The organism is Actinomadura sp. 9N407, from assembly GCF_044326315.1.
Taxonomy (GTDB): domain Bacteria; phylum Actinomycetota; class Actinomycetes; order Streptosporangiales; family Streptosporangiaceae; genus Spirillospora.
Genome location: NZ_JBIRAW010000025.1, coordinates 57,289 through 156,498 on the forward strand (window position 1 = coordinate 57,289; position 99,210 = coordinate 156,498).

The following is a 99,210-nucleotide window of genomic DNA, read 5'->3' on the forward strand; positions in this document are numbered from 1 at the left end:
CGCGAGGTCGGTCCCGGCCTGATCGCCACCCTGGTGATCACCGCGGTGCTGGCGCTGACCCTGGCCAGGACCCGCCAGCAGCTCGGCGTCCAGGGCCTGCGCGGCGACTCGATGCTGCTGGAGCTGCGCGACCGGCTGCGCCGCCAGGGCGAGATGCCCGAACTGCCGGACGGCTGGGACTCCCAGATCGTGCTGCTCCAGGCGGGCGGCTCGTCGTTCGGCGGCGACTTCGTCGTCTCCGTCCGCGACGGCGACATCCTGGAGGTGGCGCTGGTCGACGTCTCCGGCAAGGGCACCGACGCCGGGACCCGGGCCCTGATGCTCTCGGGAGCCTTCGGCGGGCTCCTTGGATCGCTCCAGTCCGAGCAGTTCCTGCCCGCCGCCAACGTCTACCTGCAGCGCCAGCGCTGGGACGAGGGCTTCGTGACGGCCGTCCACCTGGTGCTCGACCTGTCCACGGGCGAGTACACCGTCGAGTCGGCGGGCCACCCGCCGGCCGTCCAGTTCGACGCGGGCAGCGGTACGTGGCAGGTCAGTCCCGCCAAGGGCGTGGTGCTGGGCGTGGTGCCCGACCTGCGCTGCGTTCCCGAGCACGGCCAGCTGCGTCCCGGCGACGCGCTCCTGCTCTACACCGACGGCCTGGTGGAGTCGCCCGGCCGCGATCTGGACGCGGGGATCGACCGGCTGCTGGGCGAGGCCGAGCGGCTCGTCCCCGAGGGATTCCGCAAGGGCGCCAAGGAACTGGTCCAGACGATGGCCGCCACCCGCGACGACGACTGCGCCCTGATCCTCATCTGGCGCACCTGACCACCGGGCTCCCTGACCGCCGAGGTTCCTGACCACCGGGCTCCCTGACCACCGAGTTCCCTGACCCCGGGCTAACTGACCACCGGGCTCAGCCGCGCTTCCCGCTCTTGCCCTTCCCCTTGTTCTTGCCCTTCTGGTCCTGCTTCTGCTGCTTCTGGGCCGGGATCCGCTTGGGCGGGCGTGGCTGGGCCGGGACCGCGCGTCGTACCGGTGACTTCGACGGTACGGCCGCCGGGGCGGACGGCGGCGCCGTGGCCTGCCGTACGGGGGAGGCCTCGCGGTCCTTGCCGCTCAGCCCGAGGAGCAGCCCGCCGGCCAGTACCGTGGCCGCGGCCGCTCCCACCGCTGCCAGCAGCCGCGTGCGCGTGGTCGAGCGCGCACCGACATGCGTGATCACGGTGAACGCCGCGGTGTCGGGCCCTCCGTCATCATCGGACGCCGGGCGCGGCCGAGGGACCCGGGCGGCGGCAGCGGCCCCGTTCTTCCGGGTGAACCCGTTCCGGCGCGGGGACGGCCCGTACTGGGTCCCGGACTGCCCGACGAGCCCGAGCAGCAGGTTCGGCGCGGACGGGCGCCTGCCGGGGTCCTTGGACAGGGCGGACCGTACGGCCGGGAGCAGCGAGGACGGCAGGCCCGACAGGTCGGGCTCGGCGCGCATCACGCGTACCGCGACCGCTGTCGCCTGCCCGTCACCGAACGGCAGCCGCCCGGTGGCCGCGTGCGCGATCAGGCAGCCCCAGGCGAAGATGTCGGCCGCCGGCGTGGCGGTCCCGCCCCTGAGTACCTCGGGGGCCATCCAGCCGGGCGTGCCGAGGACCGTACCGGTGCAGGCGAGCGTGCTCGTGGCGTCCAGCGCGCGGGCGATCCCGAAGTCGATCACGCGGCAGCCGGACAAGGTGAGCATCACGTTGGCGGGCTTGAGATCGCGGTGCACCAGCCCGGCGGAGTGGATCGCGGCCAGCGCCGAGATCACGCTCACCGCGACACCGTGCACGTCCGCGCCCGGCAGCGGCCCGCCGGAGCTGATCCGGTGCTGCAGCGACATCCCGCCCACGTACTCGCTGACGATGTACGGGCGGCCGTCCTCCTCGCCGTGCGCGACCACCCGGGCCGTACAGAACGAGGCGACCCGGCCCGCGAGATCGGCCTCGTCCCGGAACCGCTGCCGGAACGCGGCGTCGGCGGCCAGATGCGGATGGATGGTCTTCACCGCGACCCGGCCGTCGGAGCCCGGCTCGCGGGCGAGGTAGACCGTTCCCATCCCGCCCGCGCCGATCCGGCCGATCAGTGGGTAGCCGCCGACCATCGGCGGATCGCCGGCCTCCAGGGGATGTACGTGGTCGGCCGTGGAATCGGTGGCGTGCCCGTCCATGCTTGACCCCTCGTCCCCTTTCGTCGCGTCGGTCCTTAGATGTCCCCGATCATGGCAACAGTATGGTGCCGTATGAACACGCTTCGCAGGAAACGTGTTCGTCACGTCGATGTTGCTCCGATGCCATGAGGACAGGGCAGAGTTATCTCCAGTTCGGCGACCGTCCGGCCCCGGTGGATCCTCCTCGGCGCGCGGGGCCCGCGGTCGGCGGCACCGAAGGCGATGTCCGCGCGGTCGGGACCCCAGGGGTGGGAGGCACCGTTCCGCGCGGACATCGGCGTGCCCGGATGCCGCTGATCAGCGGAGTGTTTCGCAGGGCAATGACAGGGTTACAACCAGTTCTAGCGAAGGTAGTCGAATTCCATTCCGCTGCCCCCCAGGCGTTGGACGCGCGGTGACGCGCCGGACCAGGGACGGGAGGGTGGGCCGGGATGCCGGATCCGGTACTGCACCGGCATCGGTCGGTGCGGGCCAGGGTGACGACGACCGCGACCACCGTGGTCGGTGTGCTGCTGGCCCTCGGCATGCTCCTCTACTACGTGTCGGCCCCCGCGAGCTACTTCCGCGACGAGCACCTGCCCATCTCGCTGGTGTGCTTCGTCCTCGCCCTGTCCCTGGTGGCCTGGGTCGTCTGGCACGCGGTCGACCGCGCGCTGCGTCCCGTCCGGACGATGACCGCCGAACTGGAACGGATCAGCGAGGAGCGCGCGTTCCGCCGGGTGACCGTCCCCGGCCGCCATGACGAGGTGGCCGACCTGGCCCGTTCGGTGAACGTGACGCTGCGCCGCCTGGAACGCCTGAACGAGCGCCAGCGCGCCTTCGTCGCCGACGCCTCGCACGAGCTCCGCAGCCCGCTGACCGGCCTGCGCGTCCAGCTGGAACTCGCCCTGGAGCACCCCGAGGACGAGGACTGGCCCCAGGTGGCCCGCGCCGCCCTGACCGACGCCGACCGCCTGCAGCGGATCATCGGGGACCTGCTGACCATGGGGAAGCTGGAGGCGGGCGTGCTCGGCGACCGCGAGCCGATCGATCTCGGCGAGCTGGTCGCCGCCGAGACCGCCCGCCGTTCCGGCCGGATCCCGATCGAGCTGGAGACCGACGAGGGCGTGGTGGTGTCCGGGGTCCGCATCCATCTGATCCGGCTGCTCACCAACCTGCTCGACAACGCCGACCGGCACGCCGCGACCTGGGTCCGCGTCGCCGTCGGCACCGACGGCCGGAACGCCCTGCTGATGGTGGCCGACGACGGCCCGGGCATCCCGCCCGAGGAGCGTGAGCGGGTCTTCCAGCGCTTCCAGCGCCTGGCCGAGGGCCGCCGCTGCGACGCCGGCGGTACCGGCCTGGGCCTGCCCATCTCCCGTGACATCGCCATCGCCCACGGCGGCAACCTCATCGTCGGCGACGCCGACGCCGACCCCCAGGGCGGGCGCGGCGGCGGCGCCCGCCTCGTCCTCCGCCTCCCCCTCGCCTGAGATCATCGGCTCGTCTCACTCCGTTGACTCGTGGCGTGTTCGCCCCTCCCGCCCTGCAAAACAGGCGACCACCCCCCCCCCCCCCCCCAACCCCGCCCACCCCCCCCGCCGTCACCGTGGGGGGCGCTAGGCGGAGGTGGGAATGGTGGGAGCTGAAGAGGTTCTGCGGCGGGTTTTGGACGAGGGCGGCCGCGCGTCCTGGGACGTTCCGCCGCGGCAGGTCGCCGAGGCGGGGTCGGTGTACGAGGCGGAGCTGGCCGCGGCCCGCGAGCGCAGCGGGTGCGACGAGGCGGTGGTCACCGGCGAGGGCCTGCTGCGCGGGCGGCGGGTGGCCTATGTCGTGTCGGAGTTCCGGTTCCTGGCGGGGTCCATCGGGCTGGCGACCGCTGACCGGATCGTGGCGGCGGTCGAGCGCGCCACCGCCGAGGGACTGCCGCTGGTGGCGGCGCCGTCGTCGGGAGGTACGCGGATGCAGGAGGGGACGCTCGCGTTCGCGCAGATGGCGCGGATCACCGCGGCGGTGACCCGGCATCGTGCGGCCGGGCTGCCCTACCTGGTCTACCTGCGGCATCCCACCACCGGCGGGGTCTTCGCGTCGTGGGGGTCGCTCGGGCATGTGACGGCGGCCGAGCCGGGGGCGCTGATCGGGTTCCTGGGGCCTCGGGTCTATGAGGGCCTGTACGGGAAGCCGTTTCCCGAAGGCGTCCAGGTGGCAGAGAACCTGTTCGACAAGGGGCTCGTGGACGCCGTGGTCGGGATCGACGATCTGAGCGAGATCGCCGCCAGGGCCCTGGACGTCCTCTGTACGGGCAGTCCGCCCGCCGTGGCTCCCCTGCCGCCCGTGGAACGGCGGCGTCCGGCCGTCCCGGAACCGGAGCATGAGGAAGGCTCGGCATGGGACTCGATCGTCCGGTCACGGAGTCCTGAGCGGCCCGGCGTGCGGGAACTGCTGCGGTACGGGGCGCGCGCGGTCACGCCGATGTCGGGGACGCAGCAGGGCGAGGCCGATCCGGGGCTGCTGCTGGCACTGGCGCGGTTCGGCGAGCGGCCGTGCGTCGTGGTCGGCCAGGACCGCCGCAGCCAGCGGGAGGGGCAGCTGCTCGGGCCGGCCGGGCTGCGGGTGGCGCGGCGGGGGATGAGCCTGGCGGCCGAGCTGGGATCGCCGCTGGTCACGGTGGTGGACACGCCGGGCGCGGTGCTGTCGGCCGAGGCGGAGGAGGGCGGGCTGGCCGGGGAGATCGCCCGCTGCCTGGCCGATCTGCTCACGCTGTCCGCGCCGACGCTGTGCCTGCTGATGGGGGAGGGGACGGGCGGTGCGGCGCTGGCCCTGCTGCCCGCCGACCGGGTGCTGGCGGCACGGCACGGCTGGCTGGCCCCGCTGCCGCCCGAGGGCGCGTCGGTGATCGTGCACCGTACGGTCGAACGGGCGGCGGAGATGGCCGAGGCGCAGGGCGTGCGGTCGGGGGACCTGCTGCGGAACGGGATCGTCGACGAGGTGGTCGGCGAGCGTCCCGACGCGGCCGGGGAGCCCGTGGAGTTCTGCCGCCGGGCGGCTGGGGCGATCGAGCGTTCGCTGGACGCCCTGGTGGGGCTCGGCCAGGCGGAACGGCTCGCCGCCCGCGCTCAGCGCTACCGCTAACGCCCGGCGTTACCGCTGACGCGCGGCGGTCACGAGGGCACTGAAGATCTCCTGCTGGGCGGCGTCGGTTGCGGCCGTGTCCTCGGGATGCCACTGGACACCGACGAACCAGCCCGCGTCCCCGGTGAGCTCGACGCCCTCGATCGTCCCGTCGGCGCCGTGGGCGGTGGCGGTGAGGCCCGCGCCCAGGACGTCGATGTCCTGGTGGTGGTAGCAGGACGCGGCGGTCTCGCCCGCGTCCACGATCTTGGCGAGCAGGGTGCCCGGAACGATCGTGACCGGATGGACGAGATGGCGGTGCTCGGCGTCCATGTGCTGGCGGAGCGTTCCGCCGCGCACCACGTTCACGATCTGCAGGCCCCGGCAGACGGCGAGGAGCGGGATCCCGGCCGACAGCGACTCCCGGGCCACCGCCAGATCGAACGCGTCCTGCTCGTCGTCCATGTCGTACAGCGCTTCGTGCTCGTCGCCCGCGCCGTAGTGGCGGGGGTGCAGGTCGCCGCCGCCCGGCAGCAGGACGCCGTCGCAGCGGGCGAGGCGTGCGGCGACGTCGGCCGGGTCGGCGGGGTGCATGATGAACGGCTCGCCGCCGCCCCGCCACACCGCCTCGACCAGTGCGCGGGCGGCGACCTCGGCGGCGTAGCGGAGCGCGGACGCGTTCGCGGAGAAGCGGGCGGGCACCGCGATCAGCGGCCTCACAGCGTGATCCACGTGGTCTTCAGGTCGGTGTACTTGCCGAGGGCGTGCAGCGACTTGTCGCGGCCGTGCCCGGACTGCTTCATCCCGCCGAACGGGACGCTCATGTCGCCCTCCTCGTAGCAGTTGACCCAGACGGTCCCGGCCTTGAGGGAACGCGAGATCCGGTGCGCCGAGGACAGGTCGGACGTCCACACGGCGGCGGCGAGGCCGTAGTCGGTGTCATTGGCCAGCCGGACGGCCTCGTCGGCGTCGTCGAACTCCAGGACCGCCAGGACCGGACCGAAGATCTCCTCGCGGGCGATCCGCATCCCCGGCTTGACCTGGTCGAACACCGTGGGCTGCAGGAAGAGGCCGTCGCCGGGGCCGCCCGTGCGGAGGCGGGCGCCGTCGTCATGACCGGCCGCCACGTACGACAGCACCCGCTTGTGGTGCCGGGCGGAGACCAGCGGGCCCATCTCGGTGGACGGGTCGAGCGGGTCGCCGACCCTGAGCGTTCCGGCGCGCGCGATGATCCGCTCCAGGACCCGGTCGGCGACCGAGCGGTGCACCAGCAGCCGGGACGGGGCCGTGCACATCTCCCCGGCGTTGAAGAAGATGCCCCAGGCGGCCGTGTCGGCGGCGGCGTCGAGATCGGGCGCGTCCGGCAGGATGATGTTGGGCGACTTGCCGCCCAGTTCCAGCCAGACGCGCTTGAGGTTGGAGTCGGCCGCGTAGCGCAGGAAATGCCGTCCGACCTCGGCGGAGCCGGTGAACGCGACGACGTCCACGCCGGGATGCTCGCCCAGCGCGCGCCCGGCGATCTCGCCGGCCCCGTTGACGACGTTGAACGCGCCGGGCGGCAGCCCCGCCTCGGCCGCCAGGGCGGCCAGGTGCAGCGCCGACAGCGGCGACTCCTCGGCGGGCTTCAGGACGACCGTGCAGCCCGCGGCGAGGGCCGGGGCGATCTTCCAGGCGGCCATCGTGAGCGGGAAGTTCCACGGGACGACCGCCGCGACGACGCCCGTGGGCTCGCGCGTGACGAGGGCGAGCGAGCCCTCGCCGGTCTGGGGCGACTCGTCCAGCTGCTTGTCGGCCACCTCGGCGTACCAGCGCAGGCAGCCGATCACGGCCCGCAGCTCGATGCCGTCGGCCTCGGAGATCGGCTTGCCCATCTCCAGGCTGATCAGCAGCGCCAGCTCTTCCCTGTCACGTTCCACCAGATCGGCCCAGCGGAGCAGCGCGGCCTTGCGCTCGGCGGGCGCGAGCCGTGGCCATGGGCCGTCGTCGAACGCGCGCCGCGCGGCGCCCACCGCCCGATCGACGTCGGCCGCGCCGGCGGCGGCGACGTGCGCGATCGTCCGGCCGTCACGCGGGGACACGACGGGCATCGTCATCTCGCCCGGCGAGCCGGTGCTGGGTGAGCCGGTGCTCGGAGAAAAGGTGCCGTCGATGTGATGGTCGGTGTACGGGGCGAGCCGGTCCGCCCGGCCGCGCCATTCCTCGTACGGTACGCCGGTCAAGGGGGGACTCCTCTGCTACAGGGGGAGGCCCGTGAGGACCATGACCTTCTCTTCGGTGTAGTCGGTCATCGCCGAGTGCAGGCCCTCGCGGCCCACACCGGAGTCCTTCACTCCGCCGTACGGCATCTGGTCGGCGCGGTAGGACGGCACGTCCCCGATGATCACGCCGCCCACGTCCAGCTCGCGGTGCGCGCGGAAGGCGATGTCGAGGTTGCGGGTGAACACCCCGGCCTGGAGCCCGAACGTGGAGTCGTTCACGACCGCGAACGCCTCGTCCACGCCGTCCACGGCCTGGACGAACATGACCGGCCCGAAGACCTCCTCGCGCGCGATCTTGGAATCGGCGGGGACGTCGGCCAGCACGGTCGGCGCGTACGCGGCGCCGTCGCGGGTGCCGCCGGCCAGGATCCTGGCGCCCGCGCCGACGGCCTCGTTCACCCAGGCCTCGACGCGCTCGGCGGCGTCCTGGCTGACCAGCGGGCCGACCTGCGTCTTGTCGTCCCACGGGTCGCCGGTCACCAGGCCGTTGACCGCCTCGACCAGCTTGGGCACGAACGCCTCGTACACCGAACGGTCGACGAGCACGCGCTGCACCGCGATGCAGCTCTGCCCGGCCTGGTAGTTGGAGAACAGCCCGATCCGGGTGGCGGCCCAGTCGAGGTCGGCGTCGGGCAGCACGACCGCCGCGCCGTTGCCGCCCAGCTCCAGCGTGACGTGCTTGCGCGGTGCCTGGTCGCGGATCGACCAGCCGACCGGGACCGAGCCGGTGAACGAGACGATCGGCAGCCGCGCGTCGTCGACCAGCGCGGGAGCGCGGTCGTTCGGGACCGGCAGGACCGAGAACATGCCCGCGGGCAGGTCGGTCTCGGCGAGCAGCTCGCCCAGCAGCAGCGCCGACAGCGGGGTGGCGGGCGCGGGCTTGAGGACGATCGGCGTGCCGACCGCGATGGCCGGCGCGATCTTGTGCGCGGCCAGGTTGAGCGGGAAGTTGAACGGGGAGATGCCGAGGACCGGGCCCTTGGGCACGCGGGTCACGTAGGCCATCCGCCCGGTCGCGGCGGGGTCGGTGTCGAGCCGCTGGGTCGTCCCGCTCCAGCGGCGGGTCTCCTCGGCGGCGAACCGGAACGTGGAGATCGCGCGGGCCACCTCGCCGCGTGCCCACAGCAGCGGCTTGCCGTTCTCGCCGGTGATCAGCCGCGCGAGCTCCTCGGACCGCTCGGCCAGCCGCCGGGACACGTGCGCCAGCGCCTCGGCGCGGACGTGCAGCGGCAGCGCGGCGGCCTGCCTGCGCACCGCGTCGGCGGCGGCGACGGCCTCCTCGACCTGATCCGGGGTCGGTACGGCGGCGGTCCCGACGACGCGTCCGTCGTAGGGGTGGGTAACGGTCAGTTCCTCGTCACCGGTCGCGGGCCGACCGGCCAGCCAGAATGGGGTCACGTCCATGGGCTCACGGTATCCCCGCGGGCCCGTTCGGGGAGCCTCCAGCGTGTCCAATCGGGAAGTCCTGATTGGCCGTGACGGCGAGCGCGACCCACAGCTCCGCGCGGGCCGCCGGATCGTCCAGGTCGCGATGGAGCAATTCCGCCGCTTTGCGCATCCGGGCCCGCAGCGTGTGCCGGTGGACGCCCAGCGCCCGCGCCGCCGCCTCGCCCTGCCCGTTCGCCGCCAGGTACGCGCGCAACGAGATGACGAGCGCCGGATCCTCCGCGTACAGCGGAGCCAGCAGCGCCTCGGCGAACCCCTGCGCGAGATCGGTCTGAAGCAGCCCGATAAGTCCCTGACCTGGGAGGTCCTCGTGCCGCATCACGCCGTGCGGGCTGTCGTGCCCCTCCCGTACGCGCCGCGCGGCGGCCAGCGCCCGTTCCGCCTGGGAGAGCGCGTGCGCGAGCGACTCCAGGTCGGCGGCCGGCCCGCTCACCCCGACCGGCCCGCTCGTACGGGCGAGCGCGCTCACCTGCCCGGCCAGCCGATCGGGAACGATCACCGCGCAGAACTCCGCTAGCGGAACGGCCAGACAGTGCTCACCCGCCGGATCGGTCTCCAGGACGTCCAGGACGTTCCCGCCGCAGGCCAGCACCCGCAGCGGCGGCTCGGGGAGCGCGGCACCGGGAGGCCGCAGCCCCAGCAGCAGCCCGCCGAGCGCCGCGCGCAGCCGCCGCCCGTTGCGCGGGCTCTCCGACTGCAAGGTGAGCAGCGAGACGGCGGCGCCCACGATTGTGTGCGCGGCCGGGGGAAGCGGATCGTCGGTGCCGACCGCCAGGAACCCGCGCGGCCGCCCGCCGAGCCCGATCGACTGCACCACGACATGCCCGTCCGCCCCCGACAGTGCGACGCTCGCGGGACCGTCCCCCCTTGCTGAACCGCCACTTCCTGCTCGACCGCCCCTGCTTGCCGGACCGTTCCTACTTGCAGAACCGCCCCGGTCGGACGCGGAACGCCGGGCCTGGGCTGGCCTGAGCCTCGCGATCTCCCCTGCGAGGTCCTCGGCGTACCGGCGGGCCTTCGCGGGCTCGGCGTGCCGGACCTGCCCGGAGGCGTCCAGCAGCAGCGCCCAGCCGTCCAGCTCGCGGGCCAGCCGCGCGAGCACCGCGCCCGGACCCTTCAGCGCGGCGCGGGTCAGCTCGCGCTGGGCCTGGAACGAGCGCGTGACGTCCCTGTACTCCTCGGCGGCCAGCATCCGGGAGACCGCCTTGCCGACCGCGATGAACGGCGTCGGGCGCGGTACCTCCAGCAGCGCCAGCCCTTGCTCGCGCGCCGCGTCCACCAGTTCGGGCGGCACCGCCTCGTGGATGACGCCGACCGCGAAGCCGAGGCCGGCCACGCCCCGTTCGACCAGGCGCGCGACGTACGGCCCGGCGCCCTCGGGTGTGAGCCGCATCCCGACCGTGAGCACCAGCTCGCCGCCCTCGAGGAACGGCGTCGGGTCCTCCAGCTCGCTGACCGCGACCCAGCGCACCGGCGCGTCCCGGGGCACCTCGGTCAGCGGGCGCAGCCCGAGCTGCGGTAGCGCGGCCACCTTGCCGAGCGTGGGAGGCATCTGGCGACCCCTGCCGTTCTCGTCCACTGCGTCCGAAGGGACGGGATGTCCAACGGAGCGGGCGCGATTCGCCGGTCCGTACGGTTCAGCGTAGGTCCTGCCCGGCTTATGTTCACGCCATGAGCAGCCAGATCACCGACGGTCCCGCCGGTTCGGCCGGCACCCACCGCCTGCCACAGGAGCGCCGCGTCGTCACCGAGATCCCCGGGCCGCGCTCGCGTGCCCTGCAGGAGCGCCGTACGGCGGCGGTCGCGCCGGGGGTGAGCAGCGTGCTGCCGGTGTTCGTGACCGACGCGGGCGGCGGGGTGGTGATCGACGCCGACGGCAACTCGCTCATCGACTTCGGCTCCGGCATCGCCGTCACCAACGTCGGCAACGCCAACCCGCGTGTCGCCGAACGGGTCGCCGCGCAGGCCGCGCGGTTCACCCACACCTGCTTCATGGTCGCGCCGTACGAGTCGTACGTCGAGGTCTGCGAGGCCCTCAACCGGCTCACCCCGGGCGATCACGACAAGCGCTCGATCCTGGTCAGCAGCGGCGCGGAGGCGGTGGAGAACGCCGTCAAGATCGCGCGCTATGCCACCGGGCGGCCGGCGGTGGTGGTGTTCGACCACGGCTACCACGGCCGGACGCTGCTCACGATGACGCTGACGTCCAAGAACATGCCGTACAAGCAGGGCTTCGGGCCGTACGCGCCGGAGGTCTACCGGATGCCGATGGCCTACCCGTTCCGCTGGCCCGGCGGCCCCGAGAACTGCGGCCCGGAGGCGGCGGCGCTCGCCGCCGACCAGATCACCAAGCAGATCGGCGCGGCGAACGTGGCCGCCGTTGTCGTCGAGCCGATCCAGGGCGAGGGCGGCTTCATCGACCCGGCGCCCGGCTTCCTGCCCGCGCTCGCCGCGTTCTGCCGGGACAACGGGATCCTGTTCATCGCCGACGAGGTGCAGACCGGGTTCGCCCGTACGGGGGACCTGTTCGCCTGCGAGCACGAGGGGATCGTCCCCGACCTTGTCGCGACCGCCAAGGGCATCGCGGGCGGGCTGCCGCTGGCCGCCGTGACCGGCCGCGCCGAGATCATGGACAAGGTCCACGCGGGCGGCCTGGGCGGAACGTACGGCGGCAACCCGGTCGCGTGCGAGGCCGCGCTGGCCGTCCTGGAGGAGATCGAGAGCGAGAAGCTCGTCGACCGGGCCCGCATGATCGGTGACCTCATGCTGCCGCGCCTGCACGCGCTGGCCGGACGGCACGACGAGATCGGCGACGTCCGGGGGCGCGGCGCGATGACCGCGATCGAGCTGGTCAGGGGCGACGGCTCCAAGGACCCGAACCCTGAGCTCACCGCCGAGATCGCGCGCCGCTGCCACGCCGCCGGGCTGCTGGTGCTGACGGCGGGCACGTACGGCAACGTCCTGCGGTTCCTGCCGCCGCTGGTCATCCCGGAGCACCTCCTGCTGGAGGGGCTCGACCTCATCGAGGCGGCGTTCGCGGCTCAGACCACGGCTTCGGCGGCACTCAGCTCGTAGAGGTCGGCGACGATGTCGTACGAGCGCAGCCGGTCGGCCTGCTCGTACGTCGAGGTCACGACCATGACCTCGTCGGCGGCGGTCTGCTCCAGCAGCGCGTCCAGCTGCTTGCGCACGGTCTCGCGAGAGCCGATCACCTGGCTCGACATGCGGGACTCGATGATCTCGCGGTCGATCGGCGTGTACGGGTAGGCGGCGGTCTCGTCGGGGCTCGGCAGCGGGCCCGGACGGCCCTGCCGCAGCCGCAGGAACGACAGCGCCTGCGGGGCCGCCAGCTCGCGCGCCCGCTCGTCGGTGCCGGCGGCGGTGACCGACACCGCGATCATCGCGTACGGGCGTTCCAGCTCGGCGGACGGCCGGAACGACTCGCGGTAGGTCGCCAGCGCCGGAAGGGTGTTCTCGGCGCTGAAGTGATGCGCGAACGCGAACGGCAGGCCCAGCAGGCCCGCGAGCCGGGCGCTGTAGCCGCTGGAGCCGAGCAGCCAGACGGGCGGCTCGTTCCCGGCGGCCGGGGTCACGATGCTCCGGTCGCCGAAGTAGGCGCGCAGCTCCTGGACCTGCTCGGGGAAGTCGTCCACCGACAGCGAGTCGGGCGATCGCCGCAGCGCCCGCGCGGTCTTGGCGTCGGTGCCGGGCGCGCGGCCGAGGCCGAGGTCGATCCGTCCCGGGTGCAGGGCCTCCAGCGTCCCGAACTGCTCGGCCACCACCATCGGCGGATGGTTGGGCAGCATGATCCCGCCCGACCCCACCCGCAGCCGGGACGTCGCCGCCGCGACCTGGCCGATGAGCACGGCCGTCGCGGAACTGGCGATGCCGGGCATCGCGTGGTGCTCGGCCAGCCAGTACCGGTGGAAGCCGAGCGCCTCCGTACGGCGGGCCAGATCGAGGGTGTTGCGCAGGGCCTGGGCGGACGTGGACCCGCTCACCACAGGGGCGAGGTCGAGAACCGAGAAGGGGACGCTCATGGTGCGTGCAACCCCGCGATCGGCGCTCGTCTTCCCGGCAGGCCCACTCGGGTGGCTCACCCCACGATGCTGGAGACGGCGAACCACACGACGCCGACCACGATCGCCGTCACCAGCGCGCCCACTATCGGCCCCACGGTGACGCAGAGCCACGACCAGATCACGAGCTTGCGGGACCGCTCCGGATCCCGCGCGAACCCGTCCTCGGCCCAGGTGTAGAGCAGGGCGGCCAGGACGAGCATCGGGAAGAACGCGACCATCGCCCACAGGCCGCACAGGAAGGCGACGATCTGCCCGGCTTGGGTGTACGTGCCGTCCGGGCCGATTCCGGGCGCGAGCCGGGGAGTGAGGGCGTAGGCGGGAAAGGGGGCGGCCGGGGCGGCTTCGGTCATGGCGTTCTCCCGATCACTCGAATGTGACCTGGATCATACGCTTGCCCGAAGCCGCCCGAAAGTGATCAACCCAGTGATCAGAAGAAAGCCGCCGCCGGGCCGGGTCAGCGCAGGCGCAGCCCCACCAGCAGCGGGTCGTGGTCGGAGGACCGGTACGCGTCCGGACGGTAGAGCCCGGGCGGGTTGTACTCGGTGTTGTAGTCCAGGATCAGCGGCTCATCGCTGTTGATGTGCCAGATCGTGGCCCCGGTGACCCGCGCCGAGAGCTTCTTCCCGGCCAGCACATGGTCGAGTTCTCCCGACTGGCCGTCGAAGACGTAGGAGTACCGCTGGGCCGGCCGTACGAACCGTCCTGTCTGCCCGACCAGCCCGGAGTCCTCCAGCACCTTCACCGGGTCTTCGGCGGCATAGGCGTTGAGATCGCCCAGCACCAGCGGGTTGGTCTCACCCTCGGCCAGTTCGGCGATCGCCTTGGCCTGGTTCACCCGGCGGGCGTTGTAGCAGCCCTGCCCGTCCCCCTGGTCCTGGTCGGGCCCGGTCGCGCCGCCGCAGCCCTTGGACTTGAAGTGATTGATGATCATGGTGAACGGCGCGCCCGTCCGGCCCCGGAACGCCTGCACCAGCGGCGGCCGGTCGAACACCGGGTCCGCGCTGGACTCCGGCGCGCCCACCGGACGGAGCTTCGCGCTCTTGTAGATCAGCGCCACATGGATCTCGTCCGTACCCGGGTACGGGTGCCTGACCCAGGAGTACGTCCCGGCGCCGACGGCCGCGTTCAGCCGGTCCACCAGGGCCTTGACCGCGGTGTCGCCGTTGTTCTCGACCTCCATCAGGCCGACCGCGTCCGCGTCCAGGCCCTTGAGCGCCGCGACGAGCTTGGCGATCTGCCGCTCCTGCTCCTCCACGCTGTCGGCCCCGCGCCGGTCGAGCGTCGTGAACCAGTTCAGGGTGTTGAAGCTCGCCACCTTGACGTCGCCCCCCACATGCGCGGGCCTGGGCGGGCGCGGGTTGGTCCTGGCGAAACGCGGCGTACGGGTCGGCTGCAGCCGGTAGGCCCCGAACCCCTGGCTCAGTACCCCGGTGAGCCCGACCGCGGAGTCGCCGATCCGGACCGTCCTCGGACTGGTGTACGGCACGTTCTCGGGGTTCTGCACGGTCGACGCGTCATCGACGAGCAGGCGCCGCCGGTCGTTGCCGGCCTGGTCCGACCCATGCCCGTCGGTCGGCTGGAACAGCCTCCCGCCCGCCGATACGGTCACCTCGCCGTACCGTCCGAGCTGGTACGTCTCGGTGGCCGTCAGCCGCTGCCCGTACCGCAGCAGCACTCCCTCATGCGCCTCCGCGTCGAGCGGCAGCGTCACCCTTTCGGCCTTGACGGACCCGCCGCCGCACACGTCCACGGCGCTGACCGGTGACAACTCGGTGAGGCCGCTGTACTCGACGGCCTTTCCGGTGACCAGGACCCGATCGCCCGCCGAGACCTCCGTGGTCGAGTAGACGAACAGCCCGTCCGACGTCTTCGGGTCGTCGTCGGGCGTCGGGTCCTGGACGAAGAACCCCTTGAGCTGGTCGGCTCGCTGGAAGTCCCCGGTGACGACGCCCTCGACCCGGACGTCCTGCCCGTTCAGGGGCGTGCCGGCCCCGGCGCCCTGGACCTGGGCGATCTGGTGCGTGGCGGGCGTCTCACAGGCGTTCTGTGCCGCCCCCGTACCGGCCACGGTCACGAACCCGGCGGCCAGGACGGTCGACAATGTCGCTGCTTTTCGGCGCATGCGCCGGAGGTTAAGCCGGACTAATCGCCCATTGGCCACCTACTGGTGAAGACTCCACTGATTCGTAATGAATGATCAGGGCCGGACGATCAGGGGCAGGTGCTCAGGGGCGCAGTGCCTTGACCACCAGTGCCGCCATCCGGTCGGCGTACTCCGGGGTGAGCGGCCCGATCCGCAGCATCCACCGGTAGAAGACCGGCGCGAAGAACAGCTCCACCGCATCCTGCAGATCCGTGCCGGCCGCGATCTGGCCCGCCTCCATCGCCGCCCGCAGCCGCTCCTTGGTCGCCTCCAACTGCGGCTTGAGCAGCCGTTCCATCATCTCTTCCCCGAGCCGGGGATCGTGGTGCACCTCGTTCGCCAGCGCCCGCGTCATCTTGTCGAGCACCGGCGAGTTGAACTCCTCCACCACGCCCCGCAGCACGGTCCGCAGATCGGCCTCGATGTCGCCGGTGTCGGGCAGCGCCAGCTCCGGTGCCCCCGCCGGCGCCGGCAGCAGCGACTCGAACATGACCGCGCCCTTGGACGGCCACCACCGGTAGATCGTCTGCTTGCCCACCCCGGCCCGCGCGGCGATGCCCTCGATGGTCAGCCTCGGATACCCGACATCGAACACCAGCTCGCGCGTCGCGGTGAGGATCGCCTGCCGCGAGCGCTCGCTGCGGCGTGTCGGATCAGGACTCATGACCCTGAACGTACACGAACCGAACCGTCTCGTCTTGACCCGAGCCGTCTCGTCTTGACGCCGTGCGAGGCAAGACGTATCGTCTCGTCAAGCCGAGACGGATCGTCTCGCCGAAAGGAGCTTCATGACCCGCCGACACATCGCCATGGTCAGCATCCCGGCCCCCGGCCACGTCAACCCGAGCCTGGAGATCATCCGCGAACTCGCCGCGCGCGGTCACCGGGTCACCTACGCCAACGACCCCTCCTACGCCGAGAAGGCCGCCTCGGCCGGCGCCGAGCCCGTCCCGTACGACTCGACCATCCCCGCCGTCGACGACCCCTCCCGGTGGCCCGCCCCCGACGACCTCGTCGGCCAGCTGTCCCTCTTCCTCGACGACGCCATCGCGATGCTGCCCCAGCTGCGCGCCGCGTACGAGAACGACCGCCCCGACCTGTTCCTGTACGACATGACGGGCTACCCGGCCCGGATCCTCGCCGAGGAGTGGGGCGTCCCGTACATGCAGCTCTCCCCGTCGGCGGTCGCCTGGGAGGGCTACGAGGAGGACACCGCCGACCAGGTCGAGGCCATCCGCAGCGACCCGCGGGGTCCCGGCTACTACCGCCGCGCCTCCGCCTGGCTGGCCGAGAACGGCGCCTCCGAGACCGACATGACCCGTTTCATCGCCTACCCCGAGCGCGGCCTCGCCCTGATCCCGCGCGCCATGCAGCCCAACGCCGACCGCGTGGACCCCGACCGCTACACGTTCATCGGCCCCTGCCTGGGCGAGCGCGGCAGCTGGGAACGCCCCGCCGGCACGGACAAGATCCTCCTCATCTCCCTCGGCTCGGCGTTCACCGACCGCCCCGACTTCTACCGCGCCTGCCTCGAGGCCTTCGGCGACCTGCCCGGCTGGCACGTCGTCCTGCAGATCGGCAAGCACGTCGACGAGGCCGCCCTCGGCCCCGCCCCCGCCAACGTCGAGGTGCACGGCTGGGTCCCGCAGCCCGCCATCCTCGAGCAGGCCGACGCGTTCATCACCCACGCCGGCAGCGGCGGCGTCAACGAGGCCCTCACCAGCGGAGTCCCCATGATCGCCGTACCCCAGGCCGTCGACCAGTTCATGAACGCCGACGCGATCGTCGACCTCGGCGTGGGCCGCCGTCTCGACACCGAGGCCGCCACCGCCGAAGCCCTCCGCGCCACCCTCCTCGACCTCACCCAGGACCAGGACGCCCTCGACCGCCTCGCCGCCATCCGCACCGACCTCCAGGCAGGCGGCACCCACCGAGCCGCCGATCTGATCGAAGCCCTCCTCCCGACTCGCGATCACGCGTGACGAAACGCCGACATCGAAGGCCTCGATAACTAGGCTGGGCACATTCGAGAATCAGGGGGCGCGCCGGTGGGGGACGAATCGTCGGTAGGCACCGGATACGCCCGTACGCGTGACATCGTCCTCGTCGCGGCATTCCTCTTGCTGCTCACCGCCGCGCTGGTGACCGTCCTCGTCCAGGCCTGGCCGCCCGCACCGCAGATGGCGCCCGACGGGCGGCCGGAGGCACCGGTGAAGGAGGTGACCCTGCGGCTGTTCGGCTGGCGGCCGCGCCTGTCGCGCGAGTCGAGCCTGTTCCTCATCGTGCTGGCGGCGGGGGCGCTGGGCGCGATCGTCCACGCGCTGCGCTCGCTGTACTGGTACGTCGGCAATCGCTCGCTGCGCCGCAGCTGGCTGATGATGTACCTGTTCCTGCCGCTCACCGGCGCCCTGCTCGGCCTGATCGTCTACCTGGTGCTGCGCGGCGGCCTGACATCGCCGGCCGGCGGCTTCACCGAGGTCAACCCGTACGGGGTGACCGCCATCGCCGGTCTGGTCGGGCTGTTCTCGCAGGAGACCGCCGAGAAGCTCCGCGCCGTGTTCGAGACCCTCCTGTCGCCCGCCAAGGCCGGGCGCGACCAGGCGCTCCCGCCACAGGTCCACTCGATCGAACCGATCAGCGGGACGGCCGGCAGCGTCGTCATCATCCGTGGCGTGGGGCTGGGCTCGGCCTCCACCGTCCGCTTCGGCGAGGTCGAGGCACCGGCCGCCGACGTCACCGACAACAGGCTGCAGGCCATCGTCCCGTCCGGAGCCGCCACCGGCCGCCTCGCCGTCAACACCCCGGGTGGCACGGCCATCAGCCCCACCGATTTCACCGTGACCTGAACGCGGCCGTACCGGCGAGGACGGCTGATGACCCCCGCTACTCGGCGTCGGGCCAGTGGTCGTGCCACAGGTCGTACGCGGCGCCGGGGAAGAAGGTGGGGAGTGAGCGCGTGCCGTCTTCGGCGGGGTCCAGGACGGCGGGCTGGTCGCCGGTGGGGGACCTGGCGAAGAGGGTCGTGTCGCTGTAGGTGTCCCGTTCGGCGCCCAGGGGCCCTGCCACCAGGCAGGTGTAGCCCTCGCCGTCGAGTTCGCCCTCGGGGATGGCGGCACCGACCACGAGGCTGTTGGACACCGTGACCCAGCTGCCCAGCGTGGCGATCTGGCGTTCGGCGCTCTGCTGCTCCCAGCGGTACCGCAGGATCGGCTTGGAGAAGATCGGGACGAGCAGGTGGGAGACGCCGCAGGACAGCAGCTCGCGCTCCCAGCCGACCGAGCGGCTCAGGTCCTCGCAGATCAGGGTGGCCAGCCGGCCGAGCGCCATGTCGAGCAGCGCGACCCTGGTGCCGGGCGTGATGTACTCGTCGGCCGTTCCGGCGGGCGGCGCTCCCGGCAGCCGCCACAGGCGCATCTGCTCGGCGGTCAGGGTGAAACCGGACAGCTTGTCCTGGACGAGCAGTTCCTGGCCCGTCCACCGGTCGAGCAGGACGGCGCGGTTGGGCGGCGGGTCGCCCGGGCCGAGCGGGCCGCTGCCGAGCAGGATGAAGCGCAGCGGTGTGCGGTGCCGGTCGGCGGTGTCGAACGCGACCTCCTTCCAGTGCTCCAGGAGGGAGTCCGACAGCGAGATCTCGGGCAGCACGGCGATCTGCGCGCCCGCCTCGTCCAGCCGGCGGATGAGCGACCGGACGCGGGTGTGCAGCTTGGAGGAGTCACGGGGGCGCAGCCGGTAGACGGTCGTGCCGTGCCGCTGCTCGAACTCGATCTCGACGTCGTCGTACGTCTCCAGCATGGGCGCGCAGCCCACGTTCACCGGCTCGTCCCTGCTGAAGTGGGCGTCGTTCACCGCGGGCAGCACGCGATGCTCGACCCGGGCCCATTCCTGGGGCGGGACGCGGTGCACGCCGAAGAACTCGGCCTTCGTACGGCGGCCGCGGGGGCGTCCCGGGAACGCGCAGCGCGGCAGCAGCGCCCCCTCGCGCTCGTGGCTGTTGAGCCGTCCCTCGGTGAGGTAGGTGACCAGCGCGCCGGTCATGGCCGGGGCGTCGTGGTACGGGCCGTACGGGTTGGCGTGCGCGAGCGCGCCGTCCAGCCCGAGCAGGATCGCGAACCGGCCGCGGTCGCCGTCCGCCTCGACGATCTCCTCGGTCATCTCGGGGTCGAGCCGGCCGAGCGCCAGCACGATCTCGGAGATCTCCTGGGCCTGCCTGCGCACCCGCGCGTCGTCGTACCACATCGTCGCCGTCCAGCCCTGGAAGAGATGGTCGGGAAGGGCGTCGTAGAGGCGGATGAAGAGATCAGCAGGCTCGGCCGGATGCGCCGCTCGGGCAGGTGCCGCCAACTGATCCGTCATAGAGGTCCCCCAAGGGGTTGACACGGGTGGTCACGGGTGGTCGATCGATGCTAACTCTCGCGAGTCCGGCCCATCAGTGCCATCTGATACAGAAAGTGCCACCGATGTTGGCGATCGTGGATTCCGGAACGGTCACGGTCCGCGCGCGGCGTCCCGGCGGCAAACTCCCCGGAACGGGAGCAATCCGTCACTTGACATTCACTTGGCACCGGCGCACTCTGGAGTGGTCCGCCCTTCCTCGACGACCTTGGGGTGAGCCGTGAACGTGAGGGCAGAGACGAAGGCGCAGCTGCCGCAGCTCGGCCGGGACCGCCGCAGCGAGGCCAGGCGGCTGATCGACGCGATGGAGCATGCCAAGGAGGTCACCGAGGGCCACTTCAGCGCGCTCGGGATGCTGATCACCGACGCCTCCCTGAACGCCGACGAGCCGGCGCTCGCCGAGGTGAAGGACGGCCTGCAGTGGCTGCACCGCAACTACCTCGACACGCCCGCGCTCGACGGCGACCAGCGCGAGCACCGCGGCCGCATCCTGGGCCTCATCGACTGTGCGCACTGGGCACTGCAGCGGCTTCCCTCCGGCCTTCAGCTCGGCCTGCACCCTGACGGCCACGCCGCGCGCTTCCTGGCGGCGGTGGCGCGCCGGCAGGGGATGTCCAACCAGGAGCTCGCCGCCGTGCTCGGCACCGACGAGACCGAGGTCAGCCGGGTCGGCCGCAGGCTGCTGTCGGCCGGCGTCGTGTGGAAGCGCAAGGAGTGGCGGCACAACGCCTGGGACATCACCCCGCGCGGCCTCCAGTACGTGGAGAGCGCCGGCCTCCTCAAGGAACCCGCTCCGGCGGCGTCCCGTACGGCCCACACGGACGTCGCGAGCCGCCGAGGCGTCGACGACGCCCCGGCACGTTCCGAAACCTCCCGCCGCAAGGACGAACGCGGCCGCTCCCAAGGCTGACTCCCCACCGGACACCGAACGGCGCGTTCCGCACGTCCAACGATGCGGAACGCGCCGTTCGCATATAGCGCGCGGCGCCGGCCGCTGTCGTGCGAGGTGGGGGATCACCAGCCCTCGTAGTCGGGGGTGAAGAGGTCGACGAGCGGCTCGTGCTGCCCAAGCGGAACGGTCGGTAGCGGAGGTTGCGGTACGCCCGGCAGGCGGATCCAGCCGTGCGTACGGGTCTCCTTCACCGACACGTACGTTGCGCGGTAGGCGGCCGGTTCGCTGTCCGGATGGTGGCGCACGACCTCGTCGTAGAACCAGTCCGAGGCGATCAGCGCGAGGGATCCGGGAGATCCGCGCAGGGCCCGCTTGAGCGGCTCCGCCTCCAGGAGCCGGAACGCCATGTTGATGGAGTTGCCCACCACGCCGTGCCGGTCGTGGTGCACCTCCCCTGCGTGGACGGCCGCGCGGAGTTCGATGCGGGTCGCGGGCGAGGCGTCAAGGTTGTGACGCTCCAGGGCGGCGGCCAGCTCTACGGGGAGCGGCCCGGCGAGCAGTTCCTTGGGTATCTCGGAGGGGACGAGTATCAGCATGCCGTCGCCGCGGTCCTCATGGTGGCAGCGCCGCCAGCGCACGCCCGAGTTGTCGAACGCCGCGTTGATCGCGCCGTAGAGGCCCTCGCGTACGGCGATCTGGTCGCGGTGGGTGCGCCGCGAATCGCAGTATCCCGCCACGTCCACGCACACGATCGCCCGGTGCATCGCCGGCGCCATGTCGGCCATGTCCGTCACCGCCCAACGCTCATGCATTCGCGAATGCATATGCACGGCCTAATGCACGTGCATCGCGATGATAGCGCGCCGATCCCCGTCGGCACTGCCGTTCTCCGCGCAAGATGTTCCGCCGAAGTGCCGGGCGGCCGGTGATCTGCCGTGACGGGCGGACGGGTCAGGCGCGTTCGGCAGCGGATCGGTGGAGGGCGTTGAGGGCGTGGGCTATGGCGGGCTGGCGGTCGCTGCCCCGGCGTACGCAGGTGATGATCCGCCGGGACGGGATCGGCTCGCCCCGCAGGGGGACCCGTACGGCCTCGTGCTCGGGCGGCAGCGGCGCGAGCCGGGGGACCAGGGCGACGCCGAACCCGGCGGCGACCAGGGCGGCGACCGCGAACCATTCGTTCGCGTGGTGGGCGATCCGGGGGGTGAAGCCGGTGGCGGCGCACGCGGTGAGCAGCAGGTGGTGCTGGTCGCCGCGATCCGGGGAGCCGATCCAGGGCTCGCGCGAGGCCTCGGCCAGCTCCGCCGTGCCGCGTGCCGCGAGCGGGTGGCCCGCCGGTACGAGGAGGTCCTGCGGCTCGTCCAGGAGCGGGCGCTGATCGAAGCGCGGGTCGTCCGGGGGAGGGCCGTCCGAGGTGGGGATCACGACGGCGATGTCGGTGCGCCGGGCCAGCAGCAGCGGGAACACGTCCTCGCTCTCCTGCTCGCTCATTCGCACGGTCAGCCGCGGGTGCTCCTCGCGGAGCAGGACGGCCGCCGGGGTGACGATGGCGGCGAGTGCGCTGGACACGCAGGAGAAGCGCACCCGGCCGGACGTCCCGGTGCGGTGCGCGGCCAGGTCGGCCTGGGCGCGTTCCCACTGGGCGAAGAGCGCGTCGGCGTGGTCCAGGACGGTGTACGCGGCGGGCGTGAGCCGTACCCGGCGCCCCTGGGCTTCGAGCAGCTCCACGCCGAGGTCGCGGGCGAGCAGGCGGAGCTGCTGGGACACGGTCGAGGGCGTGAGGTGCAGGACCTCCGCGGTGGCGGTGACCGTGCCCTGCTCCTTCAGGACGCGGAGCGCCTGCAGCCGGGGATCGATCATGTGGCAATTTAACACGGTCCCATGCGAGATCTTTCGATGGACTCGCACGGTACGGGCTTCGCAGACTCGTCGTATGGCCCTCTTCGACAGCCGCCGCGTTCCGGCACCGGTCCTGGTGCTCGGCAGCGTCGTGTCCGTACAGACGGGGCAGGCGCTCGGCAAGCAGATGTTCGGCGAGATCGGGGCGCTCGGTGTCGTCACGCTACGGCTGGTGTTCGCGGCGGCGTTCCTGTTCCTGCTGTGGAGGCCGCGCCTGCCTGAAAGGGACGCGCTACCGGTCATCGCCGCCTTGGGGGTGGCCATCGCTGGGATGCAGTTCATCTATCCGGCGATGGAACTCCTTCCCATAGGGATCGCCTCGACCGTTCAGTTCCTGGGTCCTCTGGGGCTCGCCCTGGCCGGGTCGCGGCGGCCGGCGGACCTGGTGTGGGTGGCCCTGGCCGGACTGGGAGTGGTCCTGGTCTACAGCCCTGGGGGAGACATGCCGTCGCTGACGGGCCTGGCGTTCGCGCTGGCCTCGGGCGGGTTCATGGCGGCCTATCTCGTTCTGAACAAGCGCGCGGGCGCCCGTACGGCGGACGGCTCCGTGCTGACATGGGCGGTCGTGTTCGCCGCGATCCTGACGCTGCCGCTCGGACCGGTGGCGGCCGGTACGGAACTGCTCCGTCCTGACGTTCTGCTCATCGGCGCGGGGACGGCCCTGGTGTCGGCCGTGATTCCGTGGTCGCTCGACCTCGCCGCCCTGCGCCGCCTACCCGAACGCGTCCTCGCCGTCATGGTGAGCCTGGAACCCGCCGCCGGCGCGCTGGCAGGGCTCGTCCTGCTGGCGGAGCACCTGTCCTGGTCGCAATGGGTGGCCATCGGCTGTGTCAGCGTCGCCTCCGCCGGTGTCGTCATCACCGCCGGCAGGGCCCGGAGGCCCGCCGCGCCCGAGAAGAGCGGACGGGCCGTCCAGGCACCACAGGCCCTGATCAGCCCTTCGGAGCCGGAACCATCTCGGCGTGCTTGACGGTGTAGCCGCCGCGGGTCACGGGGGCGAAGGCCGCCGGGGCCTGGCACGTGCCCACTGTGCCCTCCACCCACTCGCCCTTGTCGTTCTCGACGGCGTTGCCGACCACCCAGGACAGGCCCACCCGGTCCTGGCTGCGCCCCTTGTGGTCCTTGCCCGCGTCCTGGACGCTGAAGCCGAGCCGCTTGCCGACCCACTCCTTCACCTCGTCGTCCCCCCGTACGACCTTGGCGGTCAGCGCGGCGTTGCCCGGGCTGGTGGTCATGCAGTCCACGACGGCCTCGAAGCGGACCGTCTTGTCCTCGGAGTCCAGGTAGTGGGAGACCTTCACCGTTCCGGTGGCGTCGGACGGGAGCCCGTGGGGTGCGCCGGGCATCGGGCGCGTGTACGGGGTGGCGCGCGCGTCGAAGGTGAAGCTGCGCACATCCTTGTCAGGCCAGAACGTCAGCCGGAACTCGGCGGACCCCTGGACGCTCGCCGTCTTGGGCCCGGCAGGGGCCTCCTGTGGCATCGCGTACGCGGCGGTGGTCCCGCCCACTACGGCGAACGCACCAATCGCGGCGAGGATCAGTAGCTTGCGCAAGGTCGTACCCCCTGGAATCGCTCCGGGCCCCGTCGGCCCGAACGATTCGATCCTCTGGCCTTGCCCTGCCCCAGGGGCTCACCCGTTCAGGTCAACGAGATCCCCCGGAAGGGGGAAACGCGAACGGGCGGCACGGGAGCCCCGTACCGCCCGTTTCCCCACCCTTACTCGTCGGACTTGGCCTCGGGCCCGTCGTCCGGCTTGGCGTCCGGGTCGGCGTCCGGATGGGCCTCGATGAACGACGCGTAGACCTCGTCGGCGATGACGCCCTTGGCCGAGACCTCGACATCGTTCTGGCGGGCCCATTCCCGCACGTCGGAGTTGGTGTACCCCTTGATCTTCGCCGGGCTGGCGGCCTTGCGGCCCCGGCCGGCGGCCTTCACCTCGCGCGCCTTGCCGACGAACGCCTCGACCGTGTCGAGCGCGTCCCGCAGCCGCTTGTCGTTCGCGTCGCTCAGGTCGATCGTGAACTTCCGTCCCAGGACGTCGAAGTCACGCTTGGCGACGTCGCTCTCCTCGGTGCCGTCCATGTCGTCAACGAGGATGACCTTCTCGGCCATGTGGTCCTTTCCGCTAGCCACCGTGAGCAACCCAGACGCTAGCGGACTCCGGCAGGTGATCGAACCGTACGCGCCAGGAGTGACATCGACCTCACCCTGGCGCCGCCGGCAGCCCGTTCACCAGCGAACGGAGCCCTTCGGCGTACGTGTCCCGCGCGGTGTGCCGCCTGTCCGGCCGCCTGCGCATCTTCTTCCGCGACCAGGAGGAGGCCGTGACTTGAATACCGCCTCAGAGGGCGTAATTGCGTAGATGCCGCAGTGAGACCGCCGCGTAAGGGCCTTCGGTCTCGAGTGACGATTCCTCGGCGGGCAGCCTGCGCGCGCCCACGCGGCAGAACTCGCCGGCCGAGCCTCGGATCACTGATGCCGCCTCCGGGTCCCCGTACAGCCAGTGCTCTCCGGCAGGGCCGGTGAGCTCGCACCGTACGGGCCTGGCCTGCTCACCGGCCGCTGCCAGCGCGTACGGCAGCGTCCGGTGGGCCAGCCAGGCGATGTGCCGCAGCCGGGCACTGTCGGGGTACGCGAGGCCCAGCGGGACGGTGATGTCCAGCGCGTGGGCCCAGTGCTCGGCGATCCGGGTCGTGGCGAGCGTACGGGGCGACAGGGGAGCGGCGGCCCAGGCCAGCCGCGCGCCAGGCGGGCAGCTCCGCAGCGCTTCCAGCGATCCGCTCGCGGAGTCCCGCCACCGCCGGAGCACGTCCTCGGGGCCGGTGGCCCGGACGGCTGCCACCAGGCGGTCCATCGACTCGTCCAGCGCGACGCCGTCCTCGCGGACGAACGCGTCCTGCTCCCCGCCGGCCGAGGCGACGGCGAACTCGTTGCTCTGCGCCAGATGCACGACGACGTCGGCGACCGACCAGCCCTCGGCCGCGGACGGAAGCGCCCACATGTGCGGCTCCAGGCCCGCGAGCACCCCGCCGAGGCACGCGTACTCGTCCGCCAGATCATCGAAGACGTCGCCCATGCGGCCCACCGTACAGAACGCCATTCTGTTTGAGGAAGGCTCAGCCGGCTCTCAACACACGGTTGAGGATCGTCATGGGATCAGCAGTGGACTTCGCCCTGCGCGCCGACTGGACGCAGCTGGCGTGGGCGGCCGCCGAACTGGCAGGCCGCCGCGTGCCGGGCAAAGCCGTCATCGACGTCCGCTGAGCGGAGCGGACGAAGTCAGCCGCTGAGCCTGTGACGATTCTGCTGACCGCGCCGTCGACCCAGGTATGCGCGGACGGCGCTCGACCCGCCATTCGCCGCATCACGACCCGAAACTGCAAGGGCGAATTGCACGGCCCCGGGTTGGCTCCGGCAACCCGTAATGCCGCACCGCGCAGTCAGTATCGGCGCACGGATGCAGCGACAGGGAAGTACGGACGTCGAGCGTCGCGATCCGGCCGTTGTGCTGGACGGCGATTACGGCTCTCGATGCCGTTTTCCGCTGGAGACCGGGCAGCGGGTCCGGATAGCGGTGGGGCGTCAGGTGGGGCGGCGGGCGTAGGCGCACAATTGCGAGAGGCTTACCTCCAGCGGGACGTCGTCGCGGTCGAAGGCGGTCAGGGCCCGGTCCCATCTGGCCAGGTCGTCGCGCGTGGCCAGGCCTTCGGTGACCAGGGTCTCGCGGGCGGCCCAGGCGGGCGGTCTCGAGCCGGGCCTCGGGGTGATCACGCGGCTGTGGTCGTGGAACTCCACCGCCTCGAGACCGGCCGCCGCCAGCAGTCGCGGGAGGCGGCGTCCCACCGACAGGTCGTTGCCGCGCCGGGCGTGCAGGGCGAGGTACGCCGCGTTCAGGTCCTCCAGCTCCGGTATGACCGGCTTGATCTGCAGCCGATCGGCGTCGACGTCCACGAGGTACACCGTCCCGCCGGGTCTGGCCAGGGTGGCGAGGTGGTCGACGATGGCCTGCTCACGGCCTCCGTTATGGGCCAGCACGTGGCGCATCATCACCACGTCGAACGCGGCGGGCGGCAGTCCCGTGGCGTCCACTGGGCCCGCCAGGAAACGGGTGTTCGACAGGCCGGATCGCGCCGCCAGTTCCCGGGCGGTCGCCAGTGCCGTCTCGTCCCGATCCACGCCGTGGACGTCGCCGGATTCCCCGACGAGTTCCGCGAGGACGATGGTGATCGCGCCGGGACCGCATCCCACGTCCGCGATCCGCGCTCCCGGCCGGATGCCTGCGGCCTCCCACAGTGCGTGCTCGTCCTCGCGGGCGGCCTCGGCCATCTGGTGATAGCGGGCGATCTCCGCGTCGCTGAGGGTCAGCGAGTAGTCGCTCATTCCCGCAGTATGCGCTCCCTGCCGGCCGCGAGCGGGGACGTTGCCCCAAGTCGGCCAGTGCCGGGGCCTGGTCGTGGAATTCTCAAAGAGGTCCATGGTATTGGCAATCCGTCCGCAGCCGGAGCATTGCAAATACCATTCTGGACGGGTGGAACGTCGGTGTTGATAGCGGGGATCCGATTGGGCGTGATTCTCATATCCGAACACGCACCGTTCTTCGCGGGAAATCCCCATCGGAAGGCTGCCGGACCCGTACGCTGTGTGCCTGATCCTGACGGTCGGTGAGGTCGCCGTACTGACCGACCGGATCAGGCACGCTCCCACCCCCCGCTCTGTGGGACGTGCCTCGTCGAGTCGTGGCGCGGTTCGTCCGGTGAGGATGACGTTCGAGGGGGCGCCACGACTCCTGGCGAGGTGGCCGGCCGGGGAGCGAACCGGGACCCCCAGGCCGGCCACCGGTCAGGAACCCTTGAACGCGCGCGTGAAGTCGGGGCACGCCACCAGCGGCGCGTGCGTGCAGGTCGAGGCGTGGCGGAGGCCGTCGCGCATCCGGACGAGCCGGGCGATGTCGTCATCGATCGCGCGCGCCTTGTCCGCCATCCGCGCGCGCAACTCGACATCGGTGGGCCTGGCCAGCACGAACGTCGCGATCTCGGCGATCGTGAACCCGGCGCCGCGGGCGCAGGCGATGAGCCCGAGACGGTCGAGGACGTCGGGCCGGTACGTACGGCGCAGGCCGTTGCGGCCCGCCGAGGCGATGAGGCCCCGGCTCTCGTAGAACCGCAGGGCCGAGGGCGCCAGCCCGGAACGCTCGGCGACCTCGGCGATGTCCAGCTGTGCTTCGACCATCAGGGCTCCTTGACTTGAACCGCGCTTCAAGTCGGAGACTAGCCGCCATGAAGATCCATCACCTCAACTGCGGGTCCGTACGGCGGATCGAGGCCACCTACGACGGCCCGCCGCCCGCCCATGCCGTCAACCACTGCCTGCTGGTCGAGACCGATTCCGACGGCCTGGTCCTGGTCGAGACCGGCCTCGGCCTCGGCGATGTCCGCGATCCCGCCGGCAGCCTCGGCGCCGGCTGGATCGAGATGGCCGAGCCCGTGCTGTCCGAAGACGAGACGGCCGTACGCCAGGTCGCCCGCCTGGGGTATTCGCCGGGCGACGTACGGCACGTCATCGTGACCCACCTCGACGTCGACCATTGCGGTGGCCTGCCCGACTTCCCCGACGCGCGGGTGCATGTCCTCGCGGCCGAACTGAAGGCGGCGACCGCGGAGGGAGCCGGCTCCCGCTATGCCACCGCCCACTGGGCCCACGGCCCGAAGTGGGTCACCTACAGCCCCGAGCCTGGCGAGGATTGGTTCGGGTTCACGTCCGTACAGCCCGAGGGCCTGCCACCGGAGATCCGGCTGGTCCCGCTCGGCGGCCATACCGACGGCCACACCGGAGTCGCCGTACGCGATGGCGACCGCTGGCTCCTGCACTGCGGTGACGCCTACTACTACCACCGGGAGGTCGGGAACGATCCGCATCCGCATCCCGTGCTGGACCTCGTTCAGACCCACTCGCAGGTCGACCGCGACCTGCGGCTCGGCACTCAGGCCCGGTTGCGCGAACTCGTACGCGACCACGGCGACGAGGTCTCGGTCTTCAGCGCCCACGATCCGTGGGAACTGAACGCATACCGCTGACCCGCCGGGCCGGACCCGCGTTCCCGGCGGGCCCGGCCGGCCGTGCGGAGGTTCCGCCAGGCCTGCGAGCACGCGGTTATCATGCGGCGAAGCCGGAAGAGGTGGTCCGATGGATCCTGACTTCGCCACGTACGCGCTTCCCCCGGGACTCATCCTCTTCGGGCTCGCCTTCGCCGCGTTCGGTGTGCACGTCATCCGCATCGGCCGCCGCCTCCGGCGGTTCGGGCACCGGGTCCCGGGCGTCGTCGTACGGCTCCGCTGGGATAGCAATGACCACGGCGGCGGCAACTACTACCCCGTCCTGCGCTTCCGCACGCGGGACGGTACGGAGGTCACGACCGAGTCCGACCTGGGCAGCAACCCGTCGCCCGTCCGGGCCGGGCAGCCGGTCGCCGTGATCTATGACCCGGAAAAGCCCAAGCGGGCCCGCCTGGACGGCCCGGGCGGCAGCGGCACCGTGCACGGCTCGCTGTTCCTCGCCCTCGGCCTCCTCCTCGCCGGCATCGGAACGATCGCGTCGGCCGTGATGGTGGTCGCCGCCGTCACCTGACCCGCGCCCCGGAACTCATCGCTCGCCACTGCTTCGCCTTGACCACATGACCGTGGAGTGGAAGAGCACCCGCAGCGGCGGTGTCGACGATGGAACGCGTTGCTCGGCGGTCCTGCCGTGCCGGACGGCTTGCCGCCACGTGTCCCAGGGAGGCGTCACATTCTCGGGTCGGCGGCGAAACGGCCTGATGTGATCAGGAGCCCCGTTCTCGCCGCCGGCCGACCCTGTTCAGGGCGCGCCGTGGCGGGCCACCCGGCGGGTGAATCCGCCGTGGAAGCCGAACGGGATGTGGTGCGGGAGCCGCGCGACGGCCAGCGGGCCCCGTTCCAGGTCGGCGGCGTCCAGGATGACCAGCCGCGAGCGGTGTTCGGTCTCGTCGTAGCCGACCAGGAGCAGCCAGCCGTCGTCCTCGGCGGCGTCCGGGGTGCGCGGGACGAAGATCGCCTCGCCGGGGAGATCGCCCTGCCGGAAGTCGCAGGAGGTGACCTTGCCGGTCGCGTTGTCGATCTTGATGACGCTGCCGAAGGAGCCCCCCGCGCCCGCGTCAGGGTTCCCGGTGGCGTAGCTGAAGCGGTGCTCGCGGGTGGACCTGCGCCAGTCGAACTGGGGGAAGTCGGCCGCGAAGCTCGCCAGCTCCGTTCTGATGATCTTCGAGGGGGTGATGCGGTAGCGCATCAGCCGGCTCGGCGGCGTCCTGAGGGCGCCGGGTTCGCGGAACTTCCGGGACGACGTCTTGAGCCATTCGAAGTCGTCGAACTCGACGAAGTCGACGACGGTGTCCGAGCCGTCCTCGTAGGCGTTGGTCATGTGCAGGTGGACGAGCGCCTCATGCTCGATCATGCGCGGCCGGGATCCGTCGCGGGGCACCAGCAGCACGCGGGTCGGGTGTTCGGGGTGGTACCGCAGCGCGTCGAGCATCGTGCCGCGGAGCAGCGTGATCGGATCGGGCTGGATCGGGTCCAGGAAGAAGACCAGGTGCTCGGCGGTGAGGGCGAAGTCGTGGTTCCACGGCATGCGCCGGATGGGCAGGTCGGCGATGCGCTGGAAGCGGCCCTGGCGCGACACCTTGTAGCAGTACAGGCCCGGAGTCGGGAACAGCCGCGTACCGAAGTTGAACATCTCGCCGGTGTCAGGGTCGAACTTCGGATGCGCCGACCACATGCCGATGCCCTTGAGCCGCCCGCCGAAGTCGTGCTCGCCGAGGGTCTCCAGGCTGTCGGGATCCAGCCGGTACGGCTTGCCGCCCTCCCACAGCGCGAGAAGGTCCCCGGCATGGAACGACACGTTGGTGTTGGCGGTGTTGGCGACCGGCCAGGGGAGCCGTGCCCGCTGTGCCGGAGTGCCCAGGTTCCGCCACTTGAGGTCGCTGGATGAGAGCCCGTGGACGTACTGCGGCGTACGGACGTAGCGGTTGCGGAAGTGGACCCTTCCGTTCTGGATGACGAACCGCGAGACCATGCCGTCCCCGTCGAGCAGGCAGTCCAGCGGGGTGTCGCCCACCTGCCACTTTCCGGGCCCCACCCGGTACAGCGTGCCGGACAGGCCCGCCGGGATCGTTCCCTCGATCTCCCGGACGTCGTAGTCGTACTCCTCCAGCAGGGGCAGTGCCGCACCGAATGCCATCCCGGTCCTCCGCTATGTTGATGACAGGCGTCCTCTACTTTGACTTTGAGGACGCGTGTCGTCAATAGCTCGCCGGAGGGAATGACATCGTGAGCACCCGTCCCCACCGAGGGCGAGGCCCCCAGGAACGTGTCGCCGAGCGCCGTGCCCGCCTGATCGTCGCGGGCCTGGACATGTGGGGCGAGTGCGGATGGTCCGGAGTGTCGGTACGGGGTGTTTGCGCCCGGGCCAGACTCACCGACCGGTACTTCTACGAGTCCTTCGACGGCCGCGAGGCGCTGCTGCTCGCCGTCTTCGACCAGGCGCTGGCCGATCTGATGGCCGCGATGGCCGCCGTCCCCTGGGAGGGCGAGCCCCGGCCGTTCATGAGGGCGTCGATGACCGCCGTGTTCGCCGCCCTCGACGCGGACCCGCGCCTGGCCAGGGTCACGCGCAGCGACACGAGCGGGAGCCCGGCGCTGGAACGGCGCAGGCACGAGGCGCTGGACGCGATCGCCGACCTCATCACGGCACGGATCACCGCCGTATCCGAGGGCCCGATGGACGCCGACAGCGTCCGGGCGCCGGTGCGCTTCTGCGTCGCGGGCGTCCTCGAACTGATCTCCATGTGGCTCGGCGGCCGGCTCGAGGCCACGGTCGAGCAACTCGCCGACCAGTGCTCGGACCTCTGCGCGCGCGTCTTCGGCATCCCGTGAACAAGGCGGGACCGGGCACATCGTGGACCGGCGGCGGGCCGGGATAGGTACGGCCCACACCCGGAACTCTGCTGGAACCGCTGATTCGCCTCAGCGGCTTTATACGCCTCCCAATGGAGTTCGTTGACGAAGTTCCCACGGTGTCCGCCTTCGCCGCCGCCTTGTCACGTGGTGTCAATATCTTGATCAACGGGTGACATCGGGTCCGTACAGTCCTCTTCCGTGCATGTAGCTCCCCCCGGAACCATCCGTTGACACCGCACGAAAGGTCCTGGCATGGCGAAGAATCCGAACGGCGGTACCGAGACCAAAGGCGGTCCCAGCGCTGACCCGCCGCCCGAAGGCGGTGATGGCGCGCTCGGCCGGCTCAGCCGCAGGCTCGGCCTGCGCACGGACCCGGTGATCTTCTTCGTCTCCGCCGGGCTGATGGTCGTGTTCCTGATCCTGATGCTGCTGCTCCCCGGGCAGATCAACGACGTCTTCACCGCCGGCCGGGACTGGATCGTCACCAATCTGGGCTGGTTCTTCATCCTCGGGGTGACCGCCTGGCTGGTCTTCCTGGCGTGGGCCGCGCTCAGCCGGTACGGCAACCTGCGGCTCGGTGGTGACGAGTCCCGTCCCGAGTACAGCAACCTCTCCTGGTTCGCGATGCTCTTCGCCGGCGGCATCGGCACCGTGCTGATGTTCTGGGGCGTCGCCGAGCCGATCACCCACTTCGCCAAGCCCCCGAAGGCGGGGGTGGAGCCGCACTCGGTCGAGGCCTCCCAGGAGGCGATGAACTTCTCGCTGTACCACCTGAGCCTGCACACCTGGGCGATCTTCACCCTGCCCGGCCTCGCGTTCGGGTTCTTCATCTACCGCTACGGCCTGCCGATGCGGGTCAGTTCGGTGTTCTATCCGTTCCTGAAGCAGCGGATCTACGGCCCGATCGGGAAGACGATCGACATCTTCGCCGTGCTGGGCACCCTGTTCGGGCTGGCGGTCTCGCTGGGCCTGGGCACCTCCCAGGTCGCGGCCGGTCTCGGTGCGCTGACGCCGCTGTCGGACAGCGTCGGTACGCGGGTCCTGGTGATCGTCGTGCTCACCACCGTCGCGGTGAGCTCCATCGTGGCCGGCCTGGACAAGGGCGTGAAGCGGCTCTCGAACCTCAACATCCTGATGGCCGTCGGGCTGATGATCTTCGTGCTGGTCGCCGGGGGCCAGACGGTCTTCCTGTTCCGGCAGATCTTCGAGAGCACGGGACGGTACCTGGAGAGCATCGTCGGGCTCTCGCTGTGGAACGACGCGATGGCCGGCTACACCAAGGACGGCGGCTGGGGCTGGCAGGGCGGCTGGACCGTCTTCTACTGGGCCTGGACGGTCACGTGGGCGCCGTTCATGGGCGTGTTCCTGGCGCGCATCTCCAAGGGCCGCACGATCCGCCAGTTCGTCGGCGGCGTCCTGGTCGCGCCCTCCCTGTTCACCGTGGTCTGGTTCGCCATCTTCGGCTGGTCGGCCATGCGGATCGACGGCATCGGCGGCGACGGCGGCGATCTGACCCGTGAGGTCGTCACCAACGAGCAGATCCCGCTGGCGATGTTCGAGTTCTTCTCGAACTATCCGGCGGTGACCCTGATCCAGGGCATCGCGATCGTGGTGGTGGCGCTGTTCTTCGCGACGTCCTCGGACTCGGCGTCACTGGTCGTGGACATGCTCTGTACCGGCGACGGCGATCCCGGCCCGGTACGGCAGCGCCTCTTCTGGGGGATCGCCGAAGGCACCCTGGCCGCGTCGCTGATCGTCTTCGGCGGCGACGAGGCGCTGAAGGCCCTGCAACAGGTCATCACGGTGATCGGGCTCCCGATCTTCCTGCTGTGCTTCCTCATGATGTTCAGCCTCGCCAAGGGACTGAGACAGGAGTCGCACGCGGCGTACGCGGCGCAACTCAGCCACATGCAGCGGGGAGCCCAGCCGCCGGCCGACACGAAGCCTCCTTCCAAGGAGGTGTCCACCGGCTCCGCGCAGAAGTCCTGACCGCATCCACCCGTTCCCGGCCCGGCGGCGATGAGGCCGCCGGGCTCGGGCGGGGTTCACCCCGGCACGCGGGCAGTGATTCCATCAGGTGACCGCCGTCCGGGCGGTCGCCGATATCACCGCACACCGCGGGAGAAGTCATGGGTACGGTCCACGAAATGCGGCTGGAGCGGTGGGGGATGGATCGCCCGCCGCTGCGCACGCTCGACTCCGCCGCGTCGTTCATCGACGACGTCGGGTTCGCCGTGCTGTTCGGCGACTCCGAGGCCGCCTTTCCCGCGCTGCGCGAGGCCGCCAGGGACGACGCGAGCCCTCGCCTTGCGGCCGGATGGGGAGAGGACCTTGAGCGCATGTGGTCCTGGAAGGACGAGCTGCCCGTCCAGGGCCACGCGTGGGTCGGGCGTTTCGTCTGCGGAAAGCAGTCGCTGCTGTCTCCCCGGCTCCTGGCACTGCTCATCGGCGACACCCCCTCGGCGGACGCCCTGTCCCCGCTGGGAAGGAAGGTCGCCGGCAGGCTCGAAGCCGAAGGCCCGACCTCGATGCGCGCGATCCGTCAGGACTACGGCCTGAACTCCCGGACCGGCCAGCGGCTGCTGGACGAGCTCGGCCGCGCCCTGGTCGTCACCAACTACGGGACCGTGCAGGACGGTCCGGGCTGGCCCAGCTGCGTCATCGAGCTGACCGGCCGTGCCTTCCCCGGCAGGGACGGCCGTCCGGTCGCCGCCCGCCGGCGCGCGGCGACCCGGATCTTCCTGGGAACCGTGGTGGAGGCCGGCGCCCGGGAGCTGTCGCGGGCCTTCCGGTGGCCGCGCCGGGAGGCCACGGCCGTCCTGGACGACCTGGTCGAGCGTGAGCTGGCCGTCCCGGGCGCCGGCGGCGGCTACCGGTTGCGCGCCTGACACCGGAACGGCATGCGCCGTTCGCCGGTGCGTCCTTCTCACCGCATGGCTTCGCTAAAGTGTTCGGGCCGTCTCGGTCGTGGGGACCGAGCAGCCGCAGTGTTCGATGCGGGGAACCTCCGCGGTTTCGCTGTCCTGTCCGCTTCTCGCCGGAGGTTCCCTCGCATGTCCGTCGCGGCGTCGCAACCGCAGGCCCCGGAGACGCCCGGGGGTGACGATTCGTCCGCCGTGCTCGCGGCCGAGCAGGCCCATCTGCGGCGGTCGCAGACCGCGTTGCGGCAGATGCGCGAGCAGGCGCAGAGCCTGTCCGCCGTCACCGCCGCGGACCAGGTGTCGCAGGACGTGCTGGCGGCCGCTCTCCAGCGGCGGGTCGAGGCACTCGCCGATCAGCCCGACACGCCGCTGTTCTTCGGCCGGATGGACGCGGACGCCGAAGGCCGCGATGAGGAGCTGCCCGCGACGATCCATGTCGGGCGGCGCCATGTGCAGGACGACCAGGGCCGGCTGCTGGTCCTGGACTGGCGGGCGCCGGTGGCCGGGGCCTTCTACCAGGCGGGGCCGAGCGAGCCGATGGGCTGGTGGCGGCGCCGCCGGTTCGGCTTCCAGGGCGGCGCGCTGACCGCGTTCGAGGACGAGCCGCTCGACGGCTCGACGGTCGGTGTCTCGGCGATCCTGACCGCCGAGATCGAGCGTCCGCGGACGGGCCCGATGCGCGACATCGTGGCGACCATCCAGCCGGAGCAGGACGTGATCGTCCGCGCCGATCTGTCCCAGACGCTGTGCGTGCAGGGGGCGCCGGGCACGGGGAAGACCGCCGTCGGCCTGCATCGGGCCGCGTACCTGCTGTTCGCCCACCGCGAGCGGCTGGCGCGATCCGGCGTGCTGATCGTCGGGCCGAGCCGGGCGTTCCTGTCGTACATCTCGGCGGTACTGCCGGCCCTCGGCGAGATCCGGGTCGAGCAGGCCACCATCGAGGACCTGCTCGGCGCGGCCACCGCCGACGAGGACGCCGGGACCGCGACGCTCAAGGGCGACGCGCGGATGGCCGAGGTTGTCCGCCGGGCGCTGTGGTGGCATGTCCGCGAGGCCGAGGAGGGCCTGGTGTTCACCCGTGGCGCGGCGCGCTACCGGCTGTCCGACCACGAGGTGCGGGAGACCGTGGCGGTCCGGCGCGGCACCATCCGTTACGGTCCCGGGCGTGCCGCGCTGGCCCAGCAGCTGGCGCACCAGATCCTGGTCCGGATGGAGGAGCGCGGTGGGGCGCCCGACGACCGGGTGCAGGACGCCGTCGCCCGGTCGAAACCGGTCAAGCAGGCCATCGACCGGGTCTGGCCCAAGCTCGTCCCGGAACAGGTGCTGTACCGCCTCTACCACGAGGACGAACTGCTGGCCTCCGCCACCGAGGGCGTGCTGACCGATGCCGAGCGGGAGATGCTGCGTCCGGCCAAGCCGTACCGTTCGCACCGTTCGGCCAAGTGGACGCCGGCCGACCGGGCACTGCTGGACGAGCTCGCGGACCTGATCGAACGCACCCCGTCACTCGGCCATCTGGTGGTGGACGAGGCCCAGGACCTGTCGGCGATGCAGTTGCGCGCGCTCGGGCGGCGCTGCACGACCGGGTCGGCGACCGTTCTGGGGGACCTGGCCCAGGGCACCACGCCATGGGCCGCGCGTTCCTGGACGGACGTCCTCGGCCACCTGGGCAAGGAGGGGGAGGTCACCGAGCTGGCGGTCGGTTTCCGGGTGCCGGGGGCCGTGCTGGATTTCGCCGCGCGGCTGCTGCCGGCCATCGCTCCGGAGCTGACGGCTCCGCGCTCGCTCCGTACCGGGATCGGCGCGCTGACCGTACGGCGGGTGGCCCACCTCGAGGACGCCATCGTCGAAGCGGTGCGGGAGGCTCTCGTACGGGAGGGCTCCATCGGCGTGATCGTCGCGGACGCCGACCTCGACTCCCATGAGCGGACGCTGTCGGCGGCGAACCTGCGGTACGGGCTGCTCGGCTCCGACAGCGACGCTGAGCAGCGGGTCCTCCTCGTCCCGGCTTCGGCGGTGAAAGGCCTGGAGTACGACCATGTGGTCGTGGTGGAACCGGCCAGTATCGCCGGGGCGGAGAGCGGTGGCCTCGCCCGCCTGTACGTGGCGCTGACCCGGGCGGTCTCGACCCTCACCGTCCTGCACAACGCCCACTTGCCGGGAGAGCTGGCGGCCTGACGCTCGCCCGGGAACGCTCAAGCCCGAACGGCGGGCGGGCACCGGCGCGAACCGGTGCCCGCGTACGTATGGACAGGTCAGCCGGTCAAGTTGAGAGACCGGAGCCACTTGGCGCTGCCGTTGCGGTCGATCGAGACGGCACCGATGCTGATGTGGCCGTCGTGCAGCGCGGCGGTGTCGCTGCGCGGGTCGATCTCGGGCGCCGGGTTCACCGGGGCGTAGCTGATCCGGTAGCCACCCTTGCCGTCCGGTACGTAGGTGATGCGGCCGGAGGCCTTCTGGCCCACCTCGGTCCAGCGCGGCGAGAGGGTCTGGCCGGCCTCGGCGTGCGGGACGTTGATGTTGAGCAGCAGCCCTTCCCGGGCCAGCCGGTCGCTCGCCCCGCGGCGGCCGAGCAGGCGCGCCGCGACCTTGGTCGCGTAGGCGGCGGCGGCCTCGTACGTCGGGTCGGACGGCTTGGTCAGGGCGCCGCCCTTCCCGTCCGCGCTGACCGCGATGGCCGGTACGCCGCGTTCGGTGGCCGCCGTCGCCGCTCCCACGGTGCCGGACATGTTCACCGCCACGTCGATGTTGGCGCCGGAGTTGGTCCCGGTCATGACCAGGTCGGGCCCGTCGGTCCAGCCGGCCCGCTCCGCCAGGATCGTGCCGAGCGCCAGCTCGACCGAGTCGGCGGGCGTGACGGACTTCGACTCGGGGGTGCACGCGCCGGGGCCGATGCAGGCGCCGACGACCAGGCCCTTCGACGGCGCGGTCGCGCAGTCGCCAGCGTACCCGGCCGGGATCGCCACCGGCGGCGCGACGCTGACCTGCCGGGCCGCCGAGACCGACCGGCTGCCGCCGCTCATCTGGCCCCACGGGCCGATCACCACGACGTCGGCCTTCGCCGCGCACAGCGCCTTGCGCAGGATGTACAGGCCGCGCCCGTCCGCCCCGTCCGCCTCCGCCGCCTGGACGGAGTCGTCGTTGGACAGCAGGATCCGCTTGCCGGCCAGAGAGTCGGCGCCGTGCCCGGGCCGGACCTTGTCCGCGCTCGCCCCGGCTGGTACGAGCGCCACCCCGGCCACCACCACCGCCGTCAGTGCGATTTTGCCCGCACGCAACCGATTCCGTTGAGAATTGCCTTCGGACATTCGAATCCGCCGCATCAATGTCTCCCTCACCGACGATGTACCCAGGTTTCTATACCTTCCAGGCGGTAAGTAACAAGGGTCACAATGATCGGCTTCGTGGCCCGTTCGGGACCGTGAACGTCGAGCGTCGCCCTGACGTTCTCCCATGCGGCACGTCCATGCGAGAGCCCGTCCCGCTCACCGGACAGAACCGCGCAGCACGGCCCGTCCCGCTGTCACCGGCCTCACCAGGTCCTCGCCGGAACGGGACCCACCTGACCGGGTGACCCTTCCGCTCGCGCGGCCACCTAGAGTGACAGCCGTGGATCAGCACCAGATCGTCGTGAGCAGGTCACCAGGGGACGGCGGGCGCGTACGAACGGGCGCCCTGCTGAAACGCAGCGGATCGATCATGACCGTCCGCTGGGACGAGGACGGGCGGGAAGAGGACGTCCGGATCTCCCCTGACGCGACGTTCGTGGTGCCGGGCACGCTGCGCCACCAGGCCTTCGTGGACCTGGACGGGCTCAAGGACCGGCTCGAGACCGAGCCGTCGGCCGTCTACGTCCAGGCCGTTCGCGAGTACGGACCGGCCCTGACCGCCCTGGAACTCAAGGCGAAGCTCGCTGAGCTGCGGGTCGACCAGGCGACCCTGGACAAGGCGTGGCGGCGGGCCCAGGCCAAGCTCAAGGACCACGAGCAGGTGGAATTCCGGCGCGGCAAGTACCGGTGGCGGAAACCACGGCCAGACCAGCCGGGCGCCGCTGAGCCCCAGCCGGCCCCGGCGGAAGCGCAAGCCGCCTCGCCGCCCGCGCCAGGCGCGGCCACGAACACCGGCTCACCGAGCCCGTTCCTGAAGCCGTCCCCGGCACCCGCCACTCCGCCCGAGCCGACCACTCCGCCCAAGGCGACCACTCCGCCCAAGGCCGCTGCTCCGCCTCAGGTGACCGCTCCGATCGAGGCCGCCACCACAGAAGCAGCCGCTCCGGCGGAGACGACTCCCGAGCCGGAAGAGCCCCCGACCTGGCAGGACGCGTTCGCGGCAGCGCTGGAAGACGCCCCCCTCGCTGACGAGGCGCTCTACACCCGATCCCCGCTGGCCACAGCCGTCCGCCTGGACCGCCTCAACGACGCCGCGATCGAACGGCTGCTGGCCTCCATCCGCGAGGACGACCGTCCGGCGGCCCTGGCGCGACTGGCCGCGACTCCCCGGAATGCCGCGCCGGTGACCGCAGGCATGGCCGACGCCGACCCGGCCGTACTCGCAGCCGTCATGGCGGCGAGCGCCGGCGAACTCCGGACACGGCCGACCGACCCCGCGCTCGGTCCGGCCGCCGTCCGGCTGCTGGAGAGACTGACCGCACGCGCCGTCCCCGACGAGAGCCTGCCCGCGTTGATCAGGCTGGCCGCCGCCGTCACCGAAGAGGTGGGCAAGGACGCACTCGACGTCCTGGACCGCGTCGCCAAGGCCGTGGGGGAACGCCTGGCCGCGATGCCGGAACAGCAGCGAGAGTCCATTGACCTGGACGCGGTGTCCCGCATGGTCGCCGGCCTTCCGTTCACCCCGCAAGGGGCCAGGGCCACCGTGCTGGCGACGGTCGGCCGCGCCTGGCCGCAGCGGATCACCGAGGAGATCTGGTGGCGCGGAGCCACCCTGACCGCGCTGGCACAGGCGGCGGCCGGTCCGCTCGGCAGCGTCACCTCCCGGCCGGACGTGGCCAGGAAGGTCCTCGCTCCGCTGGCGGAGGAGGAACTGCCGAAGGTGACCAGCCGGGTCAGGCTGGCCGGGCTGCTCGGCCTGCCGACGGAGTTCGTCCGGCATCTCCCGCCGACCGGCGTGGCGAGCGCCTTCCGCCGCATCGCGGCCGAGGACCCGATCGTCGCCGCCTGGCTGCCCCTGCTGGCGCAGAACGAGCGAGTGGCCCGCCTCCAAGAGGAACTGGAACAGGCCCAGGCCGAGCTACGCCAAGCGAACGAGCGCCCGAACCCCCAGCAGGAGCGCCCCGACACCGCCTGATGCGCTGACCACCGACATTCACCGGCCGGCCTTCTCCCCGTTGACTCGTGGCGTGTTCGCCCTTGCCGTCGCCCGTCGAGACGAACACGCCACGAGTCAACGTTGATGGTGACGCGGTGAACGGGGAGAGTTCTCCAGGCGGACCCAGCGGCCGACGCGGAGGAACTCGCGAGCGGCGAGCCAGCCCGCGACCTGGCACCGGAACGGCGCAGTGCGCACCCGACCCGTCGCCACCACGGTGCTTGTATATCGAATTCACATACAAACCACCGGTAGACGTCATGTGCTTCGATATTCTACGGTGGCTCACGGGAGCACAGAAAGCACGGGAGCAGCACGGGACGGCGCGTACGGCCGGAACGGGCCGTGCCCCGTCCCCGCGACCGGACGCTGTGCTACGAAGTGTGCGCAGCTCATCAGTGACGAGCGCGCCGAGCGTTCCGAGAAGCGTGACGACAGCAAGAGGAGCGATGCGCCGGTGACATCCACCACCGAGCAGCCCGCCGCGCGGCCCCCCGGCCGCCCCGACCGGCCCGAGTCCGCCGGGCGGCCGGACGAACGGCCCGCCGACGGTGCCCTCGTCCAGGTACGCGGCCAGCGGTGGGTGGTCGGCGACGTGGACGACTCGCGCGGCGGCAGCACGCTCGTCACGCTGCAGAGCGTCGAGGACGGCCGGTACGGGGACACGCTCACGGTCATCTGGGAGGTCGAGCCGGGCCGCCGCCTCCTGCCCAGCGGCTCTCTCCCCGACATCGCGCCCGGACGGTTCGACTCGCCGGACAGGCTCGCCGCGTTCCTGGACGCGGTCCGCTGGGGCGCCGTGGCGTCCGCCGACGTCAAGACCCTCCAGGCGCCGTTCCGTTCCGGCGTCGCGATCGAGGACTACCAGCTCGAACCGGTCGCCCGCGCGCTCGACGCGCCCCGCGTCAACCTCCTCCTCGCCGACGACGTCGGGCTCGGCAAGACGATCGAGGCGGGCCTGGTCGCGCAGGAACTGCTGCTGCGCCAGCGCGGCCGCAAGATCATGGTGGTGTGCCCGGCCGGGCTGACGGTGAAGTGGCGCGACGAGATGGCCGAGAAGTTCGGCCTGGAGTTCACCGTCATCGACTCCGAGCGGTGCGCGGAGGTCCGCCGCACGCACGGCAGCGCCGCCAACCCGTTCGAGGTCTACCCCCTTGCCATCGTGTCGCTGCCCTGGCTGCGCGGCGCCAAGGCGCAGCGGCTGCTGGACGAGGTGCTCCCGGCGGACGGGCCCACCTACCCCCGCACGTTCGACCTGCTGATCCTGGACGAGGCGCACCATGCGGCACCGGCCGCGCCCAAGCAGGTGTACGCGGTCGACTCGCAGCAGACCAAGCTGATCCGGCGCCTCGCGCCGCACTTCACGCACCGGCTGTTCCTGTCGGCGACCCCGCACAACGGCTACCAGGCGAGCTTCACCGCGCTCCTGGAGATCCTGGACGACCAGCGCTTCGCCCGGGGCATGGAGCCCGACCCCGCCGCCGTGGCGGACACGGTCGTCCGGCGGCTCAAGCGCCAGATCACCGACGCCGATGGGAAGCCGCGCTTCGTCGCCCGCGACGCCCGTGAGATCCCGGTCCGCTATCCCGACAGCGAGCGTGAGATCCACGGCCTGCTGCAGCGGTTCGCGCAGGCCCGCCGCAAGCGCCTCAACCAGACCCGGGGCCGCAAGGCCGCCGACCTGGTGACGCTGCTGCTGAAGAAGCGGCTGTTCTCCAGCCCCGCCGCGTTCGCGCACACCGTCGGCGTCTACACCGAGACGCTCAAGGCGGCGTCCAAGCCCTGGCGGCCGACCGAGGACGAGTGGCTGGACGACTTCTTCGAGGACACCGCCACGCTCGACGACCAGTCGCTGGACGAGGCCGAGAGCGACGCGCTCGCCCGGACGAACGCGCTGGTCGTGGGCAGGGACCGCGGCGGCGAGGACGACGAGCTGACGCTGCTCGGCCGGATGTACGACTGGGCGTCGGCGCACGAGGCGCGGCCGGACGCCAAGGCCGCCGAGCTCATCTCCTACCTTCAGGCGATCTGCCGGCCCGACGGCGGCGAGTGGACCAACGAGCGGGTCATCGTCTTCACCGAGTACCGCGACACCAAGGACTGGCTGCGCGAGCTACTGCGCGCCCAGGGCCTGGGCGGTGACCGGGTGGCCGAGCTGGACGGCGGCGTGAACGCCCAGGACCGCGAGCGGCTGCGGCTGGCGTTCCAGAAGTCGCCCGCCGAGCATCCGGTACGGATCCTGCTGGCCACCGACGCCGCCAGTGAGGGCATCGACCTGCAGAACCACTGCCACCGCCTGGTGAACTACGACATCCCGTTCAACCCCAACAAGCTGGAGCAGCGGATCGGCCGGATCGACCGGTACGGGCAGAAGAAGGTCCCCGAGATCCGGCACTTCGTCGGGACCGGCTGGGACAAGGCCGTCGACTCCTACGAGGCGGACCTGGAGTTCCTGTCCCGGGTGGCGGTGAAGGTCGCGCGGATGCAGGAGGACCTCGGCTCGGTGAATGCCGTCCTCGCCGACGCCGTGCAGCGCCGCCTGCTCGGCGAACGGGTGGACGTGGACGCCGAGACCGCCAAGGCCACCGCGAAGGACAAGGTCCCGGTCGACGGCGATGTGGGGGAGCAGGTCCGCAAGCTGCGCGCCACCCTCGACGAGACCGTACGGGAGCTGCGCATCACCCCGGTCGGCATCAAGCGCGTCGTCGACACCGCCCTCGAACTGGCCCGGCAGCAGCCGCTCACCCAGGCGGTCGACCCCGACCCGGGCGTCTATGACGTACCGGTCCTGACCGGTTCCTGGGAACGCGCCTCGGCCGGTCTCTGGGAGAAGCTTCCCCCGGACGGACAGCAGCCCAGGCAGCTCCCGGTGACGTTCGACCAGCAGGTCGCCAAGGGACGCGACGACGTCGTGACGGCCCACCTCGGGCACCCGCTGGTGGCGATGTCCACCCGCCTGCTGCGCGCCGCCGTCTCCAACGACAAGATCGACCTCAACCGCGTCACCGCCGTGATCAGCGACGATCCGGAGCTGGAGACGACGCTCGTCGGCGCGTTCTCCCGGTTCGTCCTGGTCGGCGCGGACGGCGTGCGGCTGCACGAGGAGGTCCTGCACGCCGGCGGCTGGGCACCCGAGGGCGGCCGGTTCCGCCGCTGGGAGAGCGTGCTCCGCCTCGGTGACCTGCTCGACCGGGCGCTCACCTCGGGTACGCCCGCGCCCCCGCGCGTCCATGCCCGCCTCGCCGAACGGTTCGAGTCCATGCGCCCCGGCCTGGAGCTGGCCATCGAGGCCCGCAAGAAGACCAGGCTCGAATCCCTGGAACGGCAGCTGGCCCAGCGGAACGAGGCCGAGTCCAAGCGCATCACCGCCAACATCGACCAGTTCGCCGGTACGCTCCGCCGCCAGCTCGCCAAGGGCGACGAGACCGACTCGCTGTTCTCCGAGATCGAAGCCCTCAGCCAGGACGAGATCCGGCAGTACCGCAACGACCGCGAGTCGTGGCGCAGGCGGCTGGACCGGCTCGACGCCGAGAAGGACCTGGAACTGCGGCAGATCGAGGCCCGCTACGCGCGGCCCGAGCCGCACTCGTTCCCTGTCGCAGTGATCTTCGTGGTACCCAGGGGAGAGGCGATCTGAGATGGCGAACACCCGGTACAAGGGCCGCCCCCAGCACAGGGACGACTTCGACCACACCACCTGGCTCGAACTCATCGACGTCTCGGGCCCGTTCCTCAGCGTCCCCGTCCTGCGCCGCGTCTGGCCCACCCTGGACCCGCTCGACAAGCCGACCCGCGAACGCCTCCGCCAGGAGCACGCGGCCATGCCCGGCCGCGACTGGATCGACTACGTCCTGGACGAGCTGCTCGGCTGGGACGAGCTCCTGGACGCCGAGGGCGGCGGGGTGGACGAGCTGTCCATCGACGTCCCCGAGCACGACGCCACGATTACTCCGTCATTCGCCCTGCGCGAGCCGGGCGCCAAGCACGACGGCGACGCCAAGACCGTCCGGCTGCTCGGCCTCGTCTGCGAGGACCGTCCCACCCAGCGCGTGAAGGACTCCGCCTGGGCCGCCACCCCCGTCGACCGCCTCGCCCACCTGTGCCGTCATCACGACGTCGAGCTGGGTCTGGCCACCGACGGCCGCTGGTGGGCCCTGGTGTGGGCACCGCGCGGCGGCGTCACCACCACGGCCGTGTTCGACTCGGTCAACTGGCACGAGAAGGCCGAACGCGACGTCGTCCGCGCCTTCGTCTCCATCCTGGGACGCTCGCGCTTCTTCTCCGTACCCGAGGACGAGACCCCGACCGCCCTGCTGAAGGCGAGCCTGGACAACCAGGAAGAGATCACCGAGGCCCTCGGCGTCCAGGTACGCCAGGCCGTCGAACTGCTCGTCGCCGCCATCGGACGCGCCCACACCGCCGACGTCGCCCAGGGCGGCCCCGGCATCGGGAACGTGACCGCCCACGAGGTCTACCGCGGCGCGGTCGCGGTCATGATGCGCGTGGTCTTCCTGCTGTTCGCGGAAGAGCGAGGGCTGCTCCCCGCCGACAAGCCGCTTTACCGTTCGGCCTATTCCGCCGGCCTCCTCGGCGCCGAACTCGAACAGCGCGCCCGCGACGGCAGCGAAGTGGACCTGGAGCACACCTACACCGGCTGGCACCGCCTGCTCGCGCTGTTCAACGCCGTCTACTACGGCGTAGACCACCCCGACATGCCGATGCACGCCCACGACGGCTCGATCTTCGATCCCAAGACCTTCGACTGGCTGCCGCACGCCATCGACGACCGGACCGTTCTGCACATGCTCAAGGCCGTGCAGACCGTCGAGATCGGTACGGGCAAGTCCCGCGAGCCGCGCAAGATCTCGTTCCGTGCCCTGGACGTGGAGCAGATCGGCTACGTCTACGAGGGCCTGCTCTCCTTCGAGGGCTTCTACGCCGACGAGACCTTTGTGGGACTCATCGGCAAGGCCGGGATTGAGGAAGAGGTAGCGCTCAGCACCCTGGAGGCCGTCGCCGCCTCCGCCGACGACGTACCGGCCCTGGCCGAAGCCCTCGCCGTCAAATACAAGGACTCCAAAATCGGCTCGGCCAAGACCCTGGAAAAGCGCCTGGCCCCCCTGTCGAAGGCCGAGGCCCAGGAAGCCGAACGCAAACTCCTGGCCGTCACCGGCGGAGACCTGTTCCTGGCCCGCCGCCTGCTGCCGTTCTACAACATCATCCGTACCGACCTGCGAGACCTTCCGGTCGTCATCCTCACCGACGCGCTGTACGTGACCGAGTCGTCGCTGCGCAAGAACACCGGCACCCACTACACGCCGAAGTTCCTCGCCACCCAGGTCGTAGAAGGAGCCCTCGAACCCCTCGTCTTCTCGCCCGGCCCCCTCCAGACGGCAGATAAGAGTGAGTGGAAGCCCCGCTCCTCGGACGAGATCCTGGCCCTCAAGGTCGCCGACATCGCCATGGGCTCGGCTGCGTTTCTGGTGGCCGCCTGCCGCTTCCTGGCCGACCACCTGGTCAACGCCTGGATCCGCGAAGACGACGAGCGAGCCCAGGGATATCGAGGCCAGTCCCAAGACCTCGCCGTCGACGCCGACGAGGACCCTGTGGTCGTCAACGCCCGCCGCCACATCATCGAGCACTGCCTGTACGGCGCGGATATCAATGAGATGGCCGTCGAAATGGCCAAGCTCTCCCTGTGGCTCGTCTCGATGGACCCGCGCAGGCCGTTCACCTTCCTGGACGACCGCCTCATTGTCGGAGACTCGCTGCTCGGGATCACGTCCCTCGACCAGCTCGAAGTCATGCACATGGACGCCAAGCGCGGCCGTGCCGTGCACGAGAACGCAATGCTCGACTGGACGTCCGGAGCCCGCGAAGTAGCCGGCGAGATCGCCCAGCAGCGCCGCGCAATTGTGGACATTGAAGGAACGACCCTGGAGGCCCTCGCCCAGAAGCGAGCCCTTCTCGCGGAGACGGGAGAGAAGGTCAACCGCGCCTGGCTCTACGCCGACCTGGCCACCGCTGGGGCCCTGGCTTTCGCCAAGGACGGCGCCTCCGGCCTTGACAAGGCCTCGGTGCGGTCAGCCAAGGTCGCCGAGACCCTGGCCAAGGGCGGCGAGGAGGCGGAGCTTATCGCCCGTGACCAGCTCGCCCTGTGGCTCAAGACGGACCTGCCCGCTGGAGCCTTCCGCCGCCAGCCCATCCACTGGCCCCTGGTCTTCCCTGAGGTCTTCGAGAATGGCGGCTTCAACGCCGTCATCGGCAATCCGCCCTTTCTGCATGGTTCAAGGATCACCGCAGCCGCCGGGATCGCTTATAGAGAATATTTGGTGGAAAGCGTATCCGGAGGAGAACGCGGAAATGCTGATCTGGTGACGTATTTCATCCTGAAGGCGCATGCCTTGTGTGATGGGAGGGGTCAGACTGGGCTGGTCGCCACCAACACCCTTGCCCAGGGAGATACTCGCGAGGTAGGACTCGACCGACTCTTGATGAGTGGCATTGCCCTGAGGCAGGCGATCAAGAGTAGGCCATGGCCATCGAAATCCGCCGCCCTTGAGTACTGTGCGATCTGGACCAGTGGCGAGAAACTCGATGAACTGGCTCCTCGTATTCTGGACGGAGTGGCTGTTCCGGGTATCTCGTCCTCCCTGAATCGAGAAACTCGGGCTTCGGGCCGCCCTTTTCGATTGGCGAATAACGGTGGCCGATCCTTCCTGGGGTCTAAGGTCGAGGGGGCTGGATTCATTGTCGACTCGCAGTGGGCTGCAGAACTGCTCGATAAGGATGCTCGATATTCGGCGGTTCTTTCCCCGTATCTGATCGGGCGAGACGTCGCCTCGCGGGCGGATTCATCCGCCAGTCGATGGGTCATCAATTTCTATGACTGGCCGGAATCAAAAGCCGTGGAGTTTGCTGCATGCTATGAACGTGTGGCATCACTTGTTAAGCCTGAGAGGGAAAGGAATAAGCGAAAGGTTCGCCGTGAACGATGGTGGCAGTATGGCGAGCTGGCTGCGGGACTGTATAAGTCAATGGCCGGGCTTGAAAAAGTTTGCGCGATTGTTCGTGTAGGGAAGACGGTGATGCCCGTATTCGTTGCCACCAATCAAGTGTTGAGCGACCAAGTCGTGGTAGTCGTAGATCAAGACGCGGCCATGATGGCGCTGTTGAGCAGTGCCCCTCACTATTGGTGGGCAGTGGCGAATGCCTCGTCAATGAAGACCGACTTGCGCTACACGCCGTCCGATGTTTATGAAACGCTGCCCTTGCCCGATATGTCGCAAGAGATGCGAGACTTGGGTGCTCGACTCGATACCTATCGGCGAAAACTCATGCTGGCTCGCCGATGGGGGCTGACGAAGACGTACAATCTGGTCCATGATTTGAGCTGCCTGGACGTGGGCATCATGGAGTTGCGAGCGATCCACAAGGCAATCGACGAAGCCGTTTGCCGCGCGTATGGCTGGGATGACCTTGTTCCGCTGCTTGATCACGGACACCATGATCTTGGCCGCGAGACTCGTTACACTGTAGCGGCGGCAGTACAGCAGGAGTTTGTGGAGCGGCTGCTTGAGCTGAACCATGAACGATATGCAGCTGAGGTTGCGGCTGGGCTGCACGACAAGAAGAAGAGCAAGAAGAGTGCCCGGGCCGAGGTGTCCGAGCAGGGCGGGCTCTTCTGAGGTTGTCGGCTGGTGCGGTGGGCACCTGCCTTGACCGAGATCATCGGCTCGCCCAGCTACGTTGACTCGTGGCGTGTTCGCCTTTCCAGGTTGCGGAACAGGCGAACACGCCACGAGTCAACGTAAGGGTGTGGCCGCGCGGTGAAGCTTGCGGTCACCGCTGGCTTGCTTTATGGGCATATGCGGGACCAGACCCATTTGCCTCCGTTGGGGTCGAGTGTGTAGCCGCAGGCTGTGGAGAGCGCCTGTACGAGGGGGAGGCCCCAGCCGCCGTTGTTGTCGAAGGACTCTTCGGAGAGATCGAGATCTTCGAGGGTGAGTTCGACGATGGGCTTGGGCTTGGGGAGCCGCCGGCTGGAGTCCCAGACGGCGATGATGATCCCTTCGACGTCACGGCTGAGTTGAAGGCGGATCTCGCGGAGTGGGGTTGCCTCTGCGGCATTGGTTACTAGTTCTGCGACGATAAGTAGAGCATCGTCGAGAATGTGAAAATAGTCCCATTTGCGTAGCCGTTGATCGGCAAGTGTACGCGCCAACCCGACTGCGGCGGGGGAGCCTAGCATCGGCATGAACAGGCCGTCTGTCCTCGGTGCCAGCATTGTCGCCTCCTGGACACAGTTCCCGATTTCCTGTGCACAAGATTCGGGCGTGCGTTCTACGCTCGCCGGGTACTCGAAGAACCCAAAAACAGCGGAGGATCAATGCCGCTCGTCCGCGATCCACTCGACCCCAGAGACTCGATGTATCACTTCCTCGCCTTCTACCTGCGCTGGTGGCGCGAGAAGGAGGGGCTGTCCCTAACGCAGTGCGGACAGATCATCGGAGCCGCCCGTTCTACTGTTTCCAACCTGGAGGCAGGTCGGCAGCGGCCCCATGATGACTGGATGCGGATGCTCGACCTGAAGTACGGGACGGGCCTGCTCTTCCAACTCCTGCTCTGGTACGCCCGCATGGCGCATGATCCCGACTGGGCGCGCCAAGTCATGGGGTACGAGAAGCAATCGACGTCGATGAAGATCTACCACGGCCAGGTCATACCGAGGCCCTTCCAGACCGAGGACTACATTCGGGGGCTCGTACAGGCCAGTTGGCCCACAGAAGATCCAGAGGCGAAGATCACTCGGCGCATGCATCGCCAGAACGTCATCCTGGAGCGTGAAAATCCGCCGCTGCTGTGGCTGCTCATCGACGAAAGCGTGCTGGCCCGCCCGGTCGGCGGAACGGAGGTCATGAGGGCTCAGCTTGAGCATCTCCGGAAGATGGCCTGTCTGCCGCACGTGATCATGCGTATCGTCCCCACCTCGGCCGGACCTCACTGGGGGCTAGACGGCCCGTTCCAGGTGGTCAGCCTGGAGGGCCGAGATGTCGCATTCGCGGGGGCGCAGAACGGTGGGAGGTTGATCGAAGCCCCCGGCGAGACTCGGCACTTTTCGACTATGTTCGACCGCATCGGGGCGAAGGCGCTGCCCGAAGATGCCTCGGTCGGTCTTGTCGATCAGTACCTGGAGAACTACACATGATGCCGAGTTGGCGGAAGAGCTCCCACAGTGGCGGTGTCAACGACGAGCAGTGCGTCGAGTTGGCACAGCTTGCAGAGAGTGTGGGGGTCAGGGACTCCAAGGACCCGGCTGGTGGGCATCTGAGCCTGTCCGTTGATCAGTTCGCCGGGCTGGTTGAGCAGATCAAGCACAGCTCGTCCACCTCCTGACCTCGCCCCCGGCCCGTTCCTGCCCGTTGACTCGTGGCGTGTTCGCCTTCTCGCGTACGGGATAGGGCGAACACGCCACGGGTCAACGAGGGGAGCGGTGCGGCGGATCGTCCTGCTCAGGTGTCGTCCGGCCAGGGTGGCGCCGGCTCCGAGGGCCGCGCCCAGCAGTGCCGCGCCGAGACGATCGCGCGGGGCGCGCCGCCGCGCTTCCCCCTCGTCCATCGGAGGGCCCTGCGCCTCCGCCGCCCGGTACTCCGTGTCGATGCTCCAGCGGTAGCGGCGACCCTGCGCGCAGCGTGGATGTCTACAGCGAGGCTTCGGCAAATGCAGTCGGTGCCCGCCTCAGGCATCCGAGTGTTGCGGTGCCGGTGATCACTGTCCCGTCCCAGGTCGTACCGCTGCTCCTTCTTCGCGGCGGGATCTTGTCGTCCTGAGACACCGCCTGTACGTTGCCCCTCTGTGGTGCCTGGGTGGGGAGTGGCATGGGGGAGTACTGGTCCGATGGACGGCGCAAGCGCGCCGTCGTTCGGAATGGCAGTGTGGGCGAGCCCTTGGAGCGTGACTCGCGTCGGGAGGTTCTGGAGACGGAACTCCTCCAGAAGATGGCGGGTGACCCGGCAGCGTCCAAGCCTCTCAATAGCAGGGCGCGACGGAAGTACAGGCGTCGGCGCGAACGCGAGCGCAGGAAACTGAACGGCCTATAGCCACGGCTCGCGCGGTGGCACTCGATCGACTCCGTTGACTGCCATCGGTGTCGGGTGGAACTCTCGGCCGCCAAGGATCAGCAGTACGGGCTGCCCGACGCTCCTGAGCGACGGCCGTGACCACGGCGCCGATCACCCACCGTAGTGGCACTGTCTTGGCCGCGTAATGAATGTCGGCATTCGCGAACCGGATGCCCTGCAATTTCCCAGGGTGCCGGAATGTGAATGCCGAGTATCGTTTCCGGCGTGAGTCACCTGCCGGTTCCGCCCCGCCCCGATCCCCTGACAGGACGACCGCGGCCACCGGACGCGCCGCTGCAGGGCGAGCCCCGTGCACGCGACAACTCTCCGGGTGGGGCGAAACTCGATTCCCCGAACGGGCGCGGACCGGCGCTGGCCTGGCTCAACCCGCGCCGCCGGGACGTCATCGGCCTCATCGCCGTGTCGGTCGGCCTTCCCGTATTCACCACCACGCTGATCTACATCACCATCACCCAGGGCCTGGAATCGGAACTCGACGGCCTCATCGCCATGCTGGGCACCGAGGCGTACGGCTGGATGCCCAATCCCCTGCTGTGGCTGCCGGCGCTGGTGGCCATGGTGGCCTTCGCAGCCGGCCTCTACCGGAAGCTCTGGCTGGCGGCCGGCGCGGACTGGCTGCGCTACGGGAACAGCCGGGTGGACACTTACGAACTGGTAAGAGTGTCCGTCAACAGATATAGCGAGACTTCCATCCTCCTCCTCATCGATTCCGGCGGCAGCAGAGTATCGATCGACGCCAGAGCGCTCATGCGGAACCGCGATCTGTGGAACCTGGTCTACAACGGGATACTCCACTCCGTGGCCTACGGCGGAGCCGCTGTGGACGCGAGAACGAGAGCACTACTCCAACTCGACCAGTACCCGCAGGTGGAACGTCCCGTCCACCGATCCTGGTGGAGCACGGCCTGGTGGGCCGTGCTCGGCTTCGTCAGCCTCGGAATGCTGACGCCGGTCCTGGCCGCCGCAGGGGCCTGGCGGCTCAGATCCTGGTCCGCCGCCGCACTCGCCACGGCGGCTGCCCTGCCGCTCGCCGGGGGACTCGCTTTCTTCCTCCTGTTCGTACCCGACGCCAAGGCCTTCTTCCAGGAATCCCCGTCCGCCTTCGAGGCCTGGGTCTTGGGGATCTGCGGCATCGGCCAGGTATCCGTCTGGACGGGCTCGATGTTCCTCGTACCGCTTCGCCGCCACGTTCTCGACCTACCGCGGATGAGCGCCGCCCGAGTCCGGTTCGCCGAACTACGCCGAACCTGACCACCACCGCGCTCGGCCAAGCGATCGACGCGCGCTCCATGGACGCGGGACAGCGGCGTGTCAATCTCTGAGCCTGCCCGTCTGCTGACAGACGCGACCGCAACGGCGCCACCTGTGAAGACGCGCCGAACAGCCCGTTCCACCCCAGATAGCGGCTGGGACGTGGAGCTGATAAAGCTCGATGGCGTCGAGTGGCTGCGCGTCCGCCGCCTCGGGTGCCGCCAGAGCCCGCGGCTACTGCCGAACCATCGACGAGGTCCAGGAACTGCTCATGGCGGCGGGGCTCACGATGGCCGGTCTCGTTGAGGTGCTGCCCACGGCGGTGACACGAACCGGGCTCGGGCTACTTAGATGGGGCCACGCCGTAGAGCCTTTTTCCCGATCAATTCCGGGGTCCTTCAAGTGCGCTACTGAGGTGAGCTCCCTCTGCGCTCTTACTTCCTGCAGCCGGTGAACTGCGCCACTCGCGTCTCGCATCGACCGCCGTCGGCAAAGACGTATGCGGCTGACATCCGCCGAGGTTCATGCACCACGAGTCGTTCGAAGCCTGCCTCATCCAGCCGCGTCAGTAGGAAGTCGAGCAACTCCTCCACGAAACGCTCACAGCGCGCCACTCGCAGATCGTCCCATGGGCGCGCCATGGTCCGATCAGATCAGCCACCGCTCGGCAGGGTCGCCCTGACATCTGGCCCGACACCGATCCCCCCGTTGAGCCAGTCTTCGGCTAGGGAACTCGACGCCCTGGTAGAAGTGGGATTCAGGGTGTTCGCTGAGCTTTGCCGCGGTCCTGCCCGCCAAGGTCGAGGGCGCTGAGAGGGGTTCTTGAAACCTCAGTGCGAGATCGCGAACTGGCACTGCGGAGCTTGCCGACGAGTCGCCCCAGCACCTGCCATGGCCAGGGGCATGGTGTCCCCGGCTTCGGAGGCCACCGCGGAGTCCGCGCCTCCCGCAGCCCCGAGTCACAGCCGCGTCACAGCTGTCGGCACCCTGCTGTGACCGTCGGTTGGCTAGAACGGTGCGGGCCGGATGGTGATCAGGTTTGTCGATCAGGAAAGGCCATGATCATGGACGAGGATTCTGTACGCGGTGTCGACCGGCGGCGGCTGCTCGGGTGGGGAGGCGGGCTGGCGGCCGCCGGCGTGGTGGCCGGCGCGCAGATGGCGGGCTCCCGGCCCGGGTACGCCGACCCGGCCCCGACCGGCCACGATGTCCCGCCGGACACCCGGCCCGGCGGAGCCTACGACCGGTACGTAGCCGAGTTGGCCGCGCAGGGCAAGTTCTCCGGCGTGGTGCTGCTGTCGCACCGGGGCCGGACGGTGCTGTCGCGCAGCTACGGCATGGCCGACAAGGAGAAGAGGATCCGCAATCATCAGGGCATCGCGTTCACCCTCAGCTCGGCGGGCAAGCCGTTCCTCGCGGTGGCCATTCTGCAGCTGGCACAGCAGGGCAAAGTCAAGCTGTATGACACGGTGGGCACCCATTTGCAGGGCTACGACCAGGACATCGCCGAGCAGGTGAACATCCACCACTTGCTCACCGCCACTGCCGGGCTGGACGCCCCGGAGCTGGACGTGCAACGCGTCTTCAACAGCAGGGAGGAGGTGCACGAGTACTACCAGCAGTGGTCCCGGCAGGCGAAGCTGGTGGTCCCCCCGGGCTCGGCCGGCCAGGGCCACACCAGCGGCGGCGGCGCCGGCATCGTCATGGCCGCGCTGATCGTGGAGGCCGTGAGCGGCAAGACGTACTGGGACTACGTCCAGGAGAACATCTTCGGGCGCTGCGGCATGACCGGCTCGGCGTTCTGCACCAGGCCGCAGTGGCTCACCGGCGAGCACATCGCGCATCCGTACATGACGCTGGCCGATGGCAGCCAGGTGGACGCGATCCGCAACCTGGACAAGGGCAGCCCGGCCATGCTGGGCAAGAATCCGGGCCGCGCCTTCATCGATTCCCTCGGGGACGGTGGTTTCGCCACCGCGCCCGATCTGGTCCGGTTCGGCAACGCGCTGCGCGACGGCACATTGCTGGACCGGCACTACGCCGATCTGCTCACCGGGGCCAAGATCCCCCAGGCGCCCCAGAGGCAGGGTGTCCAGGCCGCCACCGCCGACGCGTCGTTCAACGCCTACTCGATGCCGGTCCGTATCGTCAACGGCCAGTGGGCGTGGAGCCGCGGCGGCGGCAACCCCGGAGTCGGCGCCAACTGGACCATCTACCCCGACACCGGCTGGGTCGGGGTCATCCTCAGCAACATCGACGGCGTGCCGCTGCAAGAGATGTCCCGGCGGGAGACGCAGGCCGTCACGGGTTAGCAAGGAGGAGCAGTCCCTGAACCGATGGTCTCGGTTCAGAGACAGCTTCTGACCTGCGGCGGGCGAGCTGTACCACCGGTACGAACGCGGTCTGGAGAACCAGCTGAGCGTCCTCGACCTGGTTGTGAATTGCGTCGTTCCGTGGTCGACGGTGTACCTGGACGCCGCCGTGCACCGCACGTTCACCCTTGCCGGTGGCGTCCAGGCCCAGGTCCACTCGTTCACCTTCCGGTCGGTGGCCGGCGCCGACCGATGCAACGCGACCAGAAGCCGCGCCCGGATCCGTGTCATGACGGCCGCCTCGCGGGCTCCCGGGCGTGACGGGGGACCGTTACCGGGGCTACTGCCGCTCGGACTTTGGAGGGGCGGCGTCGAGCGTCTCCAGGGCGCTCTCGAACGCGGCACGTTCGTGGACGAGTTCGGCCCAGTCGCCGGGTCTCTCTGTAAGGGCAAGGCCGTCCGACTCGTGGAGGTCCCACAACTCCGCCTCCACCCAGCACAGCCGCCGGTACTTGGCGGGGGCCATGCTCTGGGAACCGAAGTCCCAGCCGACCGCCGACACGGGCTTGCCGGAGAACTGCCGCTGCGCCCTGTCGACATAGCGGTCGGACGTCACCGTGCCCGGATGCAGGAACGACAGGTCGAACCCGTTGTCACCGAGACCGAACGCGGCGAGGCCGTACAGGAACGTCACTCCGACCTGCCGCTCCGCGCAGAACTCCGCGATCCGGCCGGCGCCGAGCAGGGTCCCGGCGTACGAGACGACGTAGACCTGGGAGAGCGGGTGCGCGTCCAGGAAGTGCCGCAGCGCGGTGACGATCGTCGCTCCGGAGGCCACGGTGTCGCCGATGAGCAGGACGTCCGCCGGTGCATCGAACTGCTCGTACGGCACCTCGACTCGGGCCTGCTGCGCGGACACGGCGGCCCGGGATGTGGCGATCATGTTGGCGGGCAGGTTGTGGCCGGTCTCCGCCGCCACCGCCGAGGCGAGCTGGTAGACCAGCCCCTTGCTCAGGATGATCAGTTCGGCGGTGTCGGCGGGCCGGTACTCGTCGGCGAGGTGGGCGATGAAGTGCCGGCTGGAGCGCAGGCAGGCGTCTCGGAAGGCGACCCCGGTGAGGTTGCGGTCGAACAGCAGCTCTTCGAGAGCGGTGTTGTGAACGAGGAACATCCTCGGCTCGCATCGGCCGTCCCCGATGAGTTCGGCGGTGCTCGATCCCGTATCGCCGATCACCTCAGACTCTTCCGCCGCAGGCCCCCGCCTCCAGCCGTCTCAGTGCTTCCTGCATGGGCGGGTCGCCGGGAAGGACGTTGGTCCGATACTCCGTGACGGCCCGGTCGAGCCACTCCGGCAATGGCCGCGCGGACGGCGCCGAGGGCCGGGCATGCCGGACGAGCGCCTCGCCGGCGTGCACGAAGTCCTCGGTGACCTCCGTGGCCAGTGCGGCGACGTGGGGATGGACGTAGTCACGCACACGGACGCCGCGATACTCCAGCTCGTCGGCGCGGTACTTGGAGTTGCGGGGGGCGACGACGATGAGCGGCGTGCCGAGGATGGCCGCCGCGGTCATCTCGACCCCGATGCCGAGGCCGCGCCGTTCCCGGGCGTCCACGATGATCGCCGAGGCCACCATCACCTGGTACATGTCCCGCCCGAACTGCCCGAGCGTGTTCTCCGGATCGGTGATGGGATCGTCCGGATTCAGGAAGACGATCTCGTGCGGGGCGGCGCCCTTGGCCACCTCGAACCTCTCGATGTCCGACCAGCAGAGCTTCTTCTCGTCCGAAGCCCCCTTCGAGATCGATCCTGAGCAGTAGACGGAAATGGTCATCGGTGGTCCCTCTCGTGTCGGTGGTCGCGGCAGGGTGGTCGCTAGTAGTCGGCAAGTGCTTCGGCGACCGCCGAGACGTTCGCCTTCGCCCCGGCATAGCCGTCCGCGCGCTGGAGGCGGGCCGATCGCCTGGCCTTCAGCGCCGCGATCCTCAGCGGTCCGATCGAGCGCTCTCCGAAGAGGCGTTCCATGACGAACCCGAACTCGGGCAGCGATCTGAGCCGGAGCAACTCCTCCCAGCTCGCGATCCTGTGCACGAACTCGTGGATCCTGATCCAGTGCAGCGCCGGCTCCATCCGGCGTGCCGACAGCAACCGGCCGTCCATTCCACTGAGACCGCAGGTCAGGTCGCCTACTGGGAGATCGGTCAGGAGCGAGGCGTCCAGGCCGAGCAGGTAGCCGCGCAGATAGGCGCGGGAGAGGAAGAACGCGAGCAGGGCACGTTCCGCGGGGGCCGGTGGAGTCGGCAGCGTGGGCTCGACGAACCGTGCGATGAACGCCTGCCCTTCGAGCCGTTCGGGCGTCCTGGCGAGCATGCGTTCCGCCCGGAGGTGGGACCGGCGCCACCTCCGGGCGGTGCCGGTCACGACCCCATGCAGGTCACCACCAGGGAGCAGCGCCTTCCGCCACAGCTCCCCGATATCACCGGCTACCCCGCCACCATGCCGGGGAGCCCACATGAGGCCCGGATACCTGGGCGCGGTCGCGCCCAGGTAGGTGTTGACGCGATCACGCCGGTACTCGGCCGCCTTCATCTCCTGGTACGCGGCCAGATCGGGCACCGGCGAGGTGTAGCGGACGGCTCCGGCGTCGATCAGCGGCTGGAGGCAACCGAGGAAGATCCGGTACCAGGGGATCTCGAAGAGGTAGGAGGCCGGGACCACCAGGTGGCTCTCGGTCAGCAGGACCGCCAGCCGGGTGGCGTCCAGAGCCTGGGCCAGCATGAGGTCGCCATGCGTTCCCGAGACGTCCCGCCCATAGCAGGCGAGGACCTCGGGATTGGTGTACTGCACGAAGACAGGCCGTTCGCGCTGGTAATCGACCACATTGTCCGGCAGGACGGCTTTGCCCAGCACGGCCGTCACATAGATGTCGCGCATGGCCGTGAAGGCGTCCCGCCTGGCTACGACATCTCCGGCGATCTCATCGCTCATCGTCGCCCGCACGAAAGGAAATGTGCTGGTCCCGGCCGGAGATGAACGCATCACGGCCGGCGCTCACATTCTGCGAGCCTTCCGTGTTCACCCCGCGCTGCACACTATGGACGAATTCTTGTGCCTCTGCCGCGGCCTCGGGATGCTCGACCAGGAACCTCACCAGCACGGCGGTCCATCTCTCCCGCTCGGCCTGAACGGCCACTTCCGGATGGACTTCCCCGGTCACCCTGCGGGCCGATTCCTCCAGCTCACCGACCAGTTCCTCCGGGACCGCATCGGGTGCGCGGCCGACCATCCGCGCGAACCGCACGCGGGCCGTACTCCAGAAGTCCGTGGCCATGGCCTGCACCAGCGCGGCTCCCGCAGCGCCGGCGAGGCCCGCCAGGGCCGGGTCCATATCGCCACACCTTCCGATGCGGGCGGTCTCGCCCTCCGGGTTCGTATGGTCCTCGAGTTTGGCCTACTCCGCGAGCACGTTCCAGGATTCACCCGAGAAAGCAAGGTGATTCTTTCCGCCTGATCAAGAAGCCGCTGAGATCACCGGGCATACCACCGCCAAATGGCGCGTTCCAGAAGGGATCATGCGGCAGCGTGATCAACCATTCGGTCCTGGCGTGGGTGTCAAGACCCGCGCGATGTCGTCCGGGCCGCGTTGGCACGGTGCCGATATCACTAGTAAAGGAATTGACTATTAACCATTGTTGGTAGCCGGACTGGATCCCGCCGGCTTGATCGTTCGAGTCGACTTCCGGCCGGATCCGGGTCGATGCACTCGCGGGTGCGGCCGCCGTCCAGTGCGGAAGAACCGATCTTCATGCCGTGATCCCGGTCAACGGGCCGGGAGGCTGGAGCGTCCTACGTTCCGCGTGGCGTAGTGTCACAGGGATGTGCTTGTGTATTCGGTACACACGCAGTTTCATGATCCAGATCTGGAGTCGCCGTGACCGGAGGAACCGACGGGCTGTTCCCGCACCCTGACGGAGAGCAGCTCGCGATGGGGCGGGGAGGTCCGGGTCGGCCGGTCGAACCGGTCAAGGCGGAGCATCCCCTGGACCAGCCGCAGGCGTTCGCCGACGGGACGTCCTTCGAGGTACGCGACGAGCTGGAGTCGCTCATCCGGCGCGATCTGCTCGGTCCCTGGGACGGTCCGCTGGAGGAGTTCAAGCCCAAGGCGATGGGGCCCCGCGAGCGCTACCTGGTCGGGATGCTCGGGCCCAAGCACGCGGCGACCTCCGCCGTCCAGGCCGCCGACGAGATGCCCGACACCGAGACCGGAGTCAACGAGGGGACCGAGAGCGAGCTGCCCGAGGTCGTCACACCGCAGGCGCTCGGGCGGATCTGGGCCTCGTCGATGGGCCTGTCGTTCTGCGTGCCGGGGGACGTGGAGACGGTCAGCGTGCACGCGGAGTGGGGGCGCTACCAGCAGCACGAGCAGGAGACCGAGGACGGCAAGAAGACGCGGGCCTGGGCGCGCGAGCCCGTCCCGTACGACCGCGTGGTGCGGCTCGACGCAGAGGAGTCGTACCGGATCCCGCTGACCGGCGAGCACGAGGACGCACCCGGCGTCCTGCTCGCGGTCACGGTGCGGCCGCGTGACGGCAAGCGGGTCGTCGAGATCGCGCTGATCAACCAGCAGCAGGAGCCGGCGACCAACAAGGACACCGCCTGGATGTTCCAGCCGGAGCTGACCGTGACCGCGCTGGACGGTGCGCGGGCGATCTTCCTGCCGGTGGACGATCCGGCCGACGACGTCGACGCGGTCGGCGACGATGCCGAGGAGCTCCATCTGCGGCTGCTCTACCGCAACGAGCGCCGCTACGCCGCCGGGCGCAACGTCGCCGTCCACGCCGACATCGCGGCTGGGGACCGGGTGGCGCACCGGCTGACCACCACCTGGCTGCCGGTCCACAACGTCCCCGCCACCATCGCGCCGACCGGCCCCGGCACGCCGCTGGAGCATGTCGAGCTGTCGATGGACGTCCTGGCCACGGCGGGCCCGGCGGAGCTCAAGGCCGGGCTCCAGCCGCTGATCGACGGATACCAGAGCTGGCTCGAACGGCGTGAGGCCGAGATCCCGGGCCTGCCCGGGCCGCTCCAGGGCGCCGCCGTCACCGCCGTCCAGGACGCGCGCCGCGCGGCCGGGCGCATCGCGGCCGGAGTGCGGCTGATCTCCGAGCCGGGCGAGCCGTTCCATGGCGAGGCGCTCCAGGCCTTCCACTTCGCGAACGAGGCGATGGCGCTCCAGCGCCGCCACACCGCGCTCGCGCCGCTGCGGGACGAGGGGCTGGGCTTCGCCGAGGCCGAGGCGGAGATCGCCGCACGGGGTGCGGGGGCGGCGAGCTGGCGGCCGTTCCAGCTGGCGTTCGTGCTGCTCAACCTGCCGTCGCTGACCGACCCGGGCCACCCCGAGCGCACCGCCGACCACACCGCGCTGGTCGACCTGCTGTTCTTCCCCACCGGCGGCGGCAAGACCGAGGCCTACCTCGGGCTGACCGCGTTCACGTTCGCGATCCGGCGGCTCCAGGGGACGCTGGGCGCCGGCGAGGACGCCCGCGACGGGCTCGCGGGCGTGGCGGTGCTCATGCGTTACACGCTGCGGCTTCTGACCGCGCAGCAGTTCCAGCGTGCGGCTGCGCTGGTGTGCGCGGCCGAGGTGCTGCGGCAGCGCGACCCCGAGGTCTGGGGGAGCGAGCCGTTCAGGATCGGGCTCTGGGTCGGCGCGAGCGTGTCGCCCAACTGGTTCCAGGACGCCAAGGACCAGGTCATCGAGGCGCGCGACTCCGGGCGCGGGCACCGCGCCAACGTGCTGCAGACGCTCGCGTGCCCCTGGTGCGGCGAGAAGTTGCTGGCCGAGCGCAACCTGCACATCGACGATGACCGCCGCCGGATCCTGCTGTACTGCGCGCGGGGCGAGGGCCAGGACGCCTGCCCGTTCTCCAAGCGGATGGCCAGGGACGAGGGACTCCCGATCCTGACCGTCGACGAGGAGATCTACAGGTACGCGCCCAGCCTGGTCATCGCCACCGTCGACAAGCTCGCCCAGCTGCCCTGGAAGGGGTACGCGGGGATCCTGTTCGGCCGCACCCGCAGCCGCTGCGACCGGCACGGCTTCCGCCACGATGACCTGGACGAGAAGATCGGCTGCGCCGGCTCGCACCACAGGAAGGGCTCCCTGCCCGGCGGGCAGGCCCGGCCGATCGTCCGGCTGCGGCCCCCGGACCTGATCATCCAGGACGAGCTGCACCTGATCTCCGGCGCGCTCGGCACGACGGTGGGCCTGTTCGAGGCCGCGGTGGGCGAGCTGACGGCCTGGCCGTACGGGACGGGCCGTACCGGCCCCAAGATCGTCGCGTCCACCGCTACCACCAAGCGGGCCAGGCAGCAGGTCCTCGGCGTCTTCGGCCGCGATCTGGCGGTGTTCCCGCCGCAGGTCATCGACGTCTCCGACACGTTCTTCTCGCGGCAGGAGCCGGTCACGCCCGAGAACCCGGGCCGCCGCTACCTGGGCGTGTGCGCGCACGGCGTCCGGTTCAAGTCCGCCGAGATCCGGCTGGCGGAGATCCTGCTGCTGGCCGGCCAGACCCTCTACGACCGCTACGGCGCGCCCGCCGACCCGTACATGACCCTGGTCGGCTACTTCAGCGCCACCCGCGAGCTGGCCGGGATGCGCCGCTACCTGGACGACGACGTCACCACCCGGGTCCGGCGGCATGGCAAGGCCAAGGGGCTGTCGGACCGCATCGTCACCCGTACCGGCATGCTCGCCATCCAGGAGCTGACCTCACGGATCTCCTCCGGCGACATCAGCGACGTGCTCAAGCGGCTGGAGCACGAGTTCGACCCCGAGCTCGACACCTCCAAGCGCCGCTACGACGCCCCCGCCGAGATGGCCCGGTTCATCACCGAACGGCGCGCCGCCAAGTCGGGTGCCAAGCCCGTACCGGCGCACCCGCTCGCCGAGCGCTTCGGCAAGCGGCGCGACGACCAGCTCGATCCTGTGGACGTGGTGCTCGCGACCTCCATGCTCCAGGTCGGCGTGGACGTCTCGCGGTTCGGGCTGATGGTGATGACCGGGCAGCCGAAGAACACGGCCGAGTACATCCAGGCCTCGTCCCGCGTCGGCCGCGACGCCAGGAGGCCCGGCCTGGTCGTCACCCTCTACAACTGGTCCCGGCCGCGCGACCTGGCCCACTACGAGGACTTCGAGCACTACCACGCCACGTTCTACCGGCAGGTCGAGGCGCTGTCGGTCACCCCGTACACACGCAGGTCCCTCGACCGGGGTACGGCCGGCACGCTCGTCGCCGCGGTCCGGCACGCCGTCGAGGGGCACTCCCGCAACCACGACGCGTTCGACGTCGACCGCGACGACCCGCTGGTCCAGGGCATCGTCAAGCGGCTGCTCGCCCGGGCCGAGGCCGTCGCCCAGGCACGCGGCCGCGACTACCTCGCCGAACGGATCGAGGTCGTCCTGGACGAGTGGGACAAGCGCCGCAGCGGCGGCAGCGCCCGGCTCGGCTACCAGAACGGCACCTGGAACAAGCAGACGGTCGTGGGGCTCCTCAAACCGGCCGGCAACGGCCGCTGGGAGACCATGACCGCCGGGATGTCCATGCGGGAGACCGAGAACGAGATCAACCTGCTCTTCCCGGGCGGCGAGTCCATCTTCACCCCGCACTACCACGAGCCCGCCTGGTCGTTCGGCCCGCCCGCCGAGGCCGACGGCGAAGCCGAGCCGGCCGGCGACGAGCTCGGCCAGTCCGCCTTCGACGGCAAGGGAGCCTGACCATGACCGAGAACGCCCTCTTCCGCCGCAGGGTCGGCAGCGTCCGCCCCAGCCACCTGATGTTCACCAGCGGCGTCGGCGCCCTGGTCGATCTGCCCAACTTCTCCGTCCTGGTCAAGGGCCTGGACGACTGGAGCCACCAGAGCCTGCCCGAGGCCATGCCGATCAACGAGCCCCGGCTGCTGAAGGCCGTCCAGTGGAGCCTGCGCACCGAGAGCGTGCGCAGTCTCATGCCCGCGCCGTGGATGGAAGGGCTCGACAAGGACCCGAACGGCCCCGCCGCCCGCGTCGGCGTGCCCGTGGCGCCGTTCCCCAACTGGTTCCGGTGCACGGCCTGCAACGACCTCGGCGCGCTCGACTCGGGCGTCTTCGGCTTCGAGAACGGCAAGGCCCGCAAGCCGCACGAGGCCCGCTTCTTCCACGAGAAGTGCAAGCGGAAGAAGCCGCTCGCGGTGGCCGCGCGCTTCGTCCTGTCCTGCACCAACGGCCATCTCGACGAATTCCCGTACAGCCACTTCGTGCACCGCGGCGGCGACTGCCCCGTCGCCACCCACCCCCGGCTGCGCATGGACGACCGCGGCGGCAACCTCGGCGCCAACGTCGAGATCAAGTGCGTCAACTGCGAGGAGCGCCGCAACATCCGCGACGCCCAGGGCAAGCGCGGCGAGGAGAACCTGCCGCGCTGCCGCGGCCGGCACCCCCACCTGGGCATCTTCGACAAGGGCTGCGACCGCGCGCCCAAGATGCTCACCATCGGTGCGTCCAACCAGTGGTTCGCGCAGGGCCTGGCAGCGCTCGCCGTACCGCAGTCGGGCGCGAGCGCCCTCGGAGCCAAGGTCGAGCAGCACTGGGACAACATCGAGGACGTCCCGCGCGCGATGTACCACTGGGCCAGGGAGAACGCGCCCGTGTTCAAGGAGCTCGACAGGTGGACCGACGACGAGGTCGCCGAGGCGATCGAGGCGCACCGGGCCAGACTCGCCGGCGCCGGTGACCGCGACGAGAACACCAAGGGCCCCGTGGACCTGCGCACCCCCGAATGGGAGGTCTTCTCCGCCGCCAAGCTCCCCGACCCCAGCGACGACTTCACGCTCCGCCGCGACCTCGACGGCGTCCCCGGGCCGCTCAAGGACATCTACGCCGACGTCATCCAGGCCGAACGGCTTCGCGAGGTCCGCGCCCTGATCGGTTTCACCCGGCTCGACGCGCCCGATCCCGAGGACGCCGAACTGGTCCAGATGGTGCCACTCGCGCGTTCCAGCCCGTCCTGGGTCCCGGCCAGCGAGGTACGCGGCGAAGGCATCTTCCTCAAGCTGCCCGAGGACCTGCTCCAGGAGTGGGAGGGACGGATCGCCGGCTCCGGCGCGTTGCGCGCCCACCGCGAGGCGTACGGGCGCTACCGGGGCAACCGCTACTCCGAGCGGATCGCCAGCATGGCCGACTTCGACGTGATGGCGCACTGGCCCGGAGCCCGCTTCATCGCCCTGCACACCCTCTCGCACCTGCTGATCCGCACGATCTCGCTGGAATGCGGCTACAGCTCCGCCAGCCTGTCCGAACGCATCTACTCGGGCACCGAGAACGACCCGAACCGCAGCGGCATCCTCATCTACACCGCCGTACCCGACGCCGAGGGCACCCTCGGCGGCCTGGTCTCCCTGGCCGAGCCCGAACGACTCGTCCAGCTCACCCGCCGAGCCCTCGCCGACGCCCGGCACTGCTCGTCCGACCCCCTGTGCGCCGAACGGCTCCCGCACGCGCCCGCCGACTTCCTGCACGGCGCCGCCTGCCACGTCTGCCTGTTCGTGTCCGAGACGACCTGCGAGCGCGGCAACAAGTTCCTCGACCGGCGCTTCGTCGTCCCCATCGACGGCAGCGACCTCGCCCTGTACCCGGAGCTTCCGTGAACGAGCCGGCGGAACGCTTCGAAAAGGCCGCCGCCGAGCCCGCCCTGCGGCTGGGTCCCGCACGCCTGCGTACCCTCGCGGAACGGATCGAGCGCGGGCATGACCCACGCGACTGCGTGCCTGGCTTCGCGGCCGACGTCGCCGCCATCGTGGCCGCCTACAGCGGCGAGGACGACCTCCCGGACGCCGCCGTGGCCGCGTACTTACGCGGGCTCGCGACCGCGCTCGCCCACAGGCCGGTCCAGGTCGAATCGGTGTGGAGCGGCCCCACGAGCCATGCCGTACCGGTCCGTTCCACGGCTCAGGTCCTGACCCACCTCGTCGGCCAGGCAACCCGCGAGCTGCTCCTGATGACCTACTCGGCCCGCCCGTACGAGCCCCTCCGCGAAGCCCTCGCGGCCGCCGTGTCCCGCCGCGTCGTCGTACGGGTCGTCGTGGAGACGCTCCAGGGAGCCGGCAGCGCCCTCTCGGGCGACGAGCCCGCCGCCGCGTTCCACGGACTCGGCGTCGAACTGTGGCACTGGCCCGCCACCGGCCGCACCGGACGGATGCACGCCAAGATCGCCGTCGCCGACCGGCGCGAACTCCTGGTCTCCAGCGCCAACCTCACTCAGTCGGGCGTGCGCGACAACATCGAGGCCGGCCTGCTCGTCCACGGCGGCACCGCCCCCGAACGCGCCGCCGAGCACTTCGACGCGCTACGTTCGGCCGGGACCCTCGAACGGATGTGAGATGACGACCCTCGGCGGCCGCTACGACCTGGACCCCGTCCACATCGGCAAGGGCGGCATGGGCGAGGTCTGGGGCGCCGTCGACACCCGCCTGCGCCGCCGCGTCGCGGTCAAGCTCATCAGCTCGCCCGACCCCGAGCTGACCGGCCGGTTCCTGCGCGAATCCCGGCTCATCGCCCGGATGAACCACCCCGGCGTCCCGGCCCTGTACGACGCCGACGAGGCCGACGGCCGCCTCTACCTCGTCATGCAGCTCATCGACGGGATGTCGCTGGACGACCTGCTGGCCGAGCAGGACCCGCTCCCGATCGGCTGGGCCGCCGCCGTCGCCGCCCAGACCTGCGCCGTCCTCGACCAGGCCCACGGCCTGCTGCTGGTGCACCGCGACCTCAAGCCCAGCAACCTCATGATCGACCGGGACGGCGCCGTCAAGGTCCTGGACTTCGGCCTCGCCGTCGCCCTCGACTCCTCCGAGCGCTCCCGCTTCACCAGCTCGGGCCAGATGCTCGGCACCCTCGCGTACATGGCCCCCGAACAGGTCCAGGGCGCCGAACCCAGCGCTCTCAGCGACCTGTACTCCCTGGGCTGCGTCCTCTACCGCATGCTGAGCGGCCGCGACCCGTTCGCGGGCCCCACCCAGGCCTCGGTCATGCACGCCCAGATCTACCAGCACGCCACCCCCGTGAACCGCCTGCGCCCCGACGTCCCGCCCGGCCTGTCCGATCTGGTCCAGCGGCTCCTCGCCAAGCAGCCGTTCGACCGCCCGCCCTCCGCCCGCAAGGTGTACGACGCCCTGCTCCCGCACATCGGCGAACTCCCTGAACTCCCCGGAGCCGTACGCCCCGGGACCGGTGCCGTCCGCATGTACGCGGCGATCACGGGCCGTACCCTGGGCCCGCCCGTCCCCGCGCCCGCCGCCGCCACCGCGCCGCCCGCTGACGCCCCGTTCAGCCTCGGCGACGTCGCCCGAGCCCGCCGCCAGGCCGAACGCCTCACCCGCGACTCCCGCTACACCGAGGCCGCCGACGTTCTGGACAGCACCTACGCCCAAGCGGAGAAGGTCATGCCCGGCGACCACTCGGAGATGATCGGCCTCCGCCAGGACCTCGCCGACGTCCACTACAAGGCCGGCGAGTACTCCCAGGCAGCCTCCGCGTTCCGCGTTCTCGCCCAGGACCTGGCCGCCCACGAAGGCCCCGACGCCGAAACCGTCCTCGGCCTGCGCCTCCACGAGGCCAACAGCCTCGCCCTCAGCGGCCAGACCGACCGCGCCCTCACTCTCCTGGACGAACTGCTCCACGACCAGCTCCGCGTCTACGGCGAAACCGACGACCGCGTCCTGGACCTGCGCCGCCAGATCGGCCTCCTCCTCTACGGAGCCGACCACCGCGAGGAAGCCCTGCAGACCCTCCGCGACCTCCTGACGGACCTGCAACGCCTCAATGGCCCCGACCACCCGAAGGTCACCGACCTGACCAGACTCCTGGACCGCATGTGAGGAACCGACCTCACGAACCGTGAGCCGGCGAAATCGACGCGGCTCCTCCGGTACGCCTCTCGAAGGGAACCCATGCAGGCGCAGACGCTCAGCCCCGCGATGATCTTCGGCCACCATATTCGCTACGTCGTCCCGCTCTTCCAGCGGCCGTACGTGTGGATCCTCGAAGACCAGTGGCAGCCGCTGTGGGACGACGTTCGAGTGGTCGCCGAGAGGCTGCCGAACGCGCCGGTGGCGTATGGCGCCGAGCCGGTTCCTCCCCACTTTCTCGGCGCCATCGTCCTGGACCAGCAGATGAACCCGGCCGGATTCATCACCGTCCGGCATGTCATCGACGGCCAGCAGCGGCTCACCACTTTGCAACTGCTCCTGGACGCGGCCCAGAAGGTGGTCGAGGCCCATGGGGCGTCCATGGACGCCCAAGCGCTGCGGGTCCTGGTCCGCAATGATCCTCAGATCGCGCAGATCCCGGATGAGGTCTACAAGGTATGGCCGACGGACCGTGACCAGCCCGCTTTCCGGGTGGCCATGGACGATGACCCGGTCGTGCCGCCCGGCATGGTGACGGCCAGAATCGTCGAGGCGCACACCTTCTTCGTCCGGCAGATCGCCGAGTGGGCGGAGGTCGAAGGTGATCCCGACAAGGCGGCCGCCCGGCTCAAGACGCTCGTCCACGTCCTGCGTGACCATCTCAAACTCGTGGTCATCGATCTGGAGAAGGGCGACAACGCCCAGGTGATCTTCGAGACCCTCAACCACCGGGGGAGCCCGCTGCTGGCGGCCGATCTGGTCAAGAATTTGGTCTTCCAGATCGCCCAAGCACAGGACTCCGATGTCGAGGCCCTCTACAAAGAGCACTGGGCCCCGCTGGACAACGACTACTGGCGCCAGCCGATAGCCCAGGGCCGCCGGCTCCGCCCGCGCATCGATGTGTTCCTGAATTACTGGCTCACGATGAAGCTGCTCCGGGAGGTTCAGACCGACCGGGTGTTCAGCGAATTTCGCGACTACGTGCGCACCATGCAGCCGCAGATCCCGGACCTGCTGGCAGAACTGGCCTCCGATGCCAGGGTGTACGAGCAGATGGAGAAGCTGGACGCCGCCACTGTCGCGGGGACGTTCTACTACCGCGTCATCAAGGCGCTGAACTCCGCGGCCGTCGGACCGGTTCTCCTGTGGCTGTTGCGCTGGTCGGAAAAGGGCCTTCCCGCCGCGCAGTTGCACAAGGCACTCGGCGCCCTGGAGAGCTGGATGGTCCGCAGGGCCCTGTGCCGGCTCACCTCCAAGGACGTCAACCGCATGATCGTCGAGCTGCTGCGGGCGCTCGACAAGGCGGGGCCGGACTCCGCTGGTGAGGCGGTCGAGGAGATGCTGTCAGGGCAGCGCGCCGACTCCCGCTACTGGCCCGACGACGAGCATGTGCGCAGCCGCCTGGGTGATGAGCCGGTCTACAAGAATCTGACCCGCCCGCGGTTGCGCATGTTGCTCGAAGCGCTGGAGGACTCCTTGCGCGGCCCGTTCGGTGAGGGCGAGAGCTGTCCGAAGAACCTCACAGTGGAGCACGTCCTGCCTCAGGGCTGGCGGGAGCACTGGGGCGCCGGGATCGTGGGGAACCAGGTGGCGGAGCTCGAACGGGAGAAATCCGTTCATCTTCTGGGCAACCTCACGCTGGTCAACCAGAAACTGAACCCGGCGATGTCCAACCGGCCGTGGACGGGTCAGGAGGCCGCCGCCCGTGGCCTCGGAGACCAGGGCAAGCGTGATTACCTGCTGGGTCACAGCCAACTCCTGCTCAATGCCCAGCTGGTCGCCGGTCATCAGGAGCTGTGGAACGAGCAGAGCGTGCAGGCGCGCAGTGACGCCCTGATCGATCGCATCCTCTCGATCTGGCCTCGTCCGGGCGCGGGGACGCCTCCGGAGAACGCGCCGACGCTGACCAGCGAACCGCCGCCCGGCAACGATGTACTGAACCCCGCCGAGGTGCCGCACAACGGCAAGTACCTGCGACTGTGGCAGTGGCTGCTGGATCAGAGCCACGACAGCATCATGGTGACGTTCACGCAGGTCGAACAGATCATCGGCATGCCGCTGCCCCAGTCCGCGCGTGACCACCTCGCGCACTGGTACGGGTATGAGGGCACCGCTCTCGGACGGGCCATCCGTGACGCGGCCTGGCGCGCCCGGGAAGTGATGCTCACATCGGAAACGGTGATCTTCGTCCGCGATGACGCGGGGAACATCAAGGAGCCCGAAGTCTAGGCGGGTGGCGCCCCGTGACCGGCCAGGGGCATTCACGCGGATCAGGCGTGCGCCTGCATTCCTTGCCAGTGTTCACTGGGATTCATAGGAATCTGACAAGCGCCGGGCGCCCCGTCCGGCGGACACTATGCGCCATGAAACGCGCGATCGTCCGGGCGACGGCCCTTGGCTGCGCCGTGCTCGTCCTCTCGGTATCCGCACCGCCGGCGTCCGCCGCCGGCACCTGGCGCACTGTGCCCACGCCCTTCTTCTGGCCCAATTACGGCTTCAGTGACATCTCGGCCGAGGGGGCCGGCAGCGTCTGGATATCCGGAGTCCAGGGATCCTTCTGCATCCAGTGGATGCCCATGACCCCCTGCGTGGTGCACAGCGACGGCAACCCGGTCGTCCGGCGCTGGGACGGTACGCGCTGGCGGGAGTACCCGATCACCGGCTGGACCGGCCAGGGCCGGATGGGCGCGATCGAGTCCGGTGGTGGGCAGACCTGGGTCCAGGGTTTCGGCTTCGACATGCCGGACCAGCGCTACCTGGCGAGGTTCGACGGCCGCGCCTTCGTACCCGCCGCACCGCCGGCGGGCACGAACGCCGTAGCGCTGCTGCGTTCGAACCCGGCCGGGATGCGCATCGTCACCTGGACCGACGAGGGCAGGCACGCCGTCCACCGCCGTACCGGGGACACCTGGACGCGCGAGGAGCTTCCGGCCGACCTTCGCTGGGTCAACGACCTCCGGTTCCGTACGGCCACCGACGGCTGGGCCGTCGGCATGACCGAGCCGGCCCCCAACACCTACGGGGGCGAGGAGTACCCGGCGATCGCCCACTGGGACGGCACCTCCTGGACGAGCGTGCCGCCCCACATCGAGTCGGGCCGGGAGGAGCGGCTGGCCAGGGTCGCCCCGGTCGCGGCGGACGAGGTCTGGGCCACCACGCGGAAGTCCGTGGTGCGCTGGTACGGCGGCTCCTGGACCGTGGTGCCCTCACCTGGAGGTATCCGCCGGCCGCGCGACCTGGTCGTGGACGGCACGGGCACGCTCTGGCTGATCGCCGAGACGGATGCCGGCCCCAGCCTGATCTTCCGCCGCGAGGGCGATGCCTGGCAGCAGGTCACGATCCCGTCCATCACCTCCGTCACCAACCTGGCGGCCGTCCCCGGAACCGACACCCTCTGGGGCCTGGCCGGCAACGGCACCGCCCCCACCGTGATCACCACCGCTCCCTGACTGGGCCGGGCCGGTCGGCCCGCGGACCGGCAGGGATCCTCGACCGAGCGGGCCGGGAATCACCAGGAGGGCATGACCGCCTCGGGGTAGCGGGCTCCGGCCGCGCCCTGCGGCAGGATCTCCTGTACGCGCGCGAGATCCTCCTTCGTGAGCGTGATGCCGGCCGCCGCGGAGTTCTCGGCGACGCGCCGCGGATCGCGGGTGCCCGGGATCGGCACGATGTCATCGCCCTGGGCCAGCAGCCAGGCCAGTGCCAGCTGCGTGACCGTGATCCCCTTGATGCCGGCGAGCGCGGTCAGCTCCTCGATGGCGGCCAGATTCCGCTCGTAGTTGCCCGGCTGCCAGCGGTCGTCCCAGCTGCGCATGTCGTTCGCCGGGTACTCGGCGGCGGGCTTCACCGCGCCGGTGAGGAAGCCCCGGCCCAGCGGCGAGTACGGAACGAACCCGATGCCCAGCTCGCGTACCGCGGGCAGCACGTCGGCCTCCACGGCGCGCTCGAACACCGAGTACTCGGTCTGCAGCACCGACACCGGGTGGACGGCGTGGGCGCGCCGGATGACGTCGGGACCGGCCTCGCTGAGGCCGAAGTAGCGCACCTTGCCCTCGGCGATCAGCTCGCCGACCGTTCCCGCCACGTCCTCGATCGGCACGTCCGGATCGACGCGGTGCTGGTACAGCACGTCGATATGGCCGGTGCCGAGGTGGCGCAGGCTGTTGTCGGTGACCTCGCGGATGTGCTCGGGCCGGCTGTTCAGCGCCGATCCGGCCTTCCGCGGATCGCTCAGGTCGAAACCGAACTTGGTCGCGATCACGACGTCGTCGCGGAAGTCCCGCACGGCGCGGCCGAGCAACTGCTCGTTGCTGCCGGTTCCCATGCCGTACAGCTCGGCGGTGTCGAAGAAGGTGACGCCCAGCTCGTACGCCCGGCGGATGGTGGCGATGCCGCCGGGCTCGTCGGCGGCGCCGTACGCCATGGTCATGCCCATCGTGCCGAGGCCGATCGCCCCGACCCGCAGGCCCTGCGTGCCGAGCGAGCGCTTCGGCATCTGCTTGTCGTTTCCGGTCATGCCTCAACGCTAGAGGCGCGCTCACCGTGAGGAATGGGGCGGATGCCGCATAGAATTGCCTGATCCTCTCAGTCAGGGAGCCCTACGTGCCGGACTCGCTCGCCGCGGCCATCGGCCGGAACCGCGATGGCCTGTGGTCCGACAGCGCGGTGCCCCGCCTCACACTGGTCGCGCTCGACGAGCTCATCGCCCCCGTCGACCTGCTGTACGAGCCGATGATCTGCTTCATCGCCGATGGCGCCAAGCGCGTCATCACGGGCGATCGGAGCCGGCTGATCGGGCGGGGCGAGATGTACCTCAACTGGGTTGAGATGCCGGTTACCGCCGCGTTCGAGCGAGTGCCGTACCGCGCCGCGGTACTGCGGCTCGACGGCCGGGTGCTCGCCGAACTGCTGCTGAACCTGGACGGAACGGACCCGCGGACACCTCCCGCTCCCGCCGGACGGCACACCGCGCCCATGACGCCGGAACTCGTCGACGCGGTCACCCGGTGGGTGCGGCTGCTCGATGCCCCCGGCGACATCCGCCCGCTGGCGTCCGGCATCGAGGGCGAGATCCTCTACCGGCTGCTCGGCAGCCCGCTCGGCCATTTCCTGCACCGTTTCACCCTGGCCGACTCCGGCGTCGCGCGGGTACGCAGAGCGGCCGCGTGGATCTCCGCGCACTACACCGAGCCGCTCAGCGTCGAAGCGGTGGCGGCTGCGGCGCACATGAGCACCGCCACGCTGCACCGGCACTTCAAGGCCGCCACCGGCATGAGCCCGCTGCGCTTCCAGAAACACCTGCGTCTGCAGGAGGCGCGGCGTCGGCTGGTCGCCGGCGGCACCACGGCCGCACAGGTCGCGGAAGCGGTCGGCTATGCGAGCGCGACGCAGTTCAACCGTGAGTACCGGCGCGCCTACGGTCTCCCACCCGCCCAGGACGCCGCCCGCCTCCGCGGCCGCCGGGCCGTGGAAGCGCAGTAGGCCGGGCCGCTGCCAGCATGTGGAGTTGACCGATCGTCGCGGGGGTGGTGGGGTAGTCGCCGCGTCGCGTGGGCTCGGTGGGGAGAAGGCCGGGGCATGGAGGCGCCGGAACGCTTGGGACGGTCTTGGAACGATCTGATGGGCGCCTGGTGGCGTTCGGGAATCAGCTGATCGAAGTGCATCTCTGGTTGCGGGAGCAGTTGGACGCGTTGCGCGAGGACGTGGACGCCTACCTGGAGGGCGGGGTACGGCCACGGGAGTTGCGGGCGCACTGCCTGACCTTCTGCTCGGCGCTGGAGCGGCATCACAACGGCGAGGACGGCGGCGCGTTCGTCGTGCTCGGGGAGCGGTATCCGGAGCTGCGACCGGTGCTGGAGGAGTTGCGCCGGGATCACCGGCTGGTGGAGGAGTCGCTCCAGCGGCTGGAACAGGTGCTGGAGGCGATGGACCCCGTGACGGTACGGAGCGAGCTGGACGGCCTCGCGGCGCTGATGGAGACGCACTTCGTGTACGAGGAGAAGCGGATCGTCCAGGCGCTGAACGAGCTGGACGTGCCGGGCTGGGACGCTGCGACGCCGGAGTTCCTCGCCGCCGGTGACGGCTGACCGATACCCAATCTGGAACCTGTTCTATATCCTCCGGTCATGAGGTTCACCTATGTCGAGTCCATGACCGACCCGTCGTTCTACCTGCCGCTGGTCAAGGCGGCCGAGGAGGCGGGCTACGCGAGCTTCGCCGTCGCCGATTCGCTGGTCTATCCGCGCGAGTCGGACGCGACCTACCCGTACACCGCGGACGGCGGCCGGGAGTTCCTGGAGGGCAAGGACTTCATCGAGACGTTCACGCTGATCGCGGCCATGGGGGCGGTGACGTCCCGGATCCGGTTCACGCCGTTCGTGCTGAAGCTGCCGGTACGGCCGCCGGCGCTGGTCGCCAAGCAGGCGAGCTCCATCGCGTACATGACCGGCAACCGGCTCGGCCTCGGGGTCGGCGTGAGCCCGTGGCCCGAGGACTACACGGTGATGGGGGTGCCGTGGGAGCGGCGCGGCAAGCGGATGGACGAGGCCATCGAGGTCGTGCGCGGCCTGACGAGCGGTGAGTACTTCGAGTACCACGGCGAGTTCTTCGACCTGCCCGAGGTGAAGATGGCGCCGGCGCCGACCGAGCCGATCCCGATCCTGGTCGGCGGGCACAGCGAGCCGGCGCTGCGCCGGGCCGCCCGGCTCGGGGACGGGTGGATGCACGGCGGCGGCGAGGCCGAGGAGCTGGACCGGCTGCTGGGCCGGCTGGCCGCGCACCGGGCCGAGCAGGGCACCGCCGACCGTCCGTTCGAGGTGCACGCCATCTCCCTGGACGCGTACTCGGCGGACGGGGTGAAGCGGCTGGAGGACAAGGGCGTCACCGATGTGATCGTCGGCTTCCGGCTGCCGTACATCAAGGGCCCCGACACCGAGCCGCTGGCCAAGAAGATCGAGAACCTGGAGCGGTTCGCCGAGTCGGTGATCGCGAAGGCTTGACCGCAAACAAGAACACGTTACAGTTTGCGGCATGAACCCGGTCGATTGGGAAGCCCCGGACGGCGACCACCCCGCGCGCCGGGCAGCGCGCGCGTCGATGGTCGCCGCCGCCGGTGGAGCGAAAGCGGACTGGCTCGGGCTGTTCGCCCCGGACGCCGTCATCGAGGACCCCGTCGGCCCCTCGATGCTCGACCCGGAAGGGAAGGGGCATCGGGGGGCGGACGGGATCGAGCGGTTCTGGGACGAGAACATCGCCCGGGTGCGCACGTTCCACTTCCGCGTGACCGACTCGTTCGCCAACGGCCCGGCCTGCGCCAACGTCGTCACCATCACGACGACGATGGACGGCGGGATCACCATGACGATCGACTGCCTGACCGTCTACACGGTCGACGAGGCCGGTCTGGTCACCTCGTTCCGCGCCCACTGGGAGCCGGACCGGGCGATGGCCACGCTGACCAAGGGCTAGGGCGCGAGCGGGTGCTCGTGCGGGTGCGGTTCCCGTACGTTCGGCAGCCGCCTGCGCTCGCTGGCTCCGAAGGCGGCGAAGTTGTCGCGCGCCCTGGTGAGGCTGAGGCCGCGGTTGGGGCCGCCGCGCACGCTCCCGGCGTCGTGGTCGTCCTGGCCGTCGTCCTCCCAGAAGCACACCTGGCAGATCTCGTTGTATCCGCGCTGCTCGAGCGTGAGGTAACCGCAGCACGGGCAGGGGTACGGCCTCCCGCGGGGCGGCAGGCTCACATTGACGAACATGCGGACATCCTCGCAGTTCGCGGATCAGGTGGCAGTCCGTCCGGACGGGCATTGCCGCGCTCAGGATCTGGGCGGGTGCATCGCTCCCAGCAGCATCAGGACGAGTTCGTCGATGATCTGCTCCAGGGTCGCGTCGACCCAGCCGACGGTCCAGTCGTGGAGCAGGCCGTTGATGCCGCCGATGAACGCGGTGGCGGCGACGCGGTAGTCGCGGTCGGCCATCTCGCCGCGCTCGGCGGCCCGCGCGGCCTCGGCGCACAGGAAGTCGATCCAGCGCTTGCGGCGGACGAGTCGCTGCTGGTCCATCCGGGGACTGACGCCGATGATCTCGACGAAGGCGATCCGTACCCGGCGCGGGTCGGCGGTGATGTCGGTGGCGTACGCGCGGAACAGGGCGGTGGTGCGGTCGTGCAGCGGCAGGTCCTCGACGCCGGGCAGGCACGCCAGTACGGTCTGCTCGGCCCGGTCGTTGATCTGCAGGTGCAGCTCGGCGAGGAGGTCCTCCAGGGTGTGGAACTCCTCGTAGAACTGCCGGGTGGACAGCCCGGCGGCCTTGCTCAGCTCGGCGACCTTGGTGGCGCGGTATCCGGGGCCGGCGCCGAACAGCTCGAGCCCGGCGTCCAGGAACCGCCGCCGCCTTTCGGCCCGCCGTTCCGCCGCCGGCCTGCCGCCGTAACTGCCGGTCGGCTGCCTGAGCCTGCCCGCCATTCCGCCCCCCAGCTCGCGTCGGCACAGTTTCTCGCACGCGACTCTTGTGGCGTGCATCGCACTCCTGTTACTTTCCAGTAGCCAAAATCTGAATACCACTGTATTCGGAGTTGGCACCCCCGCCCCCCTGGGAGGTAGACGACCATGGCCCCCGTACGCAGGCGTGCCCGTACCAGCGCGGCCCTGAGCGCCGCGGCACTGATCGCCGTTTCGATCGGCGGTGCCGGCGCCGCCGACGCGGCCCCGCAGCTCCGCGCCGTGATGGCGATCGGCAACGGCCAGGGCGGCACCGTCAGCTTCATCGACACCGCCACCCTGAAGAACCTCGGCTCCATCAACGTCGTCCCGGACCTGCAGCAGCGCCTGGACGCGATGAACCCCGTGGAACGGATCGGCTACGAGGCCGTCAACGCGGCCCAGGGCTACCGCAAGCTCGTCGACGACATGGCCGTCTCCCCGGACGGGACCACGCTCTACATCTCGCGCGGCAACCTCGCCGACAGCGTCGCGTTCGACATCGCCTCCAAGAAGATGCTCTGGCGGCACAAGACCGAGGGCTTCAAGGCCGACCACGCCGCCCTGTCACCGGACGGCAAGCACTTCATCGTCTCGGCCACCACCGCGAGCAAGTCCCAGGTCATCGACACCGCCACCGGCAATAACGTGACCGCGTTCGGCACCGGAACCTATCCGCACGCCAACGACTACTCACCCGACGGAAAGATCCTCTACAACTCCAGCATCGGGATCACGTCGCTGCCCAAGGCACTGAACCTGCTCAAGGGCAGCAAGTCGGTCACCGCCGTGGACGCGCGGACGTACAAGCCGCTGCGCACCTACAACTTCGAGTACGGCATCCGGCCCGCCGCGTTCACCAGCGACAACAAGACCATGTACGCCCAGCTGTCCTACCTCAACGGCTTCGTGGAGTACGACCTGGCCGCCGGCAAGGTCACCCGTACCGTCCAGCTGCCGCTCAGCGACAAGGCCGCCGGGATGAAGCCCGACGACTACCCGCAGAACTCCGCGCACCACGGCATGGCCATGAACGGCGACCAGAGCAAGCTGTGCGTCGCCGGGACGATCAGCGACTACGTCTCCATCGTCTCCCGGCCCGGCCTGACCACGGACGGCACCGTGCGGTACGACACCGACGCCCTCCCGTACTGGACGCAGACCAGCGACAACGGCCGGCACTGCTTCGTCTCACTGGCCCAGAAGAACCAGATCTCCGTGGTCGACTACGCCACCGCCAGGGAGGTCGCGCGCATCCCCGTCGGCCACTTCCCCCAGCGCCAGCGCCCGGCCGGACTCACCCCGCAGGCCGTCGACTCCCTCGACCCCTCCAACGGCTGACCCGCCGGCGATCACGCGCCGATCGCGCCCGGCTGGCATTCCCGCAGTTCAGCCGGGTACGCGGTCGGCATGGACTTCGGATACACGCTGCTCTGCGAGCAGACACCGCCCAAGCAGCTCGTCACCGACCTGGTCGCGGCCGAGGAGCTGGGCTTCGACTACTCGGTCATCTCCGATCACTACTTCCCCTGGCTGGAGGAGCAGGGGCACTCCGCCTACGCCTGGTCGGTGCTCGGGGCGCTCGCCCAGGCCACCGACCGCATCCCGCTGATGACGTTCGTGACCTGCCCGATCATGCGCTACCACCCGGCCGTGGTGGCGCAGAAGGCCGCCACGATGGGGGTCCTGTCGGACGGCCGGTTCACGCTGGGCCTCGGCGCCGGCGAGAACCTCAACGAGCATGTCGTCGGGCGAGGCTGGCCCTCGGTGGACATCCGGCACGAGATGTTCGCCGAGGCCGTGGAGATCATCAAGAAGCTGTTCGGCGGCGGCTACGTCCACTACCGGGGACGCCACTACACGGTCGACTCGGCCAAGCTCTACGACCTGCCCGAGAACCCCGTCCCCATCGCGATGGCGGCCTTCGGCTCCCGCGCCGCGGAACTGGCCGCCGAACACGCCGACGCCCTCGTCTCCGACCAGCCCGTCCCCGAGGTGGTACGGCTCTTCGGTGAACGATCAGGCCAGGGCAAGCCGGTGTACGGGCAGATCCCGGTCTCGTACGGGACCGACGAGGAGGAAGCCGTTCAGAACGCCTACCGCCTGTGGAAGCACGGCACCACCGGTTGGAAGGTCATGGCCGAACTGCCAGGCCCGGTCAACTTCGAGGCCAGCGCCAAGACCGCCCGTCCCGAGGACGTCGCCGAAGCCGTCGTCTGCGGCGCCGACCTCGACCGTTACGCGCAGATGGTCCAGCAGTGGGCGGACGCCGGCTTCACGCACATCTCGTTCCTCCAGATCGGCCCGGACCGCCAGCGGAAGTTCCGCGACTGGGCCCGCTCCGATCTTCTGCCCGCACTCCGCGAGCGCTTCACCTGACCGTCCGGCCATCCCTGCTACGGAACGTGGGCGACGCCGCCGAAGCTCGTCATCGGCAGCCGCTTGCCGTGCCCGGGGGACGGCCAGTCGGTGACGTGGACCAGCCCAGGCTCTTCCAACGGCAGATCGCCGAACAATTCCGCGATCCGTGCCCGCGGCCGAAGCCGCAACGGCGACGGGACGTCGGTGAAGTACTGGCGGACCTTTTCCTTGATGGTCTCGGACAAATGGTCGGAGGAACCGCACGCGATGACCACCCGGCTGCCCGACGGGAGCGCCTCCACGTACCGCCGGACGAGGCCTGCGGGGTCGTCTTCGTCGGCCACGAAGTGCAGGACCGCCACGAAGAGCACGACCACCGGCCGGGAGAAGTCGAGAACCTTCCGCGTCCGGGGCGCGTCCAGGACGGCGGCCGGATCGCGAACGTCGGCGTGGACGTAGTCGATGGTGTCAGGGCCGGCGCCCAGCAGCGCACGGGCGTGGGACAGCACCATGGGATCACGGTCCACGTACACCACGCGCGCGTCGGGATTGGCCGCCTGGGCGACCTCGTGGACGTTCTCCCGCGTAGGCAGGCCGCTTCCGAGGTCAAGGAACTGGTCATGCCCCTGCTTGGTCAGGGACCTGACCGTACGGACGAGGAACCGCCGGTTCTCCACCGCGACCTCGCCCATCTCGGGCGCCACGGCCAGGATCTGATCGGCGGCCATACGGTCGACGTCGTAGTTGTCCTTGCCGCCCAGCATGTAGTCGTGGACGCGGGCGGCCGAAGGCTGTTCGACGTCGATGTCCGCGGGGGCCTGCGGGTCAGGAGACATGGGGCGATGCTGGCACAGTCCCGTGCGACCGCCCGCAAACCCGAGCAAACGTGGCCGAATAGTCACGTGACAGCAAACCGCCGCGCCGTTACCGCGACATGTAGTCGTAGCGCTCCGGTGCAGAGCTGATGAAGACATCGCCGTCGCGGACCTGCCATTCGAACTGACCGTCCACTTCGTGGAAGGCGAGGAAGAGCCCGCACACATGGTCGTTGTCCTCGTTGGCGGAGAGAGCCGCGACCTTGCGAATCTGGGCAAGGACCTCGTCGGCATGCTGTGCGCGGACGGCGCGGGCATAGCAGGCTGCGTCGAGCCATCCGCCCTCGGGGAAGGACCAGCCTTCGCCGTTGTCGAGGATGATGCGTTTCGCCTCGGCCTTCTGACCGGAGAACTCCAACCAGCCACGGATGTAGACCCAAGTGCCCATCCCTTGAGCATGCGGCATCGGCGGTGGCGCGGGCACACAACGGAGGTCCCGTCTCCGGGTGTGGCGTGGGGACTCCGCACGGCTGCTGAACGATCTCGACCGGCGGCTCTCCGGCGGCGAGGCGCCGGGCGACACCGACGTGAACGCCACCGGAGACGGCCGTGCCGAGGCACGGGCGCGGCCGCGTTCTCCCCGGCTCCTCCTGACTGGTCTTCCATCCGGGCCACGTAGCCTTTGTTGCAGACAAGGGAAAGGAGTTACTGATGGCGCCGAAGCAGCCCAAGACCGAGCTCGACGCTCGCTACAGTGCCGCGCTCAACCCGCGCCCGGGCGCGGAGGACGTCACCGCCACCGACTGGGCCGAGGCCCAGCGCCAGATGCGGGCCGCCGAGGTCTTCTGGATCACCACGGTCCGGCCGGACGGCCGGCTGCACGTCACGCCGCTGATCGCCGCCTGGCACGACGGGGCGCTGCACTTCAGCACCGGGCTGGGCGAGCAGAAGGCGACGAACCTGGCCGGCAACGCCCACTGCGTACTCACCACAGGGCGCAACTCGCTCTCCGAAGGTCTCGACATCGTGATCGAGGGAACGGCGGAGCGGGTGACCGATCCGGCGCGGCAGGACGAGGTCATCGCCGCGTTCGAGGCACAGTACGGGGACCACATCACCTCGCCGGAGGGGACCTTCTACGGCTTCGGCGACAGCATCCGCAAGGGGAACGACCTGCTGTTCGCGGTGGCACCCGGCACGGCGTACGGCTTCGGGCACGACGGCCAAGTGTTCAGCCACACCCGCTACACCTTCTAGCGGGCCTGCGCATCGGTGTCGTCGAGGTCCGGTGCGGCGTTCAGCGGGCCCGGCGCCGTGCAGATGGGAAAGTGCGAAGGTCGCATCCGCTCAACGGAAGAGAGCCCTCGGCATGGCCGTCATCCATCGAACCGACCTCAAGCCGACCAAGCTGGAACTGCTGGCCTCCTGGCTCCCCTCCCGACCGTGGTATCTCGGCGGCGCGGGCGGACCGGACTTGGCCAAGGCCGGAGGATTCCGGCTGGACGACCCGCACGGCGAGGTCGGGATCGAGTTCATGGTGGTCACCGATACCTCCGGCACTCGGCCGACCACCTACCTGGTGCCGCTCGCCTATCGCGGTGCCCCGCTCGATGGGGCGGAGCACGCCCTGGTCGGCACCATGGAACACGGGGTGCTGGGGCGGCGCTGGGCCTACGACGGCTGCCACGACCCGGTTCTGGTCGCCCAGTTGCTGGCCCTGATCGAGGGTCGGGTCCAGGCCCAGGACCAGAACATCAGCGACACCCCCGATCGAGAAGTCACCCGCTCCTACATCGGTGACGGCCTCGCCTCCACGGACTTCACCACCGCCACCGACGACCAAGAGGGCACTGAGCTGCCTCTACCGCATGGTGAGGCCCTCCGCTTGCACCGGGTCCTGCGTCCCGCCCCGGACAACAAGCCCGTTCTGTCATCCGAAGCCACAGGCCACGTCGCCGGTTCCTGGCACATGCCGGATGGCACCCGCGCGTACGGAATGTTCGCCGTCCTGGGGCACCAGGCTGCCACCCCTGACGATCGTCACCGTACGGGCTGAGCTTCCCAAAGCCAGAGGCCCCCGCCGGAGGCAACTTCGCCGAATCTTTGAGGCCGTGGCGAACGCGCTTCCTCCTCGTGATGCCCGAGTGTTCAGACGGCGTCTTGCGCTGCTCGACGCTCAGTGGTGAGCGCGTCGCGTACCCGTGACAGCCGTCTGCCAGGCGGGCGAGCTCGGCTGGCGGCTTTCGCGCGGTCGCCTTCGGCCCGCCGAAGTGCGCCCACGCCTCACGCCCGCCCCGGTGTCGCCGGGCCGAGGGGCGCGTCGCCGAAGGTAATCCCGGGGATGCCCGCCGAGGCAGACAGACGTTCCGTGCCTACGTGGAAGGGAAGTGGCTGCCGAACCATCGGATGGAGGCCGGCACGCGTCAGGACGACGTCTACGCGATCGACGCGCACATTGCCCGCACCGAACCACCGCCGGCTCCCGCCTCAAAGGGGGAGCGGCAGAACACGAGGGCGAAACGCCGTGGCAGAGCCTCGTCGCCCGCTTGGTGGAGGTGGCGCAGGAGGTGAGGGCCTGAGCCGCTCGCGGCGGGTTCACCACCAAGCTCCACCTGAGCGCGGATGGCCGCTGCCGTCCTCTGTCTCTGATCGTCACACCGGGACAGCGGGCGGACCGCACTCAGTTCAAGCCCGTGCTGGAAAGGATTCCCGCCCCGCGGCGGACGGCCACCCGGCTTCGACGAAGAGCGGTACAAAAACGCAACACTGTCGAGCGAGCCATCAACCGACTTGAAACAACACCGGACGGTGGGCACTCGCTACGACAAGCGCCGCTACGTCTACCTGGGCACCATCACCGCAGCAGCCCTCGTCATCTGGCTCCGCACGTGATCACCGAATCGCCCTGGAAGTCGGCATGTACATTGTCTCGTCGTGATCGGAAGTGTGGGCCGGCGAGTCGTCGCCGACAGGTATGTACTCGCCGACCGACTGGGCAGCGGCGGGATGGGCACGGTGTGGCGTGCCTGGGACCATCTGTTGCAGCGGACGGTGGCCGTCAAGGAACTCCACGTCGTCGGCGGTGGGTACGAGCAGCAGGCGGCGATGCGGCGGGTGCTGTCGGAGGCCCGGGCGATCGCCCGGGTGGCGCACGCGCATGTGATCGACATCTACGATCTGGTGGAGTTCGACGGCGGTCTGTGGATCGTCATGGAACTGGTGCCAGGTGGCTCGCTGAGCGAAAAAGTGCGATCGAACGGGCTCCTGTCACCAGTGGAGGTGGCCCGCGTCGGCCTGGAGGTCCTGTCCGCGTTGAACGCGGTCCACGCGGCCGGTGCGCTGCACCGTGACGTGAAACCGGCCAACGTGCTCCTGCGCGAGGACGGCAGCAGCGTGCTCACCGACTTCGGGATCGCCGCCCTGTCCGGTCAGACAGGTGTCACCGGCACGGGGGGCGTGGTCGGATCGGCCGAGTACATGGCCCCGGAACGCCTGCGCGATCAACCCGTCGGACCGGCCAGCGATTTGTTCTCCCTCGGCGTCACCCTGTGTTTCCTCGCCTCCGGTCAGACTCCCTTCGCCCGCGGGGACCTCACGGCCACTTCGTTCGCCGTCGCCTTCGAACCGCCCTCCGTCCACGTCCAGGGCCCGCTGGGCGACGTCATCGAGCAGTTGCTGGACAAGGACCCGGCCAAGCGCCCGTCCGGAGCACACCTCGCGGACGCGCTGCAGTCGATCGTTGACGGCGCTCCCCGAACAGTGCAGGCGACACTGCGGCAGCCGGTGCCGCCCGCACGTGCGAACCGGCGCCGCACGGCGATCACGGGGATGATCGCCGTGCTGGTGCTCCTCGGCGGAGCGGGCGTGACCGCATACGTCGCCGGAGACGACCCCGGTTCTGGTTCGCCCGACCAGCCCGGGCAGACGTCCACCGGTGCCCATGCAGGCTCGCGTGTGGATGCGGTGATGCCGGTTCCGGGTGTGCGGGGCAGGTTCTGGGTGTTCTCCGGCGGCGAGTACATGGTCGTCGAGACAGGCGCGGACCCGGCGTCTGCGGGGCGGGTGAGCGGGCCCGCGCCGATCGCGCAGTGGCGCAAGACGTTCGGCGGACTGGACCGTTTTACGAACAGGATCGACGCGGTCCTGCCGGTTCCCGGCGACGATCATCGCTTCTGGGTCTTCTCGGGCGACCAGTACCTGCTCGTTCACACTGCGGGCGACCGTTCCGGCAAGGGCCGCCTCCAAGAACCACGCCCCCTCACCGACTGGAGCAACAGCATCGGAGGGACCCCGGGCTTCTCGCATCGTGTGGATGCGGTGATGCCGGTTCCGGGTGTGCGGGGCAGGTTCTGGGTGTTCTCCGGCGGCGAGTACATGGTCGTCGAGACAGGCGCGGACCCGGCGTCGGCGCGGCGGGTGAGCGGGCCCGGCCCGATCGCGCAGTGGCGCAAGACGTTCGGCGGACTGGACCGCTTTACGAACAGGATCGACGCGGTCCTGCCGGTTCCCGGCGATGACCATCGCTTCTGGGTCTTCTCGGGCGACCAGTACCTGCTCGTCCACACCGCGGGCGACCGATCCGGCAAGGGCCGCCTCCAAGAACCACGCCCCCTCACCGACTGGCCGTCAATGAGGCCATTCCGAACGGAGTGAACCAGCCAGGTCCTGGCCTGCCTGACCGGCATGGCGACCGACAAGCCGATCGCCTGGGAGATCATCGCCCAGCAGTACGACCAGATGGTCAAGTACGCCACCGCCCTGCGCCTGGGGACGGCCGAGGCCGAGCAGGTGCTGCGCCGCTTCACCCGCGGCGGCCCCAAGCACCCCACCTACAAGGTCATCGAGGAACTCGGCAAGGCGGTCAAGAGCGTGTTCGTCGCCGAGTACATCGCCTCCGAGGCGCTGCGCCGCGAGATCCACGAGGGCCTGCAGGTCGTGGAGAACTGGAACTCCGCCCAGCACCGACCTGTTTTACGGCAGCGCCGGCACCATCCCCGGCAGCGACAAGGAGCACCAGGAGGTCTCCATGCTCTGCCTGCACCTGCTCCAGTCCGCGCTGGTGTTCATCAACACCCTGCTCATCAAGTCCGTCCTGAAGGCCCCGCCTGGCAGCAGAAGATGACCGACGCCGACAAGCGTGGACTGTCCGCGCTGTTCTGGTCCAACGCCAACCTCTACGGCACGATCGACATCGACATGGGCCGACGCCTCGACCTCGCGGCCTGTTCCCTTCCTGCCCCTTCGGTCAGGCTGGTCGAGGGGAGGGGACGTTCTGGTCGGGCAGCAGATCAGCAAATGCGGTCCGGACGGCGGCCCGGCTCACCTCGTGCGCACGCGCTAGCGCCGCGATCGAGGCGCCCTGATGACGAGATCACCCAAGCCCGCACGACCTCAGGTCGCCTGACCCCACAACAAGATCGACCGATCCAACACGTCTCTACGCTTTCAGGGGATGGACAGGTGACAGATCCGGCTCGGGAGGTGGGTGACAGCCCGGTTAGATGATCTGTCGATGTTCGGCTCGACGGTACTGGTTGCGGTGAGGTTCCGTGGGGGCTGTTCGGGGCTGGCAGCATGGCGTGTGTGTCCTTGCGCTGATCTACCAGCACGCCAAGCAGGGATCGCGATGAGGTCATCGCGCAGGCCCTTGGGGAAGCCTTCAAGCAGGCGCGTGGACCGTAGGGCTGTGGCACGTTCGTGGCACGTGTCCTGGAACGATCACCAGGAAGACAACAGGCCCAGGACCCTGATCACAGGGCTTACCTGGGCCTTCTTGGTGGGAGCGGGCGACGGGAATCGAACCCGCGTAGCCAGTTTGGAAGACTGGGGCTCTACCATTGAGCTACGCCCGCGCGGATGCGGTGGCCCTGGTGGGGGCACCGATCGCGTTCCGTAGAGTACAGGGTTTCGGGGGTGTTCGCGTTCTCGCGGAAAATGGGCGGGGCGTTCGCTGCTGATGGGGTCTAGACTTTGCGCGTCGCCGTGACGACGGACGGGCTGTGGCGCAGTTTGGTAGCGCACTGGCTTTGGGTGCCAGGGGCCGTGGGTTCAAATCCCGCCAGCCCGACATGAGGTGAGAGGTCCTGTCTCCAGGTGGAGGCGGGGCCTCTCGCGTTGAGGAGGAGCCGTGGTCGAGGTCACCAACGTGCTGCTGTCGGGGGTCGTGGGGTCGACGGCCTACGGGCTGGCCACGCCGGAGTCGGACGTGGACAGGCTGGGGGTCTTCGCGGCGCCGACGGTGCTGTTTCACGGGTTGCGGCCGCCGACGGGGAGGCAGGCGTCGCGGGTCAGTACGGATCCGGATGTCACGCAGCATGAGGCGGGGAAGTTCGCCGCGCTGTGCCTGGGGGTCAATCCGACCGTGTCGGAGCTTCTCTGGCTGGAGGAGTACGAGGTTCGTACGGAGCTGGGGGAGCGGCTCGTCGGGATCCGGAAGGCGTTCCTGTCGGCGCAGCGGGTGCGGGACGCGTATTTCGGGTACGCGGTGTCGCAGTTCCGGAGGCTGGAGAACCGCGGGGACGGGTCGTTCTCGGCGGACACGCGCAAGCGGACGGCCAAGCACGCGCGGCATCTGGCGAGGCTGGTGCATCAGGGGCTCGGGCTCTATGCGAGTGGTGAGCTGAAGGTGCGGCTGGACGATCCGCAGTGGTTCCGGGATTTCGGGGAACGGGTCGCGCAGGGCGAGCTGAACGAGGCGCGGGGCGTGCTGGCCAAGGCGGAGGCCCGGTTCGACGAGGCTCGTACGCCGCTGCCCGAGCGGCCGGATGAGGGCGCCGTCGAGGGGTGGCTGCTCGAGGTGAGGGCGGCGTTCTTGCCCTGACACGGGGTAGTGATCTTGCCGTGGGCCGATTCGCGGCGGGGTGACAGGGGGAGAGCATGAAGGCTGTTCAGTACGCGGAGGTCGGGAGCGCGCCCGAGGTCGTGACCGTACCGGATCCGGAGCCGGGGCCCGGGCAGGTGCTGCTGAAGGTGACCGCGGCGGGGGTGTGTCATTCGGACATCGCGGTGATGAGCTGGCCCGAGACGCCCTTTCCGCTGCCGCTGACGCTGGGGCACGAGGGCGCCGGGACGGTCGAGGCCGTGGGGGAGGGCGTGACCGGGCTCGAGCTGGGTGAGTCGGTCGCGGTGTACGGGCCGTGGGGCTGCGGTACGTGCCTGATGTGCTCGCGGGGCAGCGAGAACTACTGCCTGCGGGCCGGCGAGCTGGGCATCATGCCGCCGGGCCTCGGGGCTCCGGGGGCGATCGCCGAGTACATGCTGGTGGACGATCCGCGCCATCTGGTGCCGCTGAAGGGGCTGGATCCCGTCCAGAACGTTTCGCTGACCGACGCGGGACTGACGCCGTACCACGCGATCAAGGGGGCGCTGCCGAAGCTGGTACCGGGCAGCAGCGCGGTGGTGATCGGTACGGGCGGGCTCGGGCATGTGGCCGTCCAGTTGCTGCGGGCGCTGAGCCCGGCCCGGGTGATCGCGCTGGACGTGTCGAAGGAGAAGCGGGAGCTGGCCCGCAAGGTCGGCGCGCACGAGGCGCTGCCGTCGGACGAGAGCGCGGCCGAGAAGGTACGGGGGCTGACCGGCGGCGTGGAGGCGGTGTTCGACTTCGTGGGGATCCAGCAGACCGTGGAGCTGGCGACGGCGGTCGCCGGGGTCGAGTCGGACGTGCTGCTGGTCGGTGTGGGGGGCGGCGTGGCCAAGGTCGGGTTCGGGATCGGACCGTACGACATGTCGGTACGGGCCCCCTATTGGGGGAGCCGTTCGGAGCTGATCGAGGTCCTGGAGCTGGCGCGGGCCGGCGTCGTGGACGTCCATGTCGAGACGTACGGGATCGATGAGGCGCCCAAGGCGTACGAGCGGCTGCACGCAGGGAAGATCAACGGCCGGGCGGTGATCCTGCCGAACGGATGAGTGGAACGAATCATTCCGTTCTGATATAGTGGTCCTACCGATCAAGGGAAGGGCCGCACATGTCTGATTTTCCGGTACTCGACCGTTCGCACGAGATCCTGCGCGAGGTCGTCGCGAACCTGACGGCGGCCGACCTGGGCCTGCCGACGCCGTGCGAGCAGTGGACGGTGGCGCAGGTGCTGCAGCACGCGGCCGGTGACCAGGTCGGATACGCGTCCAAGATCACCGGAGGGGCGGGCCCGGCGGACGACCCGTTCGATCCCTCGGGCACGCTCGACGGGGAGCCGATGGAGCTGCTGGCGCCCGCTCTGGAGGCTGCGGCGAGCGCCTGGGCCACGGTCGAGCCGGGCTCCGAAGTGACCACGCCGCTGCCGATCGGGCCGCTCAGCGCGGAGATCGGCGCGGCCTGCTGCGCGCTGGACGCTGCCGTGCACGCATGGGACATCGCCAAGGCCACCGGGCAGCCGTCGCCGCTGACTCCGGAGCTGGCGCGCGAGTTGATGCCGGCGGCCAAGGTGACCGACCCGCTGCGCCAGTACGGGGTGTACGCGCCGGTCGTCGACGCAGAGCCCGGCGACGACGATGTGGCCGCGCTGCTGCGTTTCCTGGGCCGCCGCCCCTAAGAAGGACCCGGCTTGACCGGTGTTGTGGCCAGGTTGCCCGCGCGGACCTCGTCCAGGACGGTGGAGACGGTGCCCACCACCTCGGCGAGGCCCGCGCGCAGGTCATCGGCGGACGCGCGGTGGGCCTCCGGGGCGATCCCGGCCGACTCCAGGAGGGCCAAAGGTTCTGACAGCTGGTCCTCCACCCAGCCGATCGGGTCCCGGGTCAGTTCGTCGACGAAGGTCCGCGTGCCGGGCTCGTTGTCGCGCATACCCGGGTGGAAGTGCATGCGGTCCTTGGTGCCCGGCCCGCCCGCGGCGGTCTCCAGGAGGTCGATGCGGAAGACCGCCTGATCGGCCACGATCTTCTGGGATGCGCTGTTGGAGCCGCGCCACGGCTCGGGCGCGAGCAGGCGCAGCTCGATCCGCACGCCGCGCTCGCGGCCGCCGCGGACCGGATCGGGATCGACCAGGAAGACATCCTCGACCGTCACGCCGATACTTCCGAAACAGAACACCCGTAGCACGCCTGCTCCTTTCGCCCGGTATTCCGGACGATACGCCGGGAAATCAAGCAAGCAAGTCGCGCGCGGTACGGGCCGCTTGGGAGATCGCCTGTTCCAGCCGTTCGGGACGGCGGCCGCCCGCGTTCGCGACCCGGCCCTTGCCGCCCGCGCCGCCGTGACCTGCCGGATCAGCTCGCGATGCCGGTCCAGCTCAGGCCAGGTGCCGCCCAGGGTGTCGACCACGCGCGCGGTGAGCGCGGACAGCGCCGGGCCCTCGACGCCGAGGACCCGCGCGTGCCGTACGGCGCGCCGCATCAGCCGGCGCAGCACGTAGCCGCGCCCGTCCGGGGACGGCAGCACGCCGTCGGCGATCAGGAACGCCGCCGAGCGCGCGTGCTCGGCCGCCACCCGGAACGACGTGGACGCCTCGCTCCCGTCCCGTCCCGGATACGCGCGTCCCGCCAGTTCCTGTACGAGGCGCAGCGCGGGGCCGACCAGGTCGGTCTCGCACAGCGTGTCCACGCCCTGCAGGATCGCGGCGAGCCGGTCCAGCCCGAGGCCGGTGTCGATGCTCCGCGCCGGCAGCTCGCCGACGATCGGATAGCCCTCCTTCGCGGGCCCCTCGCCCCGGACGTTCTGCATGAAGACGAGGTTCCAGATCTCCAGGTAGCGCTCCCCGTTCACCGCCGGGCCGCCCTCGGGCCCGAACGCCGGGCCGCGGTCGTAGTGCAGCTCCGACGACGGCCCGCACGGCCCCGGAACGCCCATCGACCAGTAGTTGTCGGCCATTCCGAGCCGCTGGATCCGGGACGCGGGGACGCCGATCCGCCGCCAGTGCCGTTCCGCCTCCTCGTCGTCGAGATAGACGGTCGCCCACAGCCGTTCCGGGTCGAGCCCGAACCCTTCGGTGAGCAGCTCCCAGGCCCAGCCGATCGCCTCTTCCTTGAAGTAGTCGCCGAACGAGAAACCGCCGAGCATCTCGAAGAACGTCGAGTGCCTCGTCGTACGGCCGACGTTGTCGATATCGGACGTCCGCGCGCATTTCTGCACCGACGTCGCGCGGCGGTACCCGGGCACCGACTGCCCGAGGAAGTACGGCTTGAACTGGTCCATCCCCGCGCCGGTCAGCAGCAGCGTGGGATCGGACGGGACGAGCGGGCTGGACGGCACGACGCGATGCCCGCGCGCGGAGAAGAAGTCGAGAAAGGTCGTGCGGATGTCAGTCGAGCGCATGGAAAGGCCTCACGAGGACGAAGGGACGACGGCGCACACCGCCGAGCCGGACCGCGCACGGCTGCGCGTTCTCCGGCTCGGCGCGGCTAGCTCGCCGCCCCACCTCGTGAAGGGCCATGCGTCCCAAAGTACCTCGCGCCCAGGGCTGCGAGCAGCCCGTTTAACGGGTCACCATTTGTAGTCGAGGAACTTGCCGTCGAAGGTGACCACGACGCGGTCCCCGTCCGGGTCGGGGCGCCGGGCGACGTCCACCCGGAAGTTGATGGCGCTCATGATCCCGTCGCCGAACTCCTCGTGGATGAGCTCCTTGAGCGCGGGGCCGTACACCGACAGCGCCTCGGCGAAGCGGTAGATCGTGGGGTCGGCCATCAGCGCGGGATCGGAGCCGCGCGACGGCTGGAGCCGCAGGCTCTCGGCGACCGTCTCGTCGAGTTCGAGCAGCCGGCAGGCGGCTTCGGCCTGCTCCCGCGCCATCGGGTGCTGGCCGAGCAGGGCCGCGGTGGCCCAGACGGCCGGGGCGCCGATCTCCTCGGCGATCCGCGACCAGGTCAGGCCGAGCCGGATCCGGGCGGCGACCACCAGGGCGGCGGCCTCGGACTTGCTCATGATCGGGGTCATGCTGACGCTCCTCGGAATCGGGTTCCTCGCCGGCCCGCCGGACGGACGCCGGCGCCGGCTCCTCACGGTCGACGCACGCGGTCCCCGGATCGAGACGGGCGCGTTACGTCCATGTAACAGCCGGAAAACGGACATGCCGCGGGCGAGTGAGTACCCGGTGATCCAATCCTTCCGGCCATGTCACACAACGGACATGTTCCCTGCTCAGACTCGACCGGACGGCCACGGCTCACGGCACTGAGGACGCCCCCCCGCCCGTTCGCGGCGTATTGCGGCTCCCCTTACCAAGGAGAGATTCCATGTCCTATCTGAGTCCGGCAGAGTTCTCCAGGAAGATGGTGGACGCGGGCGAGTCCAAGGTCTTCATGTCCACCCGCGACACCCTGATCCGCGCGTACATGGCCGGTGCCATCCTGGCGCTGGCCGCGGCGTTCGCGGTCACGGTCAGCGTGCAGACCGGCGAGCCGCTCCTGGGGGCCATGCTCTTCCCGGTCGGGTTCTGCCTGCTGTACCTGATGGGGTTCGACCTGCTGACCGGTGTCTTCACCCTGGTCCCCCTCGCGCTGATCGACCGGCGGCCGGGCGTCACGGTGCGCTCGATGCTGCGCAACTGGGGCCTGGTCTTCCTCGGCAACTTCGGCGGTGCGTTCACCGTCGCGCTGATGATGGCGGTGGTCTTCACCTTCGGCTTCTCGACGAGCCCGGACGAGGTCGGCCGTGCCATCGGCACGATCGGCGAGAGCCGGACGGTCGGCTACGCCGACCACGGCGCCGCCGGGATGCTGACCCTGTTCATCCGCGGCGTGCTGTGCAACTGGATGGTCTCCACCGGCGTCGTCGCCGCGATGATGTCGAACTCGGTGACGGGCAAGGTGCTCGGCATGTGGATGCCCGTCATGGTCTTCTTCTACATGGGCTTCGAGCACTCGATCGTGAACATGTTCCTGTTCCCGTCCGGCCTGATGCTCGGCGGCGACTTCTCGGTCGGGGACTACCTGGTGTGGAACGAGATCCCCACCCTCGTTGGCAACGTGGTCGGCGGCCTGACCTTCGTGGGGCTCACGCTGTACGCGACGCACGCCCGTACCGGTGCGACCCGCGGCCGCCCGGTGGTGGAGCCCCAGGAGTCCAAGGAGCAGGTGGAGGCCAAGGAGCAGGCGGAACCCCAGGAGCGGCAGGACCAGGAGGCCGCCCTGACGGGCAAGGTGAACGCCTGACGCGCGCCTGCGCCTGCTCCGCCTCTTACGCCTGCTCTGCCTGCGACTCCGCCTTCGCGTCGTAGGCGGAGCGGGCCTCGTCGATCTGCTCGACGTGGGCCTCGGCCCACGTCATGAACGCGCCGGCGGCCTCCAGCAGGGTCTTGCCGAGCGGGGTGAGCGCGTAGTCCACGCGCGGCGGCATCACCGGATACATCTTCCGGGTCAGGACGCCGTCGCGTTCCAGATTGCGCAGCGTGACCGTCAGCATGCGCTGGCTGATGCCGTCGATCTCGCGCCGCAACTGCCCGAACCGCAGCGTGCGCTCGCCGAGCACCGCGATCACCTGGAGCGACCATTTGTCGCCGACCCGGTCCAGGACCTCGCGGCCCCGGCAGGTGGACGGGATCGCCTGGAGGCCGGGGGGCGTGCTGAGCTGCATGGTTATCTCCACATCACCAGGGCAGTCGAAAGTGCCTTCTTGTGGACCCGGCGGGGCCCCGCACAGGATGAGGACAGTTCCCTTCAGGAACCTGCTTACCCCGCATAACCACTCAAGGAGACACCATGAAGACCGCCGCTGTCGAGATCCCCGGCTACGTCGCCGGCACCTGGACGATCGACCCGACCCACTCCAACGTCGGCTTCACCATCCGCCACCTGATGCTCAGCAAGGTCCGCGGCCGGTTCGGCGCGTTCGAGGGACGGCTGGTGACGGGCGAGGACCCGCTGGACTCGGAGGTGACCGCGACCATCGACCTCGCCTCGATCGACACCGGCAACGAGACGCGGGACACGCACGTCCGGTCGGCGGACTTCCTGGACGTCGAGAAGTACCCGAGCATGACGTTCCGTTCCACCGGCGTCCGGGCCGGGGACGGCGGCTTCGTCCTGGACGGCGAGCTGTCGCTGCACGGGGTGACCAAGCCCGTCGCGCTGGACCTGGAGATCGACGGGTTCGGCCCGGACCTGTTCCGTACGGACGACCCGTTCAAGGGGGCCCGCGCGGGCTTCACCGCTTCGGGGACGGTCAACCGGCTGGAGTTCGGGGTCGGCGACGGCGCCACGATCCCGGGCGGCGGGCTCGGCCTCGGCGACAAGATCCAGATCGTGCTGGAGATCGAGGCGGTGCTGGAGACCGGCGACACCGCGTGAGTACGCGCGGGCGAGGGCCGGGCCAGGGGCGGACGCCCCGACCGGCCCTCGCGGCCGTTCAGCGGAGGACGCCGGCCAGGTCGACGAGCGTGGTGATCCGGGTGACGTCGAGGGAGCCCGAGAAGGCGCCCCGCGTACGGTCCAGCCAGATGCCCCGCAGCCCGGCCGCCTGAGCGCCCTGCGCGTCGGTGCTCAGCCGGTCGCCGACATAGGCGGTACGGGCGGGCGCGACGCCGAGCGCCTCGCAGGCCAGCAGGAAGATCTCCGGAGCGGGCTTGGCGATGCCCGCCTCCTCGGAGGCGATGACCTGCGGAAAACGGTCGGCCAGCCCGATCCGGCGCAGCTTGTCGCGCTGGAGGTCGCCGTCGCCGTTGGTGATGATCCCCATCGGCAGCGCGCAGGCGTCCAGGCAGGCCACCACGTCCGGGAAGAGCCGCCAGCCCTTCTCGTAGTGCCGGATGTAGGAGGCGATCCAGGCGTCGGCGCGGGCCGCCTCCCAGTCACCCAGGCCGAGCTCGGCCGCCAGCATGGTGATCCGGACCCGGCGCTGCTCGTCCAGGTCGAGCTCGCCGCTCAGGTAGCGCGGGTAGACCAGCTCCATCAGCTCGCTCCAGCGGCGCGCGACGTACGCGGCGTCGCTGTCCGGGAACGACGCGACGACCGCCGCCGACGCCGCGCTCGAATGGTCCAGGAGCGTGTCGTCCAGGTCGAACAGCACGGCCTCGATCATGTGCCCGCCTCGCTGCCCGCGTTCGTGAGGAAGCCGAGGAGGGCGGCGGTCAGCTCGGCCGGGGCGTCCTCCTGGACGAGATGCCCCGCCCCGTCGATCAGTCGCAGCCGGGCACCGGGGATCGCCGCGGCCAGCTCGTGTCCCTTGGCCACCGGGATCCAGGCGTCGCCCGTACCCCAGCACACCAGAACGGGCAGGTCGATCTCGCCGTACCGGCCCTGGACCTCGTCGGTGTACCGCTGGTCGGCCTGCGCGATCTGGCGGTAGAACGCGGGCTGCCCGTCGGTGCCGAGCCAGGGTTCGACGAGGGCGTCCAGCGTCGCCGGGTGCAGGCCGGGCCCGCCCGTGGTGGTGATGTACTCGCGGACGAGCGCGCGATGCAGGTTGGACGGGAGCCGCCCGAACACCTCCGCGCTCTCGTTGACCAGCCGGAAGAACGGCGAGCCCCACGGCGCGAGGGCGACCGGATCGACCAGGGCGAGGCGCCGGTAGCGGGCGCCGTGCAGCAGGTGGGCCCGCAGTGCGACCGCGCCGCCGAAGTCATGCGCGACGACGTTCGGCTCGTCCAGCCCCCAATGGTCGAGGAGTTCCGCGAACACACGGCCTTGCGCGGCCAGGGAGACGTCCTGCCCGTCCGACTTCTCCGACGTTCCGTACCCGGGCATGTCCCACACGTGCACCCGGTAGCGGGTCGCCAGGGCGGGCCCGATGTGCCGCCACACGTACGAGGAGAACGGCGTGCCGTGCAGCAGGACGAGCGGCTCGCCGTCCTCCTCGCCGAAGGCGCTCCACCGGATCTCGCCGGAGCCGCTCGCGTACGTCCGGTCCAGTTTCCAATCGCTCAACGCGGCCTCCCTGTTGCGCTGCTTCGGCCTGTGCGTTCGGCCTGTGCGTTCGGCCGTACGAGCGATTGTTCCAGTCCGGTCGCGAGGGCCCCGGCGAGGGGAGCGGCCGTCAATGCCGGTCGTCAGTGCCGGTCGTCAGCGCCGGCCGTTGCGGATCGCGGTGATCAGCTCACCTCCGCTCGTGTCGCCGCTCAGCTCCCAGAAGAAGGAGCCGCCCAGGCCCTGGCTCGCGGCGTACGCCATCTTGCCGCCGATCGTGGCCGGGGTGTCGTAGCTCCACCACTGGTCACCGCACTTGGCGTACGCGGTGCCGCCGACCGTCCCGGTGGCGGGGCAGCGGGTCTTGAGGACCTTGTAGTCCTCGATGCCCGCCTCGTACGTCCCGGGCGCGGCCCCGGTCGCCGAGCCGCCGGGCGCGCTCTGCGTGACGCCCCGCCAGCCGCGGCCGTAGAACCCGATGCCGAGCAGCAGCTTGCTCGCCGGGACGCCCTTGGCCTTGAGCTTCTGGATCGCGGCGTCGGAGTGGAAGCCCTGGATCGGGATGCCGTCGTACGAGCGCAGCGGCGAGTGCGGAGCCGTCGGCCCGTCGGCGTCCCAGGCACCGAAGAAGTCGTACGTCATCGGCAGGTACCAGTCGACGTACCGTGCCGCGCCCGCGTAGTCGGCCGCGTCGATCTTGCCTCCGGCGGTGCCGTCGGCGGTGATCGCGGCGGTGACCAGGTTGGACGAGCCGAACCGGGTACGCAGCGCCGACATCAGGGTGGGGAACGCGGCGGGCCCGCTGGTGTCGCAGGTCAGCCCGCAGGCGTTCGGGTACTCCCAGTCGATGTCGATGCCGTCGAACACGTCCGCCCAGCGCGGGTCCTCGACCAGGTCGTGGCAGGACTCGGCGAACGCGGCCGGGTTGGCGGTGGCCTGGCCGAAGCCGCCCGACCAGGTCCAGCCCCCGAAGGACCAGATGACCTTCAGGTGCGGGTGCTTGCGCTTCAGCTTGCGCAGCTGGTTGAAGCTGCCGCGCAGGGCGCCGGCGTCCCAGGTGTCGGCCTGGCCGTCCACGCTCTCGGACGCCTGGTAGAAGCGGTCGTAGTCGGCGTAGGCGTCGCCGATGGTGCAGCGCCCGTTCTGGACGTTGCCGAACGCGTAGTTGATGTGGGTGAGCTTGGCGGCCGACCCGCTGGTGTCGATGTTCTTGACGTGGTAGCCGCGCTGGTAGACGCCCCACTGCGCGAAGTACCCGATGACCTTGTCACCGGGCGCGGCGGCGGTCGTGGATGGGGGAGTCGCGGATTCGGCGGATGGGGTGGATGGGGTGGTGGCGGATGTGGCGGGAGCTTGCGGCGCCATCAGCAGCGCCGTGGTGGCCGCGATCGTGATCGCGACGACCCGTCGTGCCCTTCCTCTGGTTCGTGCCTTCCCTCTGGACTGTGCCTTCCCTCTGGACATGAGTTCTCCGTTCAGCTCGGCCCCCGAACCTCACAACAGAACCCCGCTCTTAGGAAAGTTTCCTAATAATTAGAGGAGTTGGCAAGACCCCATCGGGTGCCGTTCCCCGGTCGTTCTCCCGGTCGTCCCCCGCCGCTCCTCAGGCGCTCCTCAGGTGCTCCTCAGGCGCCGCCGAACCAGCCCGGCACGTCCAGCCGGAAGAAGTCCTCGGGGGTGATGCTGCGCAGGTCCTCTTCGAGTGCCCGCAGCCGTTCCGGGCCCAGGTCGTCGGCCCAGCGGGCCCTGATCCGGTCGAACGCGGCGCCCGAGCGGGCCAGCGAGTCGGTACCGCGCGCGGTGAGCCGGACGATCTTGCGGCGGGCGTCCCGGGGATCGGAGCCGCGCTCCACGTACCCCATCCGTTCCAGCGACTCGACCGTCTTGCCGGCGGCCTGCTTGGAGACGCCCAGGCGCTGGCCGAGTTCGGCGGCGGTCGTGCCGTCCGGCCCGATCGCCTGGAACACGAAGCCGTGCATCGGCCGCAGGTCGGGGTGCCCGGCCTGGGCCAGTTCGGCGTGCACCTCGTCGATCGCCGCACGGAACACCATCAGCATCCGCAGCGGCAGTTCGAAGCCCATGCCGGGTTCGCTTGACATTAAAGACAACCTCATTGACTATTGGGCCATATCGACAACCACGTTGACCATCTTAGCGAAGGAATGACGATGACACTGATCCGCCATGCCGACTGCCGCCGTACCGAGACGCCCAACGGGGTCATGACCACGCTGGCCTCGCCCACCCAGGGAGATGCCGGGACGGCCGTCTGGCGCGTGGACATGCTGCCCGGACGCACCGGGCCGCTGCACACCTTCGACACCGAGCAGGTGTGGAGCTGCCTGGACGGCGGCGCGACCATCGACCTCGGCGGGCGCGGCCTCACCGTCGGGCCGGGCGACACCGTCGTCATGCCCGCCGGAGTGCCCCGCCAGGTGACCACCGGCGCCGAGGGCGGCTTCGTCGCCGTCGTCACCGCGCCGGGCGGCAGCCGGGTCTACAACCCCGAAGGCGCCGCGGACGACCCGTGCGACATCGCGCCCAAGGGCGACGAGCGCCTCGTCCCCCCATGGATCCGCTGACCGCTCCCGTCGACTCGTGGCGTGTTCGCCTCCACGGGCGGCGCCAGAGGCGAACACGCCACAAGTCAACGGGAAGGCGTGCCGTCAGGTGCCCAGGTAGGCGAGCACGGCGAGCACCCGCCGGTTGTCGTCCCCGGACGGCGGCAGGCCGAGCTTGCCGAAGATGTTGTTGGTGTGCTTGCTGATGGCCTTCTCGGTCACGAACAGCGCGGCCGCGATCGCCGCGTTGGAACGGCCCTCGGCCATCAGCCCGAGCACCTCGCGCTCGCGGGGGGTCAGCGACTGCAGCGGCTCCTCGCGGGCGTGCCGGGTGAGCAGCTGGGCGACCACGTCCGGATCGAGCGCGGTACCGCCGGCGGCCACCCGCCGTACCGCGTCCACGAACTGCCCGACCTCCGACACCCGGTCCTTGAGCAGGTAGCCGATCCCGCCGGTGCTGTCGGACAGCAGCTCCCGCGCGTACAGCTGCTCGACATGCTGGGAGAGCACCAGCACCGGCAGCCCGGGGATCTCCTTGCGGGCCTCGAGCGCCGCCTTGAGCCCCTCGTCGGTGAACGTGGGCGGCAGCCGTACGTCCACCACCGCCACGTCGGGACGGTGCGTGGTCAGCGCGCGCAGCAGCGAGGGCCCGTTGTCGACCGCCTCGACCACCTCGAACCTGAACGCCTCCAGGAGGCGGATCAACCCGTCCCGGAGGAGGGCGAGGTCCTCGGCGATGACAACGCGCACGGCAGCTCCATGGTCACGATGGTGGGCCCGCCCTGCGGGCTCGTGACCGCCATCGTCCCATCGAACGCGGCCAGCCTGCGCTCGATCCCGCGCATGCCGCTGCCCCGGGACGGGTCCGCGCCGCCCACCCCGTCATCGCCCACCATCATCACCAGCCGGCCGGCGGAGTACTCGATCTGGATCCACGCCCGCCCCGAGCCGCTGTGCTTGACGATGTTGGCCAGCATCTCGGCGACCGCGAAGTACGCCGCCGACTCCACCGGGGCACTCGGCCGTCCCGGCAGATCGATCCGCACGTCCACCGGCAGCGGCACCGACAGGGCCAGTGCTCGTACGGCGCCGTCTACTCCCCGTTCGGCCAGCACCGGCGGATGGATGCCGCGGACCAGGTCGCGCAGCTCGGTGAGCGCCTTCCCGCCGGCCTCGCGCGCCTCCGCCAGCAGCTCGCTCGCCGCCTTCGGATCGTGCTTCATCAGCTCCTCGGCCAGCCCGATGTTCATGCTGAGCGCCACCAGCCGCGCCTGCGCCCCGTCGTGCAGGTCCCGCTCGATGCGGCGCAGCTCGGCCGCCGAGGCGTCCACGGTCTCCGAACGGGTCTCGGTCAGCTCCCGAACGCGCTCGGCCAGTGCCGTACGGGCGGGGGCCAGGAGCGTCCGGGAGAACAGCGCGTGCCCCTTGAGGATCCTCGCCCCGACCGGGAACGAGACCGCCGTGAGCGCCGCGCCGAGCACCATCGGCGCCACGATGCCGATCGGGCCCCAGGCCTCCAGTGGCCAGAACGGGCCCCAGCCGTAGAAGGTGATCTGGCCGAGCCAGGGCGCGAGGAAGATGCCCTCGAGCCCGTACACGAAGAGAGCGGCGGGCAGCAGGCCCAGGAGCAGCCCGACCGGGATGTTCACCAGCGTCCACAGCAGGTCGCGCCACGTCGCCGGGTCGCTGAGCAGCCACCACAGCCGGCGGAACGGGCCGCCTCCGGCCGGCTCCGGCCGGTACGGAACGGGGATCGGCACGCCCGACCACTCGGCCGCCCACAGGCGCTGCGTGTTGGTCAGCGCGCGCATGGCCTGGACGACGACGGGCACCAGCAGGATCCCGATACCGAGCGGGATGAACGCGATCGACAGCACCAGCAGGATGAACAGCGGGATGCACACCGCCTGCGCCAGCACCACCTGGACCAGCCCTCGCAGGCAGGTCAGGAGCCCGGCCCGAACGAACGCGCCGCCCCGCTCGTCATCGACCATCGGTGCCTCCCGGATCTCCCCTGAACGGCGGGCAAGGGCACCGCCGTCCCCTCATTGTGGCCGGGCCCGGCGGTGACCTCAGGGGTGCTAGGCCCACTTCCCGAGGGGTGTGGGGCCCCGGCTTTACGCACCAGGTTCGCCGCTGAGGCGACAAGCGGCCCCGTTCCCTGGACAATGCTGGGGCTACACAACAGGGGAGAAAGCGAATCCAGATCGTGACCGCATCCACAAGCCAGACACCTGCAACAGGCCCCGCCGAGGGCGACGCCGTCGTACCGATCACCGAGCGGATCGCGACGGAACTCGCCGTCCGCGAGGGCCAGGTACGGGTCGCCGTCGACCTGCTCGACGGCGGCGCCACGGTGCCGTTCATCGCCCGATACCGCAAGGAGGCCACCGGAGCGCTCGACGACGAACAGCTCCGCGCGCTCGAGGAGCGGCTGCGCTACCTGCGCGAGCTGGACGAGCGGCGCGCCGCGATCCTGGAGTCCATCGAGTCCCAGGGCAAGCTCACCGCCGAGCTGCGCGCCCGGATCACCGAGGCCGAGTCCAAGGCCCGGCTGGAAGACATCTACCTGCCGTACAAGCCCAAGCGCCGTACCAAGGCCCAGATCGCCCGCGAGGCCGGGCTGGAGCCGCTGGCCGAGCTGCTGCTGGCCGATCCCTCGCACGACCCGCAGGCCGCCGCCACGCCGTACGTCGACGCCGACAAGGGCGTCGCCGATCCGGCCGCCGCGCTGGAGGGCGCCCGATCGATCCTGATCGAGCGGTTCGCCGAGGACGCCGACCTGATCGGCGGCCTGCGCGAGCGGATGTGGAACCGGGGCCGGATGGTCTCGCGCGTGCGGGAGGGCAAGCAGGAGGCGGGGGCGAAGTTCTCCGACTACTTCGAGTTCGCCGAGCCGTTCGCCAAGCTGCCCTCGCACCGCGTGCTCGCGCTGCTGCGCGGCGAGAAGGAGGAGGTCCTCGACCTCGACCTGGAACCGGAGGAGGAACCCGAGGCCGGCGCGCGCAGCTCGTACGAGATCGAGATCGCCCGCCGGTTCGACGTCGCCGACCGGGGCCGGCCGGCCGACAAGTGGCTGGCCGAGGTGGTCCGCTGGGCCTGGCGCACCCGCATCCTGGTGCACCTCGGCATCGACCTGCGGACCCGGCTGCGGCAGGAGGCCGAGGACGAGGCCGTCCGGGTGTTCGCCGCGAACCTGCGCGACCTGCTGCTGGCCGCACCCGCCGGCAGCCGCACCACGATGGGCCTGGACCCCGGCCTGCGCACCGGCGTCAAGGTGGCGATCGTGGACGCCACCGGCAAGGCGGTGGCCACCGACACGATCTTCCCGCACGAGCCCCGGCGGCGCTGGGACGAGTCGATCGAGACGTTGGCGAAGCTCGCCCGTGAGCACAATGTGGACCTGGTCAGCATCGGCAACGGCACCGCGTCCCGGGAGACCGACAAGCTCGCCGCCGACCTGATCGCGCGCCATCCGGACCTCGAGCTCACCAAGATCATGGTGTCCGAGGCGGGCGCGTCGGTGTACTCGGCCTCGGCCTACGCCACCCGCGAGCTGCCCGGCATGGACGTCTCGCTGCGCGGCGCGGTCTCGATCGCCCGCCGGCTGCAGGACCCGCTGGCCGAGCTGGTCAAGATCGACCCCAAGTCCATCGGGGTCGGCCAGTACCAGCACGACCTGTCGGAACTGAAGCTGTCGCGCTCGCTGGACGCCGTCGTCGAGGACGCGGTGAACGCGGTCGGCGTGGACGTGAACACCGCGTCCGCGCCCCTGCTGACCCGCGTGTCGGGCATCGCCGAGGGACTGGCGGAGAACATCGTCGCCCACCGCGACGCCAACGGCCCGTTCCGCTCCAGGACCGGGCTCAAGGAGGTCCCGCGGCTCGGGCCCAAGGCGTTCGAGCAGTGCGCGGGCTTCCTGCGCATCCCCGGCGGCGAGGACCCGCTGGACGCCTCCAGCGTGCACCCCGAGGCGTACCCGGTGGCCCGCCGGATCGTCGCGGCGGGCGGCGGCGACATCCGCACCCTGATCGGCAACACGGGCGTGCTGCGCGCGCTGCGGCCGGCCGAGTTCGTGGACGACACGTTCGGGCTGCCGACCGTGACCGACATCCTGGCCGAGCTGGAGAAGCCCGGCCGCGACCCGCGTCCGGCGTTCAAGACCGCGACCTTCAAGGAGGGCGTGGACAAGCTCTCCGACCTGGAGCCCGGCATGCTCCTGGAGGGCGTCGTGACCAACGTCGCGGCGTTCGGCGCGTTCGTGGACGTCGGCGTGCATCAGGACGGTCTCGTGCACATCTCGGCGATGTCGAACAAGTACGTCGAGGACCCGCGCGAGGTCGTCAAGCCCGGCGACATCGTCCGCGTCAAGGTGCTGGAGGTCGACCTGCCGCGCAAGCGGATCTCGCTGACGCTGCGCCTGGACGAGGAGGCCCAGGCGGGCGGCGGCAACGGCGAGCGCGGCGAGCGCGGCCGTGGCGAGTCCCGTCCCCGCCAGCCGCGCAAGGACGGCGGCGGCCAGGGCGGTCGCGGCGGCCAGGGCCAGAGCGGCCAAGGCGGTCAGGGCGGCCGTGGCGGTCAAGGTGCTCAGGCCGGTCGCGGTGGCCAAGGCGCTCAGAGCGGCCAGGGTGCCCAGGGCGGCGGCCGAGGTGGCCAAAGCGGCCAGGGCAGCGGTCAGGGCGGCCAGGGCGGCGGTCGAGGCGGTCAGGGCGGCGGCGGTCAGTCCGGGCGTGGTGGCCAGAGTGATCGTGGCGGGTCGGGCGGCGGCAACAGCGCCATGGCCGACGCGCTGCGCCGCGCGGGCCTCGACCAGGGCCTGCCCAGCAAGAAGGGCAAGCGCCGCTAGCGCGGCGACACCCGCTCAGCCCGTTGACTCGTGGCGTGTTCGCCTCTGGCCATGGGTGGTCTCTAGTGTCTGTTGCAACGAGGTCTTTGAAAGGATCTTGTTGTGCCAGGACGTCGTCTTACCAGTGCCGAGCGTGCGCAGATCGAGGTG

At 70.3% G+C, this 99,210-nt stretch carries 82 protein-coding genes, 2 tRNA genes and 1 pseudogene (1 of these 85 only partly in view); 46 read left to right on the forward strand and 39 right to left on the reverse strand.

Annotation, left to right across the window (positions count from 1 at the left end; translation table 11 throughout):
- Positions 1 to 807, forward strand: the 3' portion of a protein-coding gene (locus ACH34Q_RS32010; protein ID WP_395986847.1) for a PP2C family protein-serine/threonine phosphatase. The gene continues 309 nt to the left of window position 1, outside the view; 807 of the gene's 1,116 nt are visible here — the last part of the coding sequence; the start codon falls outside the window, past its left edge; the stop codon is at positions 805 to 807.
- A gap of 88 nt (positions 808 to 895) precedes the next feature.
- Here ACH34Q_RS32010 and ACH34Q_RS32015 read toward each other — a convergent pair whose 3' ends face one another.
- Positions 896 to 2,179, reverse strand: a complete 1,284-nt coding sequence (locus tag ACH34Q_RS32015; protein ID WP_395986848.1) for a serine/threonine-protein kinase — start codon at positions 2,177 to 2,179, stop codon at positions 896 to 898.
- Positions 2,180 to 2,610: 431 nt separating this feature from the next.
- On the opposite strand from ACH34Q_RS32015, the gene ACH34Q_RS32020 reads away from it, so the two are divergent.
- Positions 2,611 to 3,651, forward strand: a complete 1,041-nt coding sequence (locus ACH34Q_RS32020) for a sensor histidine kinase (RefSeq protein ID WP_395986849.1) — start codon at positions 2,611 to 2,613, stop codon at positions 3,649 to 3,651.
- 142 nt (positions 3,652 to 3,793) lie between these two features.
- Positions 3,794 to 5,290, forward strand: a complete 1,497-nt coding sequence (locus tag ACH34Q_RS32025; RefSeq protein WP_395986850.1) for a carboxyl transferase domain-containing protein — start codon at positions 3,794 to 3,796, stop codon at positions 5,288 to 5,290.
- Positions 5,291 to 5,299: 9 nt separating this feature from the next.
- Here ACH34Q_RS32025 and ACH34Q_RS32030 read toward each other — a convergent pair whose 3' ends face one another.
- Genes ACH34Q_RS32030 through ACH34Q_RS32045 form a run of 4 tightly spaced genes read right to left on the reverse strand, consistent with a single transcriptional unit; the run spans position 5,300 to position 10,525 of the window.
- Positions 5,300 to 5,989 carry a gamma-glutamyl-gamma-aminobutyrate hydrolase family protein gene (locus tag ACH34Q_RS32030; protein ID WP_395986851.1) on the reverse strand — a complete coding sequence of 230 codons (690 nt, stop codon included), beginning with the start codon at positions 5,987 to 5,989 and terminating at the stop codon, positions 5,300 to 5,302.
- A complete protein-coding gene (locus ACH34Q_RS32035) occupies positions 5,986 to 7,488 on the reverse strand; it encodes an aldehyde dehydrogenase (protein ID WP_395986852.1) in 1,503 nt (500 codons plus the stop codon). Before ACH34Q_RS32035 ends, ACH34Q_RS32030 begins: the two co-directional genes overlap by 4 nt.
- A 15-nt stretch (positions 7,489 to 7,503) precedes the next feature.
- Positions 7,504 to 8,931, reverse strand: coding sequence for an aldehyde dehydrogenase family protein (locus ACH34Q_RS32040; RefSeq protein ID WP_395986853.1), 1,428 nt, complete (start codon positions 8,929 to 8,931; stop codon positions 7,504 to 7,506).
- Positions 8,932 to 8,935: 4 nt separating this feature from the next.
- Positions 8,936 to 10,525, reverse strand: coding sequence for a PucR family transcriptional regulator (locus ACH34Q_RS32045; RefSeq protein WP_395986854.1), 1,590 nt, complete (start codon positions 10,523 to 10,525; stop codon positions 8,936 to 8,938).
- A gap of 119 nt (positions 10,526 to 10,644) precedes the next feature.
- Here ACH34Q_RS32045 and gabT point away from each other — a divergent pair, with 119 nt between their 5' ends.
- A complete protein-coding gene (gene gabT / locus ACH34Q_RS32050; RefSeq protein WP_395986855.1) occupies positions 10,645 to 12,048 on the forward strand; it encodes a 4-aminobutyrate--2-oxoglutarate transaminase in 1,404 nt (467 codons plus the stop codon).
- Here the strand turns inward: gabT and ACH34Q_RS32055 are convergent.
- The 4 genes from ACH34Q_RS32055 to ACH34Q_RS32070 all read right to left on the reverse strand — a co-directional run bounded on the left by ACH34Q_RS32055 (position 12,015) and on the right by ACH34Q_RS32070 (position 15,862).
- Complete coding sequence (locus ACH34Q_RS32055) at positions 12,015 to 13,013, reverse strand: LLM class flavin-dependent oxidoreductase (protein WP_395986856.1); 999 nt, start codon at positions 13,011 to 13,013, stop codon at positions 12,015 to 12,017. The genes gabT and ACH34Q_RS32055 overlap by 34 nt on opposite strands.
- 56 nt (positions 13,014 to 13,069) lie before the next feature.
- Entirely contained in the window at positions 13,070 to 13,405 is a 336-nt protein-coding gene (locus ACH34Q_RS32060; protein ID WP_395986857.1) for a hypothetical protein, read from the reverse strand.
- A gap of 104 nt (positions 13,406 to 13,509) precedes the next feature.
- Positions 13,510 to 15,177 carry an ExeM/NucH family extracellular endonuclease gene (locus ACH34Q_RS32065; RefSeq protein ID WP_395986858.1) on the reverse strand — a complete coding sequence of 556 codons (1,668 nt, stop codon included), beginning with the start codon at positions 15,175 to 15,177 and terminating at the stop codon, positions 13,510 to 13,512.
- A gap of 103 nt (positions 15,178 to 15,280) precedes the next feature.
- The gene (locus ACH34Q_RS32070; RefSeq protein WP_395986859.1) at positions 15,281 to 15,862 is read right to left on the reverse strand and encodes a TetR/AcrR family transcriptional regulator; all 582 of its coding nucleotides are present in this window, start codon (positions 15,860 to 15,862) and stop codon (positions 15,281 to 15,283) included.
- A 124-nt stretch (positions 15,863 to 15,986) separates the two neighbouring features.
- Here ACH34Q_RS32070 and ACH34Q_RS32075 point away from each other — a divergent pair, with 124 nt between their 5' ends.
- Both ACH34Q_RS32075 and ACH34Q_RS32080 read left to right on the forward strand, forming a co-directional pair.
- Complete coding sequence (locus ACH34Q_RS32075; protein ID WP_395986860.1) at positions 15,987 to 17,180, forward strand: macrolide family glycosyltransferase; 1,194 nt, start codon at positions 15,987 to 15,989, stop codon at positions 17,178 to 17,180.
- 66 nt (positions 17,181 to 17,246) lie between these two features.
- Positions 17,247 to 18,044: an IPT/TIG domain-containing protein gene (locus ACH34Q_RS32080; RefSeq protein ID WP_395986861.1), complete on the forward strand. Its 798-nt coding sequence runs from the start codon at positions 17,247 to 17,249 to the stop codon at positions 18,042 to 18,044.
- Positions 18,045 to 18,081: 37 nt separating this feature from the next.
- Here ACH34Q_RS32080 and ACH34Q_RS32085 read toward each other — a convergent pair whose 3' ends face one another.
- Positions 18,082 to 19,551, reverse strand: a complete 1,470-nt coding sequence (locus tag ACH34Q_RS32085; protein WP_395986862.1) for a hypothetical protein — start codon at positions 19,549 to 19,551, stop codon at positions 18,082 to 18,084.
- Positions 19,552 to 19,816: 265 nt separating this feature from the next.
- On the opposite strand from ACH34Q_RS32085, the gene ACH34Q_RS32090 reads away from it, so the two are divergent.
- Complete coding sequence (locus tag ACH34Q_RS32090) at positions 19,817 to 20,500, forward strand: hypothetical protein (RefSeq protein ID WP_395986863.1); 684 nt, start codon at positions 19,817 to 19,819, stop codon at positions 20,498 to 20,500.
- Between the two features lie 104 nt (positions 20,501 to 20,604).
- Here the strand turns inward: ACH34Q_RS32090 and ACH34Q_RS32095 are convergent, their stop codons facing one another.
- Entirely contained in the window at positions 20,605 to 21,294 is a 690-nt protein-coding gene (locus tag ACH34Q_RS32095; RefSeq protein WP_395986864.1) for a hypothetical protein, read from the reverse strand.
- A gap of 139 nt (positions 21,295 to 21,433) precedes the next feature.
- Complete coding sequence (locus ACH34Q_RS32100; RefSeq protein ID WP_395986865.1) at positions 21,434 to 22,339, reverse strand: LysR family transcriptional regulator; 906 nt, start codon at positions 22,337 to 22,339, stop codon at positions 21,434 to 21,436.
- Positions 22,340 to 22,412: 73 nt separating this feature from the next.
- On the opposite strand from ACH34Q_RS32100, the gene ACH34Q_RS32105 reads away from it, so the two are divergent.
- On the forward strand, positions 22,413 to 23,348 hold the full coding sequence (locus ACH34Q_RS32105) for an EamA family transporter (protein WP_395986866.1): 936 nt from the start codon (positions 22,413 to 22,415) through the stop codon (positions 23,346 to 23,348).
- Here the strand turns inward: ACH34Q_RS32105 and ACH34Q_RS32110 are convergent.
- The 5 genes from ACH34Q_RS32110 to ACH34Q_RS32130 all read right to left on the reverse strand — a co-directional run bounded on the left by ACH34Q_RS32110 (position 23,311) and on the right by ACH34Q_RS32130 (position 27,608).
- On the reverse strand, positions 23,311 to 23,931 hold the full coding sequence (locus ACH34Q_RS32110) for a hypothetical protein (RefSeq protein ID WP_395986867.1): 621 nt from the start codon (positions 23,929 to 23,931) through the stop codon (positions 23,311 to 23,313). The two genes, ACH34Q_RS32105 and ACH34Q_RS32110, sit on opposite strands and share 38 nt — an antisense overlap.
- Positions 23,932 to 24,095: 164 nt before the next feature.
- The gene (locus ACH34Q_RS32115; RefSeq protein WP_395986868.1) at positions 24,096 to 24,491 is read right to left on the reverse strand and encodes an Lsr2 family protein; all 396 of its coding nucleotides are present in this window, start codon (positions 24,489 to 24,491) and stop codon (positions 24,096 to 24,098) included.
- Between the two features lie 229 nt (positions 24,492 to 24,720).
- Positions 24,721 to 25,455 (reverse strand): maleylpyruvate isomerase family mycothiol-dependent enzyme, encoded by a 735-nt coding sequence (locus tag ACH34Q_RS32120; protein ID WP_395986869.1) that lies wholly within the window; start codon positions 25,453 to 25,455, stop codon positions 24,721 to 24,723.
- Between the two features lie 506 nt (positions 25,456 to 25,961).
- Positions 25,962 to 26,759, reverse strand: coding sequence for a methyltransferase domain-containing protein (locus tag ACH34Q_RS32125; protein ID WP_395986870.1), 798 nt, complete (start codon positions 26,757 to 26,759; stop codon positions 25,962 to 25,964).
- Positions 26,760 to 27,218: 459 nt separating this feature from the next.
- Entirely contained in the window at positions 27,219 to 27,608 is a 390-nt protein-coding gene (locus ACH34Q_RS32130) for a MerR family transcriptional regulator (RefSeq protein WP_395986871.1), read from the reverse strand.
- A 47-nt stretch (positions 27,609 to 27,655) separates the two neighbouring features.
- Here ACH34Q_RS32130 and ACH34Q_RS32135 point away from each other — a divergent pair, with 47 nt between their 5' ends.
- Positions 27,656 to 28,453 carry an MBL fold metallo-hydrolase gene (locus ACH34Q_RS32135; RefSeq protein ID WP_395986872.1) on the forward strand — a complete coding sequence of 266 codons (798 nt, stop codon included), beginning with the start codon at positions 27,656 to 27,658 and terminating at the stop codon, positions 28,451 to 28,453.
- 109 nt (positions 28,454 to 28,562) lie between these two features.
- Positions 28,563 to 29,003, forward strand: coding sequence for a DUF3592 domain-containing protein (locus ACH34Q_RS32140; RefSeq protein ID WP_395986873.1), 441 nt, complete (start codon positions 28,563 to 28,565; stop codon positions 29,001 to 29,003).
- A gap of 228 nt (positions 29,004 to 29,231) precedes the next feature.
- Here ACH34Q_RS32140 and ACH34Q_RS32145 read toward each other — a convergent pair whose 3' ends face one another.
- Positions 29,232 to 30,626 carry a carotenoid oxygenase family protein gene (locus tag ACH34Q_RS32145; protein WP_395986874.1) on the reverse strand — a complete coding sequence of 465 codons (1,395 nt, stop codon included), beginning with the start codon at positions 30,624 to 30,626 and terminating at the stop codon, positions 29,232 to 29,234.
- 89 nt (positions 30,627 to 30,715) lie between these two features.
- On the opposite strand from ACH34Q_RS32145, the gene ACH34Q_RS32150 reads away from it, so the two are divergent.
- From ACH34Q_RS32150 to ACH34Q_RS32165, 4 genes are all read left to right on the forward strand, one after another.
- Complete coding sequence (locus ACH34Q_RS32150) at positions 30,716 to 31,321, forward strand: TetR/AcrR family transcriptional regulator (RefSeq protein WP_395986875.1); 606 nt, start codon at positions 30,716 to 30,718, stop codon at positions 31,319 to 31,321.
- 276 nt (positions 31,322 to 31,597) lie between these two features.
- Complete coding sequence (locus ACH34Q_RS32155; RefSeq protein ID WP_395986876.1) at positions 31,598 to 33,334, forward strand: BCCT family transporter; 1,737 nt, start codon at positions 31,598 to 31,600, stop codon at positions 33,332 to 33,334.
- A 140-nt stretch (positions 33,335 to 33,474) separates the two neighbouring features.
- Positions 33,475 to 34,233, forward strand: coding sequence for a hypothetical protein (locus ACH34Q_RS32160; protein ID WP_395986877.1), 759 nt, complete (start codon positions 33,475 to 33,477; stop codon positions 34,231 to 34,233).
- 165 nt (positions 34,234 to 34,398) lie between these two features.
- Positions 34,399 to 36,444 (forward strand): HelD family protein, encoded by a 2,046-nt coding sequence (locus ACH34Q_RS32165; RefSeq protein ID WP_395986879.1) that lies wholly within the window; start codon positions 34,399 to 34,401, stop codon positions 36,442 to 36,444.
- A gap of 77 nt (positions 36,445 to 36,521) precedes the next feature.
- Here the strand turns inward: ACH34Q_RS32165 and surE are convergent, their stop codons facing one another.
- Positions 36,522 to 37,544: a 5'/3'-nucleotidase SurE gene (gene surE, locus ACH34Q_RS32170; RefSeq protein ID WP_395986880.1), complete on the reverse strand. Its 1,023-nt coding sequence runs from the start codon at positions 37,542 to 37,544 to the stop codon at positions 36,522 to 36,524.
- Positions 37,545 to 37,875: 331 nt separating this feature from the next.
- Here surE and ACH34Q_RS32175 point away from each other — a divergent pair, with 331 nt between their 5' ends.
- From ACH34Q_RS32175 to ACH34Q_RS32185, 3 genes are all read left to right on the forward strand, one after another.
- Positions 37,876 to 39,570 (forward strand): hypothetical protein, encoded by a 1,695-nt coding sequence (locus tag ACH34Q_RS32175; RefSeq protein ID WP_395986881.1) that lies wholly within the window; start codon positions 37,876 to 37,878, stop codon positions 39,568 to 39,570.
- Positions 39,571 to 40,048: 478 nt separating this feature from the next.
- A complete protein-coding gene (drmD, locus tag ACH34Q_RS32180) occupies positions 40,049 to 43,228 on the forward strand; it encodes a DISARM system SNF2-like helicase DrmD (protein ID WP_395986882.1) in 3,180 nt (1,059 codons plus the stop codon).
- Between the two features lies 1 nt (position 43,229).
- Complete coding sequence (locus ACH34Q_RS32185) at positions 43,230 to 47,279, forward strand: Eco57I restriction-modification methylase domain-containing protein (protein WP_395986883.1); 4,050 nt, start codon at positions 43,230 to 43,232, stop codon at positions 47,277 to 47,279.
- A 170-nt stretch (positions 47,280 to 47,449) separates the two neighbouring features.
- Here ACH34Q_RS32185 and ACH34Q_RS32190 read toward each other — a convergent pair whose 3' ends face one another.
- Complete coding sequence (locus ACH34Q_RS32190; protein WP_395986884.1) at positions 47,450 to 47,878, reverse strand: ATP-binding protein; 429 nt, start codon at positions 47,876 to 47,878, stop codon at positions 47,450 to 47,452.
- A gap of 102 nt (positions 47,879 to 47,980) precedes the next feature.
- Between ACH34Q_RS32190 and ACH34Q_RS32195 the strand changes: the two genes are divergently transcribed.
- The 4 genes from ACH34Q_RS32195 to ACH34Q_RS32210 all read left to right on the forward strand — a co-directional run bounded on the left by ACH34Q_RS32195 (position 47,981) and on the right by ACH34Q_RS32210 (position 53,296).
- On the forward strand, positions 47,981 to 48,799 hold the full coding sequence (locus tag ACH34Q_RS32195; RefSeq protein ID WP_395986885.1) for a helix-turn-helix transcriptional regulator: 819 nt from the start codon (positions 47,981 to 47,983) through the stop codon (positions 48,797 to 48,799).
- Positions 48,799 to 48,987, forward strand: a complete 189-nt coding sequence (locus tag ACH34Q_RS32200; protein WP_395986928.1) for a DUF397 domain-containing protein — start codon at positions 48,799 to 48,801, stop codon at positions 48,985 to 48,987. Before ACH34Q_RS32195 ends, ACH34Q_RS32200 begins: the two co-directional genes overlap by 1 nt.
- A 950-nt stretch (positions 48,988 to 49,937) precedes the next feature.
- Complete coding sequence (locus ACH34Q_RS32205) at positions 49,938 to 50,984, forward strand: hypothetical protein (protein ID WP_395986886.1); 1,047 nt, start codon at positions 49,938 to 49,940, stop codon at positions 50,982 to 50,984.
- A 1,064-nt stretch (positions 50,985 to 52,048) separates the two neighbouring features.
- Positions 52,049 to 53,296, forward strand: a complete 1,248-nt coding sequence (locus ACH34Q_RS32210; protein WP_395986887.1) for a serine hydrolase domain-containing protein — start codon at positions 52,049 to 52,051, stop codon at positions 53,294 to 53,296.
- 340 nt (positions 53,297 to 53,636) lie between these two features.
- On the opposite strand, the gene ACH34Q_RS32215 is transcribed toward ACH34Q_RS32210, so the two are convergent.
- The 4 genes from ACH34Q_RS32215 to ACH34Q_RS32230 are packed head-to-tail and all read right to left on the reverse strand — an operon-like array spanning position 53,637 to position 56,682.
- Positions 53,637 to 54,530 (reverse strand): hypothetical protein, encoded by an 894-nt coding sequence (locus tag ACH34Q_RS32215; RefSeq protein ID WP_395986888.1) that lies wholly within the window; start codon positions 54,528 to 54,530, stop codon positions 53,637 to 53,639.
- A 1-nt stretch (position 54,531) separates the two neighbouring features.
- Positions 54,532 to 55,128: a hypothetical protein gene (locus ACH34Q_RS32220; protein WP_395986889.1), complete on the reverse strand. Its 597-nt coding sequence runs from the start codon at positions 55,126 to 55,128 to the stop codon at positions 54,532 to 54,534.
- A gap of 41 nt (positions 55,129 to 55,169) precedes the next feature.
- Positions 55,170 to 56,282: a hypothetical protein gene (locus ACH34Q_RS32225; protein ID WP_395986890.1), complete on the reverse strand. Its 1,113-nt coding sequence runs from the start codon at positions 56,280 to 56,282 to the stop codon at positions 55,170 to 55,172.
- A complete protein-coding gene (locus ACH34Q_RS32230; protein WP_395986891.1) occupies positions 56,272 to 56,682 on the reverse strand; it encodes a hypothetical protein in 411 nt (136 codons plus the stop codon). Before ACH34Q_RS32230 ends, ACH34Q_RS32225 begins: the two co-directional genes overlap by 11 nt.
- Positions 56,683 to 57,225: 543 nt before the next feature.
- On the opposite strand from ACH34Q_RS32230, the gene drmA reads away from it, so the two are divergent.
- From drmA to ACH34Q_RS32260, 6 genes are all read left to right on the forward strand, one after another.
- Positions 57,226 to 61,071 carry a DISARM system helicase DrmA gene (gene drmA, locus ACH34Q_RS32235; RefSeq protein ID WP_395986892.1) on the forward strand — a complete coding sequence of 1,282 codons (3,846 nt, stop codon included), beginning with the start codon at positions 57,226 to 57,228 and terminating at the stop codon, positions 61,069 to 61,071.
- A gap of 2 nt (positions 61,072 to 61,073) precedes the next feature.
- Positions 61,074 to 62,978: a DrmB family protein gene (gene drmB / locus ACH34Q_RS32240; protein ID WP_395986893.1), complete on the forward strand. Its 1,905-nt coding sequence runs from the start codon at positions 61,074 to 61,076 to the stop codon at positions 62,976 to 62,978.
- Positions 62,975 to 63,709: a DISARM system phospholipase D-like protein DrmC gene (gene drmC, locus ACH34Q_RS32245; RefSeq protein WP_395986894.1), complete on the forward strand. Its 735-nt coding sequence runs from the start codon at positions 62,975 to 62,977 to the stop codon at positions 63,707 to 63,709. The genes drmB and drmC overlap by 4 nt, the downstream gene beginning before the upstream one ends.
- Position 63,710: 1 nt before the next feature.
- Positions 63,711 to 65,207: a protein kinase gene (locus ACH34Q_RS32250; RefSeq protein ID WP_395986895.1), complete on the forward strand. Its 1,497-nt coding sequence runs from the start codon at positions 63,711 to 63,713 to the stop codon at positions 65,205 to 65,207.
- A gap of 72 nt (positions 65,208 to 65,279) precedes the next feature.
- Positions 65,280 to 67,466: a DUF262 domain-containing protein gene (locus tag ACH34Q_RS32255; protein WP_395986896.1), complete on the forward strand. Its 2,187-nt coding sequence runs from the start codon at positions 65,280 to 65,282 to the stop codon at positions 67,464 to 67,466.
- 134 nt (positions 67,467 to 67,600) lie between these two features.
- The gene (locus ACH34Q_RS32260; RefSeq protein WP_395986897.1) at positions 67,601 to 68,686 is read left to right on the forward strand and encodes a hypothetical protein; all 1,086 of its coding nucleotides are present in this window, start codon (positions 67,601 to 67,603) and stop codon (positions 68,684 to 68,686) included.
- Positions 68,687 to 68,745: 59 nt separating this feature from the next.
- On the opposite strand, the gene ACH34Q_RS32265 is transcribed toward ACH34Q_RS32260, so the two are convergent.
- Positions 68,746 to 69,753: an aldo/keto reductase gene (locus ACH34Q_RS32265; RefSeq protein WP_395986898.1), complete on the reverse strand. Its 1,008-nt coding sequence runs from the start codon at positions 69,751 to 69,753 to the stop codon at positions 68,746 to 68,748.
- A gap of 86 nt (positions 69,754 to 69,839) precedes the next feature.
- Here ACH34Q_RS32265 and ACH34Q_RS32270 point away from each other — a divergent pair, with 86 nt between their 5' ends.
- The 4 genes from ACH34Q_RS32270 (at position 69,840) to ACH34Q_RS32285 (ending at position 72,704) form a co-directional block, all read left to right on the forward strand.
- Positions 69,840 to 70,718, forward strand: coding sequence for an AraC family transcriptional regulator N-terminal domain-containing protein (locus ACH34Q_RS32270; RefSeq protein WP_395986899.1), 879 nt, complete (start codon positions 69,840 to 69,842; stop codon positions 70,716 to 70,718).
- Positions 70,719 to 70,867: 149 nt separating this feature from the next.
- Complete coding sequence (locus ACH34Q_RS32275) at positions 70,868 to 71,323, forward strand: hemerythrin domain-containing protein (protein ID WP_395986900.1); 456 nt, start codon at positions 70,868 to 70,870, stop codon at positions 71,321 to 71,323.
- Between the two features lie 39 nt (positions 71,324 to 71,362).
- Complete coding sequence (locus tag ACH34Q_RS32280; protein ID WP_395986901.1) at positions 71,363 to 72,235, forward strand: TIGR03619 family F420-dependent LLM class oxidoreductase; 873 nt, start codon at positions 71,363 to 71,365, stop codon at positions 72,233 to 72,235.
- Between the two features lie 31 nt (positions 72,236 to 72,266).
- Positions 72,267 to 72,704, forward strand: a complete 438-nt coding sequence (locus ACH34Q_RS32285; RefSeq protein ID WP_395986902.1) for a nuclear transport factor 2 family protein — start codon at positions 72,267 to 72,269, stop codon at positions 72,702 to 72,704.
- On the opposite strand, the gene ACH34Q_RS32290 is transcribed toward ACH34Q_RS32285, so the two are convergent.
- Positions 72,701 to 72,985, reverse strand: a complete 285-nt coding sequence (locus tag ACH34Q_RS32290) for a CPCC family cysteine-rich protein (protein WP_395986903.1) — start codon at positions 72,983 to 72,985, stop codon at positions 72,701 to 72,703. The genes ACH34Q_RS32285 and ACH34Q_RS32290 overlap by 4 nt on opposite strands.
- Before the next feature lie 60 nt (positions 72,986 to 73,045).
- Positions 73,046 to 73,750, reverse strand: coding sequence for a TetR/AcrR family transcriptional regulator (locus ACH34Q_RS32295; RefSeq protein ID WP_395986904.1), 705 nt, complete (start codon positions 73,748 to 73,750; stop codon positions 73,046 to 73,048).
- Positions 73,751 to 73,837: 87 nt separating this feature from the next.
- Between ACH34Q_RS32295 and ACH34Q_RS32300 the strand changes: the two genes are divergently transcribed.
- A complete protein-coding gene (locus ACH34Q_RS32300; RefSeq protein ID WP_395986905.1) occupies positions 73,838 to 75,049 on the forward strand; it encodes a YncE family protein in 1,212 nt (403 codons plus the stop codon).
- Positions 75,050 to 75,118: 69 nt separating this feature from the next.
- Complete coding sequence (locus ACH34Q_RS32305) at positions 75,119 to 76,087, forward strand: TIGR03557 family F420-dependent LLM class oxidoreductase (protein ID WP_395986906.1); 969 nt, start codon at positions 75,119 to 75,121, stop codon at positions 76,085 to 76,087.
- 17 nt (positions 76,088 to 76,104) lie between these two features.
- Here the strand turns inward: ACH34Q_RS32305 and ACH34Q_RS32310 are convergent, their stop codons facing one another.
- Positions 76,105 to 76,905 carry an SAM-dependent methyltransferase gene (locus tag ACH34Q_RS32310; protein WP_395986907.1) on the reverse strand — a complete coding sequence of 267 codons (801 nt, stop codon included), beginning with the start codon at positions 76,903 to 76,905 and terminating at the stop codon, positions 76,105 to 76,107.
- A gap of 88 nt (positions 76,906 to 76,993) precedes the next feature.
- Positions 76,994 to 77,332 carry a hypothetical protein gene (locus ACH34Q_RS32315; protein WP_395986908.1) on the reverse strand — a complete coding sequence of 113 codons (339 nt, stop codon included), beginning with the start codon at positions 77,330 to 77,332 and terminating at the stop codon, positions 76,994 to 76,996.
- 263 nt (positions 77,333 to 77,595) lie between these two features.
- Here ACH34Q_RS32315 and ACH34Q_RS32320 point away from each other — a divergent pair, with 263 nt between their 5' ends.
- From ACH34Q_RS32320 to ACH34Q_RS32340, 5 genes and pseudogenes are all read left to right on the forward strand, one after another.
- A complete protein-coding gene (locus ACH34Q_RS32320) occupies positions 77,596 to 78,141 on the forward strand; it encodes a pyridoxamine 5'-phosphate oxidase family protein (protein WP_395986909.1) in 546 nt (181 codons plus the stop codon).
- Positions 78,142 to 78,253: 112 nt separating this feature from the next.
- The gene (locus ACH34Q_RS32325; protein ID WP_395986910.1) at positions 78,254 to 78,940 is read left to right on the forward strand and encodes a 1,4-alpha-glucan branching protein; all 687 of its coding nucleotides are present in this window, start codon (positions 78,254 to 78,256) and stop codon (positions 78,938 to 78,940) included.
- 878 nt (positions 78,941 to 79,818) lie between these two features.
- Positions 79,819 to 81,537, forward strand: a complete 1,719-nt coding sequence (locus ACH34Q_RS32330; RefSeq protein WP_395986911.1) for a protein kinase — start codon at positions 79,819 to 79,821, stop codon at positions 81,535 to 81,537.
- Between the two features lie 30 nt (positions 81,538 to 81,567).
- Positions 81,568 to 81,837: pseudogene (locus tag ACH34Q_RS32335) on the forward strand (Tn3 family transposase); the annotation flags it as partial.
- Positions 81,838 to 81,910: 73 nt separating this feature from the next.
- Entirely contained in the window at positions 81,911 to 82,006 is a 96-nt protein-coding gene (locus ACH34Q_RS32340) for a hypothetical protein (protein ID WP_395986929.1), read from the forward strand.
- 659 nt (positions 82,007 to 82,665) lie between these two features.
- On the opposite strand, the gene ACH34Q_RS32345 is transcribed toward ACH34Q_RS32340, so the two are convergent.
- Positions 82,666 to 82,736 (reverse strand) — tRNA-Gly (locus ACH34Q_RS32345).
- A 141-nt stretch (positions 82,737 to 82,877) separates the two neighbouring features.
- Here ACH34Q_RS32345 and ACH34Q_RS32350 point away from each other — a divergent pair.
- The 4 genes from ACH34Q_RS32350 to ACH34Q_RS32365 all read left to right on the forward strand — a co-directional run bounded on the left by ACH34Q_RS32350 (position 82,878) and on the right by ACH34Q_RS32365 (position 85,412).
- Positions 82,878 to 82,951: transfer RNA gene (locus tag ACH34Q_RS32350), tRNA-Pro, on the forward strand.
- A 60-nt stretch (positions 82,952 to 83,011) separates the two neighbouring features.
- The gene (locus tag ACH34Q_RS32355; RefSeq protein WP_395986912.1) at positions 83,012 to 83,704 is read left to right on the forward strand and encodes a DNA polymerase beta superfamily protein; all 693 of its coding nucleotides are present in this window, start codon (positions 83,012 to 83,014) and stop codon (positions 83,702 to 83,704) included.
- Positions 83,705 to 83,760: 56 nt separating this feature from the next.
- Complete coding sequence (locus tag ACH34Q_RS32360; RefSeq protein WP_395986913.1) at positions 83,761 to 84,789, forward strand: NAD(P)-dependent alcohol dehydrogenase; 1,029 nt, start codon at positions 83,761 to 83,763, stop codon at positions 84,787 to 84,789.
- Positions 84,790 to 84,848: 59 nt separating this feature from the next.
- Entirely contained in the window at positions 84,849 to 85,412 is a 564-nt protein-coding gene (locus ACH34Q_RS32365) for a TIGR03086 family metal-binding protein (RefSeq protein WP_395986914.1), read from the forward strand.
- Here ACH34Q_RS32365 and ACH34Q_RS32370 read toward each other — a convergent pair.
- Both ACH34Q_RS32370 and cynS read right to left on the reverse strand, forming a co-directional pair.
- Positions 85,409 to 87,130: an alanine--tRNA ligase-related protein gene (locus ACH34Q_RS32370; protein WP_395986915.1), complete on the reverse strand. Its 1,722-nt coding sequence runs from the start codon at positions 87,128 to 87,130 to the stop codon at positions 85,409 to 85,411. The two genes, ACH34Q_RS32365 and ACH34Q_RS32370, sit on opposite strands and share 4 nt — an antisense overlap.
- Before the next feature lie 168 nt (positions 87,131 to 87,298).
- Positions 87,299 to 87,748 (reverse strand): cyanase, encoded by a 450-nt coding sequence (cynS, locus tag ACH34Q_RS32375; protein WP_395986916.1) that lies wholly within the window; start codon positions 87,746 to 87,748, stop codon positions 87,299 to 87,301.
- Between the two features lie 299 nt (positions 87,749 to 88,047).
- Here cynS and ACH34Q_RS32380 point away from each other — a divergent pair, with 299 nt between their 5' ends.
- A complete protein-coding gene (locus ACH34Q_RS32380) occupies positions 88,048 to 88,965 on the forward strand; it encodes a formate/nitrite transporter family protein (RefSeq protein WP_395986917.1) in 918 nt (305 codons plus the stop codon).
- A gap of 25 nt (positions 88,966 to 88,990) precedes the next feature.
- On the opposite strand, the gene ACH34Q_RS32385 is transcribed toward ACH34Q_RS32380, so the two are convergent.
- Positions 88,991 to 89,386 (reverse strand): winged helix-turn-helix transcriptional regulator, encoded by a 396-nt coding sequence (locus ACH34Q_RS32385; RefSeq protein WP_395986918.1) that lies wholly within the window; start codon positions 89,384 to 89,386, stop codon positions 88,991 to 88,993.
- A gap of 125 nt (positions 89,387 to 89,511) precedes the next feature.
- Here ACH34Q_RS32385 and ACH34Q_RS32390 point away from each other — a divergent pair, with 125 nt between their 5' ends.
- Complete coding sequence (locus ACH34Q_RS32390) at positions 89,512 to 90,099, forward strand: YceI family protein (protein ID WP_395986919.1); 588 nt, start codon at positions 89,512 to 89,514, stop codon at positions 90,097 to 90,099.
- A gap of 58 nt (positions 90,100 to 90,157) precedes the next feature.
- Here the strand turns inward: ACH34Q_RS32390 and ACH34Q_RS32395 are convergent, their stop codons facing one another.
- The 4 genes from ACH34Q_RS32395 to ACH34Q_RS32410 form a co-directional block, all read right to left on the reverse strand.
- Positions 90,158 to 90,829, reverse strand: a complete 672-nt coding sequence (locus ACH34Q_RS32395) for an HAD family hydrolase (RefSeq protein WP_395986920.1) — start codon at positions 90,827 to 90,829, stop codon at positions 90,158 to 90,160.
- On the reverse strand, positions 90,826 to 91,674 hold the full coding sequence (locus ACH34Q_RS32400; protein WP_395986921.1) for an alpha/beta fold hydrolase: 849 nt from the start codon (positions 91,672 to 91,674) through the stop codon (positions 90,826 to 90,828). The genes ACH34Q_RS32395 and ACH34Q_RS32400 overlap by 4 nt, the downstream gene beginning before the upstream one ends.
- Positions 91,675 to 91,809: 135 nt before the next feature.
- Entirely contained in the window at positions 91,810 to 93,117 is a 1,308-nt protein-coding gene (locus ACH34Q_RS32405) for a glycoside hydrolase family 18 protein (RefSeq protein WP_395986922.1), read from the reverse strand.
- Positions 93,118 to 93,278: 161 nt separating this feature from the next.
- Entirely contained in the window at positions 93,279 to 93,752 is a 474-nt protein-coding gene (locus ACH34Q_RS32410; protein ID WP_395986923.1) for a MarR family winged helix-turn-helix transcriptional regulator, read from the reverse strand.
- A 69-nt stretch (positions 93,753 to 93,821) separates the two neighbouring features.
- On the opposite strand from ACH34Q_RS32410, the gene ACH34Q_RS32415 reads away from it, so the two are divergent.
- A complete protein-coding gene (locus ACH34Q_RS32415; RefSeq protein ID WP_395986924.1) occupies positions 93,822 to 94,235 on the forward strand; it encodes a cupin domain-containing protein in 414 nt (137 codons plus the stop codon).
- Between the two features lie 84 nt (positions 94,236 to 94,319).
- Here ACH34Q_RS32415 and ACH34Q_RS32420 read toward each other — a convergent pair whose 3' ends face one another.
- On the reverse strand, positions 94,320 to 94,964 hold the full coding sequence (locus ACH34Q_RS32420; RefSeq protein ID WP_395986925.1) for a LuxR C-terminal-related transcriptional regulator: 645 nt from the start codon (positions 94,962 to 94,964) through the stop codon (positions 94,320 to 94,322).
- Positions 94,916 to 96,208: a sensor histidine kinase gene (locus tag ACH34Q_RS32425; RefSeq protein WP_395986926.1), complete on the reverse strand. Its 1,293-nt coding sequence runs from the start codon at positions 96,206 to 96,208 to the stop codon at positions 94,916 to 94,918. Before ACH34Q_RS32425 ends, ACH34Q_RS32420 begins: the two co-directional genes overlap by 49 nt.
- 278 nt (positions 96,209 to 96,486) lie before the next feature.
- On the opposite strand from ACH34Q_RS32425, the gene ACH34Q_RS32430 reads away from it, so the two are divergent.
- A complete protein-coding gene (locus ACH34Q_RS32430; protein WP_395986930.1) occupies positions 96,487 to 99,060 on the forward strand; it encodes a Tex family protein in 2,574 nt (857 codons plus the stop codon).
- The last annotated feature ends 150 nt before the right edge of the window (positions 99,061 to 99,210 follow it).

Coding starts and splice junctions, on each gene's coding strand:
- ACH34Q_RS32065 (WP_395986858.1), bottom strand. CDS start 15,177: ATGCGCCGAAAAGCAGCGACATTGTCGACCGTCCTGGCCGCCGGGTTC.
- drmB (WP_395986893.1), top strand. CDS start 61,074: ATGACCGAGAACGCCCTCTTCCGCCGCAGGGTCGGCAGCGTCCGCCCC.
- ACH34Q_RS32185 (WP_395986883.1), top strand. CDS start 43,230: ATGGCGAACACCCGGTACAAGGGCCGCCCCCAGCACAGGGACGACTTC.
- ACH34Q_RS32070 (WP_395986859.1), bottom strand. CDS start 15,862: ATGAGTCCTGATCCGACACGCCGCAGCGAGCGCTCGCGGCAGGCGATC.
- ACH34Q_RS32385 (WP_395986918.1), bottom strand. CDS start 89,386: ATGCAGCTCAGCACGCCCCCCGGCCTCCAGGCGATCCCGTCCACCTGC.
- ACH34Q_RS32100 (WP_395986865.1), bottom strand. CDS start 22,339: ATGATCGATCCCCGGCTGCAGGCGCTCCGCGTCCTGAAGGAGCAGGGC.
- ACH34Q_RS32250 (WP_395986895.1), top strand. CDS start 63,711: ATGACGACCCTCGGCGGCCGCTACGACCTGGACCCCGTCCACATCGGC.
- ACH34Q_RS32095 (WP_395986864.1), bottom strand. CDS start 21,294: ATGCATGAGCGTTGGGCGGTGACGGACATGGCCGACATGGCGCCGGCG.
- ACH34Q_RS32135 (WP_395986872.1), top strand. CDS start 27,656: ATGAAGATCCATCACCTCAACTGCGGGTCCGTACGGCGGATCGAGGCC.
- ACH34Q_RS32145 (WP_395986874.1), bottom strand. CDS start 30,626: ATGGCATTCGGTGCGGCACTGCCCCTGCTGGAGGAGTACGACTACGAC.
- ACH34Q_RS32390 (WP_395986919.1), top strand. CDS start 89,512: ATGAAGACCGCCGCTGTCGAGATCCCCGGCTACGTCGCCGGCACCTGG.
- ACH34Q_RS32285 (WP_395986902.1), top strand. CDS start 72,267: ATGAACCCGGTCGATTGGGAAGCCCCGGACGGCGACCACCCCGCGCGC.
- ACH34Q_RS32040 (WP_395986853.1), bottom strand. CDS start 8,931: ATGGACGTGACCCCATTCTGGCTGGCCGGTCGGCCCGCGACCGGTGAC.
- ACH34Q_RS32025 (WP_395986850.1), top strand. CDS start 3,794: ATGGTGGGAGCTGAAGAGGTTCTGCGGCGGGTTTTGGACGAGGGCGGC.
- ACH34Q_RS32280 (WP_395986901.1), top strand. CDS start 71,363: ATGAGGTTCACCTATGTCGAGTCCATGACCGACCCGTCGTTCTACCTG.
- ACH34Q_RS32225 (WP_395986890.1), bottom strand. CDS start 56,282: ATGAGCGATGAGATCGCCGGAGATGTCGTAGCCAGGCGGGACGCCTTC.
- ACH34Q_RS32020 (WP_395986849.1), top strand. CDS start 2,611: ATGCCGGATCCGGTACTGCACCGGCATCGGTCGGTGCGGGCCAGGGTG.
- ACH34Q_RS32115 (WP_395986868.1), bottom strand. CDS start 24,491: ATGGCCGAGAAGGTCATCCTCGTTGACGACATGGACGGCACCGAGGAG.
- ACH34Q_RS32155 (WP_395986876.1), top strand. CDS start 31,598: ATGGCGAAGAATCCGAACGGCGGTACCGAGACCAAAGGCGGTCCCAGC.
- ACH34Q_RS32380 (WP_395986917.1), top strand. CDS start 88,048: ATGTCCTATCTGAGTCCGGCAGAGTTCTCCAGGAAGATGGTGGACGCG.
- ACH34Q_RS32165 (WP_395986879.1), top strand. CDS start 34,399: ATGTCCGTCGCGGCGTCGCAACCGCAGGCCCCGGAGACGCCCGGGGGT.
- ACH34Q_RS32195 (WP_395986885.1), top strand. CDS start 47,981: ATGCCGCTCGTCCGCGATCCACTCGACCCCAGAGACTCGATGTATCAC.
- ACH34Q_RS32405 (WP_395986922.1), bottom strand. CDS start 93,117: ATGTCCAGAGGGAAGGCACAGTCCAGAGGGAAGGCACGAACCAGAGGA.
- ACH34Q_RS32015 (WP_395986848.1), bottom strand. CDS start 2,179: ATGGACGGGCACGCCACCGATTCCACGGCCGACCACGTACATCCCCTG.
- ACH34Q_RS32370 (WP_395986915.1), bottom strand. CDS start 87,130: ATGCGCTCGACTGACATCCGCACGACCTTTCTCGACTTCTTCTCCGCG.
- ACH34Q_RS32140 (WP_395986873.1), top strand. CDS start 28,563: ATGGATCCTGACTTCGCCACGTACGCGCTTCCCCCGGGACTCATCCTC.
- ACH34Q_RS32415 (WP_395986924.1), top strand. CDS start 93,822: ATGACACTGATCCGCCATGCCGACTGCCGCCGTACCGAGACGCCCAAC.
- ACH34Q_RS32075 (WP_395986860.1), top strand. CDS start 15,987: ATGACCCGCCGACACATCGCCATGGTCAGCATCCCGGCCCCCGGCCAC.
- ACH34Q_RS32315 (WP_395986908.1), bottom strand. CDS start 77,332: ATGGGCACTTGGGTCTACATCCGTGGCTGGTTGGAGTTCTCCGGTCAG.
- ACH34Q_RS32310 (WP_395986907.1), bottom strand. CDS start 76,905: ATGTCTCCTGACCCGCAGGCCCCCGCGGACATCGACGTCGAACAGCCT.
- ACH34Q_RS32160 (WP_395986877.1), top strand. CDS start 33,475: ATGGGTACGGTCCACGAAATGCGGCTGGAGCGGTGGGGGATGGATCGC.
- ACH34Q_RS32190 (WP_395986884.1), bottom strand. CDS start 47,878: ATGCTGGCACCGAGGACAGACGGCCTGTTCATGCCGATGCTAGGCTCC.
- ACH34Q_RS32125 (WP_395986870.1), bottom strand. CDS start 26,759: ATGAGCGACTACTCGCTGACCCTCAGCGACGCGGAGATCGCCCGCTAT.
- ACH34Q_RS32230 (WP_395986891.1), bottom strand. CDS start 56,682: ATGGACCCGGCCCTGGCGGGCCTCGCCGGCGCTGCGGGAGCCGCGCTG.
- ACH34Q_RS32085 (WP_395986862.1), bottom strand. CDS start 19,551: ATGACGGATCAGTTGGCGGCACCTGCCCGAGCGGCGCATCCGGCCGAG.
- ACH34Q_RS32320 (WP_395986909.1), top strand. CDS start 77,596: ATGGCGCCGAAGCAGCCCAAGACCGAGCTCGACGCTCGCTACAGTGCC.
- ACH34Q_RS32255 (WP_395986896.1), top strand. CDS start 65,280: ATGCAGGCGCAGACGCTCAGCCCCGCGATGATCTTCGGCCACCATATT.
- ACH34Q_RS32060 (WP_395986857.1), bottom strand. CDS start 13,405: ATGACCGAAGCCGCCCCGGCCGCCCCCTTTCCCGCCTACGCCCTCACT.
- ACH34Q_RS32290 (WP_395986903.1), bottom strand. CDS start 72,985: ATGTTCGTCAATGTGAGCCTGCCGCCCCGCGGGAGGCCGTACCCCTGC.
- ACH34Q_RS32265 (WP_395986898.1), bottom strand. CDS start 69,753: ATGACCGGAAACGACAAGCAGATGCCGAAGCGCTCGCTCGGCACGCAG.
- ACH34Q_RS32305 (WP_395986906.1), top strand. CDS start 75,119: ATGGACTTCGGATACACGCTGCTCTGCGAGCAGACACCGCCCAAGCAG.
- ACH34Q_RS32300 (WP_395986905.1), top strand. CDS start 73,838: ATGGCCCCCGTACGCAGGCGTGCCCGTACCAGCGCGGCCCTGAGCGCC.
- ACH34Q_RS32325 (WP_395986910.1), top strand. CDS start 78,254: ATGGCCGTCATCCATCGAACCGACCTCAAGCCGACCAAGCTGGAACTG.
- ACH34Q_RS32055 (WP_395986856.1), bottom strand. CDS start 13,013: ATGAGCGTCCCCTTCTCGGTTCTCGACCTCGCCCCTGTGGTGAGCGGG.
- ACH34Q_RS32045 (WP_395986854.1), bottom strand. CDS start 10,525: ATGCCTCCCACGCTCGGCAAGGTGGCCGCGCTACCGCAGCTCGGGCTG.
- ACH34Q_RS32130 (WP_395986871.1), bottom strand. CDS start 27,608: ATGGTCGAAGCACAGCTGGACATCGCCGAGGTCGCCGAGCGTTCCGGG.
- ACH34Q_RS32365 (WP_395986914.1), top strand. CDS start 84,849: ATGTCTGATTTTCCGGTACTCGACCGTTCGCACGAGATCCTGCGCGAG.
- ACH34Q_RS32105 (WP_395986866.1), top strand. CDS start 22,413: ATGGCCCTCTTCGACAGCCGCCGCGTTCCGGCACCGGTCCTGGTGCTC.
- ACH34Q_RS32220 (WP_395986889.1), bottom strand. CDS start 55,128: ATGACCATTTCCGTCTACTGCTCAGGATCGATCTCGAAGGGGGCTTCG.
- ACH34Q_RS32360 (WP_395986913.1), top strand. CDS start 83,761: ATGAAGGCTGTTCAGTACGCGGAGGTCGGGAGCGCGCCCGAGGTCGTG.
- ACH34Q_RS32340 (WP_395986929.1), top strand. CDS start 81,911: ATGCTCTGCCTGCACCTGCTCCAGTCCGCGCTGGTGTTCATCAACACC.
- ACH34Q_RS32295 (WP_395986904.1), bottom strand. CDS start 73,750: ATGCACGCCACAAGAGTCGCGTGCGAGAAACTGTGCCGACGCGAGCTG.
- gabT (WP_395986855.1), top strand. CDS start 10,645: ATGAGCAGCCAGATCACCGACGGTCCCGCCGGTTCGGCCGGCACCCAC.
- ACH34Q_RS32410 (WP_395986923.1), bottom strand. CDS start 93,752: ATGTCAAGCGAACCCGGCATGGGCTTCGAACTGCCGCTGCGGATGCTG.
- ACH34Q_RS32425 (WP_395986926.1), bottom strand. CDS start 96,208: ATGGTCGATGACGAGCGGGGCGGCGCGTTCGTTCGGGCCGGGCTCCTG.
- cynS (WP_395986916.1), bottom strand. CDS start 87,748: ATGACCCCGATCATGAGCAAGTCCGAGGCCGCCGCCCTGGTGGTCGCC.
- ACH34Q_RS32210 (WP_395986887.1), top strand. CDS start 52,049: ATGGACGAGGATTCTGTACGCGGTGTCGACCGGCGGCGGCTGCTCGGG.
- ACH34Q_RS32120 (WP_395986869.1), bottom strand. CDS start 25,455: ATGGGCGACGTCTTCGATGATCTGGCGGACGAGTACGCGTGCCTCGGC.
- ACH34Q_RS32395 (WP_395986920.1), bottom strand. CDS start 90,829: ATGATCGAGGCCGTGCTGTTCGACCTGGACGACACGCTCCTGGACCAT.
- ACH34Q_RS32260 (WP_395986897.1), top strand. CDS start 67,601: ATGAAACGCGCGATCGTCCGGGCGACGGCCCTTGGCTGCGCCGTGCTC.
- ACH34Q_RS32200 (WP_395986928.1), top strand. CDS start 48,799: ATGCCGAGTTGGCGGAAGAGCTCCCACAGTGGCGGTGTCAACGACGAG.